Below are 115,343 nucleotides of genomic sequence, written 5' to 3'. Positions count from 1 at the left end.
CGCCGCAGCCGCCCTGACCGCAGCCGAATTTCGGCGTGACGTCGCCGATCATCTCGCGCAGCACGACCAGGAGATTGGTGCCGCCGTCGACGAACAGCGCGACGTCGCGACCATTGTGCCGGAACTGAAGTGGGGTCTTGGCCATGGTCTAGCTCTCCTGTCCCGACAGCAGCCGCCGCAGATGCACGCCGACCACTTCGCGGCGATACCACGCGCTCGCCAGCGAATTGTCCGTGGGTGCCGTTCCCTCGGCTGCCGCAGCAGCGGCGGCGCTGATCGCGCCGGCATCGAGCGGCCGGCCTTCGAGCGCGCGCTCAGCGGCCTTGGCGCGAACAGCGGTCGGCGCCATCGATCCCAGCGCGATCCGCGCGCCGGTCACGCGACCGCCGCTCTGTGGAAGATGCGCCGCGAGCGTGACCACCGATCCGCCCTTCGGCTTGATGCGCGCGATCTTGCGATAGCGGAACGCATCCGATGACGCCGGCCTGATGCAGGACACGGCGACCACCAGCGCAGCACCCTGGCGGTCGCGCGATTGCAGGAAATCCTCGATCGGCATCTCCCGGACGCCAAAGCCGCCCTGCAGCGAGACCATGCCGTCGAGCGCCAGCAGCGCCACCGTGAAGTCGCCGAACGGCGCCGGCGCGAACAGATTGCCGCCGATGGTGCCCATGTTGCGGACCGCCGGGCCGCCGATCGAGCGCGCCGCCGGATGCAGGAAGGACAGCTCGCGCTCGGCCAGAACGCGGGCGAAGGTGACGCCGGCGCCGATCCGGATGCGCCCGCCCGTGGCGTCGATGCTCCGCAGCGCGCGATCGGTGGCGCGGATCACGGTGGCGATCGAGACGTCGCCTTCGTTGAGATCGCGCATGACCAGCGTGCCGCCGCCCAGATAGCGCGCGGCGCGGTCCGACGACAGCGCAGACGCAGCTTCGCTCGCGGCCTGAAACGTCTTCACCGTAACCGGCATCGATTCACCTCGTCCTCATGCCGCCTGCTTCAGATGCGATCGGATCGCTTCGAAGCCGGCTTGGTAGATGTCTTCCGCCACCATGCGAGTCAGCGTCTCGGCCTGTTCGGGCCGCGTCGTGAAACGGCTTTCCCAGTGCCAGAAGGTGCGGTCGCCGTCGGTGACCGGCAGCAGCCGGACATGGGCGACGTAGTTGAACAGCTGTAGCGGCGTATCGAGCAGGCAATAGCTGAAGCTCTGTTCGAGATCGGACAGCGCCAGCAGCTGCTCACGCAGCTCTGAGCCATCCTTGAGACGGAAGCGCCTGACACAGCCGATCTTGTCAGACGTCTGCGAACGCTCGATCGCCGACGTCGCGACCGCCGGGTGCCAGCGGTCATGGCCGTTGAAGTCGCGCAGCACCTCCCACACGGCCTCCGTCGGCGCATCGATGATGGTGCTCTTGACGACGTGCGGCACGGCGTCAGCCTCCGAACGCGCGCTTGAGCGCATCGAAGCCGCCCTGGAACACGCCGCCGCCGATCGAGGCGACGAGATCGGCCTCGCGCTCCGGCGCGCAGTCGAACTCGGCGGTCCATTCCAGGAAGGTCTTATCGCCATCCGTGACCGGGGTCAGCCGCAAGGTCGCCACGTAGTTCGTCACCCCCATCGGCGATTCCAGAATCGAATAGGTGCAGAACATGTCGTAGTCGGACAGGCCGAGCAGCTTCTCGCGGATGCGGTCGCCATTGCGTAAGCGGAAATCCCTGACACAGCCGATCTTGTCGGCGGGCTCACCGCCCTCGATCCGGCTCTCCGCAATCGCCGGATGCCAGTTCGGCAAGCCGTTGAAGTCGCGGACGCGCGCCCACACCCGATCGTTGCGGGCGCTCACGACGGTGGAGACGTAGACCCTCGCCATGGTGCCTCACCCCTTTTTGCGCGGACCGCGGTCGGCCGGCGGTTCGGTTGGGCTGGTGTCATTTGCTCCACCTCCGCCGCCTGCGTCCTTGCGCGCCGCAGTGTCTTTCCGGATGCCCTGCATGTCCCTGGCTTCGCGGATCAAGCCCGGCATCTTGGCAAGGCTGCCGCCCTCGACGCCGATGTCGGAGAGGATGGAGTCGATCAGCGGCGCCTGGACACGGTAGCGCAGCGCGGAGTCGATCACCTCGTCGGTAGCGCTGCGGCCCCCATTGCCGTTGCCGCCATTGCCGTTCAGGCCGTCGACCTGGAGGATCCGGATGCCCTCGATCTTCTCCATCGGCTTGACGCTCTCGCGCACGATACCCTCGATGCGGTCGAGCAGCTTGCGCCGGAACAGCGAGTAGCGCGCCTGGTCGGTCAGCACATTCTCGGCCTCGTTGAGCAGCTTCTGCGCTTCCGCCTCGACAGCCGCGCGGACCCGCTCGGCCTCGGCGGCGATCCGGGTCTCCTCCGCCTGCTTTTCGGCAATCAGCACCTCCACGGTCTTGCGCCGGCGGGCGATCTCGCTCTCGCGCGCAGTGATCACCTTTTCCGTTGCCTCGGTGGCACGCGTGCGCGCCTCCTCGGCGGCGACCTTGGCCGCGGATTCCTCCAGCGACTTCTGATACAGCGCGATCGCCTTCTCCATCAGCGCCGTCTCGACGTCCTTCTCGCGGTTCACTTCGAGCTTGCGCAGCTCGCGCTCGCGGCCGATGCGGGCCTCGTCGAGACCGCGATCGGAGGCGATGCGCGCGCGCTCGACCTCCTCGCGGGCGGCGATCTCGGCCTCCTGCAGCGACTGCACACGCGCGACCTCGAGCTGCTCGATGGCGCGGCGGCGCTCCAGCCGGACGGCCTCCAGCGCCTGTTCGCGCGACACGTCCGCAGTCTCGACCTGCTTGCGCGCGACGATCTCGGCTTCCTTGACCTGCCGATCGGCATCGATGCGCTCAGCGCGCTTGGCGGCGAGCTCGATCACCCTGATCTCGTCGGCGAGCTCGATCGCCTTCTTCTGATCGATGTTCAGCACCTCGCGCGTCCGCGACGAGGCGATGCGCTCAGCCTCCAGCGCCAGCTCGACCTCGATGCGGCGCCGCTCCACGGCCTCGCGCCGCTTCAAATCCGCGGCTTCGACGGCCTCGGTGCGCTGGATCTCCAGGCTCCGCGTCTCCTTCTCCGAGCGGATGCGCTTCTCGGCGACTGCCTGCTCCTGCGCGATACGGGCCGCCTCGATCGCCTCGCGCGAGGCGATGTCGGCCTCCTCGATGGTCCGGATGCGCGCGATCTCCAGCGCACGCACCCGTTCCTCCTGCGCGATGCGGCTGGCTTCCGTCGCCTCGCGCGCGGCAATGCCGGCGATCTCGATGCCCTGGTTGCGCTCGATCTCCAGCTTGCGCGTGGCATGCTCGGCGGCGATGCGCTCTGCGGACAGCACCTGCTCACGCGCAATGCGCGCGGCTTCGACCGCCTTCTGCGCCGCGATCTCGGCCTCCTGGATGTTACGCACCTGGGCGATCTCGGTGGCGCGCGTCCGCTCGTCGGAGCTGATGCGCTCCAGGTTCACGATCATGGTCTGCGCGATCCGCGCCTTCTCGGTCGCCTCGCGCGCCGCGATCTCCGCCTCCTCGATCGCGCGGGTGCGCTCGATCTCGCGGCGGCGTGTCTCCTCGTCGTTGGCGATGCGCGCATCCGAGACCACGCGATCCTGCTGGATCCGCGCCTTCTCCACGGCCTCGCGCGCCGCAATCTCAGCCTCCTCGATGGTACGGGTCCGCTCGATGTCGCGCTGGCGCACCTCCCGCTCGGATTCGATGCGCGCGGCATCGATCGCGCGCTGGTTGGCGATCCGTGCCTTCTCGATGTCCTCGCGCGCCAGCAGCTCGCGCTCCTCGACCGCCCGCGTACGTTCGATCTCCCGCTGCCTTGTGTCGCGCTCGGCCGCGATTCGCGCCTCCGCAATCGTCAGCTCATTGGCGATGCGGGACTTCTCGATCGCCTCCCGTGCCATGATCTGTGCCTGCTCAGCCTCGGTCTCACGCAGCGCGCGCTCGCGCGCGACCTCCGTCCGCTGCAAGGCACGGCGCATCTCGATATCGCGCTCCTGCTCCAGCCGTGCCGTCTCGCTCTCCCGCTCGATCTCCAGCGCCTCGCGCTCGGCTTCGAGATTGCGGGTGCGGATCTTGATCATCGAGTCCTGCTCGATGTCGTTGCGCAGCTTGCGCTTGCTCTCGATGTCCTCCATCAGCCGTGTCAAGCCCTCGGCGTCGAACCGGTTCGAGGGGTTGAAGAATTCGAGATCGGTCTGGTCGAGATCGGTGATCGCGACCGATTCCAGCTCAAGGCCGTTCTGGGCCAGCGCCTCGGCGGCCGCCGCTTTGACGCGCGAGACGTAGTCGCCGCGCTGCTCGTGCATCTGCTCCATGGTCATCTCCGCGGCGACCGCGCGCACGGCAGAGATGAACTTTCCGGACAGCAACGCGTGCAATTTTTCCGGCTCGAGCGTGCGACGGCCGAGCGTCGCCGCCGCGATCGACACCGCCTCGCGGGTGGGCTGGACACGAACGTAGAAATCGGCCTCGACGTCGACCCGCATCCGGTCGCGCGTGATGACGGCGTCCTGCCGCGCACGCGTGATGCCCATCGGCAGAACGTTCATGTTGACCGGCGTATAGTCGTGGATGAACGGCAGCACGAAGGCGCCCCCATTGATCACGACGCGCTCCCCCATGAAGCCGGTGCGGACGAAGGAGACCTCCTTCGAGGAGCGATGATACAGCCAGTTGACGATGTAGACGGCGACCACGATGACGACGATCGCGACGATCAGCCAAAGGATCAGCTCACCGATCAGAACCCCGGACATCTCATTCCTCCCTCGGTCTCCCGTCCGGCGAGCGCGGCGCCGTGCACCGTTGCTGCCGGATCTCGTGTTGTCGCCTCAGACGCGGCGTGGCCGCGAGCTGATCGCCTTGAAATGTCGCACCTGCTCCGTCAGCGCCCGCTCCACCGGCAGCCGTTCCATCGAGGAGGCGCCGTAGAAGCCGTGGCAATTCTTCGTATGCTTCATGATGAAGTCGGCATCGGCCGGCTCGGCGATCGGGCCGCCATGCGCCAGCACCAGGATCTCCGGGTTGACGCTGAGCGCAGCCGAGGCCCAGCTATCGATCAGGCCGGGGCAGTCATCGAGCTTGGGCGCGGTCTGCGCGCCGATCGAGCCGCCCGTGGTGAGACCGAGATGGCAGACGATGATGTCGGCGCCGGCGATCGCCATGCCCGCGGCCTGGGCCTCGTTGAACACGTAGGGCGTCGTCAGCAGGTCCTTGTCATGGGCGCGCCCGATCATGTCGATCTCCAGCGCGTAGGAAATGCCGGTTTCCTCCAGATTGGCGCGGAAGGTGCCGTCGATCAGGCCGACGGTCGGAAAGTTCTGCACGCCGGAGAAGCCGAGCGTCTTCAGCTCATCGAGGAAGACATCCATGTCACGGAACGGGTCGGTGCCGTTGACGCCCGCCAGCACTGGGGTGGACTTCACCACCGGCAGCACCTCGCTCGCCATCTCCACGACGATCGCATTGGCGTCGCCATAGGCCATCAGCCCGGCGAGCGAGCCGCGGCCGGCCATGCGATAGCGACCGGAATTGTAGATCACGATCAGGTCGATGCCGCCGGCCTCCTCGCATTTGGCCGACAGGCCGGTGCCGGCGCCGCCGCCGATGATCGGCACACCACGGCGCACCATGTCGCGAAACTTCTTCAGCAGCGGTGCGCGCTCATATCTCGCCATCCCCTCACCTCGCCTGTCTGCGCCGCGCCGGCAGCCGCCCGAGCATCGGCCTGATGGCGCCGACGATCGCCGCGACGAACTCGTTGTCGTTGATGTGATGCGGCACGCGGATCAGGCGCCGGCTCGAGGTCTGCCGCACGGTCTGTTCGAGGCTGCGGAACAGCGCCGCGTCCGCCTCGCGATCGAAGAACGGCTGGCCCGGCGCATCGAGCGCCGAGACGCCCTTCTCGGGCAGGAAGAACCGGACCGGCCCGTCCATGCGATTGAGCCGCTCGCCGATCCAGCGCCCCATCTGCGCGTTCTCCGCCACCGTCGTCCGCATCAAGGTGACCTGCGGGTTGTGGACGTGAAACTTGCGGCCGCGATAGCGCTCGGGAATGGTCTCGGGCGCGCCGAAATTCACCATGTCGAGCGCGCCGACCGAGCCGACGTAGGGCACGCGGCTGCGGATGATGGCGCCGAAGCGATCCTCGTTGGCCGGAAAGACACCGCCCATCAGCAGGTCGCAGACCTCGGTCGTGGTGAGATCGATCACGCCGGCAAGCATGCCGGACTCGACCAGCTTCTCCATCGAGCGGCCGCCGACGCCGGTGGCGTGGAAGACCAGGCACTCGTAGTCGTCGCGCAGCTCGGCCGTGAGCTTCTGCACCGCCGGCGTGGTCACGCCGAACATGGTGATGCCGATGGCGGGACGTTGCGGTCGGGTGCGGTCAGCGACGGCGGACTGCTGCTCGCGCGCCGTCACCATGCCGGCAAGCGCATGCGCGCCATTGCTCAGCACCGCGCGCGAAATCGAATTGAGTCCTTGGACGTCGGTGACCGAGTACATCATCGCGATGTCGGCCGGCCCGACATAGGCGCCGACGTCACCGGATGCGACAGAGGAGATGATCAATTTCGGTACACCGACCGGCAGGTCGCGCATTCCCGGCGTGACCAGCGATGTGCCCCCAGACCCTCCGGCCGAGATGATGCCGGCTACATTGTCCTGCCGTCGCAGCCAACGTGCGAAAGCTCCTGCCATCGCGGTGACCGATGCGCCGCGATCGGGGCCGAACACGGCGGAGCCGCCGCGGGGATGATTGAGTGCGACCTCCTGGGCCGAGACGTCGCAGCTCGCGTGCCGTCCGCTGGTGGAGACATCGACAAGTCGGGTGCGCAGGCCGTGGCCCGCGACGATGTCGCGGATGAAGCGCAGCTCGTCACCCTTGGTGTCGAGCGTGCCGACCACGATCACCGCCGGCGGGCCCGCCGCGATCGACACGGCGCCCTCGCGACTCTGGCGAGTTGCCTCGTCGAGCCGGGTCACACTGGTGGACAGCGTGCGCGCCTTGGCCTCGATCTGCGCGATCGGCACCGGCTGCGACCAGCGCGTCGGCAGCACGGGATTAGAGACGTAAACCTTGACGGGCGCAGCTTTCGGCGTCGTTGACACCGCCGCACGTGCGACGGGCACCTCCTGAACCTCGCCCGTCCCGAGATCGGTCTCGTCGCCGGCATGCTGGCCGACGCCGAGCAGACGCTGCTGCAGCTCGCGATCGGCGGCGAGCCGGGCCGAGTCGATGATGCGGTTGATGCGGCCGTTGACCATGATGGCCACGCGCGGCGAGATCGCCGTGGCGACGCCGATGTTCTGTTCGATCACGAGGACCGCCATGTCGCCGTCCTGGCCGAGCCGGATCAGCATCTCCTCGACCTGGGCGACGATGACCGGCGCCAAGCCCTCTGTCGGCTCGTCCATGATCAGGAGCTGCGGATTGGTCAGCAGCGCGCGCGAGATCGCCAGCATCTGCTGCTCGCCGCCCGACAACTGGCCGCCGCCATTGTTGCGCCGCTCGGCCAGGCGCGGAAATGTCTCGTAGACGCGCTCGACGGTCCAGGCGCCGCGGCGCTGGCCCGCTGCCAGGCGCAGGTGCTCGTCGACGCTGAGCGAGCGCCACAGACGCCGCCCCTGCGGCACATAGCCGACGCCGAGCCGCGCGATACGCGCCGGATTGAGCCCGGTGATATCATTGCCGCGCAGCCGCACCGTGCCGCCGGACGGCCGCAGCAGGCCCATGATGGCCTTGCACAGCGTCGTCTTGCCCATGCCATTGCGGCCGACCAGCGAGAACACGCCGCTGTCGAGCCGGAGATCGACGCCCTGCAGCGCATGCGAATGGCCGTAGTACACGTCGAGGCCGCGGACCTCGAGCGCAGGCGCGGAGCGGCGGATGTCATTCATGACCGCCTCCGAGATAGAGCTCCTGCACCTCCGGATCAGATTCGATCTCCTGCGGTGCGCCTTCCTTGAAGATGCGGCCGTTGTGCATCATCGTCACGCTCTCGACGACGCGTAGCGCCACGTCCATGTCGTGCTCGATGATGATGTAACCGATGTGCGGCGGCAGCGACGTCAGGATCTCGACCAGCTCGCGCCGCTCGGTCGGCGACAGACCCGCCGCCGGCTCGTCGAACAGGATGAATCGGGGCGCACCGGCCAGCGCCAGCGCGATCTCGAGCTGCCGCTGCTGGCCATGGGCGAGCTCCGAAACCAGTTGATCACGCACGGACGTCAGATGCACCGCCTCGATCAGGCGTTCGGTCGCCTGCATCAGTGCATCGTTGACGCTGGGTCGCAGCATCGAAAACCGCGCGCGCGAGACGCCGCGGCAGGCCAGGTAGACATTGTCGCGCACCGAGAGGCCGAGGAACAGCGCCGAGATCTGGTAGGTGCGACGCAGCCCGCGGCGGATCCGCTCATAGGGCGGAAAGGCGGTGATGTCCTCGCCGAAGAAGCGGATCGTGCCGGAGGTCGGCAGAAAGTCGCCGGTGACGCAATTGAACAAGGTGGTTTTCCCGGCGCCGTTCGAGCCCAGCACCGCGCGCCGCTCCCCAGGCCGCACCGTGATCGTGATATCGGTCAGCGCGGCGAGCGCACCGAACATCCGCGTCACGCCGCGCAATTCGAGGGCTGCAGTCGAGCCGAGCGCCGAGAGCCGGTCCGCGACCCTATCCATGGCCGTGACCTCCGGGACGCGACCGCGTCTGCGATGCCTCGCTGCGACGGCGCCACCGATCATAGAGGCCGATCACGCCATCGGACGACCAGAAGACGATGGCGAGGAAGCCGAGCCCGATCAGCAGCCGGAACCGGTTGCCGTCGAGCCCGACCTTCACCAGGAAGTCGAGCGCAAAGGTGCGCAGGATGACGAAGATGAAGGCGCCGATATACGGCCCGACCGGCCGGGTGATGCCGCCGACGACGGCGACGATGAGAATGTCGATGCAGCGCTCGACCGCGACCGATCCGGGCGAGATCTGCCGATAGTTCCAGACCTGCAGCACGCCACCCATGCCGGCGATCAGGGCCGCGAACGCATAGGCGGCGATGCGATGCGCATTGACGTTGAAGCCGAGCGCCGCCATGCGCCTGGGATTGTCGCGTACGCCCTGCAGCGCCAGGCCGAATGGCGCGCGCGACAGATAGAGCACGGCGAAATAGCACAGCGTGGCCACCGCGAGCGTCAGGTAGTAGAACGCGATGTCCATGCGCCAATCGACGCCGAGAAAGTGCGGCGTCGCAATCGTATTGATGCCGGTGTGGCCGTTGAAGATCGCCCAGTTCTGGTTGGTGAAGTAGTAGAAAGCGGCGCCGATCGCGAGCGTGATCATGATGGTGTAGATGCCCTCGGTACGCACCGCGAGCGCGCCGCCGAGCGTGCCGAACAGCACCGCGAGCACCAGCGCCATGGGCGTCGCCAGCCACCACGGCCAGCCCAGGCTGATATTGGCGTTGCCGCTGACGCCGAACACGGCAACCATGTAGCCGGCAAAGCCCGCAATGGTCAGTTGCATCAGGCTGACCATGCCGCCATAGCCGGCGAGGAACATCAGGCTCAGCGCGATGGTGCCGAGGATCAGGGTGGTGCCGAAGATCTCGATCAGGAAGAAGCCGTTGGCGATCAGCGGCATGATCAGCAGCAGGGCCGCGACCGCCCAGGCCCATGGCTGCTCGGTGGCCGACCACGCGGCCGGCTGCCGTGCGGCGCCGCCTACCAGCATGCTCTCCCGCGCGCGAGCCTCCTGGAAAAGCGACATCTCACCGCCTCGCCAGGAGGCCCTGGGGCCGCAGCGCCAGCACCAGCACCATGATCAGGAAGGTCACGACGATCGCATAGGTCGGGATGTAGACCGAGCCGAGCTGCTCGGCGAGCCCGATGATGACAGCGCCGAGCGCCGCGCCAGGGATGGATCCCATGCCACCGACGATCACGACCACGAGCGACGCCAGCAGAAAGCGCGTATCCTCGCCGGGCGAGATCGACTGGAAGGTTCCGCCGACCACGCCGGCAATGCCGGCCAGCCCCGCGCCCAGCGCGAACACCAGCACGAAGACGAGCTGAATCTGGACGCCGGTCGCCGCCAGGATCTCGCGATCATCGACGCCGGCGCGCACGATCATGCCAACACGGGTACGGTTGAGCGCGAGCCACATCGCGACGCCGATCACGACCGAGCCGCAGAAGATCACCAGCCGCACCAGGGGATACTGCAGGAACAACGGCTCGCCCGACGATTTCATCGCCGTCATCAGCGGGAGCTGCACCGGTCCGATCAGCCAGGCCGGCGTCTGGATCTGATAGAAGTCGCCGCCGAACGCCCACAGCATCAGATCGGCGAATACGATCGAGAGGCCGATCGTCACCATGGTCTGGCGCAGGTCCTGGCCCTCCATGCGGCGAAAGACGAGCAGCTGCAGGAGAACGCCGACGGCCGCGACGACGATGAAGGCGGCGACGAAGGCGAGGATCCATGAGCCGGTCGCGGCGGACACGCCGTAGCCCACATAGCCGCCGAGCAGATAGAGCGAGCCGTGCGCAAGATTGACGTTTCGCATCAGGCCGAAGATCAACGTGAACCCGCTCGCGACCAGGAAATACAGTCCGCCCAGCGTGATGCCGTTGAAAACCGCACTCAGGAACACCTTCTTCCGACCGATCGCCTCCTCGAGCCCCGGCGGCCAGACGGCGACGATCAGCCACGCCAGCAGCGCCAAGGCGAGGAGAATGATGAGAGACCAGATCGGGTGGCGCTCGATGAAGCGGCTCATCGTCCCTCCCTCATGGTCAGAGGGACGGATCCGTCATCACAGCGGAAAGGCGCATTCAGCCGAAGATCGCCGGGTGTGCCGGCCATCGCTCGTCCTCCCTCGTCGGATCCTTTTCCGGATCACGTTCCGAAGAGTGTAGCGGCAGACGAGCATGCGCACTTGATCGACAGTCTCTTTTCGCGCGACGCGCAGCAGCACGTCAGGCACGCAGCACTTTTGCAGCGCGGCGATAATCGGTCGGCGCCATGCCGACATTTCCGGCGAAGAAGCGCGTGAAGCCGCTCTGGGAGGTGAATCCGAGATCGAAGCCGATGTCGGCGATCGGCGACTCCGTCGCGACCACCGCATCGAGCGCCCGCTCCATCAGCAGCGTATTCAAATAGAGGTTGGGCGTTACTCCGGTCTGGCTACGGAACAGCCGATAAAAATGCGGCCGCGACAGTCCGGATTCGCGGGCTATGTGATCGAGCTCGATCTCGGCGCACGGACTGTCCGACATCAGCTTGATGCACTTGCGAACTCGAAAATCCGTCACTTCCGCGCACGGCCGCTCGGGCATCTGATCCGAGACGCGCCAGCTCTCCTCGTAGCAACTGTCGATCAGCTGCCGCAGCTCGCCGTCGAGGCAACCGAGCGATGGCGCGCCACATACCAGCGCTGCGGCGCGGCGAATGCAGCGGTCGAGGGCGGCGGTTCGCCGAAAGCAGGTACGACCAAACCGCAGGCCCTGCTCGCGCGCGGCCGACGGCGTGAACCACTCCGCATTGACGTAGAGCACGAAGAAGATGGCGCCGTTGCCGACATCGTTCGGCAGGAAGTTGTGCGGCTCCCACGGATTGACCGCGACGATCCGGTCCTCGCCGATCTGATAATGCTGGTCGCAGACGTCGATATCGGCCGGCGTCCCGCCAACATGAAAGATCAGATGTCCCTCGCGGTGGGCATGCACATTGAATGGCCGATTGAGCTGATAGACCGTCGCGCGGCCGAAGCGAGCATGAAAGACGGCGAGCGCCCTACTCATCACTTCCTCACCGAAATGGTTCTTATTGTTCGTCAGCGTCGATCATTGTTTTGCAGAAAGCAAGAGACGCGACGACGCGGCCCGAGCCCGCTCGAGCCGCGTCGCTCTCTGCAGAAGGTCAGTACTTCTTACATTCGGGCACGGTGCGGCTCGGCAGGCCGATCTTGGCGAAGGTGGCGGCGTCGTATCCCAGCGTCTGGTTGACGTCGGGAATCACCTTCACGACCTTGCTGAACAGCGCGCCCTTGCCATCGTCGACGACCTCGGTGACGAAGTTGGTGCCGATCGCCTGGCGGTTGGCGTCGAGCTTGATCTTGCCGTTGGGAGCATCGATCTCGATCTTCGCCAGCGCCGCCTTTAGCTTGGTCTGGTTGTTCGACAGATCGCCATTGACCTCGCGCAGCGCCAGGATCAACGCCATGGTCGAGCCATAGTAGTTGGTGGCAAGCAGCGACGGGCTCGGGAAGCGCTTCTCAGGCGGGAACGAGTCCTGATAGGCCTTCACGAACTTCTGCCAGCGCGGATCTTCCCAGGTATCGGCCTGCCCCGATGCCGCAATCGTACCGATCAGAGCGTTCTTGGCATTGCCCTTCGACGACAGGATGGTCTGGTCGATCATGATCGAGCCGCCCATCAGGTGCGCCTTGCCGCCGGCCTGCTGATACTGGTTGAGGAAGTTGACGGCATCGGCGCCGCCGAGACCGAGATAGATCGCATCGACATCATCGGGCAGCGCCGCGATCACCGACGCGAAATCCTTGGTGCCGAGCGGCACCCATTGCCGGCTGGAGATCTTGCCGCCCAGGCCGCAGAACTCCAGCGCCAGGCCGAACACCTGGGTATAGATGAAGGAATAGTCCTCGCCGACGGTCGCGATCTTGCGATAGCCCTTGGTCTCATAGGCATATTTGCCGAGGCCGACCTGCCACTGAGCACCATCCATGTTGAAACGGAAGAAGTTCGGCGCGGGATCGACATAGGTCGTCTCCTGCGCACCGGACGCCGCGTTGACGAATGTCAGTTCCGGGTGCGTCTTGGCGAAGTTCTTGACGGCGATGCCCTCGTCGCCCGACAGCGGCGACAGCAGGATCTGCACCTTGTCCTGCTCGATCAGCTTGCGCACGGCACGGACGGCCGAGTCCGGCGTGGCATCGGTCGACGCGACGACGAACTCCAGCTCCTTGTCGCCGACCTTCTTGCCGAGCACGTTCAGCGCGGTGACATGGCCGCGCATTCCGTCCTCGCCGAGCACGGTATAGGTGCCCTCCAGCGTCGCCGTGACGCCGACCTTGATCTTTTCCTGCGCGAATGCCGTGCCGGACAGCAAAAGCGCCGTGAACACGGCGATACCTACACTTCGCATGTGCATCGAACTCCTCCCTTGTCGCCCATTGCTGGGGCACACGAGCGTGTGCCGGCCACTGTTTTGTTGGCCATGTTGGCAGCGGACCTTCCCGACGCCTCGCGTGATCTCTGACGAGCGACGGTGAGCCCCCATCGACCGCGGAGGCTAGCGGATGAGCCGAGGCCGGGCGCAACCCGCCCGGCCTCGGCCTTGACGACGAGTCTCATTTTCCATGATGCGACGCGATAAGCATGTGATGCACTCCGCGTGCATCGCGGTCCCGTCAGGGCTTCGGCGGCGTGGCAGCGGCCTGGCCGCGCTGGCAGAGCACGGGCAACTCAACTGCCTCGGCCCGGCTCCCTTGGGATCGTCTTGGAGTTCAATCGACGCGATCGTACCGCCACCCGAGACCGCCGGATGCGCCGCTTCCGAAATTCCAATCCGCACATGGCAATATCGATGCTTTCGTTCGGATGCCGTAGACGGCGTCCGTGGAACGCGAGCCATTTCTCGACCTGGCGCACGACCACGCGGCCGAGTCCCAGTCGCCGCACCAACTCGTCGCGCGTATGCAGCGAGGCGATGTCGACGATGTAATCGAGCCGTTCCGACATGGTCCGGCCGACGAGCCGCGCGTATTCACTCGACACTAGCAAGGTTACGACCCGCTCAGGCAGATGCGGCTCACCCATTTCCAATCCTGCACTCCACCGTGCCCGCCGGCCGACACGAGATGTCGGTCATCCAGCAGTTGCAGGCACGGCGCCCCCCGATGACAATTCGACCGTGACACGCCAGGGACGGCCAGGTCGTCGCAAAGATGCCCCTTCGGCATCATTCCACGACGTCGCGCGCGGCGCGCGCGTCGTGGCTCCGCATTCGGCTTTCCATCACGAGTACACGCGCTCGGCCCGGTCCTGCGAGGGCGCGGCGTCCTGTTCTCTCGCCGTTGTCGACACGAGCGACTTCGTGATCTCCTGAGCCCGCATCGGCAGCACCGAGAGCAGCGTATCGCTGAGGCCGTGCGAGGTTTCGGCGCAGCCCTGCACATAGACGTGTGGACGAAACGCGGGACTTGTCTGCAGACGATAATCGCGATCAAGCGACGCCGACTCGATGTAGCGGCTGATCGGATCGAGACACCCCGGGATCGGAGATCGCTCGTAGCCGGTGGCGAGCACGACGGCATCGTATGCCGCTCGGCGGCGGACCTCCTCGTCCTTGTTATTGAACTCGAGCACCACCCCGTCCGGGGAGGCATGAGCTGCGACGATCTCGCTGCGCGGATGAAGCGCCAGCTTCCGAGCTCCGGCAACGCGCTGCTGGTACGTCATCCGGTAGAGCTGATCGAGCAGGTCGGGGTCGACCACCGCATAATTGGTATTGCGGAAGCTGCGGACGATTGTCTCGCGCTGCCCGTCGGACCGCGAATAGAAATAATCGGTGTAGTCCGGGTTGAAGATCTCGTTTACGAACGGGCTGCTGTCGGCCGGCTTGAGGGCATGCCCGCGGAAGACCAGATCGATCTGGGCGCCCGGAATCCGCTCGCTGAGATCGAGGGTGACCTCAGCCGCACTTTGCCCGCCGCCGATGACCGCCACCCGCGGCGAGCGGCCGTCCGATCCTGCCGCAAGCGTCGAGCCGAGATAGCCGCTGGTGTGCACGACCCGCGGATCCATCGCGACCGCTCGAAATACGGACGGGATGTGCGGCACGCCGCCGACGGCGGCCACGAGGTGCCGCGTGACGCGTGACCGTTCTTTCCCGTCAGCCATGCGCGTGAGCACGCGAAGCGCGGTGACGGACTGACCGGCGTGCACGGGCTCGACAGCCTCGACTGTCTCTCCATATGCGACCATGGCGCTGAACTGGCCGGCGACCCATCGGAGGTAGTCGTTGAACTCGATCCGGCTCGGATAGAACGTCTTGCAGTTGGTGAAGTCGAGCAGCCGGCCGGATTTGTGAAGATAGTTGACGAAGGTGAACGGACTGGTCGGATCGCGAAGCGATACCAGATCCTTGAGGAAGGAGATCTGCATGTTGCTGCCGGGCAGCAGCATTCCGCCATGCCACTTGAAGTCCTGCTGCCTTTCCACGAACAGGGACCGGCATTTCAAGCTTTGCTGCCTGGCGCAATCGTCGAGTGCAATCGCCAGTGCGAGGTTCGATGGCCCGAAGCCAACGCCGACGACATCATATTCAGGGGCAGGATGATACGACATGGGTGATGCTCCGTCCGCGCTAGGCTTCTATGGGTGCTTCCTTGGGCGCCGGCTGCCACAGCCGGTCGCCGAAGAAGCGCTCGCGCAGCAACATGACCAGGGTTGCCCGCTTGTGTGGGAAGTCGAAGTTCTTGAGCCTGGCAAAGCCCGCCAGATCCAGGTTACGCAGCTGCTGGGAATGCGCCGCCGCCGGCTCGCCGACGATGCGCTCGGTGCGGCAATCGTCGAGGAACATGTAGTGCATGAGCGAGGGAAGCCAGGCCGTGATGAAGCGGCGGCCCCGGAAGCCGTCCTCGCCGACGATCACGTGCCAGCCGCGATCATAGTCCGCCGCCTCGTAGAACGGCGCGATGCGATTTTCCTTTGCCCAATAGAGCTCGAAATAGCCGAAAGGCTGATCACCGAAGGAGCCGATCAGCGGCACCATGTGCGGGTCCGACATGATCCGCGACAGATACTCCCGGTGCTTGTCGACGTCCCCCGCCTCGTTCCAGAACGAGTCCACCCGCGGGTCGTTGAGCCAGCGGTGCACCAGCGGGAGATCGTGAGCGATGTCGACGACGCGAAAACTAATGACGTCGGACAGCCAGGGAATGAAACGGGCGTAGACGGTGCCGACCGGCTTGGGCGGTCGCCGTGGATGGCGCCTGCCATCGGTCATCGTGTAGGATAGCGGAAACGGCGGACATGCGGCGTCCGTCAGCCAGTTCTCGCGTCGCTGCATCACCATGTCCGGACGCAGCGTCAACCTGCCGTCGGTGACCACCGCAAGGCCGTCTCTCGCCAAGGCCGATGCTGCTGCCGGGTTGTCGTCGAGCGCAAGGACGAGCCTCTCCAGCGACGGCGTCCAGCCGAAGACCGCTTCGGCCATCGCCGCGACTCCGCGCGACACGCGGCCCCAATCACCGATGCCGTCGCGCACGGTCAGCCGCATCAGCTCGCCGTCTGACCGGAACGACAACAGCTCCGCGCCATCCGCGATCACCTTTATCCCGTCATCGTCGCGAACGACCGACATTGTCGCGTCAATTGCGACGGGAAATGTCCTGGCGCTGCCTGCAGCGCTCGCGGTCGCGCTCATGCGAAACCCTCCCCCTTCATTGATCTGCACGGGCGTCATCCCTGTCCACTCCCGTTCAGGATGTAGATCGGCCGGCACGACGAAAACAAGAAGGTCCGAGGCACCGCGTTTAGATTAACTACAAAGCTGCGCATCACGGCTTCGTTGCCTCAAATGACTCAATGGACTCCTGCAGAGCCGGCGTGAGCGAGCGTTGCCTTCGTGCCGGCTCGCGGCGCTCGGAGGGGTCGCCCACGTCAATATTCCCGTTGCGCAGGCGCACGATCCGATCGGCGCAGTGGAAGTAGCGATCGTCGTGCGAGATCACGATGATCGTCTTGCCGAGACGTTTGAAGTCGGCGAGCAGCTCGGTGTAGAAGATTTGACGGAACGCCGGATCCTGATCGGCCGCCCATTCGTCGAACACCAGCACGGGCCGTCCCTCGATCCAGGCATTGATCAAGGCGAGCCGCTTGCGCTGGCCTGTCGACAGGTCGGTTGTGGAGAATGCGCCGCCTTCGATGGAGACTTTGTGCGCAAGCTCGAGGCGGTCGAGATAGCGCTGTGCGAGCTCAGATCGCTGATTGCTCTGCTGTGCAAGGGTGTCGAACAGGAAATAGTCCGAGAATATTGTGGTGAAGAGCTGCCGGTAGTCGTCGCGGGTCTCGCTGACGACAGGACTGCCGTCGCGCAGCAGCACGCCGCGATCGGGCACATAGAGTCCGAGCAGCAGCTTGATCAGCGTCGTCTTACCGCTGCCGTTCTCACCGACGATGAAGACGATCTCGCCGCGGCGTATGCGAAGGTCGATCGGTCCGATGGCAAAGGGCCGTTCGGATGAGGACGCCGGGAATGCGTAGGAGACTCCGCGCAACTCGATCGATTCAATCTGGTCGGCAGTCCGGCCGGCCGGATCATCAAGCAGTTCCGCCTCTTCGGTGGTGAAACGGTCCGACAATTCGGCGATCCGACGCATCGCGACCTGGGCGCGGCCGAGCGACGGCAGCATACCGATCAACTGGTCGATCGGTCCGCGCATGAACAGCAGCACCAGAACGAAGCCGCTGGACACCGAGGCCGGGCTGTCGGGCCACAGCAGCGGACGCAGCACGAGCGTGGTCCCGATCACCAGGAACAGGAGAACCGTCCCGAGCGCACGCGCCGTCACGAGCAGATTGATGGCCTTGATCTGGACGTCGCCGATCCGGTCGACGGTCTGCCCTATCAGATCGACATGGACGTGGCGCCGGCGCGGGCGGTGCAGCCGCAACTCCTTGGCGCCGTCGGAGATCGCGCGGTAATGCTTCTGCAGGTCGTCTTCGTATTGGCGCGCGAGATTGAAGCCCGTCATTCCACGCTTGCGAGCGAGATAATGGACGAACGACCCGAGCGCGATCAAGGCTGCCGTGACCAGGAACAGCGGCCACGAGAGCACCGCCAGGTAGATCAGGCAGCCAGCGACGATGACGCCGGACACCAGGAAGGCCGGAAAGAAGAAGGCGAAATCGCTGATGGCGTCGACATCCTTGGTCAGGACCGGGATGAGGCGGTGGGACCGATAGGATTCGAGCTGGTCGATCGGCGCCATCAGGATCTTGGCGGCCAGCGACTTGCGCAGCGAGGCGACGATCCGCTGTCCAACGACGTTGGCGCTGATGTCCGAGCCGACGGAGCCGACCACGATCAGGACACAGAGACCCGCGAACGAGGCGACCAGCCCACCAATGTCGCCTGGCCCTGCGTAAAGGCCGCGGTTCACCACGGCGAGCAGACCCGCAACGCTGGCGCCGCCGAGGAGACCGAGCAGGATGGCTGCGACGAGCAGCAACCAATAAGGCCGCAGCAGGCTTCCGACGTTGGCAAGTCCTGGATTGGATGACGTCATCATCGGTCGCCAGCTCCCATTCCAATGCCGAAGACGGTGGCGAGCTTGTCGCCGATGTCGGCGCGGGCCCGCAGAGCGTCCGGCACGACGTTGCCCATGCGCAGGAACTCGTGGATCATGCCGGGATAGACCTTCAGATCCACGGCGACCCCGGCCGCGCGCAAGCCTTCAGCATAGGCCCGCCCCTCGTCGGCCAGCGGATCGAACTCGGCGAGCACGATCAGCGCAGGCGCGACGCGCGTGAGATCGGATGCCGCCAGCGGCGCAAATCGCCAGTCGTGGCGATCGGCATCCTGGGGGAGATAGTGGTCGAAGAACCAGTCCACGGTCTCGCGCTCGAGCAGATAGCCCGAGCCGTATTTTTCGTAGGAATCCGAGATCTGCTGCGGGCTGAGGCCGGGATAAGCGAGGACCTGAAGAGCGGGCTGCGGCAAGGCCCGATCGTCGCGCGCGGCGATCGCCAGGGCTGCAGCGAGCGTGCCGCCCGCACTGTCGCCACCGACCGCGACACGCCGCGGGTCCAGACCAAGCGCCGGCCCCTCGCGCCCGATCCAGGCGAGCGCATCCACGCAGTCCTCGAACGCGGTCGGAAACCGATGCTCCGGCGCCAGCCGGTAGCCGATCGACAGCACCGCCGCGCCGCTGTCATCGGCAAGACCCCGGCACAGCGGCTGGTGCGAGTCGAGGCTGCCGACGACGAAGCCGCCGCCATGCATGTAGAGCAGCACGGGCATCGGATCGGCGACGTCCAACGGCCGCGGCGCATAGAGCCGCGCGGCGATCTCCGTCCCGTCGCGCATGGGCAGCACAAGCTGTCTCTCGCATGCGAGCGGCGGCGGATCGATATCCAGCAACGGCGAGGAGGCGTCGAAATCGGCACGCGCCTGCGCCGGCGTGAGTTGCGGAAACGGAATGCGCGCGCCGGATTCCGTTCCGAGCTGAATCATCTCGAGCAGTGCAGCGATATCAGGATGAAGGCTCATGATCACCTCATTCAGCCGGTTCGGGCTGCAGATCCGGCGATGTCTGCGCCGCCCGGACGGGCTCCAGCCACGCGCCGAGCGCCGCCAGGAAGGATTCGTTGCTAAGGATCGAGAAGTGGTCGTCGCCGGCCACGCCACAATCCGCCGCGTGCGGCAGCCGCGCCGCGAGCCGATCGCGCTGTCGAAGCCGGCCGGACGTCCACCAGCAGCCGGGCGCTGCAACGAGATCGGCCGGCCATTCGACCGCCCGAGCCAGTTGCGCGAGGTGGCGCCCGACCCTGAAGGCTGCGACGATGTCGTCGACGCCGAGAAGACCGTCGCGCGGCTGCAGCGGCGCCATGCCGATTGCATCGGCGATCAGGCGCCGGATCACCTCGTCCGTCACCGGCGCGTCGGCGGAGCGGATCGCCGACACCTGCGACGTGATCGCTGAAGACTGTACGTCCGGCGCCGTGACCGACAGCAGCGCCAGCACATCGTCGGTCCAGTGCCGTCCGACCGACGGGTGCTCGCCACCATGCGGATGCGGAACGAAGCTGTCGATCAGCGCCAGGCGCTCGACCCGCTCACCGCGCCGTTCCAGTTCGGCGGCAACCAGGCATGCGACCAGCCCGCCGAGCGACCAGCCGATCAGATGATAGGGTCCTTTGCTTTGCTTCCGCACGATCTCATCGACATAACCCACGGCCATTGCCGCCAGCGACTCGTCGATGAAGGACGGTTCGACCAGCGTCCGGCACTGCAGTCCGATCAGTTGTCTCTGTCCCTCCAAACGGCGCGCCAGCGGCGCATAGTCGAACACCGTGCCGAATCCGCCGTGAAGGCAGAACACCGGCGGCGTGCCATCGACCAGCGAACTCAGGGGCAGCAGCGCCGACGGCCGCGTGGATGATGCTGCGGGGGTGCCGAGCAAGGCGCGAATGGTCGGCTTCTGCAGGAGATCGCGCAGCTTGATCTCGCCATCGAGGACCGGGTCGCGGCGAAGTCGCGCGATCACCTTGAGGCTGAGAATCGAATTGCCGCCGAGTTCGAAGAAGTTGTCGGTGACGCCGACTTGCGCGACGCCGAGAACCTCCGCCCACAGCTTCGCCATCGCGACTTCGGCAGCGCTTTCCGGCGCGATGAACGCGGCCACGGCAGCGGTGTCCGGCGCCGGCAACGCCTTGCGATCGACCTTGCCGCTCGACAGCGTCGGCAGACGCTCGAGCACGATGATGCGAGCCGGCACCATGTAGGCCGGCAAGGTCCGGCGCAGCGCGGCAGTCAGCGCCGCGGACAGCCGCTCGGCCGCAGCAGCGGTGGCGTCGCATGGCGCTCGCGGCGCCACATAGGCCACCAGCTGATTGCCACCCGCTCCGGGTACGGCGATCACGGCGGCCTGCGCGACCGCCGGTTTGATAAGCAAGGCTGTTTGAATTTCGCCAAGCTCGATCCGGAAACCGCTGACCTTGACCTGATCGTCGCTGCGTCCGAGATATTCGATCGTGCCGCTCGCATCCCATCGCGCCAGGTCGCCGGTGCGGTAGAGACGTGCGCCCTCGTTCGTCGAAAATGGATCCGGCACGAAGCGTTCCGCCGTCATGCCTGGCTTTGCGTGGTACCCGCGCGCGAGCCCGAACCCGCCGATGTAGAGCTCGCCGGCGGCGCCCGCTGGAACGAGATTCAGGAAGGCATCGAGGATGTAGGCCGTGCGGCGGCCGACGGGACTGCCGATCGGCGCATAGGCCTTGTCACACTCCGCGCTGCCGTCGACCTTCCAGACGAGCGGTGTCACGACGGTCTCGGTCGGACCATATCCGTTGATCAGGATCTGCGGCTTCAGCGTCCGCCTGACCTTGTCGAAGCCGGCCTTCGGCATGGCCTCGCCACCGAACGAATACAGCCTCACCGGCGGCGGATTGCCAGTCTGCGCCACCCATTCGGCGACCTGCTGGAGATAGGCCGGCGGCAGGCCGATGTGCGTGATGCGCTGGGCATGAAGCGTCGCAACGGTCTGCTCGGGCGTCCATAGCTCCGCATCGCGCATGACCAGCCTTGCGCCCTGCGACAGCACCGTGAGCCAGCGCTCATGTGCGCCGTCGAACGCCAGCGACAGGAAATGCAGCTCGCTTGCGTGCTCATCGAGCTCGTAGAGCGAAGCGGTCGCCCTGCAATGCATCGCGAGCGGGCCATGCGCAACCGCAACGCCCTTCGGCCGCCCGGTGGAGCCTGACGTGTAGATCACATAAGCGAGGTTCTCCGGATGCAGATGAGGATCCGGCGCATGATGCGGACCGGCTTCGAAATCAAACGAGGCGAGATCGATGGCCCGAACGCCGGCGATGGCGGCGACGTGACGCGAGCCGGACAGCAGAACCGTGATGCCGGCGTCACGCATCACAAAGTCAATGCGGTCCGGCGGCAGCTCGGGATCAAGCGGCACATAGGCTCCGCCGGCCTTCAGCACGGCGAGCAGCGCTGCCATCGTGGCGTCGTTGCGCTCGACGACGACCCCGACTCGCTGGTCCGGCCTGAGCCCGGCCTCGATGAGATGGTGCGCGAGCCGATTGGCGCGACGATCGAGCTCGCCGTAGGAGACGTTGCTGCCGCCGATCGTGAGAGCGACACGCTCAGGATTGCGCTGTGCATGACCGCCGATCATTTCGTGCACGAGCGGGCGCGTCGCGGCAGACGCCGCCCGACCATTGCAGACACGTGCTCGCTGCACGTCCTGAGCAGCCGCCGCATCGATCGCGCCGAGCGGGGCATCCGGACTTCGCATCATGACCGCAAGCAGATGTTCGAACTGTGCCCTCACCTGCTCCGCCTGATCCGGCGTGAAGTGGCTCGGCATATAGGTGAATTCGACCTGCAGCGTATCCTCGACCAAGACGGACAGATCCATCGGATAGTTGGTGACGTCGACATTGCGCAGCTCGCCGAATTGAAGCGAGCCGTCACCCTGCAGCAGGCCACGCTCGACCGGATAGTTCTCGAACACGATGATGCTGTCGAACATGGTTTCGCCGGCACGCCCGGCCCAGCTCTGGATGTCGTAGAGCGGCGTCTGCTCGAAGTTGCGCATCGCGGCGTTACGGTCCTGAATGGCGCGCAGCCAGTCACCGATCAGAACATCCGGCGGGGGCGCCTCGATCATCGGCAGCGTATTGATGAACAGGCCGATCATCTGCTCGGCGCCGTCGAGACCGGGCGGACGGCCAGCGACGGTGACGCCGAACGTGATGGTCTGCTGGCCGGTGTAGCGCTGCAGCAGCAGCGCCCAGACGCCCTGGATGAGCGTGTTCAGCGTGATGCGCTCGTGCCGTGCGAACGCCTTCAATGCCGCGGTCGCATCCTTGTCGAGCCGCGTGTAGCAGCGGCGATGTCCGTGCGCATCGTGGCGCCGCGCGCCGAAGGCATCGGCCAGTTGCGTCGGCTGGTCGAAGGCCGTGAGTTGTCCTCGCCAGAAGCGCTCGGCCGCCTGCGCGTCCTGGGCCAGAAGCCAGGCAACATAGTCGCGATAGTGCGCCGAACGAGCCGTGAGCGCCCGCCCGGCACAGCGCTGCAGGATTTCGGCGATGAAGCGGGCCGAGCTCCAGCCATCCATCAGGATGTGGTGGTAAGTCCAGATCAGGCGATGGCGATCGTGGTCGAGCCGCAACAGGCGGACACGCTGCAGCGGCGGTACCGCGAGATCGAACTCGGCGTCACGCTCTGCGGCCAGGGTCGCTGACAGCCGCGCCTCATCGACGGCCTGTCCGCGCCAGTCTTCCGTCGTGAACGGCACGCTCGCCTCGCGATGGACCGCCTGCAGCGGTGCGCCGGACAGCTCGCGCCAGAGGAAACCGGTGCGCAACATCGGATGACAAGCAGAGACCTCCTGCCACGCGCTGCGCAGCCGCTCGACGTCCAGCCCTCGGATCTCGACGCTGACCTGGTTGACATAGACGCCGCTGCCGGCATCGCGCAGGCTGTGAAACAGCATGCCCTGCTGCATCGGCGAGAGCGGATAGACGTCCTCGATGCGGTCCCAGTCGACACCAAGCCGCGCGAGCTCCTCACTCGTCAGTCCCGACAATGCGCCGCGCGCGACGGTAACCGGGGGCTGGTCGTTCCGCGCCACCAGGCAGGCCGGCGCGAGCAGCTCGATCGTCTGCAGCCGGAACACGTCTCTCGGCTCCAGCTCGAGACCGGCGCGGCGTGCGCGACTGACCATCTGCAGCGAGATGATCGAGTCGCCGCCGAGCTCGAAGAAGTTGTCGGTGACGCCGACATCCACCTGGTGCAGCAGCTCGGCCCAGATCGCAGCGAGTGCGGCCTCGGTCGGATTGCGTGGCGCGATGCGCTGTCCCTGTCCAAGCCGCGTATCGGGCAACGGCAACGCCTTGCGATCGATCTTGCCGTTCGGTGTCAGCGGCAGCCGCGGCAGCACCATCACGCGCGACGGCACCATGTAGTCTGGCAGCGCTGACGCGAGAGTCGCGCGCAGCTCGGCCCCGTCGAGCGCATCGCCGCCGCTGACATAGCCGACGAGCTGCCGGCCGCCGCCGAGTTCCTGCGCCACCACGACGCTGTCGCGCACGCCGGGCTGTGATCGCAACCGCGCCTCGATCTCGCCGAGCTCGATGCGGTGGCCGCGGATCTTCACCTGATGGTCGGCACGGCCGACATAGTCGAGCAAACCGTCGGCGCGCCACCGCGCCAGATCGCCGGTGCGGTACAGCCGCGCACCGGGATCGCTGAATGGATCGGGAATGAAGCGCTCGGCGCTAAGCACCGCTCGCCGCCAATAGCCGCGGGCCACGCCCTCGCCGCCGATGAAGAGCTCGCCTGTCACGCCGACGGGGGCGGGGTTGAGATCGCCGTCGAGCACATGCAGCGTGGTGCTGCCGATCGGGCCGCCCAGGACGGGTGCGGGATCGCGTGCGTCGAGCCGATGGCGCGCTGACCACACCGTGGTTTCGGTCGGCCCGAAAAGGTTCCAGGCCTCGCCTCCGAGCGCGAGCAGCCGAAGCGCCAGGTCGGGCGCCAGCGCCTCGCCGCCGCTCAGCAAGCGGCAGCCCCGAGGCAGCCATCCGTGCGAACCGTCGTCGTGATCGAGCAGCATGCGCCAGCTCGACGGCGTCGCCTGAATCATGGTCACGCCCTGCCGGGCCACGATCGCCTTCAATCTCGCCGGATCATGGGCCGAGGCGCGATCGGCCAGCACGATCCGAGCGCCACGCGTCAGCGGCAGCCAGAGCTCGAGCACCGCGATGTCGAACGACAGCGAGGTCAAACCGAGCACGCGGTCATCGCGCGCAATGCCGGGCTGCTCAGCCATCGTCGCCAGGAAGTTCGTCACGGCGCCATGGCGCACCATCACGCCCTTGGGCAGGCCGGTCGAACCGGAGGTGTAGATGACGTAAGCGAGGCTTTCAGGATGGATGGCGACGTCGAGATTGCCTGCGTCGACCGTTTCTTCTGAAGCCACCTCGTCCAGCAGCCAAGCCTGGGCGTGGCCGCCTGCCAGCACCGGCGCGAGCCCGTCGTGGAGCGTCGCTTGCGTCAGCAACAGCTTCGCGCCGCTGTCGGACAGCATGTGCGCGAGACGCTCGGCCGGATAGTCCGGATCGAGCGGCAGATAGGCTCCGCCCGCCTTGAGCACCGCGAGCAGCGCCACCATCATCGTGACACTGCGCTCCAGCGCCAGTCCCACCACCACATCGGGACCGACGCCGTGCTCCCTGAGCCTATGGCCCAGCCGGTTCGCGCGCGCATTCAGCGCGCCGTAGCTGATCGTCTCCTCATTGTGCACGAGCGCAATCGCATCGGGCGCGCGCCCTGCTTGGGCCTCGAACTGAGCGACGACACCCGGCGCTATGACGGCCCCGGCCGTTGCGTTGACCCGCGCCAGCAGCGCGATGTCCGCGGGATCATCGGCCGCAAGGCAGCCGACCGCCTGCTCGGCATCGCCAGTGATGGCCGCGAGCAGTTGCACGAACGCCGTCTGCAGCCGGCGAATCTGGGCTTCGTCGAAATGTTGCTGCTGGAAATTGAATACCAGCCGCAGCTCTGCTTCGAGACCGACGCTGACGAACAGCGGGTAGTTGCTCGTTTCGAGGATCCTCGTCCGGCTGACGCTCACGCGGCCGTCTCGGGTTTTCAAGGCCTCGTCCACCGGATAGTTCTCGAATACCAGGATGCTGTCGAACAGCGGACGCCCTGCCTGACCCGCGATCCGCTGAACCTCGGCCAGCGGCATCCAGCCATGATCCCGCAGGGCGAGATTGCGATCCTGCAGGTCGCGCAGCCACGCACCAACCCGCCGCTGCGGATCCTCGGCATCGATCACGGGCAAGGTGTTGATGAACAGGCCGACCATCTCCTCGGCGCCAGCGAGCCCAGCGGGCCGGTCCGAGACCGTCACGCCGAAGCAGACCGTATCCTGGCCGGTGAACCGACGCAGCAATTGCGCCCATGCCGCCTGCATCACCGTGTTCAGCGTGACCCGCTCGCGGGTCGCGAAACTTTGCAGTCGCTCGCTGAGATCGACGTCCACCGCCATGGTGAGTGAGCCATGGCCCACGCGCCCGTCGACCGCAGGCTGCGCCAGCAGGCTCGGCTCGTCGAGCCCGGCCAACGCAGCTCGCCAGAACTCGGCCGCAGCACCATGGTCCTGCGCCTGCAGCCAGGCGATGTAGTCGCGGTAGCGCGGCGGCTGTCCCTGCAGCGCCGCCTGCTCCTCGTGCTGCATCACCTCGGCGATGAATCGGGCCGAGCTCCAGCCGTCCATCAGAATGTGATGATGAGTCCAGATCAGCCAATGCCGGTCGTCGGCGATCCGGATCAGCCTCACGCGCTGCAGCGGCGGCCGCGAGAGATCGAAGCCGTCGGCGCGCTCGCGGTCTGCAGCCGCCATGAGCGCAGCATCCAAAGCGGCCGGGGCGAGCTGCGCCGCACGTTCCCGCCAATCCTCCGCGACGAAGGGAACGTCGGCACTGCGATGCACGACCTGCTGCGGTGGTCCCCGCAATTCACGCCACAGGAAACCGGTGCGAAGCACGGTATGGCGATTGCTGACCGCCTGCCATGCGGCTTGCAGCTTGCCGGCGTCGAGACCGCGGATCTCGGCGGCAACCTGGTTGACGTAGACCCCGGTGCCGTCGTCGTGCAACGCGTGGAACAGCATGCCCTGCTGCATCGGCGACAGCGGATAGATGTCCTCGACCTCGCGCCAATCCAGCGCCAGCGCATCGAGCTCGGCCTGGCTCAGCTTCGACAGCGGCACATCGGACGGCGTCACGCCATGGACGCCGCTCGTGCAGTGATCGACCAGCTCACGCAGCGCCGCCTCAAAACAGTCCGCCAAGCGCGCAATCGTCTCGCGGCGTTGACGCTTCCTGCTGAAGCCGAACGATAGCTCCAGACGACCGTCGAGCACCCTCGCATTGATGGCGATATGGTGGCGCAACGGGCTCGATGCCGCACGCGACGGGCCGGCGCTCTCGGGCGCGATCGAGAACAGCGCAGTCTCGTCCGTGCTGCCATCGACCTGACCGAGATAGTTGAACCCGATGCGCGGCTGCGCTCCCGTCGTCAGCGTCGCACGCTGGGCATCAGAACCCAGATAGCGCAGGACGCCGTAACCAAGTCCCCGGCTGGGGACTGACCGCAGCATCTCCTTGGTCGTCTTGATCAGCACCGCGGGTGGCTGCGATCCAGCTATCAGATGTACCGGAAACGCAGTCGTGAACCAGCCGATGGTTCGCGACAGATCGAGCCCGCCGCCCAGATCCTCGCGGCCGTGGCCTTCGAGCTCGACCGTCATGATTTCGCGGCCCGACCACCGCCACACCGCGCGCGCGAGCGCCGACAGCAGCAGATCATTGACCTGGGTTCTGTACGCCCCGTGCGCCGTGCCCAGCAGACGCGCGGTCAGCTCGGCGTCGATCGCAAGCGGCACGTCGTCGGCGTCGGCGATCGTATCCCGATCCGCATGATCAGAATCGCATGGCACGTCGTCCGCCCGCCGGAGCCCTGACCAGTAGTCCAGCTCGGCAACCAGCGCATCCGAGGCCGCGTGTGCGCGTAGCGCTGCGCCCCATTGGGCGTAGGCGTGCGTCTTGGCCGGCAGTGTCGCCTCTTGCCCGCGCATGAGCTGCTCATAGGCAGCCGCGATATCCTCCAGCAGCACGCGCCACGACACGCCGTCGATCACGAGGTGATGGATCACGATCAGGAGGCGCTGCTCGCCCTCCGGCAGATCCATGCCGACCATCCGCACCAAACGACCATGCGCGAGCGAGAGGCTCGCCTGGACCTCTGCGGCGAGCGCGGTGACCGCCTCGCCGTCGGCCAACTCGCACGACCGCAACAGGTCCGACACAGCCGGCCCCGGCCCGTGCTCGGCGCGCCAGACACCGTCGATGCGTTCGAAGCGCAGTCGCAGTGCGTCGTGATGCGCGACGACGGCCACCGCTGCGCGTCGCAACACGTCCCAGTCGAGCCGCCGCCGCGGCCGCAGCAGCAAAGCCTGATTCCAGTGATCAGGGGCGTCCAGTTCCTGCTCGAAGAAGCGGAGCTGAATCGGCAGCAACGGAAGTGCCCCGGCGATGCGCCCCTGCTCTGCCGTCGTCTCCAGCCGGACGATCACCCGCGCGTCGCGCGCCAGGGCTTCCAGCGTCTGGTGCTTGAAGACGTCTCGCGGCTCGATCAGAAGGCCGGCCCGCCGCGCACGACTGACCATCTGCAGCGAGATGATGGAATCGCCACCGAGTTCGAAGAAATTGTCGGTCATCCCGACATCCGGCTGATGCAGCAGCTCGGCCCAGATGGTGGCCAACGCAGCCTCGGCCGGCGTCCGCGGCGCAATCCGCATCGCCGCAACGGGCGCCTCCGGCGCCGGCAGCGCGTTGCGATCGACCTTGCCATTCACCATCAGAGGCAGGCGGTCGAGGACCATGATCCGCGCCGGCACCATGTGGTCTGGCAGCGTTGCGGACAGGGCCTCACGCAGCGTCGCAGCATCGAGCATGCCGTCGCCGCAGACATAGCCGACCAGCTGCCGGCCCACGCCGAAATCCCTGGCGATCACAACGGCCGCGCTGACCGAGGGCTGCTGCAGGAGTCGCGCCTCGATCTCGCCGAGCTCGATGCGGAAGCCGCGAACCTTTACCTGGTGATCGGCCCGGCCGACATAGTCGATGGCGCCGTCGCTGCGCCAGCGCGCCAGATCGCCGCTTCGATAGAGCCGCGCGCCGGGAGGTCCGAAAGGATCGGGAATGAAGCGCTCGGCCGTCAGCGCCGCGCGCCCGAGATAGCCGCGCGCCAGCCCGTCTCCGCCGATATGGAGCTCGCCCGTCGTTCCCTCGGCGACCGGATTGAGATCGGCATCGACAATGCGCAGGGTCGTGCCCGGGATCGGAAATCCGATCGGCACGCCCGATCCGCTCGGCCCGCGACAGTGCCAGAAGCTGGCATTGATGAGCGCTTCGGTCGGCCCATACCGATTGTCGATCCGGATCGCGGGGAACACCGAATAGACCTGGTCCTTCAGCTGGACCGGCAGGGCCTCGCCACCGGAGAACAGGCGCTTCAAGGTCACGCATCGCTGAACCTCTGGCTCAGCCACGAATTGCGCGAGCATCTGCGGCACGAAATGCAGCGTGGTCACGCCATGCGCAGTGACCGCATCGATCAGCCGCTTCGGCTCGCGATGTGCGCCCGGCGCTGCAATCGCAAGCCGCGCGCCGACGATCAGCGGCCACAGGATTTCCCACACCGCGACGTCGAAGCTGAACGGCGTCTTCTGCAACAGCGTTTCGCCGGGATCGAGCCCGTACTCCCGCTGCATCCAGGCGAGCCGCGCCGCCAGCGCGCCACGCGTGCAGGCCACGCCCTTGGGCACGCCGGTCGAGCCGGACGTGTAGATCACATAGGCGAGGCTCTCGGCATGAACCGGAATCCGAACATCGGAGCCATCAGTGGCGCGCAAACCGCGCCCCTCACGGACGCCGTCGACCACGATCAACTCGGCGCCCGCCCCTGCCGTGATCTCGATCAGCCGATCGCGCAGTTGCGCCTGCGTCAGCACCAGCCGGGCGCCACTGTCGCACAGCATCGCGGCGAGCCGCTTGGCGGGATAGTCCGGATCGAGCGGCAGGTAGCCGGCGCCGGCTTTCATAACGGCCAGCACAGCCACGACCAGGTCGTCGCTGCGCTCGAATGCCAAGCCGACCGGAGCATCCAGAGCGACGCCGGCCTGCCTGATCTGTCGCGCCAGTCGGTTGGCCCGCGCATTCAGTTCGGCGTAGCTGATCCTCTCCTGACCGGAGATCACGGCAATGGCCGCAGGCGACCGTGCGACCTGCTGCTCGATCTGCGTCACGACGTCGACGAAGTCGTCATTCACCGCCCGCGCGACAGGTCCCGAGCCCCAGCCGAGCACTCGATGCAAAGCGGCGGCATCCAATCCATGCAGCTCTGCAACCGGTCGGCTGCTGTCGTCGGCAATGCGCGCGAGCAGACAGGCGAAAGCTGCCTGTATCCGCTCGATCTGCGCCTGGTCGAACCGGCTGCGATCGTAACGGAATCCAAGCCGGATGCCCCTGTCCGTCACGAACACCGCGACCGTGAGCGCATAGTTCGTGATCGAGATCTGCTCGGCACGGCTGGCACGCGGCCCCTCGCCGGCCTGATCGCGCAGCGCCGCGTCGACCGGATAGTTCTCGAACACGAAGATGGAGTCGAACAGCGGCCGGCCGGCGCGGCCCGCAAGCCGCTGAATCTCGTGGAGCGGCATCCAGCCATGCTCGCGCAGGTCGACGTTGCGATCCTGCAAACCGCGCAGCCAATCACCGACCGACGTCTGAGGTCTCGCATCCTCGAACACGGGCACGGTGTTGATGAACAGGCCGACGGTCTCCTCCACGCCCGCGATCTCAGGCGGCCGGCCGGAGATCGTGGCGCCGAAGCAGGCGACATCCTGGCCGGTCAAGCGCCGCAGCAGCTGTCCCCAGGCCGCTTGCAGGACCGTGTTCAGGGTCACCCGCTCGCGCCGCGCCACGACCTGCAGCCGCTCCGTCGTCGCCGCATCGATGACGAGATCGATCGAGCCATGGCCGTCGGCAGGCGCGGCCGGCCCGCCCAGCGCATCGGCAAGCAGGCTCGGCTCGCCGACCGTCGAGAGCGAGCGTGCCCAGAACGCACTCGACGCATCGCGATCCTGCTGCTGCAGCCAGGCAATGTAGTCGCGATAGCGGCCGCGTGGGGCGGACAGCGACGCGCCACCGACATGCTGCATGATCTCGCCGATGAGCCTTGCCGCGCTCCAGCCGTCGAGCAGGATGTGATGATGTGTCCAGATCAGGCGGTGCACACCGCCGCCGAGATCGATGAGACGGACCCGCTGCAATGGCGGACGCGACAGGTCGAAGCCGGCCCGCCATTCGGCTGCGGCCACATCGGCCAGCGCCGCGTCACGCGCGGCCTGATCCATCGAGTCCACACGGTCGCGCCAGTCCTCCTCGACGAAGGGGACAGGAACCTGCCGGTGGACGACCTGCTGCGGCGCGCCCGACAATTCTCTCCACACGAACACTGTCCGCAGCACCGCGTGTCTCGCCGTCACCGCCTGCCACGCCGCGCGCAATCGCGCCGCGTGCGCACCGCTGATGTCGACGGCGATCTGGCTGACATAGTTGCCGCTGTCACCATCGCGCAGCGCGTGGAACAGCATGCCCTGCTGCATCGGCGACAGCGGATAGATATCCTCGATATCGCGCCAATCGCGCGACGCTCCGAGCAGGTCGAGCTCCGGCTGGCTGAGGCCTGAGAGCGGAACGTCCGACGGCGTGAGGCCGTATACGCCGCTCGTGCAATGCGCGACGAGTTCGCGCAGGGCCGCGGAATAGCACGCGGCCAGCCGCTCGATCGTCGCGCGGCGATAGCGTCGGCGGCCGAAGCTGAATGTCAGCCTCAGCTGGCCATCAAGCACTTGACCGTTGATGCTGAGCCAGCGCCCGAGCGGCGCGCTGGCGCTGCGTGACGGCCCCGCGCTTTCCGGCGCGAGCGCGAAGGCAGGGTCAGAGCCGGCGCCGAACTGGCCGAGATAGTTGAAGACGATCCGCGGCTCGGCTCCGCCCGTCAGGGCGGCGCGCTGCTCGGGGCTGCCGCAATAGCGCAGCACGCCGTAGCCGAGCCCGCGCGCCGGGATGGCCCGTAATTCCTCCTTGATCGATCTGATCAGCGTGGCGCTATCGCCAGCACAGCCGGCGAGTCGAACGGGAAACGCGGTCGTGAACCAGCCGACCGTTCGCGACAGGTCGAAGCCCTCGAAAATGTCTTCCCGGCCGTGACCTTCGAGCTCGACCAGACATTCATCGAGCCCGCTCCAGCGGCTGACCGCGCGGGCCAGCGCCGCCAGCAGCAGGTCATTGACCTGGGTCCTGTAGGCAGCGGGCGCCTGCTTGAGCAGTTGCCCGGTCATGTCGGTATCGAAGGACACGACGACATCCTCACCATCGGCGACGCGATCGGTCTCGCCGTGATCATCGTCGCATGGCACGTCGCCGGCGGCGGTCCGCTGTCTCCAATAGTCGAGCTGACCAGCCAGCTCCTCGCTGGCGGCGTAGTCTTCGAGACTGATGCCCCATGACGCCATGGACCGGCTCTTGGAAGGCAGAGCAATCGCGGCCGCTCCCTGCGCCACCTGTCGATACGCCGAGGCGATGTCCTCGAGCAGCACGCGCCAGGACACGCCATCGACGACGAGATGATGCACGACGATGAGAAGCCTCTGGCTGCCGTCGGCAACGTCCATGCCGACGAGCCGCAGCAACGGTCCCTGCAGAGACAGGCTTGCCTGCGCGGTCGCGGCAGCCGAGGTGACCTCAGCCGCATCGGCGACGGTGCGGATCCAGAGCAGATCGGCGCTCGCCGGCATCGCGCCGTATCTCGCCTGCCACTCTCGGTCGCTTTGCCGAAATTGCAGCCGCAGGGCATCGTGATGCGCCACCACGGCCTCGACCGCCTGCGCCATCACCCACCAGTCGAGCCGCGCCGACGGCACGAGCATCAACGCCTGATTCCAGTGATGCCGTTCGCCGGCGTCCTCGGCAAAGAAGCGGCGCTGGATCGGCAACAGCGGCACCGGATCGCCATCGCGCGCAAGCGGCTCAGCGGATGCAACGACGGCCCGATCGCGACGCGCGACCCGCGCCAGCTCCTGCAGCGTCTGATGCCGGAACAGGTCGCGCGGCTCGATGGCAAGCCCGCACTGGCGCGCACGTCCGACCACCTGCAGCGAGATGATGGAATCGCCGCCGAGCTCGAAGAAATTGTCGGTCAGGCCCACCCGCGAATGGCCAAGCAATTCGGCCCAGATCGCCGCCAGCTCCAATTCCGCGGGGGACTGCGGCACGACGTAGTCGGTCTCGGCGGACAATTGCTCGGGCGTCGGCAAGGCGTCGCGATCGACCTTGCCATGCGCCGTGAGCGGCATCTGCGGCATCAGCACGATCCGCGCCGGAACCATGTAGTCCGGCAGCTCCTCCGAGAGCGCCGCCCGCAGCCCGGTCTCGTCGAGGCCGTCCTCGCCGCAGACATAGCCGATGAGCTGCTGGCGTCCGGCGATCTCGCGTGCCACCACCACCGCCGACCGAACACCCGTCTGCCGCGTCAGCCGTGCCTCGACCTCGCCTGGCTCGATGCGGAAGCCGCGGATCTTGAGCTGATGGTCGGAACGTCCGACATAGTCGATCACGCCGTCGGCACGCCAGCGCGCCAGATCGCCCGTGCGGTACAGTCGCGCGCCCGGCGCACCGAACGGATCGGGGATGAAGCGCTCCGCCGTCAGCGCCGGCCGATTCCAATAGCCGGCCGCGAGCCCCTCGCCGCCGATATGGAGCTCGCCGGTGACGCCGACCGGAACGATGTTGAGATCGCCGTCGAGAACATAGGCCGAGCGCCGGCCGACAGGACGGCCGATCGGCGCATAGCCGCAGTCGATCTCGGCATCGGCGTCGACCTTCCAGACCAGCGGTGTGACCACCGTCTCCGTCGGACCATAGCCATTGATCAGCTTGCGCGGCCGCAGCGCCTGCCTGACCTTGTCGAAGCCGGATTTGGGCATCGCCTCGCCGCCGAACGAATACAGCGACACGGGCGGCGGATCGCCGCTCCACGCCGCGAAGTCGGCGAGCTGCTGCAGATAGGCCGGCGGAAAGCCGGCATTGGTCACCCGCTGCGCGCCCATCACGTCGAGCGTCTTCTCCGCCGACCAGAGATCGGCATCACGCATCACCAAGGTCGCGCCGCAGCCCAGCGCGGTCCACAACCGCTCATGCGCGCCGTCGAACGTGAAGGAGAGGAAGTGCAGCTCGCGCGACTGCCGGCCCATCTCGTAGAGCTCGGCGGTGGCCTCGCAATGCATTGCGAACGATCCGTGAGCGACCGCAACGCCCTTCGGCACGCCGGTGGAGCCGGACGTATAGATCACGTAGGCGAGGCTCGCGGGATGGACATCGACCGCCGGGTCGCTCTCCGTCGTCTCAGCCGCCATCGCGCCGAGATCGACGACCGCGATCCCCGGCATCGGCGGCCATTGCGATCGTCCCGCCGCATCGACCAGCACGACGCGCGCGCCGGCATCTCGAACGGTGGCGGCCAGCCGCGCTGGCGGATGATCAGGATCGAGCGGCAGATAGGCCGCGCCGGCCTTCAGGACGGCAACAAAACCGGCGACGAGATCGGGCGAGCGCCGCATCGAGAGCCCGACGAGCTCGCCGGGACGAACGCCGAGCGTTGCAAGATGCTGTGCGATGGCGTTGGCGCGGCGATCGAGCGCCTGATAGGTGATCGTCTCGGCCCCCAACACCAGGGCCGCTGCGCTCGGCGTCTCCTTTGCGTGCCGGGCGAACATCCGATGCACCGGCTGGAACGGCATGAGCGCGGGAGGGCAAGCGTTCCACTGTCTGACGTCGTCGCGTTGCCGGGCCGACAACAGCTCCAATGCCGCGATCCGACGTGTGGGATCCGCGACCATCGCCTGTAGGATCGTCAGCCAATGCCCGGCGAGCCGTGCGATGGTCGACCGGTCGAACAGCGCGGTGGCAAAGGAGAACAGCGCCGAGACGTCTCCCGACGGCGCCTCCTCGCTGTCGAGAGCGAGGTCGAATTTCACCGTGTCGATCTCTGCCGCGATCGTCTCGATCTGCAATTCGGACGCAGCCGGCGCATGCGCCGGCTCGCGCCGATGCTGATGGTTATAGAGCACCTGGAATAGCGGCATCTGGCTCAGGCTGCGCTGCGGCTGCAGCACGTCGAGCAGCCGCTCGAACGGAAGATCCTGGTGATCCTGGGCCTCGAGCGAGGCCTCGCGCAGTGCCTTGATGACTTCGCCGATCGTACCCTGACTGTCGATCCGTGTGCGCAGCACCTGGGTGTTGACGAGCAGGCCGATCAGACGCCGCGTCTCCGACCGGTCGCGATTGGCGAGCGGAACGCCGATGCTGATGTCGGGCTGGCCGCTGTAGCGATAGAGCACCAGCTTCAGCGCCGCCAGCAGAACGACGAACAACGTCGTGTGCTGTCCCCGCGCCAGCTCGCGCAGGCGATCGGCAAGCTCCGCCCCGAGCGACAGCCGTATGGCATCGCCGGATTGATCGGCCTGGGCTGACCTGGGCCGATCGAACGGCAGCGGCAGCATGGCCGTGTCATGGAGACGGCCGGTCCAGTAGCGAAGCTGCCGCTCCTCCTCGACGGCACCGAGCCACAGTCGCTGCCAGGCGGCGAAATCGGCGTAGTCGATCTCGAGCGCCGGCAGCGAGGCCGCCTCGCCGCGGGCGGCGGCGTGATAGAGCTGCCAGAACTCGTCGGTGAGAACCTGCATCGACCAGCCGTCGGCGACGATGTGGTGCAGCGTGACGGAGAGGATATGGTCGTGCTCGCCAAGACCCAGCAGCGCCGCGCGCAGCAGCGGTCCGGATTCCAGATCGAACGGCAACGCCGCTTCCTCACGCAGCAGCCGGCGCGCCTGCTGCTCGCGGTCATCGCCCGCGATCTCGATGCGGCGAAGCGCGACAGGCGCCGGCAACCCTACGATCTGCTCCGGCTCGCCGTCGTCCTGCCGGAACGTCGTGCGGAGCGCAGCATGGCGCATGACGAGTTCATCGAGCGCCCGTTGGAGCGCACCAACATCAAGCCGACCCCGCAGGCGGATCGCGACCGGCATGTTGTAGGCGGAGCCGCCCGGATCCATCCGCCACAGGAACCAGAGACGGGCCTGCGCGAACGATAACGGCGCGCGCTGCAGATGCTGCCGGGCGATCGGCAAGATCGACAGATCGATCCCCTTGGCCGCCAACTGCGTCAGGAACGCGCGCTGCTTCGAGGCATCGAGACGCACCAATCGACGCGCGATTTCGCCGAGCTGCTGGGCCTGGAGTCCGGACTGATCATTCATTGGCGAACTCGACTTCCTCAAGCAGATCGAACATGGCGGCGATGTCGTCGCTCCGCCTGCTTGTCGGCGGGTCCGCGGCGAGCGCAGACGCCATGGCCTCGATCGTGGTCAGTTCGAACAACCGCTTCAGCGGCACCTCCCACGCGAGATCGCGCTTGATGCGGCCGACGAGCTGGACGGCCACCAGCGAGTCGCCGCCGAGCTCGAAGAAATTGTCGGTGACGCCGACGTCCGGCCTGTGCAGCAGCTCTGCCCAGATCGCCGAGAGTGCGGCCTCGGTCGGATTGCGCGGGGCGATGCGATGCGCTTCGGGAGCCCCGACATCGGGCCGCGGCAGCGCCTTGCGGTCGATCTTGCCGTTCGGCGTCAGCGGCAGCTCCGGCAGCACGATCACGCGCGACGGAACCATGTAGTCCGGCAGCGCTGCTGCGAGCGCAGCGCGGAGGCCGCCGCCGTCGAGCGTATCCTCGCCGCTGACATAGCCGACCAATTGACGGCCGCCGCCGAGCTCCTGCGCCACGACGACGCTGTCGCGCACGCCCGGCTGCTCCCGCAGCCGCACCTCGATCTCGCCGAGCTCGATCCGATGTCCGCGGATCTTCACTTGATGATCGGCGCGGCCGACATAGTCGAGCACGCCGTCGGCCCGCCAGCGCGCGAGGTCGCCGGTCCGGTACAGCCGCGCGCCGTCGCTGCCGAACGGATCCGGGATGAAGCGCTCCGCGCTCAACGCGGCGCGTTTCCAATAGCCGCGCGCGAGCCCGTCACCGCCGATGAAGAGCTCGCCAGTGACGCCGACCGGCGCCAGATTGAGTTCGGTGTCGAGCACGTACAACCGGGTGTTGCCGATCGGGCTGCCGAGCAGCGGCACCGGATCGGTCGCATCGAGGCGGTGACGCGCCGACCACACCGTGGTCTCGGTCGGCCCATACAGGTTCCAGACCTCGCTGCCCAGCGCGCCCAGCCGCCGCGCCAGGTCCGAGGCCAGCGCCTCCCCGCCGCTCAGCAGGCGACTGCCCTTCGGCAGCCATGGAGCCGTCTCGTGTGTATCGGCCGCGTCGTGATCGAGCAGCATGCGCCAGCTCGACGGCGTCGCCTGGACCATGGTCACGCCGTGCCGTGTCACCATCGCCTTGAGCGCCACCGGATCATGGGCCGTGAAACGGTCGGCGAGCACGATCCGTGCGCCATGGGTCAGCGGCAGCCACAGCTCCAGCACGGCGATGTCGAACGACAACGAGGTCAACGCCAGCACACGGTCGTCGGCCGCGATGCCCGGTTGCTCGGCCATCGTCGTCAGGAAGTTCGTCACCGCGGCGTGACGCACCATCACGCCCTTGGGCCGACCGGTGGAGCCGGAGGTGTAGATGACGTAAGCGAGGCTCTCCGGATGCACGTCGACAGCAAGATTATCGGTCTGGCCGAGGCCCTCGCCAGCCGCCACCTCGAGCAGCCATGCCTCGGCCTCGCTCCGGGCCAGCACCGGCGCGAAACGGTCGTGCAGCGTGGCTTGCGTCAGCAGCAGCTTGGCGCCGCTGTCGTTCAGCATGTGCGCGAGCCGCTCGGCCGGATAGTCCGGATCGAGCGGAAGATAGGCCCCGCCCGCTTTGAGCACCGCGAGCAGCGCAACCATCATCGTGACGCCGCGCTCCAGCGCCAGCCCGACCACAACATCCGGCCCGATGCCGCGATCCCTGAGCCGCCGCGCCAGGCGGTTCGCCCGCGCATTCAGCGCGCCGTAGCTGATCGTCTCCTGCCCGTGTACGAGCGCGATCGCATCGGGAGATCGCGCCGCATGCACCTCGAACTGCCGGTGCACGCAGAGCGTATCCGCGAAGCTGACAGCCGTCGCATTCCAAGCGCGCAGCAGCCGCGCGCGATCGTCCTCTGGAACGACATCGAGCTGGCGCACCGGCGAGTGCGGCGCCGCTTCGAGCGCCAGCGCCAGCCGATCGAGCGACTGCTGCATCATCGCGCCGACCCGCTCGGGCGCAACCGGCGCCACGGCCTGGACCGTCAGGTGAAGTCCATGACCGTCGTCATCCACCGCCAGCATCAGCGGATAGTTGGTACGCTCCTCGCCACCGAGCCATTCGACGCCACGCAGAGCCTGGATGGGCTGCGCGTCTGCCCGCGCGTCCTGCCGCTGGCCGTGCCGATAGTTCAGGATCGCGGAGAACAGCGGCGTCGGCGGCGCGACGCCGCTGCAACGCTGGGCCATTGCCAGCGAGGCATGCTCATGAACCATCAGCTCCGCCAGCCGCGCATGCGTTGCGCGAACGCTGTCCTCAACCGACGTGCCGTCGAGATCGAGCCGCAACGGCAGCGTGTTGATGAACAGGCCCAGGCTGCGGCCGGTATCATGGCCAGCCTGCATGCGGCCGAGCAGCACGGTGCCGAACACGACCTGCTCACGTCCGCTGCTGCGCGCCAGCACCTGGCCCCAGGCGACATGACAGAGACTGGCGAGGCTCGCGCCAACGCGCCGCGCCTGCGCGCGCAGCCGCGCATCGAGCGCAGCCGGCAGGGGCAGCTTTGCCTCGCGCACGCCGGCGCCGTCGCTGCGCACCTCGATCAATCCGAACGGCGCCGTCGGCGCATCGATGTCGGCGAGCATGCTGCGGAAGAAGCGCTGCTGAGCATCCTGTCCGCCCGACTTGCGAGTCTCGGCGACGAGGTTGCGGAATGGAATCGACGGAGGCAGAGCAGTGCGGCGTCCCGACAGGATCAGTTGCACCTCCTCATGCAACGCCTGCAGGGTGGAATGGTCGCCGACCATGTGATGCAGCACGACCAGCAGCAGCAGGCGATCACTTCCTGGGTCGCGGGCGACAACGAGACGCAGCAATGGCGCCTGGGTCAGATCGAGCCTGCAGGACTTCGGATCGAAGCGGCGCGCCAGCTCGACCTGGGCCGGCGCGTTGCCTTCGAGCTCAACTTCGGTGACGCTTAGCGGTGCCTGGCGCCAGACCACCTGCGCCGGCACCGACAGCCCATCCCAGAGGAACGACGTCCGCAGGACGTCATGCCGGTCGATCACGTCCTGAACGGCCGCAAGATAGCGATCCAGCAGATCACGGCCCGCAAATGCCATCTGCGCGACCAGCACGTAGGGGTCGCCCTCGGTCGCGAGCAGATGATGGAACAGAATTCCCTCCTGCAACGGCGACAGCGCGTAGATGTCCTGGACGTTGGCGACGCCGCCCGGCACACGGCCCACCACGCGGTCGATCTCGCCCTGGCTCATCGCGATCAGCGGCAGCATGTCCGGCGTGATGGCCGGGCTCTGCGCCGTGATCGGGTTGTCAGGAATTGCGGTCTCCTCGCTTTGCCGCAGGCTGGCCGCGAGATCGCGCAGCACCGGCTTGGCGAACACCATCTGCGCGTCGATCGTCAGCGCATGGCGCTTCAGCCGATCCAGCATGCGGACGACGAGCAGCGAATGGCCGCCGAGCTCGAAGAAATGATCGTTGCGACCGACGCGCTCGACGCCAAGCAACTCGCGCCAGATGGCAGCGAGCGTCTGCTCGGCTTCGCCCTGGGGAGGATCATAGGTGGCGTGCGAGAACGCCTCGTCGTCCGGCGCCGGCAGCGCCTGCCGGTCGACCTTGCCGTTGGGTGTCAGCGGAAGTGCAGGGACGCGAACGATCGCCGACGGGACCATGTAGTCCGGCAGGCTTCCCTGCAGATGTGAACGGAGTTTCGCGGCCCACGCGCCGGTGCCGTCGGCGTCCTCCGCCGGCACCACATAGGCGACGAGCGTGAGATCGCCCTGCGCATCGCGCCGCGCCAGCACCGCCGAGTCCCGCACTCCGGCCTGCGCATTCAGCCGATGCTCGATCTCCCCGAGCTCGATGCGGAAGCCGCGGATCTTCACCTGATGGTCGTTGCGGCCCAGGAATTCGATGTTGCCGTCGGCGAGATGGCGGCCGAGATCACCGGTTCGATACATCCGCGCATCGGACGACAGCCCGAACGGATCCACGGCAAAACGCTGCGCCGACAGATCGGGACGGTTGAGATAGCCGCGGGCAACTCCTGCCCCGCCGATCCAGATCTCGCCGACGGCACCGCGCGGCACCGGCATGCCCTGGGCGTCGAGCAGATAGATCCGCGCGTTGGCGATCGGGCGACCGATTGGGACGACAACGCCGGCGAAGCCGGGCGGACGGCGCCATGCGGTGGCGCAGACGGTCGCTTCCGTCGGCCCGTAGGCGTTGAAGACCGCAATCCCGGGCGGCAGCGCTTCGAACAGCTCCGGCCTTGGCAACTCGCCGGCGAGAACCAGCACCTCGAGCCCGGAGAGCCGGGCGAGGTCCGAGCGGCCCTGCAGCATCGCGGGCGGCAAGGTGGCGTGGGTGATGCGATGTTCGACGAGATAATTCAGCAGCTCCGCCGCGTCGCGATGCTCGCGGCTTCCGAGCAGATGCAGCTCGGCACCGGCACAAAGCGCCATGACGATGTCCCACACGCTTGCGTCGAAGCTGAAGGAGGCGAATTGCGCGATCCGGCTGTGCGGACCGGTGTCGAACAGCCCGATCTGGGCCTGCGCGAGATTGACCAGGCCGTGGTGCTCGATCATCACGCCCTTCGGCTGTCCGGTCGAGCCCGACGTGTAGATGACATAGGCGAGGTTGCGCGGCGTCAGGCCACGGGCAGCAACATCCGGTGCGCTCTCCGGCAGCCCGCTCCAGGCCGGCGCATCGCTTTCCACATCGATCACAGGGTACGCCACGCCGCCGAGCGTGCTAGCGCTCTCACCGTCACAGAGCAGCAGCGTCGGCTGGGCATCGGCCACGGTCTCGCGCAGCCGCTGCGGCGGATAGGCAGGGTCAAGCGGCAGATAGGCCGCTCCCGCTTTGAGAACCGCGAGCACGCTGACGATCGCATCAATGCCGCGCTGCTGGCAGATCGCGACCAGCCGATCCGGACCGGCGCCCATCGCAACGAGATGATGCGCGAGGCGATTGGCGCGCACCTCGAGCTCGCGATAGCTCAAGCTGACCGCGCCATGCACCAGCGCCACGGCGGAGGGGCGGCGGCGCGCCTGCTCTGCGACGAGCTCCTGGATGCAGCAGTCGGCTGGCGTGAACGACTGCGTCCGGTTCCAGACATCCAGCAGCAGCGTACGTTCCTCGGCCGGCAGCAGCTCGATCCGATCGACCGGCTGGCTGGTGTCGGCGACCATGGCGCGCAACGCAGCCAGCAGATAGAAGCGATAGCGCTGTACGGTCTCGGCGTCGAACAGCGCCGTCGCGTAGTTGAGCTTGCCAGTGATGCGGCCGCCACTTTCGCTGAGATCGAGCTCGAGATCGAACTTGATCTTGTGCTGCTCGATCGCAAGGCGTTCGACCGCCAGGCCGGGCAGTGCGAACGAGCCGACATCGTTACTCTGCCACGCGAACACCACCTGGAACACCGGCGTGTATTCCGGATGCCGCGGCGGCTGGAGCGCCTCGACCAGGAGCTCGAACGGAAGATCCTGATGATCCTGCGCCGCGAGGACCGCCGTCTTGACGCGGTCGATCAGCTCGGCGACAGCAGGACCATGCGAGAGGTCGAGCCGCAGCGCCAGCATGTTGACGAAGAAGCCGGCTAGGCCTTCGAGCTCCGAACGCATCCGATTTGCGCTCGGCGTGCCGATCACGAGATCCTGCTGGCCCGCCAACCGCGACAGCACGATGGCCCAGGCCGCCAGCACGATGACGAACGGGGTGGCGCCGAGAGCGTGGCCCAGCCGCCTGATGTCGGCCGATAGACCGTCGTCGATCTCCACCGGCACCGCGGCGCCGGCGTTGGATCGCGGCGCAGAACGCGCACGGTCGGTCGGCAATGTCAGCAAGGATGGCGCATCGCGCAGCACGGCGGTCCAATGATCGAGCTGCCGCCGCAGCCGATCTGCCGTCAGCGAATGGCGCTGCCATGCTGCATAGTCCGGATACTGAATCGCGAGCGGCGGCAACGGATCATCGCCGCCTGCGGCGAAGGCGCCATACAGTGCCGAGAGCTCGCGGACGATGACGCCCATCGACCATCCGTCGGAGATGATGTGGTGCTGGCTGAGCAGAACGACGTGATCATCGTCGCCCAGACGGATCAAATGGCTGCGGATCAGCGGCCCCCGAGCGAGATCGAACGGCGCGCGCGTGCACTCATCCAGCACGTCGCCCAGCCGCTTCTCGCGGTCCGGCCGGACGCGAAGATCATGCATCTCCAGCGGCAGGCTGGTGTCGGACGGCAGCAGCGCAATTCGCGGCGCGCCGTCCTCGGCGACAAAGACCGTCCGCAGCGCCTCGTGCCGGGAGAACAGGCGGTCGAGGCTGCGGCGCCATGCGCCGATGTCGAGCCGGCCGCGCAACCGCAGCGCCACGTCGATGTGATAATTCGCGCTTCCGCCATCGAGCTGCGCCAGCAGCCACAGCTGCTGCTGCGCGAAGGAGAGCGGCAGCCGGCCCCCGCGATCGACGATCGGGATCGTGCTTGTGTCGCGTCTGGCGGCGTTGCGGCCGCGCTGTCGCGCGCGCGATGCCAACCGGCGCAGCGCCTCCGGATCGAGGTCACGCAGAAGAGGCTGTCCTGATTGTCCGCTCATGATAGCTCCGCCGTCATCAGTTCCTGGAGCTCACCTTCGGCGAACTCCTGCTCGATCAGACTGATCGAGAGGACGCGCGCGAATTCCGCCAATTCCGGATGAGCGAACAGCTCGGACAATTGCACCGACGTGCCGAACTCCTGCGCGACACGGCCGAGCAGCCGCACCGCCAACAGAGAGTGGCCGCCGAGCCTGAAGAAGTGATCGCCCCGCCCGATGCGGTCAAGGCCGAGCAGTTCCGCCCAGATGCCGGCCACGATGATCTCGATCTCACCGACCGGAGCCTGATAGTCGTCCCCCGCCTCGCCTTGTGACGCCAGCGGCAGCGCCTTGCGGTCGACCTTGCCGTTCGGCGTCAGCGGCAGCCGCGGCAGCACGATGACGCGCAACGGCACCATGTAGTCCGGCAGCATGGCCGTGAGCATCGCGCGCAAGTCGCCGCCGTCGAGGGTGCTGTCACTGCTGACATAGCCGATCAGGTGCCGCCCGCCGCCGAACTCCTGCGCGACCACGACGCTGTCGCGAACGCCGGGCAGTGCGCGCAGCCGCGCCTCGATCTCGCCGAGCTCGATGCGATGTCCGCGCATCTTGACCTGGTGATCGGCGCGGCCGACATAGTCGAGCGTGCCATCGGCACGCCAGCGCGCCAGATCGCCGGTCCGGTACAACCGCGCACCAGCACCGCCCAACGGATCGGGAACGAAGCGCTCTGCGCTGAGCCCGGCGCGCCTCCAATAGCCGCGCGCCAGTCCCTCGCCGCCGATGAACAGTTCGCCGGTCACGCCGGGCGGCGCCAGATTGAGATTGGCGTCGAGCACGTAGAGCGTGGTGTTGCCGATCGGACCACCCAGCACCGGCATAGGATCATTGGAATCGAGCCGGTGGCGCGCAGACCACACCGTGGTCTCGGTCGGCCCATACATGTTCCAGACCTCGCCGCTCAGCGCGACGAGCCGCCGCGCCAGATCGGGAGCCAGCGCCTCGCCGCCGCAAAGCACGCGACAGCGACGAGGCAGCGCGGTCCCGTCATGATCGAGCAGCATGCGCCAGCTCGACGGCGTCGCCTGGATCATGGTCACGCCGTGCCTGGCCACGATCGCCTTCAGCGCCGTCGGATCCTGCGCCGAGGCGCGATCGGCCAGCACGATCCGGGCGCCCCGTGTCAGCGGCAGCCACAGCTCCAGCACCGCGATGTCGAACGACAGCGACGTCAGGGCCAGCACGCGGTCGTCCGATGCGATGCCCGGCTGCTCGGCCATGGTCGCCAGAAAGTTCGTCACTGCGCCGTGACGCACCATCACGCCCTTGGGCAGGCCGGTCGAGCCCGAGGTATAGATGACGTAGGCGAGGCTCTCCGGATGAATGGTGCTGCCGAGATTGTCGGCGTCGCCCGCATCATCGTCGCGATCGAGCAGCCAGGCCTCGGCTCCGCTATCGGCCAGCGCAAGCGCGAACCGATCCTGCAGCCCAGCTTGCGTCAGCAGAAGCCTCGCGCCGCTGTCGGTCAGCATGTGAGCAAGACGCTCGGCCGGATAATCCGGGTCGAGCGGCAGGTAGGCCGCACCCGCCTTCAGCACGGCGAGCAGCGCGACGATCATCTCGGCGTCGCGCCCCAGCGCCAGTCCGACCACGACATCGGCGCCGATCCCGCGTGCCTGCAGCCGCCGCGCCAGCCGGTTTGCGCGCGCGTTCAACTCGCCGTAGCTGATCCGGCGGTCACCGCCGACGATCGCAACCGCGTCCGGGACAGCCTTCGCCCGCGCCTCGATCTGCGCCACGACGCCGGGCGCTGCGTCGATCAACGGACGTGGGGATGACGTCTCGCCAATCGCAGCTCCACTCCAGCGCAAGAGCCACGCCAGCGCCTCCCCATCGACCGTGCGAAGGTTGCCGGTCGGACGGGTGGCATCCGCCGAAATCTGCATCAGCCAGTCCCGCAACGACGCGCTCACCCGTCGAATCGCGTGCTCGTCCAATTGCGCACGATCGTAGTTGAAGTCGAGGCGCAGGCCCTCGGGTCCGTCGAACACGATGACCGCGATCGGATAACTGGTCGGCGTCACATGTTCGACCCGCCCGATCTGCGGCCCGGCACCGTTGCGCGCGGTGAGCGCCTGATCGATCGGATAGTTCTCGAACACCATCAGGCTGTCGAACAGGGGCTGCCCGGCCCTGTCGGCGAGGCGCTGGATCTCGTGCAGCGGCAGCCACTCATAGTCGCGCGCCGCGACGCTCTGCGCCTGAAGGGTTCGCAGCCAATCGCCGGTCGCGGTCTGCGGGTGCGCGCGGTCGATCAGCGGCAGCGTGTTGATGAAGAGGCCGACCATGTGCTCGGCGCCGGCAAGCTCGGTCGGACGGCCCGAGACCGTCACGCCAAAGCAGACCGAGCTTTGCCCGGTATACTGCCGCAGCAATTGGGCCCAGGCCCCTTGCAGCAGCGTATTCATCGTGATGCGCTGCTGCGTCGCGAACCGCCGCAGGCGGGCAGCGAGATCGACGTCCACGCGCAGCGTCAGCCGGCCGTGGCCGCTCGCAGCGTCGATCGCGCTGCTCGCGCGCAAGGCGTCGGCGAGCGGCGTGGGCTCATCGAAGCCGCGCAGCGTCTCGCGCCAGAAATCCACGGCCGCCGCGTGGTCGCGCGTCTGCAGCCAGGCGATGTAGTCGCGATAACTGGCTTGCGCCGCCGACGGCGCTGCGCCGCCGATCTGCTGCAGCACGTCTGCGAGCAGCCGCGCCGAGCTCCAGCCATCGATCACGATGTGATGATGCGTCCAGATCAGCCACAGCCTGTCATCGCCGAGCCGGATCAGCCGCAGCCGCTGCAGCGGCGGCCGGGTGATGTCGAAGCCGAGCTCACGCTCGCGCCGTGCCGCCTCCGCAAGCGCCGCCTCGATATCCGCCGCCGCGGCCCCATCAGCGATACGGCTGCGCCAATCCTCCTCGACGACGGGCACGTCGAGCTGCCGGTACACGATCTGCTGGGCCACTCCGGACAATTGCTGCCAGACGAATCCAGTCCGCAGCACCGCATGCCGCGCACTCGCCGTCTGCCATGCCGCACGCAACCGCGCCGGCGTCACACCTCGAAGCTCGATCGAGAGCTGGTTGACATAGACATCATCAGCGCCATCGCGCAGGGCATGGAACAGCAAGCCCTGCTGCATCGGCGACAGCGGATAGATGTCCTCGACGGAGCGACAGTCGATCGTCGCGCAGAGCCGGTCGAGCGCCGCCTGATCGAGCCCCGCGAGCGGAACGTCGGACGGCGTGAGACCGCCGGCGCCGCCGAGGCAATGATCGACGAGACCGTGCAGCGCCGCCCGATAGAGCTCCGCGAGCCGTTCGACGGTCGCGCGCCGATAGCGCCGGCTGCCATAGCGGAAACCGAGACGCAGCTGCCCGTCACGCACCTCGCCGTTGATGGTGAGCCAGGCCCGCAACGGCGCGTCGGCGGCTCGCATCGATCCCGGGTTTTCCGGCGCAATCCGGTACGGCGCCGACGCGCCGAGCTGGCCATCGAAGCGGCCGAGATAGTTGAAGACGATGCGCGGGTTCGGCACCGCGGCCAGCGCCTCGCGATGCTCCTTCGCACCGAGATGGCGCAGCACTCCATAGCCGAGCCCGCGATCGGGCACGGCGCGCAGCGTCTCCTTGACGCGGGTGATGAGCGCGCCGTCGGTCTCGCTGCCGCTGTCGAGACGGACCGGGAATGCGGTCGTGAACCAGCCCACCGTCCGTGTGAGGTCACAGTCCGCAAGGACATCCTCGCGGCCGTGGCCTTCGAGCTCGATCACGACGCCATCGATCCCACGCCAGTTCCAGACCGCACGCGCCAGCGCAGCCAGCAGCAGGTCGTTGACCTGCGTGCGATAGGCCGCAGGCGCGGCATCGAGCAGCCGTTCGGTCAGCTCCGCCTCAAGGTTCAGCACGACCTCCTCGGCGTCGGCTTCGACGTCGGTGCCACCATGGTCGTCGTCGCAGGGCAGCTCGCTGCCGTGGGAGGACGCCAGCCAGAACGGCAGTTCGTCTCCGAGCCGATCGGAGGCCGCATGCGCTCGCAGTCGCTGCACCCAGGAGGACGGCGTGGAGCTCTGGGGCGGCAGGTTGACGGCGCCCGCCTGCCCCGTCAGCTGCTCGCAAGCCGACGCGATGTCCTCGAGCAGAATCCGCCATGACACGCCATCGACGGCGAGATGGTGAATGGCGACCAGCAGCCGCTGGCTGCCATCGCGCATGTCGAATCCGACGGCGCGCAGCAGAGATCCCGATGCCAATGACAGGCTCGCCTGCGCCGCCGACGCGATCGCGCTGACGTCGGCCGGCTCGACTGCCGTGCGGAGCCAAAGCAGCTCAGGCGCGGCAGGCAGGTCGGACGGCACCGCCTGCCATTCACCCGCGACCTGCCGATACGTCATGCGAAGCGCATCGTGATGCCCCACGACGGCAGCGAGCGCCCGCTGCAGCACGCTCCAGTCGATCCGGTCCCGCGGGATCAGCAGCACCGCCTGGTTGAAGTGATCGCGGTTGGAGATATCCTCCGCGAAGAAGCGCAATTGGATCGGCAGCAGCTCCGCAGCGCAGGCGTTCATTGCGTTGCGTGCTGCTGCCGGCGGCGTGATGGCCGGCGCGGAGGTGGTCGCAACCACGCCGGCCAGCGCCGCTATCGTCTGCTGCGCGAACATCTGCTTCGGCGTCAGCATGACGCCGCGCTTGCGCAGCCGCGCGATGATCTGCAGGCTGAGGATGGAGTCGCCGCCGAGCTCGAAGAAATTGTCATTGCGGCCGATCCGCTCGCGGCCCAGCACGTCCTGCCAGACCGCGGCGATTGTCTCCTCCACCGCGCCGACCGGGGCGGCATAGGATAGCACGGCGTCCTCGTCCGGCTGCGGCAGCGCCGCGCGGTCGAGCTTGCCGTTGGCGGTCAGCGGCAGCCAGTCGAGCACGACGATGCGCGAAGGCACCATGTAGTCCGGCAGCATCGCCGAGAGTTGCTGCCGCAGCGTCTCCGGCTGCAACACGGCGCCCGCTGCAGCGACACAATAGGCCACGAGCTCCTGACGCTCCTGCTCAGCATCGACGGCGCGGGCCACGACGGCCGCATCGGCGATGCCTTTCAGCAATGTGATCGCGCGACTGATCTCGGCGGGCTCGACGCGGTAGCCGCGCAGCTTCATTTGATCATCGCGCCGGCCGAGGAACACGATCCGGCCCGCTTGATCACAGCGCACCAAATCGCCGGTCCGGTAGATGCGTTCGCCTGCGGGTCCGAACGGATCGGGAATGAAGCGCTCGGCCGTCTGTCCAGGCGCACCGCGATAGCCGCGCGCCAGCCCGGCGCCGCCCACATAGAGTTCACCGGTGACCCCGGCCGGGACGATATTCAGCGTATCGTCGAGAACGTAGGCGCGCAGGTTGGCAAGCGGCAATCCGACCGGCAGCACACCTTTGGCCTCGGCGTCCGTCCACTCATGGGTCGTCACGCCGACCGTCGTCTCGGTCGGGCCGTAGTGATTGACGATCCGGCAGTGCGGCCGCAGCCGGCGGACCTCTTCGATCAAGCCGGGATCGCAAGCCTCGCCGCCGAGAATCAGCACGTCGCGCGGCAGAACGTCGGCCGAGCGCCGCGCCCGCAACAGGCCGCGCAGATGGCTCGGCACGATCTTGAGAATCCCGACCTCGCCGTCGCGCATCGCTTGCGCAAACGCATCCGCATCGAACGCGGCATCGGCCGGAAGAAGATTCAAGGTTGCGCCGCTCACGAGCGCGCCGAACAGCACGGTGTGGCCGAGATCGGCGGCAACAGTCGAGACCATCGCCATGCTCGCGTCGGCGCGTGGCCGCAGCCGGGACAATAGCGCCTGCACATAGTTGGCAAGTGCACCGTGTGACACGGCGACGCCCTTGGGCGCGCCGGTCGAGCCCGACGTGTAGATGATGTAGGCAGTCTGCGCCGGATGAACGTGCGGGCGAATGAACTCGCCGCGAGACGCATCGCTGCGCGACTCGCCATCCAGCGCGACGCATTGCAACGCGCTCGCCGCAGCGAGGCATTCGCCGGTCGCGATCAGGGTGTCGATGCCACCATCGTGAAGAATACGGTCAATACGCGCCACCGGCCACGCCGGATCGAGCGGCACGGCGGCGCCGCCCGCCTTCAAGACGCCGAGCAGCGCCGCGACGAAGCTCGGCGACCGCTCGATCCACAGCGCCACCGGCGTCTCATGCGTGACGCCCGCCGCAACGAGCGTGCGCGCGATCTGGTCCGACCAGCCCACGAGCTCGGCGACGCTGACGGTGTCCTGTCCTTGGCGCAGCGCGATCCGATCGTCGCGGCCCGCGAACGCAGCGTCGATCAGATCGAGGATGTCCATCGATGGGAAGCTCTTCACCTCCGCCGCGACGACCTGCCTGACGTCTCGCGCGATTGCGAAGTTGCGCAGCGGCCGGTCGATGCCCGCCGCGATCTGCCGCAGGAAATCGACGAGCTGGCTCCCGATCCGCTCGACCGTGGCCGCATCGAACAAATCAGTTGCGAAATTCAGGCTCGCATTCATGCCCTTTGGGCCGTCGATGATGTCGAGCGCGAGATCGAAATGCGAGCCGGCGAGATCGACGATGCGCGGCTGGGCGTGCAGGCCATCGCCGAGCGCAAATCCGGCCGGCGCGTCCATGTAGTTGAACTTGACCTGGAACAGTGGATTGTGGCCGCCGGATCGGGTCGGCTTCAGCGCATCGACGAGACGGTCGAACGGCAGATCCTGATGCGCCAGCCCGGAAATGACCTCCTCCTTCGCCCGCGCCAGCAGCTCGGCGAAGCTCATGCCATCGGCCACGTCGGCCCGCAGCACCAGCGTATTGACGAAGCAGCCGATCAAGCATGCCAGCTCGGCCTGGCGGCGGCCGGCGACGGGCACGCCGACACGCAGGTCGGAGCGGCCGGAGTAGCGGAACAGCAGCAACTGATAGGCGGCGAGCAGCAGCATGAACATGCTGACGCGATGCTCCCTGGCGAGCGCGCGGAGCCTCAGCACCAGATCTGGCGCGATCTCGACGTGAATGGTGTCGCCGCGATAGCTCGGTACAGGCTGGCGCGGCCGGTCGAACGGCAATGCGAGCGGTGTATCCGCGTCGCCGAGCCGCCCGCGCCAGTAGGCGAGCTGCTGCGCAGCCTCGGGGCCGGAGAGCCAATCCCGCTGCCATGCGGCGTAGTCGGCATATTGGACGGCGGATGGTGACGGCAGCGCCCCTGCCCCGCGCCGGAGCCCGTCATAGAGCGCGGCGATCTCCGCCAGCAGCACGTCGAGCGAGAGGCCGTCGGCTACGATGTGATGCGCCGACAGCAGCAGCACGTGGCGGTCGTCCGCGAGCTGCATCAGCACGGCGCGCAGCAGTGGGCCATTGACGAGATCGAACGGCCTTGCCAGCTCCTCGCGTGTCCGCGCCGCGACCCGCGACGTGCGCTCCGCCGCCGGGCTGCGCCGCAGATCCTCGACCGCGACCGGAATGTCCGGCGCCGCATGGATGACCTGCACGACGCGGCCATCCGGGGCGGAGAAGGTGGTGCGCAGCGTCTCGTGGCGGGCGACGATTTCGGTCAGCGCCTGCACCAGCAGTGCCTGATCGAGCGGGCCGTCGAAATGAACCGTGCAGGCGATGGTGTAGGCCGTGCCGGCCGGATCCATGCTCCAGAGAAACCACAGCCGCTCCTGCGCGGGAGACAGCAGCTCGCGTATGCCCGCCGGTGCCGGCTGCAGCGGCGGGAGCACTTTCGCGTCCGCGCTGGCGGCATCGATAAGCTCTGCGAGCGCGGCGAGCGTAGGCGCATCGAAGAAGCCGCGCAGCGCGAGCTCGATTCCGAACTGCTCGCGCACCATCGCCGTGATCTGAGCGGCTGCGACCGAGTTGCCGCCGAGCATGAAAAAGTCGTCGTCGCGGTCGACATTCTCGCGCCGGAGCACATCCCGCCAGATCAGCGCAAGACGGCGTTCGGTCGCCGTCGCAAGCTCCGGGGACGGCGATGGGTCCGCCGCCTCGCGTCGCCGCTCGAACACCATGAAGCTATCGAGCGTGCCCTGCGCCCACCTGGCGCGACAGGCGGACCGCTGCAGCTTGCCGCTGGTGGTCAGCGGCATGCCTTGCGGGTTCAGCAGCACGACCACCGCCGGATATTCCTGCGTCTGCCGCATGACCGCGTCGCCGATCGCCTTGATCAGCACGTCGGCCGGCGTTCGCCGCAGCACTGCCCTGCTGAACTCGGCAGCTACGCCGATGCCTTCGGCGCCATCGATCTCGACCGGGAAGGCCGCGACACGTCCCTTCCGCACCGAGGCCACCTCGGTCTCGACGGCCTGCTCCAGATCGAATGGATAGATGTTCTGGCCGCGGACGATCAGCAGATCCTTGAGCCTTCCCGTGACGACGAGTTCGCCGTCGCGGACGAAGCCGAGATCGCCGGTCCGCAACCAGCGCGCGCCGTCGCGAACGACGAACGTCTGCTGCGTCGCCTCGGGATTGTTCCAATAGCCCAGCGCGACGCTCGGACCTGCGACCCAGATTTCGCCGACCTCATTCCTCTCGGCCTCGGCGGACGCATCGACCCTCATGATGCGCACGGCGTGGCCGTCTGCCACGGCGCCGCACGCCATCAGGTCCGTGCCCTCGCCGGCGTCCGCAACGCGCCCGCCGGCGAGCGCTGCGGGATCGAGCGTGTGACAAACCGCCCGGCTCGCGCGGTCGCCTGCTGTCACCAGCAAGGTCGCCTCGGCAAGGCCGTAGCACGGCGTCAGCGCGCGAGGATCGAAGCCCGCCGGCCGGAAGCGCGCGGCAAATCGATCCAGCGTCGCGCGGCGCACGAACTCTGAGCCGGAGAACGCGAACCGCCATCGGCCGAGGTCCAGACACGCGATCGCCTCGTCCGAGATCCGGTCCGCACAGAGCGCGAACGCAAAGTCCGGCCCGCCGCTGCAGGTGCCGCCGTGGCGATGGATGGCGTCGAGCCAGCGCCGCGGCTGCTCCAGGAAATTGCGCGGCGACATCAGCACCGCCGTGAAACCCGTGAACAGCGGATTCAGCAATCCGCCCATCAATCCCATGTCGTGATAGAGCGGCAGCCAGCTGACGAAGACGTCATCCCTGGTCCCGCCGAGCACCGCCTCTATTGCGATCTCATTGGCGACCAGGTTCCGGTGAGTGACGCAGACACCCTTCGGCTGCGACGTCGACCCCGACGTATATTGGAGGAACGCGATCGCTTCGCCGTGCAAGTCCGTCTCGCGCCAGGATGCGGCGGCATCGACCGGCACCTCGTCGACGGCAACAACATGAGCCTTGGGCTCGCCGAACGCAGCGACGACGGCGTCGCGCAGACGCGCCTGGGTGAGAATGAGCCGCGGCGCCGCATCGCGCAGGATGCCGTCGAGCCGGCTCGTGTAACGCTCCTTGCCGGTTTCCGGCGGATAGGCCGGCACGGCAATGACCCCGGCATAGAGGCACGCGTAGAACGCGACGGCATAGTCGGGACCGTTCGGCAGCAGAATCACGGCGCGCTCGCCTGCGCCGGCAAGCTGCTGCAGATGTGCAGCCGTTGCGCGAATGCGTCGATCCAGCGCCGCGAATGTCAGCTCGTCGACGACATCGTCGCCTTCGATGAAGCGCAGCGCCGGATGATCGGCACGCGAGGCGGCATGCTCGCGGAGTCGTTCGACGAGGGTCTGTGTCGGCATCTTCCGAAGGTCCGATAACAATGTGAGGATCGATCGCGCAGGCTCAATTCACGCGATGGGCTTGCGCCATCGCGACGATCACCCTGCGCGGCCCCTTGAACGGCTCGCGCGCGTGCGCCGTCAGCATGTTGTCGAGCATGACGACGTCGCCGGTCTGCCAGGGAAAGACGATCTTATGCCGGTCGAGCACGGCTCTGACCGTGGCCAGCGTCTCATCCTCGATCGGCGCGCCGTCGCCGTAGAACGCATTGCGCGGCAGCTCGAGCGGATCACCGACGATGTCGAGAAGACTTTCCCGTACCTCGGGTGCGAGGCTGGAGACGTGGAACAGATGCGCCTGATTGAACCACACCATGTCCCCGGTCACGGGATGCACCGCGGTCCCCTGGCAGACCTGCCGCGTCCGCAGCTCGTCGCCATCCTTCCATTCACAGGCGATCGCATGGGAGGCGCAATAGGCCTCGACCTCGGCCTTCGACTCCGTGCCGAACACCTGTCGCCAGTCGACATCGAGTCCGCTGCCATAGTTGCGAACATACATGACGCCCCGCTCGGCGAAGCGGTTACGGATCGCAGCCGGAATGTCGCGATGGATCGACCGGCTGTCGGCGACCGGCGTCTCGCCGCCCTGCTGTGCCGCCTGCTCGCAATAGAACCAGATCTTCATCGGCCAGTCGCGCGTATAGGCCTGCTCGTTGTGCAGCGGGATGCTCTGGTGCGGCGGATATTCGGTCGAGGTGTAGACGCCGGCGCTGACCTGCGATCGGGGCGTCGAGCCGAATTCATAGGACAGCAGCGGATGGCCGAAGCTCGCGGCGAAGCTCCTGAACGCCTCGGCGCCGTCGAGATGGAAGCCACGGAAGAGAATTCCGCCGCACGCGTAGAGCTGGCGCTCGATCATGTCGCGGACCTCGCTGACGGCCTCCATCAGCGGCTGCTGCGTGCGGCTGGCCCGCAGAAGGAACGGCAGCGATTCTTGTTCTACTTTAGATTGTATTGTGAACATGACTTCTCCCCGTCTCCCGTCGATTTCAGCATCGAAGTTTCTTCACCAGCCGGCTTTTCCGGCTGGGTCCTGCTTTCGACGCGCCGCTCAAGGCCCCGCGCGAGCAACGGCGGGCTCCGGCCATGCCCGACGTACCAGCAATGCGGCAACGAGCTTCAGCAGATCCGCCTGCTGGCTGTGGATGAAGAAATGGTCGCCCGGCAGCATGTCGCGGCCGAACGTGCCGGAGGTCTCGGCCCGCCATGCCTCCAGTGCCTCGGCACGCGTTTCGTCGAGCTCTCCGCCGAACACGTGCAGCGGACACGGCAACGGCTGGCGCCGCCGATACACGTAGTTCCCGCACATCAGGAAATCGGCCCGCAGGATCGGCAGTGTGCCGCGCATGATCTCCATGCTCTGCAACGCCTCCGGCGGCGTGCCGTTCAGCCTGAGAAGCTCCTCGCGCAATGCGTCGTCACCGAGCGGCTCGCGCCAGCGGCTGCCGTCGCGCACGGCAGGCGCTTCCGTTCCGGACACGAGCAGCATCTGCGGCCTTGGCGCGCCGAGCGCGAGCAGCCTGTGCGCGAGCTCGAAGGCGAGCAAGCCGCCGAGGCTGTGCCCGAACAGGACGTAAGGCTCCGCCAACGGCGTCCCGACCAGTTCGGACGCGAGCTGATCGACCAACGCCGTCGCATCCGTTTGCAGTGGCTCGTCCATCCGCGCGCCCCGTCCTGGCAGCTCCAGCGGCTGGACCTCGATCCAGGACGGAAGACCTCTCCTCCAGCGCGCATAGACCATGGCGCTGCCGCCGGCATAGGGCAAACAGATGAGCCGCATCGCAGCGATCTCCTTCGCGTCAGGATTCGGCTGATGCGAGAGCGTTGTCCTGCATAAATTTGCGCAGCGAGAGCGGCCGCATGTCGGTCCACACCTGCTCGATATGGTCCAGGCATTCCTTCTTGCTTCCGGTCATGCCGACGGCCGTCCATCCGTTCGGAATGTCCTTGAAGGTCGGCCAGATCGAATATTGCTCTTCGTGATTCACGACGACGGTGAAGGTGACGTCATCTCTGTCGAAGACCATCATGCCCGGCTACTCCTACTAACAATCGACGTTGATGAACAACGAGTAATGCAGTTGATAATGACAGTCAAAAGGATACCGCCGATCGAAGTTTTTAATCTCTCCAAGGTGACACGCAGGTGACGATTCAACACGAGGATGTATCGGCTCCAACTAGATGATTTGCTGACCCGACCGCTTTGTCACCGCGGAGATGATCACGCCTCGACGCAATCGATGAGCTACGCAACTTTTCATCAGATTGGAATCGAACGCCGTCCGCATCGCTCAGACTAACAAGGCCGCCGCACAACGGCCGTGCGGCGGCCCCATCATCGCCAACGCGTATCGACGTCCTAGAAATTGAACGTCGTGGAAACGAGATAGGTGCGCGGCGCCCCCAGGGTGATCACACCGCTATAGGCCGACGCCCAATACGCCTTGTCGAAGACATTCTCGACGCTCGCCCGCAGCACGATCGGCTTGCCGTTCCAGGGCGAGGTGAAGGTGTAGCGGGCGCCCAGGTCGACGCGTGTCCAATCCGGCAGCGAGAGTTTGTTGGCCGCGTCGACATATTGTGCACCGGTGTAGACGACCCGCCCCGTCAGCGTCAGATCCCGCACGAACGGTGTATCCCACTCGGCGCCGAGATTCACGGTGAGCTCGGGCACGCCGATCGCCCGCTTGCCGTCCGTCAGGCCGCCCGAGGTCTTCTCCTGCACGCCGTGAATATACGCGACGCCCCCCAGCAGCCGAAGCGTCGGCGTAACCTCGCCGAACACGTTGAACTCGGCCCCCGTATTGCGCTGCCGGCCATTCAGCTCTTGAGTCAGCACTCCCCCTGAACTCGTGGTAATCACGCTGGGGCGCGAGATATCGAATGCGCTGACGGTGGTCGTGATTCGGCCGAAGTCGACCTTGACGCCGGTCTCGACCTGCTTGGTCTGCCCTGGCGGGAAGACCGTGCCGCTGTTGGCATAGCCGGCGGCGACGACGGTCGGGGTCTGCAGGCCTTCGATGTAATTGGCATAAAGCGACACAAACTCGACGGGCTTGACCACGAGTGCATAGGCTGGCGTCCACACCGAGGTGTCCTCGAAGGGGCGGCTCGATGCTGGAGTAACGAGATTCGTGACTTCCGTTCCCGCGGTTTGTCTGCGCACACCGACGGTCAGTTGAATCCGCTTGTTCAGCAGCGACATCGTGTCGGAGACGCCGATGCTCCAGAGATTGGCGCCGACGGCCTGGCTGGCCTGGAGCGTCGCAAAGCTTGGCAACGCGATGTTGGTCGGCTCGCTGTAAAGACTCCACGTGGACGACCTGCCGACAACCACCTGCTGGTTATAGGTGCGGTCGGTAACCGAATAGCCGACATTGATGGCATGGTTGATCGGGCCGGTATCGGCCGTCATGCGCAGGCCGGCCTCCCCGGCGTACGTCTTGTACGTCTCGCTTCCCGTTCCCGGAGTCCCGGACAACAGGCCAGCATTGCTCGAGAGCACCGGCGACGGATAGCGGTAGTTGATGTTGCTGTCGTGATAGCCGAATCCGGCATAGGCGGTGATACGATCGTTGAGATCGACTTCGCCTTTCACCGTCGAGAAGAAATCGGTCGGCGCATAATACGCCCACGGCACCTGGAAATTGGTGCCGGACGACGGTGGCGACGGAATGCTGGTGACGGCAGTACCCACGCCGAAGAATCGCAGCGGCGGATTCAGCTTGTCCGCCTGATAGCCGACATCGGCATCGATTCGGACATTCTCGCCATGATAGTCGACGGCGAGGTGGGCATTGCCGAACTCGTCGGTCTGCCGGTTCCAGGGGGTATCGCCGTTCGAATACTTGCTGTTCAGCCGGACGCCCCACTCCTTGTGCTCGCCATAGCGACGGCCGATGTCGATCTGCTCGCCGAATTGCGTCTTGGACGCATAGGTCGCCGTTAGCTGCGTGATGTCGGTGTCGAGCGCGTGCTTGGTGACGAGATTGACGCTACCGCCGACCGCGCCGCCGCTTGAGGCGCCAGTGCCGCCGACCGTCATGCCGTTGAGCAGAGCCGCGGGCCCCTTCAGCAATTCGACCCGTTCGATGAAATTGGCGCCCGTCGAATAATATGGCGCGATTCCGGCCAGCCCGTTCAGGGCGTAGTCACCGCTGTCGTAGTAGAAGCCGCGGATGAACAGGCTGTCGGCGCCGCCGCCGGCGGCTTGGATCGTGCGCACCGAGGGATCATTGATCAGCACGTCGCGGATCGTGCGCGCCTGCTGGTTCTGGATCAGTTGCGATGTGAAGCTCGTCTGATTGAACGGCGTGTTCATCACCCCGCGGTTGCCCAGCAGCCCAAGGCCGCCGCCGCTCGCGACCTGGCCGCCGGCATAGGGCGACGGCGGCGCGCCGATCGTGCCCGTCGACGGCGTCACGTAGGCCACCGGGGCGGTCGGCGGCAGGTTGCGCGGCGCGACGCGGCGCTGCTGAGCGGTCCGCGTCGCGGTCGTCTGCGGTCTCGAAGCGGTCTGCCGGACTTTCGGCTTCGGCGCGTCGACGGTCACATCGGGGAGCTTGGTCTGCGCGAAGGCCGATTGAACGCCTCCGACATTCAGCGAGAGCGCCAATGAGCTCACAAGTCCCAACGACATCGTCAATCCAACGTCTTTATCCCAAATGCGACAGACCATCCTGACACCCCGATCATTCCAAGTTCCAACTCGGCTCGTCGGTGGTCCTAACACACAGGTATTTGAGGATGGCGCCGCGCGACGTAGAACTCGTCTAACGAGCGACAGCGTCGCCGAAGCGATCAGCTCAACAGATTGTCGCTACTACGAGATTCTTTTCACTCCGCTTCTTTGAAGCCTTCAAAAGAAGCGCATGTCGCGCGGATTTCGCGAAGAAGACCGACGTGGTCGTGCCGGCTGATACAGCTCACGACACCGATCGTCTCGAACTCATCGAAATAATTCCGATCAATCGTACGATGATAACTAATCACATTGCCACTTTTGAATCAATCTTTGCTTTCAAATGCGCCACATCTCCGCCGCGCCGCGCGCAGATCGAAGAAAGCACCGGGACCATTGTATCTGTTTGTTTCCAGGGCGGAGCGACGCCGCTCGCGTCGGCGCTCGCTGCACGAGACCGATCACGCGCCGCCGACGCAGCGCGCTGCCATCGCAATGAGGCGCCGCGCGCGAGAGGACGCGTGAGAGAAGAGATGCGTGGGATCGTTGGCCGGCCGAGCGCATCAGGGTCATCGCGCCGAGCGCGTCGTCCAGCAGCGCGGATCGAGGTCAATGATGCGGGGTATGTTCCGCCGACCGACGGCGGACGTCGGCGCTCAGAGCGGCAGATCCTGCGTCCCGGCCTGAGCGCCTTGCGCTCCGGCCTTCGCGCCGCGGCTTAGTTTCGTGCCGTATGCGAGCGACAGCAGAATCGGAATCGACAGTCCGAGCCAGCACAGGCCGTCCCAGAGCCCGTCGCCGAGCAGTCCGAAGGCGAGCCCGGCTGTGGCGACCAGGCCGATCAGCAGCGGCGCACGAAACACCTGCCAGGTCGAGAGTTGCGCGACGCGGGCAGATGGCGTCGCCGATGCGGCCGAGGAGCTCATGGCGACACCACCGCGGGCGCTGCCGACCTAACGACGCCGGACACCTTCCTGCGGAAGCCCCAGCGCTTGGCGGCCCACAGATAGAGTCCGCTGCACAGCACGATGATCGTGATGACATCGAGAACGGCCCAGATGATCTTCAGCGGCAGTCCGCCGTAGTCACCGAAATGCAGCGGCCGCGACACCTGCAACGCGGTGAGATACCAGGCGAGTTCGGGCGCGACCATCTTGCTGCTGTCCTGGGCATCGACCAGAACCGGCTCGAACATGCGCGCGGTAAATGGCGTGCGGCCCTTGGTCCAGATCATCAGATGCTGCGGGCTGCCGAACCGCGTCGTCGTCGGCAGGGTGATGGACGTCACCAGTCGGTCCGGAAACGCGGTGCGGACGGCGCCAACGGCGGCCTCGATCGATTTTGCCTCCGCCAGCGGCTTGCCCTGATAGGGCGCGAGCAGTGCCGGCATGGTCTTTGCGCGCCAGAGATCGAACAGCGGCACCGCCAGCGTGTTGATGGTGCCGGTCAAGCCGACCGCGAGCGCCCAGCTCACCGTGACGATGCCGAGCAGATTGTGCAGGTCGAGCCATTTCAGCCGGGCCGAGCGATCCCGCACGGTGCCGAACTGCAGTCGCCGCATGAACGGCCAGTAGACGACGACGCCCGAGACGATGGAAGCCGCGAACACCAGTCCCATCAGTCCGAGAAAGAGCTCGCCCGGCAGGCCGGTGAACATGTCGCGGTGGATGCGCAGGATCACGTCCATGACGTCCTGATGCGGCGCCTCCTCGCCGAGAACGACGCCGGTGCGCGCATCCACGGTGAGGCGATGAAACTGCCCGGGCACCGGAATGGCGGTCGGCGACATCGCGACCACAATCAGCGGCTCCGCCTGCTTCAGGCTCACGAACAGCGCATGCTGATCCGGCAATTGCTGCTTGGCCGCCGAGATCAGGCGGTCGAGCGGCAGCAGCGGCGTGTCGGCCGGCATCGCCGGCGCGGCGATCTCGTCCTCGAAGAGATGATCGATCTCGTCATGGAAGATCAGCGGAAGCCCGGTCAGGCACAGCATCAGCAGAAAGATCATGCTGATCAGCGACGTCCACGTATGGACCTGAACCCACAGCCGCATGCGCTCGAACCCACCCTTCTTCATCGACGTTGCACGTGATGATCCGAACGTCCGGCAAGAGAAGGGCCGCAGCAAACTGAATCGATCTAAAACCGTTGGAATTTCTTTAAAGTAGCGCGCCTGTCTGCCGCAACCAGCGGAGCTACAACGTGAATTTCGATCGCGCCTCGCACCATCGACACATATCGAAAAGCTGCCGCGCATGGCCGCGCGGAATGCAACCGGCTCTGGCTGCATCCGACGATGCGCCAGGGCCGGGCCGCAAACGCCGTCTCAGAATGGATAGTGCCGTTCGCCGGTCTGCACCGTGATCCAGCGCAGCTCGGTGAACTCGTCGATCGCGGCCTTGCCGCCGAAGCGGCCATAGCCGGAGGCCTTGACGCCGCCGAACGGCATCTGCGGCTCGTCATGCACCGTCGGCGCGTTGACGTGGCAGATGCCGGACTCGATGCGCTTGGCGACGCCGATCGCGCGGGCGATGTCGCGGCCGAACACCGCCGACGACAGACCATATTCGGTGTCGTTAGCGACGCGCACGGCCTCGTCGACGCCGCCGACGCGCACGATCGTCACCACCGGGCCAAAGCTCTCCTCGCCATAGATGCGCATCGCCGGCGTGACGTGATCGACGATGGTCGCGGGCATGATCGTGCCGGTGCCGCGGCCGCCGGCGGCCAACACGGCGCCCTTGGCCACCGCGTCCTCGATCAGGCCGCCGACACGGTCGCAGGCGGCGGCGCTGACCAGCGAGCCCAGCACCACATCGCCCTTGCGCGGATCTCCGTAAGGCAGGCTGTTGGCCTTGGCGGCGAACTTTGCGACGAATTCATCCGCCACCTTGTCGTCGACCACGATGCGCTCGGTCGACATGCAGATCTGGCCCTGGTTCATGAAGGCGCCGAACGCGGCGGCGTTCACCGCGGCGTCGAGATCGGCATCGTCGAGAATGACCAGCGGCGCCTTGCCGCCGAGCTCGAGCAGCGCGCGCTTCAGATGCCTGGCACAGGCGATGGCGATGAGACGGCCGACGCGCGTCGAGCCGGTGAAGTTGACGCGGCGGATCGCGGGATGGGCGATCAGCGCCTCGACCACCGCCTGCGCATCCTCGGGCGCATTGGTGACGACGTTGACGACGCCGTCGCCGAGACCGCCTTCGGCCAGGCACGCGCCGATCAGCCGGTGCACGCCCGGGCTCATCTCCGAGGCCTTCAGCACCACGGTGTTGCCGCAGGCGAGCGGCATCGCCACCGAGCGGACACCGAGGATGACCGGCGCATTCCACGGGGCGATGCCGAGCACGACGCCGACCGGCTGGCGATGCGCCAGCGCAATGTTGTCGGGCACGTCGGTCGGGATCACCTCGCCCGCGATCTGCGTCGTCATCGCCGCGGCCTCGCGCAGCATGCCCTCGGCGAGATGCACGTTGAAGCCGGCCCAGCCCGCCGTGGCGCCGGTCTCGGCCATCATCAGCGCGATGAACTCCGGGGCGTTGCGCGCCAGCGCATCCGCAGCCGCATTGAGCCGCTTGCGGCGCTCGCCCGGGCCGAGCCGGGACCACGCCGGAAATGCCGCCGCGGCGGCATCGGCGGCGCGCAGCGCGTCATCGATCGACGCCGCCGCAACGATGGTTGCGATCTCGCCGCTGATCGGATTGAGCCGCTGGAAGGTGCGCTGGTTGGTGGCGGACTGGTCCTTGCCGCCAATCAGGAGATTGATCGCGTTCATGGGGCGCTCCTAGGTCGATCGGGTTGTTACGGTTGCGGAAGCCGGCGCGCGCGACTGGCCGAGATAGGCGCGCTGGATGTCGGGATTGTTCTTCATCTCGGACGCCGGCCCCCGGCCGGCGTTGCGCCCCTGCTCGATCAGGTAGACGCGGTCGGCGATGTCGAGGCTGGCGCGCGCGTTCTGCTCGACCATCAGGATGCCGACGCCATCGCCGCGGATCGTCCTCAGCGCGCGGAACACCTCGCGGCTCAAGAGCGGCGACAGGCCGAGCGACGGCTCGTCGAGCAGCAGCAAATCGGGCCGCGACATCAGTGCGCGGCCGATCGCGACCATCTGCTGCTCGCCGCCACTCATGGTGCGCACCGCCTGCCCCATGCGCTCGGTAAGGCGCGGAAACAGCGCCAGCACGTGCGCCAGCCGCGCGGCCTCGCCGTCGCGGGCGCGCGAAGGATAAGCGCCGAGCTGGAGGTTCTCGGCGACGGTGAGATCGCCGAACACGCCGCGGCCCTCCGGCACCAGCGCGATGCCGCGCTCGACGATCAGATGCGGCGCGAGCGAGCCGATGTCCGTCCCGCCGAGGCGGATCACGGACCCAGCCGATGGCCGGATCAGTCCCGCGATCGCCTTCAGCAGCGTCGACTTGCCGGCGCCATTGGCGCCGAGGATGGCGACGATCTCGCCGCGCGCGACCTCGAGCGCGACATCGGTGAGCGCCTGGTGCTTGCCATAGGCGTGCGACAGCCGCTTGATCTCAAGCATCGGGCTCTCCGAGATAGGCTGTGATCACGGCGGGATCGGCCAGCACCTCGCCCGGCGTTCCGCGCGCGATCACGGTGCCGGCGCTCATCACGACGCAGCGGTCGCACAGCGCGCGGATCGCATCCATCACATGCTCGACCATCACGATGGTGATGCCGCGGTCGCGCAAGGAGGCGATCAGCTCGATGCCGGTCTCCAGCTCGGTCGGATTGAGCCCAGCCAGCCATTCGTCGAGCAGCACAAGACGCGGATGCAGCGCCAGCGCGCGGGCCAGCTCCAGCCGCTTCTGGTCGATGTAAGTGAGGTCGCCCGCCGGCATCTCCGCCATGCCATCGAGGCCGACCAGGGCGAGCAGCTCATGGATCGATTCTGTGGCCGCACCGGTCTGGCGCGTGCGGAACAACGCCGCCGCCGCGACATTCTCGGCGACCGTCAGGTCCTGCATCACCCGCACCAACTGGAAGGTGCGGGCGAGGCCAAGCCGCGCAATCCGGTGTGCCGCAAGACCGCTGATGACGATGCCACCGAAGCGGATCGTGCCGGCCGAGGGCACGAGCGCGCCCGAGAGCATGTTGAGCAGCGTCGTCTTGCCGGAGCCGTTAGGACCGATCACGCCGAGGATCTCGCCGGCGCGGACGTCAAGGCTCACACTGTCGACGGCGCGCAGGCCGCCGAAGGATTTGCCGACGGCCTCCGCAACGAGCAGCGGCCGACCGTCCTGCTCGGGCTTCGCGGGCACGACCCGGCGCTCCCGCCGCCAGGTGCTGTCGACGAGCCCGATCACACCGCGCGGCAGCGCCATCACGATGCCGATGAAGATGAGGCCGAGCACGATGCTGAAATGATTGGGCAGCGCCGCGGTCAGCACCTCGAACAGCAGCACCAGCGGGATGACGCCGAGCACCGGGCCGATCAGCGATCCCGCGCCGCCGAGCAGCGCCATGATCACGACCTGGAACGAGATCATCGGGTTGAACGCGATCGCCGGATCGATATAGGTCCAGCGCGGCGCCATGATCGCGCCGGTCACCGACATGAACACCGCGCTGAGGATGAAGACCCCGAGCTTCACCGCGGTCGCATCGATGCCGGAATGGCGTGCGGCGGTCTCGTCGGCGCCGATCGCGCGCAGCGCGAGGCCATAGCGCGAGCGCGTCAGCAGAAAGCCGGCGAGGAAGACCAGCGCCGTCAGCGCGCAGAGCTGCCAGTACAGCATCTCCTGGGTGATGTCGCTGAACAGATAGCGGCCGACGGATTTGTGGATGTTGACCTCGTACCAGATCACGAGCTGGCGGATCAGCTCGGCCAGGCCGAACGAGAAGATGATGAAGTAGATGCCGGACAGCCGCAGCGTCGACAGGCCGGTGATGGCCGCGACGACAGCGCCGACACCCGCAGCGGTCATCAGTTGCAGCGGCCAGCTCAGCGTCTCGCCCGTCACCGCCGCCGTATAGGCGCCGATGCCGAAGAACGCAGCCGTCGCCAGCGAGACGTAGCGGGTCGGCCCGGAGAACATTGCCCAGGCGGTCGCCAGCACGGTGAAATAGAGAATGCTGATGCCGAGCGCGAGATAGTAGCCGTTGGCGTAGAGCGGCAGCGCAGCTGCCGCGGCAACGCCGACGAGCCCGATGCACCAGGCGAGAATCTTGCCGGGGCTGATCACGACGCCGCCTTTCCGAACAGTCCGGTCGGCCGGATCAGCAGCACGGCGAGAAACATCGCAAACGTCGCCGCCAAGGTCAGCCCGGGATCGACCAGCCGCGCCACCGCGGTCTCGACGACGCCGAGCAGCAGCCCTGCGGCCAGCGCGCCCATGACGTTGCCGACGCCGCCCATGATCACCACCACCAGCGCCTTCATCGTGAACACGACGCCCATCGAGGCATTGAAGGTGAGGAACATGCTGACCAGCACGCCGCCGGCCGCGACCAGTCCACCGCCGAACGCAAACGCCAGGCCCGCGAGCCAAGCGACATCGATGCCGACCAGCCGCGCGGCATTGGCATCGACCGCGACGGCACGCACGGCTGTGCCGATCCTTGTTCGCGTCAGCGCGAGATAGACGCCGGTGCCGATCAGCGCGGCGAAACCGAGCGCGACCAGCCGGTTCACCGCGAGCGTCGAGCCGAGCACCGTCACGGGAATGGAGAGGTAGCTATAGCTGTAATACTGCCCGCCGAAGGCCACCAGCATGACGCCCTGGATCACGAACAGCACGCCGAAGGTGACGAGGATGCTGTCAACCTCTTGCGCGCCGGCGTCCTTGCTCCGGCGGATCAGACGCTGCAGCAGCAGACGATAGAGCAGCCAGTTCAGCAGCCCCGCCATGGGAATCGCGAGCAGCAGCGCCAGCAGCGGGCTCAGCTGCAGGCCGGAATAGAGCGACAGCGTGCCAAAGGCGGCCGCGACCAGCGACTCGCCATAGGACAGGTTCATGATGCGCGCGACGCCATATTGCAGCGTGAGTCCGAGCGCGATCAGGGCATACATGCCCCCCAGCACCAGGCCGGGGAGCAGGATGTCGAACATCAGCATGGGGCGCGTGCCTCTTGCGCGAAGCCCGCGGACGCACGCCGGATCACGCGCGCCCGCGAGCTCACGACCTCGTTCCGGCTATTTCCATTCCGGCTTCGGCACGACAGCGGCGCGTGCGCCCGGCAGCGAGGCCGGCGCCAGCGCATAGAACTCGCCGTTCTGCCACTGGCCGACGCCCCACACCTCCTGCAGCAGGCCGTCCTTCAGCTTCACCTTGCCGATGATCGTGTCGAAGGTGCCTTCGCGGATCTCCTTGGCGACCGCGGCGCGATCGACCTTGCCGACCTTCTCGATCGCCTGCTGCAGCACCTGCAGGCTCGCATAGGTGATCGGGCTCGCCCAGCGATCCGGCTCCTGCCCGGTCGCCGCCTTGTGGCGGGCAAGATAATCCTTGAGCGCGGGCGCGTCGGCATTCCAGCCGCCGATGCCCATGACGCCGTCGCTGCCCGCGCCGAACTTGCCCTTGAACAGCGGAAACGCCGTGCCGACGCCGACATAGAAGATCTTCGGATTGTACTTGAGCAGTTGTGCCTGCTCTGTCAGCCCGATCGTATCCGGCGGATAGCTGAAGGCGACGAAGGCATCGGCATTGCTCGCGATCGCATCCTTGAGCAGCGGCTGCAGATCCTGCGACCCCATCGGATAGGTCTTGTCGTAGGCGACGGTCAGTCCGGCCTTCTTGAAGGCCTCGCGCCCAGCGGCGGCGAGCTCGATGCCGAACTGGTCGGCGACGCTGACCATCGCGACGGTGCCGCCGATCTTGCCCTCGCTCTTCAGCTTGCCGAGCAGCTCGGCGAGCGCATTGGAAATCTGCGCCGAGGTGCCGAGCCAGAAGGTGGCATTGGCCCAGCGCTTGGCGAGCTCCGGCGCCTTGTCGGTCACCGACGTCACCGCGAGATGCGGATAGCCGAGCCGGTTGAGAGTCGGACCGACCGCGAGGTTGAGACCGGTGCCCCAGGGCGACAGGATGAAGTCGACCTTGTCCTGATTGGCGAGGCGTTCGATCGCCTTCACCGCTTCTTCCGACGAGCTGCGGTCGTCATATTCGACGATCTCGACCGGCAGGCGCTTGTCGCCGAGCTTGATGCCGCCGGCCGCGTTCACGTCCTTCACCCAGAGCTGGTAGTTGGGCAGCGTGGTGATGCCGGCGCCGCCGGCATAGGGGCCGGTCTTCGAGATCGCATAGCCGATGCGGATCTTGTCCTGCTGGGCCTGGGCGGCCGATACGGCAAAGCCGGCTGCGATCGCCGCCGCTCCCGCGATCCGCAACACCTGACGACGGTTGGTCGAAGTCATCTGTCTGTCCTCCTCCCATGTTCACGCGCGCGGACCGCGCGGGTGAATCGGTGACGTTCCTCTGCCCCGACGTCGTCCGCGGTTTTTGTTTGCGGTCGTCGGGACTTGACGAGGGAAACACCGCAGGCTTGGGTGGCGCAATGGACAGTTCCGGTAAAAGAGTGCACTTTTCTGGGGTGACGATTGCGCGTAATGCCGCGCCTCGGACGCTGCCGCCGACGGCCCGTGGCACCCCGGCAGCGCTCGGGGCCGAAGCCATTCCCTCGCATTTCGAGGCACGGCGCTGGGCCCTGCGCTCGGATGCCGCGCGGCCGTTCGTCCACCTGCTCTGCCTGACCGCCGGAACGGCCTCGGTACGCTTCGCCGAAGACGACATCCAGATCTGGGCCGGTGCGGCGCTGGTCTGGGTGCCGGCGGGAGGGGCCGAGCATCTCGACGTCGCGGCCGGTTCCGCCGGCCATCTCCTGCGGCTGCGCTCCGGGCTCTGGCACCGCCACCTGCCCTCCTCGGCCGAGCCCGCCTATCTCGACCTCGCAGGCACGGAGGCCGTCCTGGCCTTCTCCGTCACGACCGAGTTCGCCGCGGTCATCGCGCGCTCGATGGCGGCGATCGCAGCCGAGATCGAAAATCCCTCACGGCGCGGCGCGGCCTCGATCATCTCGTCGGAGCTGACCCTGTGCGTGCTGCGCTTCTGGCGGCTGTTTGCCGACGAGAGCGCCGGCGAGGCGCAAGGCTCCAGCGCCGAGATCCTGAGCCGCTTTCGCCGGCTCGTCGAGGAACGCTTTCATCAGCAACTGCGGGTCGCCGACTACGCTGCGCTGCTCGGCGTGACGCCGGATCGCCTGCACGCGCTGTGTACCCGCATGCTGCAGCGGTCACCGAGCGCGCTGATTCAGCAACGCGTCATTCAGGAGGCGGCGACCCGGCTCGAAACCACCACCGCGACGATCAAGCAGATCGCCTTCGCGCTCGGCTTCAAGGACAGCGCCTATTTCAACCGCTTCTTCGTCAGGCACACCGGTCAATCACCGGGCGCGTGGCGCAAAGGTGTTTCGTCGCAGCGGACCAAAGGCCAGTCACGGGCCATCCTCAACTTCGCCGACTGGCCGTGACAGAGCGGCGCAGCCAGGCGCCTCGGTCACCCTCTTCGTCATTTCAGGACGACGCGTCAGCGTCGGACCAGCAAATCTCAGGCTCGGACGGGCGGCGCAACCGCTGGATGCTCAATGCGCCGAGAAACTGATTTCCGCTGCGCGATCAAGCTGATTTGGCCTGTCCAGTCCCCGCGCCGAAAATATTCTACTTTCGTTTTTCCGGAAATCATGGTTCTATCCCCCATCCCGTCTCGAGCTGAGGGGCGTATCGCGGTCGTCACGACATGCGAGGCGGGGAGCGGTGGGCGTGGTGGATTGCAGCGCGGGTTGCTCGCGCCGACGAACAATCCGCCACGCACGGTCAAGTCGCTCGGTCCTGATATCCCGATGCTGATATCAACTCACGTCGAGGCTTTGCTTCGCGTGGGGATGATGGCCAGAAAGCCCGGCGCACCAGGGAGAAAGCGAAGCAGCCGTTCAACCATCGCGCAGGGAGGGCCGGATTTCCGGCTGACCTGTGGTACCTGCCGCCTGCATTTTTTTCGCAGGCGGGCCACGGGCCTCAGTCGAGGTCCGGCCTTCCCTGCGCCCTCACGCTTTCCCGGGGGCCTCACGATGTATCACCCGGACGGGCCATCCGCCGCGGGATCGCGAGATCATGCGCGACTCTCTCCGCAGGAGAGGCGACCTGTTGTGCCCACATCGAAGGCAAATCGTCGCAGCCTTGAACGGTCCCGCCAGCATCGAGGACTCCCGAGGGAGCCGTCCGACATCGTTCCCGCTCCCCGGAGCGATCGCGAGTATTGCGGCACCGTTGCTACCTTGCCACGAATGCGCTATGAGTTGGACATGATCAGCCGGTCCTGGTCGCGCTCAAAATGCCAGTACCGCAAACCGATGCATCGCGCTCGGCGCGCGACGTCGGTCGATACGGACGCCGTGACCGCGCCCGCATCGCCAGCTCCGCGCTTCGCGCTCATTCGCATTCCGTAGCCGTGTCCGGGAGCCCGAACGCAGATGGATTGTGAAACCTGTGGTCGCCCCAATCCACCGGGCTCGGACGTATGCAGCGGGTGTGGCGGGGTATTGCGGCAGCCGTCATCCGATACGACGACGAGTTCGCGCCTGCTCGGCATGCATCGCGCCGAGCGGCGGCAGGTCACGGCGCTGATCTGCGATCTCGTCGGCTCCGTCTCGCTCACCGTCAGGCTCGATCCGGAGGATATGACCAGCGTCATCGACGCCTTCCTGACGACCTGCGAAAACGTCATCGGCCGCCATGGCGGCGCCATCACGCAATATGCCGGCGACGGCGTGCTCGCGTATTTCGGCTATCCGCGTGCCGGGGAAGATGATGCGGCCACCGCGATCCGCGCCGCCATCGCCCTGCGCGACGCCGTCGGCCGGCTCGAGGCGCCGCACGGACAGGCGCTGCGTCTGCGCATCGGCATCGCCACCGGCCTCGTCGTGGTCAGCGACCTGCTGCCCCGCGCCGACGGCCGCCCGGTCGACATCGTCGGCGAGACGCCGAATCTCGCGGCGCGGCTGCAATCGATCGCCGCCCCCGACAGCATCGTCGTGGCCCGGACGACCGAGCGCATCGCGCGCGGCATGTTCGACTTCCGCGATCTCGGCACGTTCGCGCTGAAGGGATTCGCCGCACCGGTCGAGGCATTCGAGGTGCTGGAAGAAGCCGCCGTCGCGAGCCGTTTCCACGCCCGCATTCGCGGCGAAAGCTCCCCTCTGGTCGGCCGCGACCAAGAGCTGGCGCGTCTGTTCGATTGCTGGGCGGCGGCGCGGTTCGGCAGCGGACAGGTGGTGCTGCTCCATGGCGAGCCGGGCATCGGCAAGTCGCGGCTGGTCGAGGAGCTGCGCCGGCGCGTGGCCGACGTCTCCCAACTGCAGATGATCTGGTACTGCAGCCCCACCCGCTGTGACAGCGTGCTGTATCCGATCTCGGAACAGCTCGCGCTCATCGCCGGCTTCGACCGCTCCGACGGCGCTGCGACGCGTCGCGACAAGCTCGACCGCTTCATGAACGAGCACGGCGTCGGCGACGCCACGGCGCGCGCCGTGCTCGCCGATGTCCTGGGCGTCGCTCCCGAGCCGGACAGTCCGCTGCAGACGATGACCGTCGAGAAGCGCTCGGAGGTCACGCGGGAGACGCTGCTCCGGCTGATCGACCTGATGGTGCCGACCGGGCCCGCGCTGCTGGTGCTGGAAGACGCGCATTGGAGCGACACGACCACGCTGGAGCTGCTCGATCGGGCGATCCGGCGCGCCGGACAACGCCGCTGGCTGATCGTGGTCACGGCGCGGCTCGAATATGAGCCGCCCTGGGCCGCGAGCCCGCAGGTCACGCGGCTCCAGCTCGGACGATTGAGTCACGGCGACGCCGAGCGGATCTGCGCCCATGTGGCCGCTTCGGCCGCGCTGCCCGCGACGACGCTGCACCAGATCGTGAGCCGCGGCGAGGGCATCCCGCTGTTCCTGGAAGAGCTCGCGAAGTACGTCATCGAAGCCTCGGCGGCGCCGGCTTGGGACGGTCATGCGAGCGTGGCCATCCCCGCCTCGGTGCAGGATTCCCTTGTGGCGCGGCTCGACCGATTGGGACCGGCGCGACGGATCGCCAATCTCGGCGCCGCCATCGGCCGCCGCTTCAGCTACGATCTGTTGTCGGCCATCGTGGCGGAGCCCGAAGCCAGGCTCGGCGAGAGCCTGGATCAGCTCGTCAAGTCCGGCCTCGTGGAGAGCAGCGGCGCGCCGCCCGACAGCCTCTACACGTTCAAGCACGCGCTGATCCGCGACGCCGCCTACGAGTCCCTGCTCCGGCGCGAACGCCAGACATTGCACGGCCGGATCGCGGCCGTGCTGCGCGATCGCTTTCCCGAGACGCGGGACACCGAGCCGGAGTTGCTAGCCTACCATTTCACCGAGAGTGGCGCGATCGCCGAGGCCATCCCATTATGGGCGGCCGCGGGTCGGCGTGCCGCCTCGCGCGCCGCGCATGTCGAAGCGGCACGACATCTGCAAACGGCGCTCGACCTGCTGCGTCATCAATCCGCCGAGGGCGAGCGCGCCGGACTGGAGCTCGAGCTCCTGATCGGGCTTGCCGTCAGCCTCGCCGCCTCGCGCGGCTACACCGTGCCCGAGGTCGGCAAGGCGCTCTCCGAGGCCAGGGCGATCTGCGACGCACTCGGCAACACCGCCGGCCTGTTCGCCGTGCTGCGCGGCATCTGCAGTTTCCTGATCATCGCGGGCGATCTCGACGGTGCCGAGGAGATGGCGCATCTGTGCCTGGGAATCGGCGAGCAGACCGGCCTCCCCGAGCACCGGATCGAGAGCGGCATTGCCTTGGGCTACATTCTCTTCGCCAGAGGCGACCTCCCCGCCGCGCGCCGGCTCCTGGCCGCCGCGGTGCAGCTCTATCAGGTGTCGGACGGCGCGCGGCTGCCGCAACTGTCCTCGCAGGATCCGCTGGTCGCCGGCCAGGCCTCGCTGCTGCAGGTGCTGCATGCGATGGGAGACGATGCCGGCGCGGCCGCGATCGCCAGCGATCTCATCGCGCATGCGCGCCGGCTCGGACGCCCGTTCGACCTCGCCTGGGCGCTGTCGTGGCTCGCCTTCTATCAGCTCGCACGCGGCGACTATGAGGATGTCCTCCTCGCGACCGAGGAGGCCCTGAGCATCTGCCGCGACCATGGCTATCCGCTCTATCAGCTGGTGGCGGGCAGCCTGGAGGCGCACGCCCGCGGCCATCTCGGCAAGAATCCAGACGAGGCGCTCGCGGCTGCGTGCGAGGCACTGCCGGCGTTCCAGACGCTCGGCATGATGCATTTCTCCTGCTTCTATCTCGGCGAGGTCGCCGGCCTGCAACTGATCGTCGGCAAGACGGCCGAGGCGATGCAGACGATCGACGCGGCGATCGACGCCGCGCGACGCTATGGCGACGGCTATTTCCTGTCGCCGCTGCATCGGCGGCGCGCCGAGATCCTGGCCGCCCTCCCCGACACCGCACCGGGGCAGGTGACGGCCGCGCTACGCGAGGCCGTCGCGGTCGCCGAGGCGCAAGGCGCGTCGGCGTTCCTGCGCCGGGCAGCGGCGCGGCTCGCCGCCATCGACGATGACGCGCCGAGGCGACAATCGGCGTGACGACCTGCTCAGGCCATGGGGCTGGCCACGGCGACGGTGAAATCGATCTCGGCCCAGATGCGCGTGGTCGCGGTCAGCACGAGCTTGCCGTCGACGGGCGTGCCGAGCCCGAGGTCGCGTATGAACGGCAGGCTGTCGAGAGCGCTCATCTCGATCGACCAGCTGCCCGACTGCAATTGCCAACTGCGCAGCCCCGTCAGGTCGAGCGCGCCGTTCAACAGCGTCTTGTAGCTCGCCGCGGTGAGGCTGTCCGCCGACCGCGCCTGCTTGAGATAGAACACGGGGATCGGCAGGCCCCAGACGCCGCCCAGGAACGACGCCATGCCCGGCCCGCTCGTGAGCTGCTTCATTCGCTCTTGGTCGGCCCCCGCACAGAGCTGCCGGAACGCATCCGCCGGAGAGGCCGCTGCCGTCGGGGTCGATCCCGCCGTGCCTTCGATTCGGATGATGCGCTGCTGGGAGGCATGGGCCTCCGGCCCGTAGCCGGCAATCGCCAGCCCCGAGACGTCGAACGGATCGTTCGATGGCGCGCTGGCGGGCTGGGCGATCGTCGCGTGATATTTGGGAAAGCCCCAGACCTCCTGCCCCGCAACGACCGACCAGGCATTGTCGACGAACAGATAGGCCGGCACGAAACCGATCGATTTCGGCAGCAAAGCGCCCCGCTCGTAGCTGCCCACCAAGAGCCACAGCCCGATATCGGTCTCGGACATCGTCCCCTGCTCCGCGAACGGCGGCGTGGCGGCCTGGCTCCTGCGCACCTGGATGACGTTGACGAAGGCCATGTCCAGCATCACGCGGAACTGGTCGCGGCCGGCGACGCGGTTGAAGGAGCGGTCGAGAAATCGCTGGCAGGCGCCGAGGTCGGCCGGCACGGCGAAGCCGTAGAAGGTCGAGTCGTTGCAGAGGTAGGGAGCCGGCGGAAGCGTGATCCATCCGGCGTAGTTGACGTAGGCGTTGGTGATGTAGGGTTCGGGACTGGTCGAGACGATCGGAATGTAGACGCCCGACAGCGCCGAGGCGGCGGCAAGGCCGGACATCGCCGCGACCTCCACGCATCCGGCGTTGATCTCGGGCACGCGGGTCCAGTCGCCGGCGAGGAAGAGATTGTCGTAGCCGGACTTGCCGGGCTCCATCCGATGCCGCAGCGTGCCCGGCAGGCTCAGCACATAGCGCTCGCTCGGATTGATGTTGGCGCGCCAGAACTGAAAGTCGAGCCGCGCCGATCCGCTGATATCGCTCGGCGCGTGCAGGAGATCCCAGCGGAACGTGCTGCCGCTGCCGATGTTGGTCCACAGCGTGTCGAGCCACGAGGTCATCCAATCGTTGGATGCGCTCTTCACATAATCAGCAGCCAGCTCTTCATTGTTCGGCGCGCTCTCGTCGCTCATGATGGCGCAATAATAGGCGACCGAGCGCGGCCCCGGCGCCGGCCAGTCCTCGGCCGGCAGCAATTGCGACATGTCGGAATAGGTGTCGAGCGGCGGCTTGCAGGTGGTGACGATCGGCCCCATCGTCTCGAGCGACGGTCCAGGCGCCACGTAGGGACCGCCGAGATCTGCGACCGCGCAGTCGAGCCAGAGCTGCAGCGCCATGGTGCGCACGGTTGGGAGATTGTCGACCATGTCGGCCCAGGCCGGCTTCTGCTGCACCAGAGACTGGCAGATCTCATTGAGCGCGCCGACCGAGATGCCGAGGACCACCTTGTCGAAATCCTCGCCGAGCTGCAGGCTGAGCCGCGCCGCCGGGGGCGGCTGCGGCGGGTTGGGAGGACCATAGGCGTTCTCGAAATTGTAGCCTTTCAGCGCGTAGTACTCGCCGTTCTCGATCTCCTTCCATTTGGGCTCGGACGGCCAGCACCAGTAATCCTTCACCAGGACCAGGGGATCATATTTGCCATCGACGAACTCGACCTGCTTGTCGATGTGGATGGTCGCGATGTTGCTGCCGTCCTCGGTCGGCTCGAGACTCGTGACCTTGTGAAAGAACTTGAAGTTCACGCCGCGCCGCGCCAGCACCTGGTAGATCGGCGTGCAGATCGTATCCCCCATGCCAACGACGGATTTATAGAAGAACGCGCCCTTGTAGGTGAAGAACAGCCGCAGCAGTCCCTGAACGGCCGAGCAGGCCGACACCTGCTGCTGCGACGGCTCGCGGGAGCCGTCGCGAAAGGCGAAGATGTATTCATAGAGAGCGGTCACGATGGCGTTGTTGGCGGCCTCTTCATCCTGCTGCGCCAGAAAGCTGCGGAATTCGTACCGGTCGAGAACCTCCAGGCCGTCCGTCAGGCAGTCGTTCTCGATGATGCCGAGCAGCATGCAGATGCCGAGATTGGCGAGGATCAACAGCCGGCGCAGGCCTTCCTCGAGGCCATCGATCTTCTGGTGCTCCTTGACGATGCCGCGGAACGCATGGAGCAGCGCCGCCATGTCGCCCTGGGCATCGCGGCGGATCGCTTCCACGTCACTGTGCAGCTTCTCGCCGACGCGGTGGGCCAGCAGCAGCAGCGGGTGGCCCTTGCCATCAGGCGCAACGGCCGCCAGCCGGGCCCGCCGCTCGGCGGGCATAGCGGCGATCACCTTCGCCAGCTCGGCATTCTGGTCGCCCGGCCAGTCGTCGAGGTAGTAGTTCAGGTTGAAGATGATGCTGGCGATGGTCCGCAGCAGCAGGGTCGAGAGCGGCGGCACGATGTTGTCGGCGGGTGCCCACAGGCTGTCCCGGCCAGGATAGACCGATTCATCGACATCCGGCTGGAACCAGAACGGCCAGGGCAACCATTGGCCATCAATGTCCTCGGCGTAGAAGATCTCGTTCTGCCGCTTGAACGCATCATCGATCGTCCTGATCGGATCGCTCGGCGGCGCATCGAGCGCCTTCAGCGCTGCACGCAGGATGGTGAAGGCATTCTCGTAGAAGCCGGCCCAGATATGCAGCCCGTGCTCCTCGATGCGCTGGCCCTGCTTGGCGTTGCGTCCGCTGGCGGTCTTGCCCCCGAGGCGCCAACCGAGCTGATACAGGGTGATCTCGTAGCGCTCGCCGCGCGGATCGATCTCGCTCAAGGCAAAGGCTGCGCTCAACGCGCCGATGCCGCCGCCCAATATCGCCACGCGGGTCTTTCTTGCTGCCATGTCGATGATCCTGCCCTGACCTCGGACGTTCGTGCCCGGGCGAGCCGGTACGACGTCGTCCATCGGCGCACGGCTCCGCGGTCCGCGCGGCCCGTGCGGTTGAATGACATTCGGTACTATGGGTTTACAAAATCGGCGCCGCGCCCAGTTCAATCCGCGTGGCGATGCAATGAGGATGCATCGAATACCTATCACAATCTCCACGCGATCATCAAGCGGCGCAAGGCGCATCGTCGACCTCAAGTGAGGCGACGGAGGCCATGGCATCCTTCCCGCCGGCTACGTCGTCATCCTCAACTTTTACGAGAAAATCTGCGGATTGCCACCGCTCAAAGACAGCGCCCCGATCACGCCGCCGTCGATCACGCCGGATCGGAATGCACGTCGCCGGGTCCGTCGAGAAACAGCGGCAGCCGCACGACGATGCGGGCGCCGCGCGGCGCGTCGGTGATCTCGATGCTGCCGCGATGGGCCTCCACCAGCGTCCGCACCACCGCCAGCCCGAGCCCGGCTCCGCCGGTGCCGCGATTGCGCGACGTGTCCAGGCGCGTGAACGGCTCCAGCATGGCCTTGCGCTGGTCCCGGGGAATCCCAGGCCCCTCGTCATCGACCGTCAGCACGGCGTGCTCCGGCTGGCGTTGCAGCGAGACGTGCGCCGCCTCGCCATATTTGAGCGCGTTATCGATGATGTTGGCGACGATACGGCGCAGCGCGACGCGGTCGCCCAGCATCAGCAGCTCGCGCCCGTCGCCTGCATGGTCGAAGCGCACCCGCGCCCGATGCGCGCGGCGATCCTCAACCTCGGCGCGCACCAGCTCGTCGAAGGCGATAAGCTCTTGCGGCAGCTCGCCGGCACCCGCCCTGCTCGCGAGCAGCGCGTCGTCGAGCAGACGGATCATGTCGGAGATATCGACCACGGCGCGCTGCCGCTCGGCGTCATCCGGAATCAGGTCGGCACGCAGCCGCAGCCGCGTGGCAAAGGTGCGAACGTCGTGAGCAATGCCGCCGACCAGCGCCATGCGCGCCTGCATCAGATCGGCGAGCCGGTCCTGCAGTCGCCCGAACGCCGTGACCACGGCGCGAACCTCTGGCGCATTGCGGCGGACGTCGGGCAGCGGTACCGCCGCCCCGCCGGGGTCGACCCGGTCGACGGCGGCCGCAAGGCGCACCAGCGGCCGCGTCTCACGCTGCATGATCAGGAGCGCGAGCAGCGCGACCACCGTTCCGAACAGGCCTGCGCCGAAGCCGATCGGCAGCCCCTGTTGGGTCAGCACCAGCGACGAGCGCGAGTCCACGACGAGAACATCGCCGCCGTTCAGGCCAATGCGAAACTCCAGGGCATTCTGCGGCGCCCGCGCGAGCCGGGGCAGCCACCGGCCGTCCGGCTCGGGCACGGAGGTGATGGTCAGCGGGCGCGCACCCAGCGCGCGGGCATAGGCGTCGCGCAATCCGGACCGGACCGGCGCGGGCTCTGTCCGCGGAGGCCGGACCGCCGCGTCGGCCCCGACCAGCCGGACCTCGAAGCGGTCGGAGGACACGGCATCGACGACCCGGCCCCGCTCCGTCCCGGGCGTTCGTTCGATCAGCTCGGCGAGCACAGCCAGCCGCGTCGGCGGCGGCGCCGCGCCTTCGAGCTCGGCGGTACGGGCGCGGTAGAACCGCGCCAGGGTGACGATCCAGATCGCCAGCAGGCCGATGATGACGATGAGGCCGATACGCATCGCAAGCGTCAGCCGCATCATCACGCCACCGGCCTCACCGTCGCCGTGAACAGGTATCCGCCGTTGCGGACGGTGGTGATCAGGTTCGTTCCCGGGCTTGCGGCATCGAGCTTGCGCCGCAGCCGCGAGATCAGCATGTCGACGGTGCGGTCGAACGGGTCGGCGGCGCGGCCGCGCGTCCAGTCCAGGATCTGGTCGCGGCTCAACACCCGCCGTGGCCGCTGCACGAAGCAGGCGAGCAGGTCGAATTCCGCCGAGGTCAGCTGGATCGACGCGGCCTGCGCATCCACGATCTCGATGCTGCGGGCATCGACATCGACCACGAACCGGTCGAAACCGAAACGCCGGCTCGCGTCACGCGGTGGGCTCGCCTGGGAGCGCCGCAGCAGCGCGCGAACGCGGGCCAGAAGCTCGCGCGGTCCGAAAGGCTTGACCATGTAATCATCGGCGCCGAGCTCCAGCCCGACCACGCGATCGATCTCGTCGCTCTTGGCCGACAGCATCAGGATGGGAATGTCGTCGCTCTGCCGCAGCCGGCGGCAGATCGAAAGCCCGTCCTCTCCCGGCAGCATCAGGTCGAGAATGATGAGATCAGGCCGCAGCCTTCGCAGCACGGCATCCATCGCCGGCGCCGTGGCGGCGACCTCGATCTCGAACCCTTCCCGGCGCATGAAATCGCTGACCAGCCGGCTGATCTCCGGGTCGTCCTCCACCATCAAAAGCGTGGCCGCAGGCATGCTCATCGCCAGGACTGATGCCCAAAACCCGCGGCTTGGCAATGGGCCGGGAGCCACTGTTACAAGCCGTTACGCGGCAGCCAAATACCGGGATGCGGACGACCAGGACGCCGCCATCCGGCCGGCCGAGAAGGCCGCCGCAGGCGCAAGGCACGCCCTCCACGCAGGCGACATTTAATTTTGCAGAGCCACTTGCTGAGCAAAATCAGATTTAATATAAATTAAATCGCGCGGCACTCCAATATCATTTAATGGTTATAAAACAAGATCCTCGTTCTCGCAGGCAACCGGGCGGCTCCGACGTCCGAAGCGCAACTGAAAAGCCTCACAAAAATGCTGCACAATCCTAACGCGAGCACGGTTGCCTCCCCCTCTCCACAGGAGCAAGGTTGGGAACGTAGCGGACCCGGACCGTTCGACATGGCGCTGGGATTCCTGCGCCGGCACTATCTGGTGATCGCGATCACCACCGTGCTTTCGCTCGTGGCCAGCTTCGCCCTGCTGAAAATCCTACCGCCCACCTATTCGGCGGACGTCAAGATCATGCTCGGCACCTCGAAAGCCGCAGTTGTGCAGCCGCAACCGCCGGTTCAGGACGAGCCGCCGCTCGACATGGAATCGCAGATCGAGATCCTTAAATCGAAGTCGATCGCGACAGCGGTCATCGACAAGCTCAACCTGGCGGACGATCCCGACTTCAACGGCAAAGCCAGCCCGCTGCATGGTGCGGTTGATGCGGTTCGCCGCCTCGTGAGTTCGGCGCCGCAGCCGAACGGGCCCTCGATGGACGATCTCCTCGACGAATTCCAGCGCAGGATGAACGCCTTCAGAATTGGCACGAGCACGGTCGTCGAGGTCGATTTCAGCGCCAGCGACCCCAATCGGGCGGCGATGATCGCCAACGCCATCGTCAAGGAGTATTTCGATCAGCAGTTGAAGGCGGAGGCGAACGAGCACCGCACAATCACCGCCTGGCTTCACGACCGCCTGCAGGATCTCGGCAACGACGCGACCGCCGCCGAACGCTCCGTGAACGAGCTGAAAAGCCGGTACAACATCGTCTCGGCCGACGGCAGGTTCATGGACCAGCAACAGGTCACCGAGCTCACCAACCGTCTGGTGGCGGTGCGCACGCGTACCGCCTCGCTGATGACCCGGCTCAATCGGTTCGACGACATGCTCGCGACGAGCAATGCCGATATGACGATCGACCGCGTAGCCGCGGTCTCCGACTTCTCCCCGGCAGAGCTCAGCGGCAACGTCAATCCGCCCGACGGTCTCTCCTTGAGCAATTCGAACAGCACGCTCATCATCAACAGCTTGCGTCAGCAATATCTCGATAGCGCCAAGCGCGAGTACGAGTATTCCGCCAAATATGGCAAGGATCATATCGCGGTCGTCAATATCCGCGCGACGATGAAGAGCATCCGCCAGGCCATCGTCGACGAGGTGCGGCGCCTTGCCGACGTCGCCAAGCACGATTACGAGGAGTCCAAGCAGCAGCAGCAGGAGATCGAGAAGCAGCTGGCGCAGGCCGTTGTCCGGTCGCAGGATACCAGGGCGGCCGAGCTCAGCCTCCGCGAGCTGGAGACCAGCGCCAAGAGCTATCGTTCCCTCTACGACACCTTCCTTCAGCGCTACATGGGCTCAGTCCAGCAGGGCTCCTTCCCGATTGCGAAGGCGCGGGTGATCTCAACGGCCACGCCGCCGAAGAAGAAGATCAAGCCGAAGTCCATCGTGCTGATGGCGATCGGCCTGTTCGGCGGCTTGGCGCTCGGCGGCGGCCTGGGCCTGCTCGCAGAAGTCAAGGACCGCAGCTTTCGGACGACCGACCAGGTCGAGGATCGCCTGCGCCTGCCCTGCCTCTCAGTCGTCCCTCTGCTCAAACGAGGCGAAGTCGACAGGTTCACCAAGAAGGCGACGGTCAACGCCGTTGCCAAGGCCGCCCCCGACAAGGCCGAACCCGACAGCAGCCAGCGCATGGTCTCGAGAGGCCCCGGGACCTGTTGGGCCGCATCCGCCATGCCCACCTCGCGCTTTGCCGAATCCATCCGCTCGTTGAAAGTCGCCATCGACCAGGATCCGAGCCGGACGTCGCGGAAGGTCTTCGGACTGACGTCCGCCCTGCCCAACGAAGGCAAGTCGATCATCGCCGCGTCGCTGGCTCAGCTCATCGCAAATTCAGGCAAGCGGGTGATCGTGGTCGATTGCGACCTCAGGAATCCGTCGCTTTCCGCCATGCTGGCCCCCGATGCCGGCACCGGGATCGCCGACATCGTCCTGGGAGGATGCCAGCTCGCAGACGCAGTCTGGACCGACCCGGTGACGCGCCTGGATTTTCTGCCGGGAATGGGCGCCGCACAGCGCGACACCAGCGATATCCTCGGCAACGAGCAGATGCGCAAGCTGTTCGAGCAGCTGCGGGCATCCTATGACTACGTCATCGTCGATCTTCCGCCGCTCGCGCCCGTTGTCGACGCGCGCGCCATCTCCGCGCTGCTCGACAGCTTCGTCCTCGTCGTGGAATGGGGACGCACGCCGGCCGAGGTGGTCGAGCACGCGCTGAACACAGCTCCCAACGTCTACGATGCCCTGTTCGGCGTCGTGCTCAACAAGACGAACATGAAGGCGCTGAAGCGCTACGCCAATCACTTCGGCGACTACTACAACCATAAATATTACGCTCGTTACGGGAGCGTGATGGCCGAGTAGGTCTGTCAGCGCGCGCCATCGAATGAGCCGGTGACAGAGGAGAGATCGGCCGTCAGCGCTGGTGCTCGGGGCGAATGGAGGGATGGGCGATGCCGGCACGCTCCAGAGCGCTGCGGACATAGACGCCTGAGAGATAGCCCACCTGGACTGCAATCAGACCGGCGCCGGCATACAGCGCGGCCGACAGCCCGCTGACGATCGAAGCCGCGATAGACTCCATGAAGACGATCGCGGCGAGCGCCAGCAGCGTGCGAACCGTGAACATCGTCCCGGCAACGACCCCGGCTGCAAAATGAAGCGTTATCACCCACATCAGTTCATGCCTCCTCGGGCGTCTCGAGAGGCTAGCGGCCAATGGTTAGCGATGAGCTAAGCCGCCCGGGAGGATTCGAGCAAGCGCACTGGAGCAACACTTCCAGGCGAAAGACGCCGCTACGGCCCGCTGAGCGGGTGCAGCACTGTCTGGCGGTTCTGCCAGCGTGCCCGGTAGAGCCAAAGCACCGCGGTCACCAGGACCACATCGAACAGGCCCATCATTGTCTGGCCGTAGACCTGCGGGTGAACGCCCCCCAGGAGGAGCGCGAGTTTGACCGCTTGCCGCACCACCTCCGACCCCAGGAACGCGATCAGCGAGTTCTGGCCGACGTTGAGGATGAGCGCGACCGCCGGCGATCGCCGGGTGCGCGCGAACACCGCCCACAACAGCGCCAACAGCAGCGGCAATGTCCAAAGCAGGTTGAGGAGCTTGTCGAACCGATAGGGGTATTTTTCGCCATTGCTGGGAAAGCCGAGTCCGTAGTCGAGCAGCAGCCCGAAGATGAAGATCCCCGCCAGCGCCGTGTAGAACGCGGGTCCGATCAAGCGGTTGGACCGATGGAGATCTCCGAGCCAGATGCCAATCATGAAGAACATCTGCGCCTGGAGCGAGAACAGCAACAGAATGACGGCTGGATTCTCGAACTCGGTTGCCGTGGTCGTATTGCTGAACCAGGTGCAGGCCACGAAGATCGCAGCCGACAACGCCAGCACCAGGAGCCTGCGGCGCTTGAACACCAGCAGAATCAACGGAAGCAGCAGGAACATCAACCCGTAGAATTTGAGGATCGTGATGCAGGTCGGCTCGGACTGGAACGTCAGAACGTCGAAAATCGCCTGCCCCACCGGTTCTCGCTTCTTCCCCAGGACAGCCATGCCCATCGCGACCGGCACCGAGATGACGAAATAGGCGGCGAGCACCTTCAACCCGCGGACAACGAGCTCTCCGTGTCTCTCCTTGTGCAGATAGACGTACCCGACCATGAACCCCGAGATCACGACGAACAGTTCGGCGAAGGGGTTGAATTTCGTGAACAGATCGACGGAGTCCGGAAAGACGTTGGCTGTGTGATGATAGAATACGAACAGCATCGCGCAGCTTCGATAGAAGTCGATCAGAAGCTCGCGTCCTTTTGGACCTGCAGCGCTCAACGCTCAATCTCCGAACACGAGTCACTCCATGGGCGGCGATCAGCCGAGGGGCGCTGGTCGGACTCACGGCTCAGGCAATCCTTCGCAACGCCGGCGAGCGCCGCGGCGGCGATCATCGAACCACCGATTGCGGGAGCTGTGATGCGATCGGTGACGAGCCTCCCCCTGTCATTGCCGGTCCAGTCCGCCGAAGCGGAAGATGCGGGCCATCAGCGGCGAAACGCCCACGAACGTCGCTATGCAGCCATGGGCTTCCAGTTGCTTCCTCAGCATCAGCAGCAATCCGAGGAAGCGCGCATCGATGGCGCAGACGTTCGAGAAATCGAGCGTGACCGGCTTACGGGACGCAGCAGCGGCACGGAAAACCGGGATGGCCCTGTCCACGTGGCGCGCATCGGCGGGCCCCGACAGGCTGAGCGTGACCGCTCGCGCTCCATGGTCCTGCGTGATGGTCAGCGCCTCACCCCGCTCGTGCGTGCGCCGCATCCACCAGGTCCAGACCACGAACGGCAGCACGTGGGTGAGCATGAGGCCGAGCATCGCCGTCCCATCGTTCCAGTAGCGACGCCAGAGATAGGGCTCCTCCTTGATGCGCCACAGCCATTCGAAGCCTGATCGACGCAGGATTGCAGGTGCACGCTTCACCGTCCCGGCCTGGAAGTTGAGCGCGGCACCGAGGTGGGCGCGGACCGGAATCTCGAGACGCTCATGATTGCGCTGCAACCATGATTGTCCCTTCACGCTACTCAGAGAGGCAACCAGGAAGTCGGCCCCACTGGCATTGATCTCGTCGATGATGTGATCCCGGCTCAACTCCTCGGCCGACAAGTAGCCGGGGTTCGACCAGCCGACGCATTGCAATCCCGCCGACTGGCCGTTCAGCGTCCGGGCGGCCCGTTCGGCGGCTCCCTCCGGGCCGCCGAAAAGAAAGAGCTTCAGCGCGTTCGCTGCTCCGGCCTCCGACTTCAGCGCGTCGAAGATGTCCGCGCCGGCCGTCCGGCTCTTGATCGGAATCCCAAGCAGCCGGGCGATCCAGACCACCGGCATGCCGTCCACCGTACAGAGATCGCTCAGGATCAGCGACTCCCTGAAGCTCCTGTTCGACTGGCTGGCGACCAGGAAGTTGAGATTGGGAGTCGAGATGAGAAGCCGCGTTCTGCGTCGGGCAGCGTCGCGGATGCGGCGCAGCACGCCGCGCATGCCGATGGCATCGACCGGTATCCCGAGGACGCAATAGACGTCGCGCGCGAGGTCGTCGGGAACTGCGGGGTCGGTCATGGCTGCAGCATCGGCCTCCGGCCGACCGCGACCCGTCCCGGAGCGCCCTACGCGATAGAGGGCGGATCCCGGCTCCTGCAATTCATGCGTGGTCAGCATCAGCCGCTCTCCCTCAATCTGCCCCGCCGCACGAAGATGCCGGGTTGCGGACCCCGGCCGCACCTCCCTGACGGAGGCGGGTGACCAAAATATCACTATTTAATTTTAAATCACACGACGCATTTAATACGATTTATTTGTGAATACCAGAGCAGATTTGCGGCGCAGTCGCAGCAATGTCTCCCAGGCGCACAACGAGGCGCTTTTATTTAATTGCATCTCTGGATAATATCGCTCGACAATATTCCTGGCGGCTGCCGGCCCGGCCGCCCCGTTCGAATGTCTGAGCCAGATTGTGATGCCGAGAATTTCAGCGACGACGTCGATGTCGGCCGGGCCGCGGGCCTCTGCGGGGACGTTCGACGTCTGCGCGCTGATACCGGTGCTGGCCTTCGCCTACTCGTCCCTCATTCAGCCGCTGATCTATTTCAGCTTCCCACCGTCGGCGGGGCTCCAGGGCCTGCTCGAGAGCCGGATTGAGAACCGGGTCTTCTGGCCGGTCCTCGCAGCCGTCGCCATCGTCGTTGCGATGCAACGCCTGGCCCGCGGCGACCGGCTTGCCCTTCCGCCCAACATCATCGCTCTCTGCGCTTACTTCGGATTGGCAGGCGCCAGCATCGGATGGGCATTCAAACCCGAGTTCGCCTTCGTCCGCTTCGTCCAGGAAGCGATGGTTCTGACCGCCGTTGTGCTGCCCGCCTTGTTGTCGAACCCGAACGCCAACATCATGCGCGGAGTGTTCCTCTGCTTCGCGGTCGGCGTGATCCTCAACATACTATTGCTTCCCGGCGGCTATGCGACCTACGCGCTATACGGCAACACGCTGGTCGACATCGGCTACCAGGGCTATTTCTCAGGAAAGAACCTGCTGGGCGAGTTTGCCGCCATTGCGTTCCTGCTCTCGATTCACGAGTTGCTCTATCCCGGAACCCGCCGCGCGCTCGGGATCGTCGTTGCCGTCGCTGCCATCGCCCTGATCTTCTTCTCGAGCTCGAAGACTGCGCTCGGTCTCGCTCTGGTCGCTCCCGTCCTGGCCATCCTGACGCTCGCGATCGCGAGAACGCTGCGGCTTGCGCCGATTCTGATTCTCACCGCGATGATCCTTGGCTACTTCATGTTCGGCGAGCTCGCGGGCTTCACGACCGGCCGCATCGCCTATCTGCTGACGGGCGATTCCAGCTTCACCGGCCGGACGACCATATGGGCCTTTTCGGAGATGGAGATCGCGAAGAGGCCGCTCCTGGGATGGGGCTATCAGAGCTTCTGGCTGGTCGGGGCAGACGCACCGAGCATCACCGAGGCACCTGGCTGGGTGAAGGCCATGCCGAACTCCCACAACGGCTATTATGATGCGATGCTCGAGCTGGGCTATGTTGGTCTTGCCTTTCTCCTCGTCTTTCTGGCGGCCACCGTTCACGTCATCGGTCGCGTGGCGCGCTACGACTACAAGCGAGCGTGGATCCTGCTGTCCGTCGCCTTGTTCGTAATGTTGTATGATTTTCTCGAGACCTTGTGGCTGCGCGCTTTCGACGTGTCCTGGGTCGTGTTCGTGCTCGTCACGGTCGAGGCCGCGCGATACTGGCGGAGGTCGCAACAGAGCATGCCCGCCTCTCCTCAGCCCGTGAGCAGGCGACCGGCTCGTTGGAGCCGCACACGACCGGCATGGCGGCCGCGACTCGGTGTCCGCACCTGACGGAAACCCGTTGGAGCCTCACGCCAGCTCTATTGCGTTGTTCCCGGCGTCGCCGCGAACGGCGTGCCCGCATCGAATCTCGCTTTGGCCGGCAACGTATGCAGCTTCGTATCGCCGGTCGGATCCACCCAGGGCCACGGATGATTGCCGAAAAAGCCCGGCTTGGCGCTCAGATACAGCGACGCCGGGAGCGGCTGCGCCGCGAGGCCGTCGGTCCAGACCACCTTGCTGGTGAGATAGTCGAAATTGCCACCGCGGATCACCGTGGCCAGCGTCTTCGGGTCTGGCGCCATGGTCCATCGCTCCGGATCATAACCAAGCATCCAGACGTTGCCGACACCGCCCTGCCCCCAAACCGCCGTGCCGGCCTGCATCGAAGGATCGTCGTAGGTCCAACCGCTCATGCGTCCCGGCCGACCCAGCACGTTGCCGGCGAACGAATCCCACCACGAGCCATATGCGAGACCCACGGCTCGAATGCCTGAACGATCGACGAAGCGCTGGCGTTGCCCCGTGAGATGGTTGCGGAAAAAGGTCAGATAGATCGCGTTGCCATGGGTGTAGTCGCTGTCGGCATTGTGGGACAGATTGCCTTCGAACAGGACGTGATGGGCGCCGGCCATGTGCGATGCGTTGATGCCGACCTCGACCCAGCCGGGGTTGTCGAAATCGAACGAGTCGTCGACATAGTTATAGCCGACGACGCTGCCGGCGCCGGACGACCGGAACACCATGTTCTTGCAGACGTCGACGAGGATGTTGTTCTCGATCAGGACCTCCGAGGAGCCCGCCGCCAGGCTGATCGCGTATCCGGCGCCGCCCGGCTGCGGCCACGAGCCGGTATGAATGTAGGAATCGCGGAGCTCGACCCGGAACGAATTATTGATCGCCACGCCCTCGCCGAGCCACTGCGTCACCTCGACGGATCTGGCCCAGGAGTAAGCGGCGGCTTCGAACCGCAACGCGCCGTCCGCCCCACCGACGATGCTCAGATCTTCGACGCCCACATTGGCAACGTGGATGTCGCGATGATTGGCGGCGTGGCGACCGCTGTTCGGGTCGGTGCTGTAGGGCGTGAGTTGCGCCTGGTGATCCCTGCGATAGCTGATCGTGAGCGGCGAGGTGAATGTCACCGTGCTCCCGGTCACCGAGGCGATCTCCTTGATCTCGGCGGTCGCCCGGTCGGCGCGGGCGAACCACGACATCGGCTTCGGCAAGACGCCGGGGGCCTGGTCATAGGGGCCTCCCGCATTCGCGCCGGCATTGTCATCGCCCGGCTGAACCGGATCGTGCATGTTCCAGGCGACGCGATCGCCTTGCCAGACCTTCGCTCCCGCCGGAAAACCGGCAGGCGTCGCCTGCCACGATGCGCCTGAGACTTCGTCGAGCAGGACGAAATCGCCCGGCTTCATATTCGCGGCGCTGGCGAGGGTGACGGTCGACGTTCCCTGTTCGCCGTCGGCCAGCAGGTTCTGCGACGCGCTGCTGTCGGGGCCATTGTTCCAGCGCGAAGGTCCGACGATGATGACAGGCTTGGGATCATAACTGTACGAGCTCGGGTCGACCGGCGTGAGGATTCCCTTCGTGCCGGCAATCACGGCCGACGTTCGTGCGCGTGCGCCGTTGGTTTTCACCAGCCTGGTCGCACCTGCGCCCGCGCCGCGCAGCGTGACCGGGCGACTGATCAAGAGCGGCTCGTTGACGATGAACGTACCGGGGTTGAGCATCACGACCCGGCTGGCGGGCGCAGCGTTCAAGGCGGCCTGGATCGCGCCGCTGTCGTCTCTCCCGCTCGGAGACAGCGTGCGATAAATGATGGTGCGGCTCGGAATACCGCCGGCTGACATCAACCCCGGATTCCAGGCGGCCAGGCGCTCCGCCGGCAGGAGACTGCCGGCCAATGCCGGCCGGGTGGACGCGGCCGGCTCGGCGGCCTCGACAGCGCCGCTGAGGATCAGCAGGGCAAGCGCGGCCGTGCAAAGCGCCCGGATGCCCACGGCATCGATCCGGCGCGACACCCGTGCAGACGACCGGGACGGAGCCTGAGTGCAACCGGGGATCACGAGGCGGACGCTATCCATGGGACCTTCTCGCAGGACCGACCACACATTGAAATGGCGCGCCGACTAAAAACACCATGACTTTGACACGCGCCATGACATAATATTAAATCACGATTTAATTTATTGAAAGGCGACCGGTGGCTCCCCTGCTCGCGGCAGGTTTGCATCGGTCCTTCCGTCTTCCGCAAGGGATTTGATACGTGACGCCATCGCGCCGCTACCTGCTCGTCTCGCCCTGCCGGGATGAGGGCCAGTACCTCCGCCGGACTCTCGACAGCGTCGCTGCGCAATCGGTGCCGCCGGCGCTATGGATCGTGGTGGACGACGGATCGACCGACGACACCCCCGCCATTCTCGAGGAGTACGCCCAGCGCCTGCCCTATCTGCGCGTGATCCGCCGCGCCGATCGCGGCGGACGCAAGGTCGGTCCTGGCGTGATCGAGGCGTTCTATTCCGGCCTGGAGACGGTGCGGCTGGAGGATTTCGACTATCTCTGCAAGCTCGACATGGACCTCGATCTGCCCGAGCGCTACTTCGAGCTGCTGATGGAGCGAATGGAGAGCGATCCGCGGGTCGGGACCACCTCAGGCAAGCCGTGGTTCGTCCACCCGCAGACCGGCGCCCTGGAGCCTGAGGTCTGCGGCGACGAGATGTCGGTCGGGATGACCAAGTTCTACCGCGTCGCCTGCTTCCAGGAGATCGGCGGCTTCGTGCGCCAGGTCATGTGGGACGGCATCGACTGCCACCGCTGCCGCATGCTCGGCTGGATCGCCGAGAGCATCGATACCGAAGCACTGCGCTTCATCCATCTGCGGCCGCAGGGCGCCAGTCACAAGGGCATCTGGACTGGACGCCTGCGGAAGGGCTTCGGCCAGTACTTCATGGGAACGTCGCCGCTGTACCAGTTCGCGGTGGCGGTCTATCACCTGCCGGCCTATCCCGCCTTGATCGGCAGCGCAGCGATGCTGTGGGGCTATTTCCGGAGCTGGCTGGCGGGCCTGCCGCGCTACGACGATCTCGAGTTCCGGCGCTTCCTCCGCGCCTATCAGCACGCCTGCCTGCGCCTGGGCAAGCGCGCCGCGACGGCCCGGATCGATGCGGAGCGGGCTCAGCTCTGGCGGGCCAGCCACGCCGCAGCCGATACGCGATGACGCTCGGCGGACAGATCGCCGCGGTACTGACGCGAGAATTGCGAAGCTAGGTGTTTCTCCGACTCCATTTGGACAGCATGGCCAACATTCTCGAGTTCAGCCGCCTTCGTGATGCTTCCGCCGTGCCGCCGATGACGTCTGTCGACGGCGGTGCGGCCGCGCCGACAGCGTCACGCGGGAAGAACGCGCATGGCAGCGCATCCCTGCTCATTCCATCACTCGACGGCATCCGCGCGCTGTCGGTGCTGATCGTGGTCCTGGGCCATTCCGGACTTCAGGCCATGGTCCCCGGCGGCTTCGGCGTCACCATCTTCTTCTTCCTGAGCGGCTTCCTGATCTCCACGCTCATGCTCGCCGAGCATGAGCGCACCGGCGCGCTCGACGTTCCCAGCTTCTATGCGCGGCGCGTGTTCCGGCTGATGCCGCCTTTGCTGCTGTCCTTGGCGATCGCTTACGGTCTCACCGCCGCGGGCCTGCTGGACGGCGGAATGACCGCCAAGGGGCTGGCGGCCCAGGTCCTGTATTTCGCCAACTACTACGGCCTGTTCTTCGATCCAGGCAATACGGTTCCCGACGGCACCGGCATTCTGTGGTCCCTGGCGGTCGAAGAGCACTTCTACATCGTCTATCCCTTGCTGATGACCCTGCTGCTCGGATCGGTGCTGCGGCCGCGCACCATCGGCGCGCTGCTCGGGCTCGTCTGTCTCGGCGTCCTCGCCTGGCGCATCCATCTGGTGCACGCCCCGGAATTCTTCTCCGACCGCACCTATTACGCCTCGGACACCCGCATCGACTCGATCGCCTATGGCTGCATTCTGGCGCTGGTCATGAACCCGGTGCGGCAGCGCTCTTCCTCCGGACGGATGTCGGCGGCTCAATGGGCGCTGCTCGTCGGCGCAGCGGCGGCGCTGCTGGTCTCGCTGGTCTACCGTGATGCGGTGTTCCGGGAGACCGCCCGCTACAGCCTTCAGGGACTGGCACTGATGCCGTTGTTCTTCTTCGCGGTCCGCTTCGCCGACGCACCGCTGTTTCGTCATCTCAATCACGCCTGGGTGATGACGCTCGGCACCTATTCCTACGCGATCTATCTGATCCATAACGTCGTGATCCGAACGATCGACAAGAACTTGCCGGCGATCGGCGCCAAACCCTACATCCTGTTTCCGCTCGCGCTCCTGATCTCGGTCCTCTACGCGGCGGCCATCGAGCGCTTCATCGAGCCGTATTTCAAGCGGCTCCGGCACAAGTTCAGGCCGGTGCCTGCCGCAGGCCGAGCGCAGGATAAGTCCGGCGCAGACTGGCCGCTTGGCGACCGTCTCGTCGAGAGTGCGACGACACGCGCATCTTGAGCGCATCGGCCCTCGTCAACGCTCACCGGCTGCTGCAGCCGGCACCAAAAGCGCGTGCACGGCGCCCTTATGAACCGATCGGTGCACCCACCCGAACAAATGCGGCAAATTGTGCAATTCAATTTATTTAATCGCGCATTTAATACTCGACCCGAGCCAACGAATACTTTCGGGGGACGGGTGGATGCGGATCGCGAGCGCAGTTGCACGACGAATTCGACGAAATACGCTCGGTCCCCTGCCGGACGATCCGGCGCTGAGACCGTTGAGGTCGCCGCTCCAGATCGATCTGTCGGGCAAGGTCGCGCTGGTCACGGGAGCGGCCGGAGAACTCGGCCGTCCGATCGCCCGGACGCTGGCGGCCTGTGGTGCCAAGGTCGCCATCCACTATCTGACGGCACGCGCTGCTGCCGAACGACTCTGCGATGAGCTGAACGAGCTTCAGCCGCAGCACGCGTGTACGATGTCGGGTGACGTTGCCGTGCTTGAAGATGTCCAGGCGATGCGCCGCATCGCCGAGAGCACGCTCGGCCCCGTCGACATCGTCGTGAACAATGCAGTGACATGGTTCGACGAACGTCCCGTCGTCGAGCAGACACCCGACCAGTTCGACAAGGTGTTTCGCTCCTCGGTCCTGCAGGCCTGGGCCACCGCGCGGGTGTTTTCCGGCCCCATGATCGAGCGAAAATGGGGACGCCTGATCTCTCTGGGCACGGAGATGACGAGCCTGGCCCTGCCCAACCGAGCGCCCTACACGGCAGCCAAATGCGCCACGGACGGCATGCTGCGGTCCCTGGCGCGGGAGCTCGGACCGCATGGCATCACGGTCAATCAGGTCGCCCCGGGCTGGGTCATCTCCGACAAGGACCGTCGTGACCGTGACGAGGTGCAGCCGCTCTACGAGCGGTCCGTGCCGCTCGGACGGCGCGGCTACGATCAGGACGTCGCCAACATGATCGCGTTTCTGGCCTCGGACCTCGCAGGCTTCGTGACCGGCGTTCGCGTGCCGGTGTGCGGCGGAAGCGTCATGCCGGAGGCCTGAGCACGCGCATCTGGCGCCGGCTCTTCTGATGTCGGACGTCAGCGGAAGACGCGGTGACGGTGGCACCAACGCACGAACACATAGATCGACCATACGCGCGACCAATAGATCCCCGGAGCGCCATCGAGGAAGGCGCGCCAGAGGCGCTCCACGGCCGTGGGGTCCAGCCCCACCGGCGCAACGGCCTGCGGGTCCCGCAGGGTCCGGTCCATTGCATCCTGCAGGCCGCGCCGGATCCAGCGATCGAGCGGCAGCACGAACCCGCTCTTCGGCCGGTCGAACAGCGACGGATCGAGGCCACGCAGGCCTATCCGCCTGAGCATCGCCTTGCTTCGCAGCGGCTGATAGCGCGTCGCATCTGGCAGCCGGTCGACGCTTTCGAACAGCACCTGATCGACCAGCGGCACCCGCTGCTCCAGCGAGGCCGCCATGCTCGCCACGTCATTGTCGCGCAGCAGGCGCTCGCCCAGAAACAGGCGCTGCTCCATGACGCTGATCGCCGACAGCGGGGCGCGTGCGCGGGTCTCCGCGGTGATCTTCGCTCTCATCGCGGCCGGCAGCCCATCGCTCAGCGTATCGACGAGGTCCGGCGCGAGCAGCTCGCGCTGAAAACCGGGCAGGAACAGCGCATAGGCCATCTGGTAGAGCGCCAGAAGATCATCGCCGCGTCGAACCATCTCCGGGAGCTTGGCCCAGCGCGTCTGCGGCGCGACCGTCCCGCCCGAGGGTGACAGCATATTGGCAGCCAGCTTCGCCGCAGCAACCTTCAGGCCGGCCGGCACCCAGGCCGTACGCTTCGACCATCGCTGCAGGACCGGCAGGTCGCGAAACGACGTGTAGCCGCCGAACAGCTCGTCGCCGCCGGTCCCCGACAGCGCCACCGTGAAGCCTGCGCCGCGGATGGCATGCGACATGTAGTAGGAGTTCAGGCCGTCGAAGGTCGGCTGGTCCAGGCTGTCGAGCGCCGCTTCGAGGTTGTCGACGAAGTGCTGCTCGGTCAGCACCACCTCGTGATGCTCGGTCCCGATCGCGGCGGCGATCTGCCGCGCGATCGGCCCCTCGTTCAGCTCCTGCTCCTCGAACGCCAGCGTGAAGGTGTGGATCCGGCTCTTGGCCGCACGCTGCGCCAGATTGGCCATGACCGAGGAATCGACGCCGCCCGAGAGAAACACCGCAAGCGGCACGTCGCTGGCGAGATGCAGCCTCAGCCCCTCCTCCAGGATCGCGGCAAGCTGATCCTCATCCATCGTCGGGTCCGAGGCGCGCTCGGGGATCGACCAGAAATCCTCGTCGCGGATGGTGTTGCCGACACCGTCGAACGCGGTGAGATGGCCGGGAGACAGCAGCTCGACCCCCTTGACCGCCGTGCCGGGGCCGACCACGAAGCCGTTCCAGACGCCGCTGGCGACGGCCTGCGGATCGAGCTGGGGCCTGCCCAGAAGACCGGACGCCAGGAGAGCGCGCAGCTCGGATGCGAAGGCCACCGACCAGCCCGCATCGGGCTTCGACGCGCGGGCGACATACAGCGGCTTGATGCCGAGGGGATCGCGCGCCAGCAGCAGCCGGCGCTCCTTCGGGTCCCAGCAGGCGAACGCAAACATGCCGCGCAACCAGGCCACCGCCTTTGGCCCATGCAGGCCGAGCGCGCGCAGCATCACCGCGGTATCGCCCGTCGAGCTGAACTGCTGGCCGTCGTTGACCAGACGCTGCCGCAGATCGGCAAAATTATAGATCTCGCCGTTGAAGACGATGACGTGCCCGGTGACCGGATCGATCATCGGCTGCACACCGGCGGGCGACAGATCGAGGATTGCGAGCCGGCGGTGCGCCAGCAGCGCGCCCCAGCCACGCTCGTCCGCGGCCGAGGCCCAAATTCCCCCGGCATCCGGACCACGATGGAGCATGGCGTCGTTCATCCGCTGCAGCGCGGCGCGGTTGTCGTCGTCCACCCGTCCGATGATCCCAGCGATGCCACACATCAGAACAATCCGCTTGAGACGCGCGACGTCAAAATGGCGGACGACACGGAAACGGCCTCGCGCGCGAGATCGAGCACGACCAAAAGCCCCCTCCATCTCAGGCGCCGTTGGACCATCGCGGCCCTCAAATGGAAGCAGCCGTTCCAGACGACCAGGACGCCGGCGCTGCCGCCGAAGCCGGCAACGGACCGTAGGTCCGCGCCCGACATTGTTCGTAGTCGAGCGGCGGCGTCCAGCCGAGCGTGTCCCTCAGCCTGCGATTGTCGAAGCGCAGCGGCTTGAGCATCGCGTCGAATTTCTTGGGCGTCAGGATCGCCGGCACTTTGGTCGCCCGCCTGAACACGGTCGCAAACGCCAGCCGTACGGTACTGCTGGCGAGCCAATGCGGGATGGGCAACCGGAGGCCGCGCTCGCCGGTGCCGCGCATGTAGTCCGACAGATAAGTCCAGACCCGTTCGCCGAGACCGTCGACGACGTTCAGCGTCTGGCCGATCGCCCGCGAATCCGTGGCCGCCAGCGCGAAGACATCGGCGCAGTTCTCGACGTGGGTCATGGGGATGCGGGTCAGCGGCCCGATCACGACGTGGTGGCGCCCGATCTGCTGGCCGAGCGCCGCAAGATAGCCGTGACCGCGTCCCCAGATGAAGCCGGGACGTAGGACGGTGAGGTCCCAGCCGTGCTTCTCGACGTAACGGCGTGTCACCCGCTCCTGCCACCATTTGGCGACAGTGTAGCCGCCGCGGGTGTAGACATCAGGTGTCTGCTGGAGCGGTGCGCTTTCGTCGAGGATATCGCGCGTCGCCGTGTAGTCGTAGACCGAGAAGCTGCTGCACAGCACGAGCCGGCGGCAGGCGCTGCCCGCCATCGCCTCGAGCAGCCGCTCGGTGCCGCCTACCGTGCCGGCGAATTGCGCATCCTCGCCGCCGGCGACCACGGCCGCCAGATGGATCAGCACATCCACATTCTCGAACGCGCGAACAAGGTCGCGCGAGGTGCGCAGGTCGGCCCTGACGATGTCGACCGACGACGGCCAGCCCAGCGCGTCAACGCGCGTCGCCGGACGCACCACGGCGCGAACCTCAATGCCGCGGGCCAGCAGCGCATCGACGACATGCCGGCCGAGAAACCCGTTGGCGCCAGTGACCAGGGCTTTCATATCGCCAGCTTCCTCATGTCCGCCTGCTCCGTCGGCTTCATCGCTTCGACCATCCGATTGACGGCCAGGACGTCCTCCATCGTGATCGGCAAGGCCGTTCCCGAGCCTAGCGCCTGATAGGTGCGTGCCAGGCACTCCCACAGCCCCTCATAGGCCCCTGGGCCCTTGAACTTGCGCAGCAGGGTCGACAGCGCCGCGCGGCGGATGTCGCGGCCCTCCTCCAGTCCGCTGAAGAATGGGCGCAGCGGCTTCGGCACGTTGCGGGGGCCGTCGAACGTCAGCCGCGTCTCGAACAGATTAGCGGTCGCCTGCATCCGCTCGCCATAGACCCGCAGCCAGAACGCGTCGGGCTGAGCGCTCGCGCTGAAGCCGAGCGTCGCCGTGCCACGCTCGGCCTCGACGACGCTGCGAAACTCGTCGAACGGCAGCGGCGACGGCTTGCGCTTGCTCCAGACGGTATGCGCGTTGCGATGCGGGCCGACGAATGCATGTGACAGCGAGGCGAGATGCGGCAGGAAGTCGGCGATCGCACCGCCCGCAAGGCTGAGCGCCGGATGCGGCGAGTTCGGATCGGCAAAACCGTCGGGACCGAGGATGTCGAGGCATATCTGCACGTCGACATGGGTGACGGCGCCGAACTCGCCGGTCTCGATGCGACGCAGGATCTCCTGCGGTGCCCGGTTGAAGACGTAGTTGTAGTCCTCGACGACATGGCGGCCGGTCTGCTTGGCGCGCAACGTCAGGGTCTGCAGCTCGTCGAAGGTCGAGGTCGCGGGCTTCTCCACGATCACATGCGCGCCGGCCTCGAGCGCATCCATCGCCAGCCGGAAATGCGAGGTCGGCGGCGTCGTCACATGCACCACATCGGGCCGGACGGTCTGCAGCATCGCACGATGATCGGTGAACCAAGACGGGATGGCGTAACGCTCGGCTGCGGCCTCCGCCGTCGCCGGCGACAGATCACAGATGCCGGCCAGTTGAACGCCCGGCAAACTGTTGAGACAGGCCAGATGCTGGCGGGCGATCTGCCCTGCCCCGATGAGCGCGGCCTTCATCACGATCTTGTCTCCAGGATCTCGCAGTAGAAGTCTTCAAGCGCCTGCGCCGCCGCGCTCCAGGCATATTTCTCGACCGCCACCTGCCGCGCCGCGCCGCCGATCCGCGCCGCGAGATCGGGCTCGGCGAGCAGCCGATTGACCGCGCCCGCAAAGGCGTCGGGCTCGTCTGCGATGAGGATGTCGCGCCCGGGCATGGCCTCGATGCCCTCGGCACCCAGGCTGGTCGAGACGATCGCCTTGCCCATCGCCATGGCCTCGACGATCTTCAGCCGCGTGCCGCCACCGAGCCGCAGCGGGACGATCACCGCCGCGGCCGCGGCGAGGTGCGGCCGCAGGTCCGGCACGAAGCCGGTCAGCTCGATCCGCGGCCCGGCCAGCGCCGTCAATGCCGGCGGCGGCCGTCCGCCGATGATCTTGCAGCGCGCATCGGGATGCCGGGCGGCAATACGAGGCCAGATGTCCCGCACGAAATGCGTGACCGCATCGATGTTCGGCACCGTCGACAGCAGGCCGAAATAGACCAGCGTACGGCCGTCGGGCGCGGGATCGGTGCTGCGCGGCTGATAGAAGTCGATATCGGCGGCGTTGGGGATGACCGCAGTGCGGGCGTTCGGAACGTCGTCATGCAGACGCTTCTCGTCGTCCGCGCTGCAGAGATAGACGCCATCGGCTTCGCGATAGGCCGCGATCTCCTCGCGGCGCAGCTTGCGCCAGTTCGCACCGGCGTAGAGCCGGCGGCCCAGACTCGCGCCCGTGGCGGCGAACTGCCGCGCCAGGTCATAGGCGATCTCATGCGAGTCCACGATCAGCCGCGGCCGCGGCGCGCCGGCCGGCGCCTGACGGAACAGGCAGTGGCCGAGATAGGGAAATTCGAGATTGACGATGTCGAACGGTGTCGTCCGCAGCACCCGGTCCAGCGCCCGCTGCAGCTCCGGCAGGGCCACGCGCAGCCGATCGAAACTCCGCAACGAGACCAGCGAGCGCAGCTGCAGCAGCCGCTTCGCCAGACCGTCACGGCCGTAGGGGTTCGGCACCAGCACCACGTCGCGGCAATAGGCCTGCATGGCCCGCCGACACTCGTCGATGTCGAAGGCGTCATCGACCAGCATCACCGCCGTGAGGTCGTGGCGGCGCGCGAGCTGGGTCATCAGCCCGTGCATGCGCGCCTGTGCCCCGAACCGCGGCGGGCTCGCCGGCATGTGCGAGACGCTGAGGATGCTGAGCCGCCGTCGGTCGGCGAAACCGGCTGCGGACCATTCGGGTTCGCGCTGCGCCGATGGCGCAGGATCCGCCTCCATCACATCCAAGTCCGGGTGGTTGTCGCTGGCCATGACCATTTAAAGCATTTAAATCACGGGGTGTTTTATATGGGGTATTCAATGATTGCGATAGTTAATCGCGACATGCGGTGCTGTCCGAGCCCCCTTTCGCTCCCTCTCAGCGCTTGCCGGCGAAATCCTGCACGATCGTACCTGCGATCCTGAGCGGCTCGCGGACCCGGAACACGCCGACGACGATCGCGAGATAGAGACAGCCGCAGAAGCACCCGGACAGGAACATGCGCAGGAGGACGGGATAGGCCCCTAGAAGCGCGGCTTGCAGCCACCAGCCGGCAGCTGCGGTCGCGACGGCGCCGATGGTCTGCGGTCCGACGGCCCGGATCACGACCTCCGCACCGATGCCGATCGGACGTCCGGCATACATGACCGACGGCAGCGCGATCAGCGAGTATCCGACCACGACGCCCCAGGCCACGCCGACCGGCCCAAAGGGCAACCCCACCAGCACCGCAACGACCTGCGCGACGAGCGAGATGATCCCCCAGGTCTGCCACCGGTCCGCCCGTCCGAGCGACAGATGCAGCCAGCCCTGCGAGCCCTCGACGACGTGCGAAATGCCGCGCAGCGCGATGATGCTGAGCAGCGCTCCCGCAGCCTGCCACTTCTGCCCGAGCAGGACGACGGTCAGGTCCTCGGCGGTGACGGAGAGGATCGCCGCCGCCGGCATCACGAAGAAGGCCAGGATCGAGAGCGCCGCCTCGTACTTCTGCCGCAGCGCGACCGGATTGGTCTGCAGCTTGCTGAGCGCCGAGCTTCCCACCGCATGCGTCTGATTGAGCGCCGCATAGATCGAGTTGTCGTACAGGTTCATCGCATTCTGGTAGTACCCGACCTGATCGGGCCGGTAGAGCAGACCGAGCGCGATCCGGTCCACCGCCCGTGACAACGTATAGGCCACGGTGAATCCGACCACGTGGAGGCCAAAACGCACCATCGATCGCACCTCGGCGTCGAACACCGGCGCGCTGGGCCGCCAACGGCAGGCCGACCACGCGGCGACCACGACGCAGATCGATGTCACGACGGGGCGAATGACCAGCGCCCAATAGCCGTAGCCCTCGAATGCCATGGCGACGGCGGCAACCGTCCCCGCCAGCGTGCCGAACAGCTGGATCCGACCGATGCGGCCGAACTGCAGCGTGCGCCGGAGCAGCGCCATGTGCTGATTGGTCAGCCCGGACAGCACGAAGGTGATCGCGACGCAGAGCGCGATCGGCTCCAGTCGCGGATCACCGTAGACCCAGGCAATCAGCGGACTGGATGCAGCGACGACGATCGCCACCGCCGCGCCGATGCCGGTGCTGACCCAGAACAGGCCGCTGACCTGGGCCGGTGTGATCCTGCTGCGCTGGGCGGTGGCGTCGAGCAGGCCGAAGTCGATCAGGAGCGGCGCGAAGCTCGTCAGCACGGTGATGATGGCGACGAGCCCGAAATCCTCCGGCGCGAGCAGCCGGGCCAGGACGATGGCCGCTCCGATCTGGAGCACGGCATTGCCGTATTGGATGACGATGGAAATCAGACCTCCGCGCAACGCGCGGCGTCCGAGATCGTTCGACTCCCGATGTTCCTCGAAATAGGCGGCGACGGCTTCCGACATCTCCGTTCAATCGCTTTCAAACATTGCAGCCAACTTTCCTATTCCCAGTCACGGCCAAACAGATCCGTACAGGGCAATGAAACATCCAATCGTCGAAATGCAGCCGGTATAAAATCGTCTGCAGCCGAAACATGGGCCGCCGGGGCGCGATGACGCCACTTTGTGGCGGAGAGAAGGATTGAAACATCACTGCGCCAACAATGCCGGCTCGCGATCTAATTCATGCTCGCGCGCCACCCCCGGACCGGCCGCCATCTCGGCCAGCCTCTTCAGCCGATCCTTGCGTGCAGCGACGCCCGGCATCGGCTGCAGACCCGTGGCCTCCAGGATCGTCTCCCACCGATACACCCAGTCGTGCCGCATCAAGGTCTGGGCCATGCCGCTTCGCCGCATCCGGTCCTGCCGGACCGGGTCACCGTCCAGCTCCCTGATGACCCGGTCGATGTCGGGCGACGTGTGCGGCACGTCGACCATCGCCTCGGGCCAGTCGAACAACCGCGGAAAGAGTTCGTTGTCGGGACGCTCACCGAGCATGATGGCTCCCGATGCCGCGCCCTCGAAATACCGGTAGCCGAACTCGACCTGCCGCCCGGTCTCCTGCGGCTCGTCGAACTTGCCGGGATTGACCAGAAAATACCTGCTCCTCTTGGCGAGGTTTGCCATCTGGGCCCGGTGCTCCCGGAGGTCGATGGCCTGGCTGCCGCCGATCGTGTCGTGGAGATAGAACAGGCCGCTGTCCCGCGCCATCGCGAGCAACGTTTGGTGCGTGACGCGGGAGCGGCGCCCCATGCTGAAGACGTCGATGACCCTTTCGGGGGGATCGGGATAGGGACAAAAGCGGATCGCGTCGATGGCGAGCGGGAGATGCACGCAAGCCTGGCCGATCTCCTCGCTGAGCGGCTTCACGGTGTTGATCTGGAACGGCATCACGACGTCGAACTTGGCGAGGATCTTCAGGAAGTGCCGGTGCTTGGTGATCTCCTTCACCCATAGCTCGTCCAGCAGGCACACCGAGGTCCTGCACGCCCCTCTCAGATCCTCGATCGCATCGAACATGATCAGGTCCTGCGGGAATCCACAGATCGCGAACAGAACGTCGTATTGCTGCCGCGGCTGGATCCGCGCGATCCCAGGATTCAACAGCACGGGCGCGTGGTAGCCCAGCCGGGTGGCGAAGCTCGCCCGTCTGCGCGACGGATCGAGCTCCGGCGCGAACAGCTCGGCGGAATCGACCTCGCAGATGATGTCCTCGAACTCGACGTGGGGGCCGCGATTGAGCGCCTTACCGAAGATGTTTCGGAGTGAAAAGACGGCGATGCGGGGCTTGCCCGGTTGCGAACTCATGACGCCTCACTCTGGTCTTGTCGGCTCACATGCTCCGGTGCTGACGGAGAAGGCGGTGACGTTACGATAACGAGGCCGGCGTCCAGCGCGATCCGTGCGGCGGCCTCGATTCGCGCGAACGGAACGTCGGCCCGGATCGCCATGTCGAGCAGGCTGTGCCTGCCATCCGCCAGATTGAGGACCCAGAGGAGGTCCATCTGCGTCGCGCCACCTGCCTCGCGCTGACCGGCAATCGCGCGATACAGACCACGCCGTCCCAGTTGCGGCTCCCCTCGCCCATCGACGCGCTCGTAGATGCAGTCACGATCGAGCAGATCCAGCACCTCCTCGATGACGGCGTAGGATTGGTCGAGACAGTCCGGCTTGACGAAATTCAGATTGTCGGCCGAGGTGTGATATTCGGGGAATGTGCCGTGCACGCCGCGCATCAGGCACCCGACCGGTAGATCGAATCCCGGTGAGCAGAACTGCCGCTCGTCATATCCATAGGGACTGAATGGCAGAATCTCGTGAGGATGCCCTGATTGCTTCAGGACATGCGCGACGACGCGATCGATGGTCGCGCCCCGCCGGCTTTGCTTGTAGTGAAATCCACTGGGGTCGCCGAGACAGGTGAGGACGAGGCCGTGTTCGACACGGTCGAGATCCCGCTCGTTGCGATCGAGCCATGCAAGCGCGCCGATCGTTGCCGGCAGGAATAGAAATCGGTACCCGAGCCGGCGGGGCCGTTGCGCTTGCCGCATCGCCAGCGCCGTCATGACGGCAATCCCTGAGAGATTGTCGTTGGCGAGGCTCGGATGGCAGACGTGGCAGGTGATCAGGACTTCCTTGTCCGTCTGTCCGGGGACGAAGAATTCGCCGTAGGTCAACGATCCCTGCGAGAGCTCGCTGTCGATCTCGACGTGGTAGCTGTCGTCCGTCATCTCCCGCCAGAGACGATCCGGCAGGCAAAACCCCCAATCGTCGGCATAGTAGCCGGTCCGGTATGGAATGAGATCAGGCTGCTCCGGCAAGGTATGAACGTGCTTCGCAAGCTCAGCGCGGCTGAGCACCGCCTGGACCGGCTTGCTGTAGCCCATCACATGCAGATTATTGTCGGCGAAGTCGACGAGAGGGCGGCCCGCCAGGGTCGAGATCGTCGCGCGACGAATGTTCCACTCCGCCGGCACATGCCAGTCGAGGACGGGCGTTCCGGACGGCACTTCGTGAATCACGAGGTCGACATAGCGTGAGACGATCTCGAGCGTCTGACGGACCCCCGCTCCCGTGAGGCTACGGTTGATTGGAAACAGCTCCGTAATCAGATCATGGAGATCGATCGCCGGCGCCCGCGGCCCAATCGATGATGTGAGGATGTCCAGCATGACCTGCGAACCTTGCATCATCCGTCAGGCCGATGCCTGCGCGGCATCGGCTGCGAGACCGCCGGTCGCCAGCGGCACGATCGTCGGCTGATAGATCAGATGATCGCGGGGCGCCCCGTCCTGATCATACGGCGCGACGACCTCCTCAGGCAGCCGCGCGAGGTCGGTCACCCGCAGGAAGTCCCGCAGGTTCGTGCCCGTCGACTCCGAGTCGACGTTGACGGCGCCGCGCCTGCCGCTGACGTCGGCAAAATGCACGGTACGGAAATCGATGCTGAACCGCGTCACGCCCGAGGTATTCGGCACCGACGAATGCAGATGCGATCCGGAGAAGATCGTGACACCGCCGCTCGGCGCGATCACCCGGATCTGCGGATCCAGTGCAATCTCCTGCTCCGGCTTCGGCTGCACCCGTGTATCGGTCTTGATGTGCTGCGCCGCCGATGCCCGCGAGGTCCGGTTCCACTCGTAATAGTTATAGTTTCTGGAGCCGTTCTTGATCGCTTCGTCGAAATAGCGCGGGTGGAATGCAAGGCCGTTGTCTGGCGCGATGTCATACACCGGCAGCCACCAGTTGAGCTGGCACGGCGGCGCCGAGTACCAGGTGTCGCGATGAGGGTGGAATGCGAATGCGATCCCGGTGGTGAGATAGTCATCGCTCGTTGCCGACCGCAGCCGCGGCACGTCGAAATAGGTCAGCTCGGGATCGCAGCCAAGCTCGCGGAGCGCTCCCTGCACCAGCTCCTTCGACCGGGCGTGATGAATGAAGAATGGCTTCAGCCTGACGAGAATCTCGACGTAGCGCTCGACAGGAAGCTCGAATTGCGCCGTCCGCGGATCGTAAGGATGAAACGCCTCCTCGATCAGCTCCCTGGCAAACGCGACCAGCCCATCGAGCGAGGGCGTCGGCGAGTACAGGAACAGCGCACCCTCGTACAGTTTCTGGCGCCGCTCGTCATCGGGCATGATGGCATCAACGAAAATGTTCGTCATTCCATGATCCTCCTCGACAAATAGTCAGAACCTTCGAGGCGATCGGGCCGCTCCGGGGCCGCCAGATTCCTCCCCCAAGACACCGAGCTGCCGTCATGCTGCTTCACCACAGCTCCCGCTCAGCAAGCGAGGGCCAGGCGGCATCCTTGGCCGACAACACCGTCACCGGCTGCGGCCATCGGATGCCGATCATCGGATCGTCGTGCCGGAAACCGTCCGAGAGCTCCTCGACATAGTCCTCACCCATCAGATACTCGACCGTCACGTCGTCGGTCAGCGTCTGGAAGCCATGGGCAAAGCCCGCGGGGACGTAGAGCATCCGCGCCGTCGAGGGACCGAGCTCACAGGCATAGACCTCGCCGCGCGTCGCAGAATCCGGTCTGATGTCGACGATGACGTCATGGATCAAGCCGGCGCTGCAGCGGACGATCTTGGCGTCGGGCTTCGGCGCGCGCTGGAAATGCATGCCGCGGACGGTGCCGCGGAGACGGGTCACCGAGCTGTTGCCCTGCACCGGGATAAACGCGACGCCCTGCTCCGCAAAGGTCTTCGCGCACCAAGTCCGCGTGAAGCTGCCGCGCTCGTCGGAGCGAACGGTAAGCTCGATCAGCCGCGCATCCGACCGTCCCAGCTGGACAAACCTCATGGCTCAAAACTCTTCGCGCAATCGTGCGGCAATGCCCTGCTCTACTCCTCGATGGTCGCCTTGGGGACCGGCACGATGAACCGGCCGCCCCAGTCGCGGATGGCCGCCATCTGCGCCTTGATCTCGCTCTTGATGTTCCACGGCAGGATCAGGACGTAGTCGGGCTTGGCTTCGAAGATCGCTTCCGGCGGCAGGATCGGAATGCGAACGCCCGGCATGTAGCGGCCCTGCTTGGACGGGGCGCGATCGACCGTGAAGTCGAGGAAATCGGTGCGGATCCCGCAATAATTGAGCAGCGTCACGCCCTTCGCCGGGGCACCGTAGCCGACGATCTTCTTGTTGTCGCGCTTCAGTGCCGTCAGCAGCTCGAGCAGAGCCCGCTTCGTCTCTTTGACCTGCTCGTTCCAGGCCATGTAGATCGCGTCGTCATGCAACCCATAGGCCCGCTCTCGTGCCAGGACGTCGGCGACGTTCGGGCTCTCTGCATGAGCGGCGCCCTCGTGACAGACGAAGAACCTGATCGAGCCGCCATGCGTTTCCGGGAGCTCGACGTCGAAAACGCGCAAGCCCGCCCGTGCGAAGATGCGCAGGCCCGCGATCAGCGACAGATAGGAGAAATGCTCGTGATAGATGGTGTCGAACTGATGCCGCTGCATCAGGGTCAGCAGGTGCTGGACCTCGAAGGTCGCGACGCCCTCCGGCGCCAGCAGAATTTTGACGCCACCGACGAAGTCATTGATATCAGGAACGTGCGCGAGCACGTTGTTGGCCGTGAGGAGATCGGCCGACCAGCCCTCCTCCCGGAGGCGGGTCGCATAGTTGCGGCCAAAGAACTCGATGCGGGTCTCGATGCCCTTGGTACGTGCAGCCAGCGCAACGCTTTCGCAGGGTTCGACGCCAAGGCAGTCGATCCCCTTCTGGAGGGAGTATTGCAGCAGATACCCGTCATTCGACGCGATCTCGACATGCCGCGAGGCCGGACCGAGCTTGAAGCGATCGGCCATGGCTTCGACGTAGCGCTGCGCGTGCTGGAGCCATGAGGTGGAGTGCGAGGAGAAATAGGCATAGTCGGCGCGGAAGATCTCGGACGCGGCCAGGAGGTCGCGTGTCTGCGCCAGACGGCACTCGCGGCAGACGAAGGTCTCCAGCGGATAGAACGGCTCCGCGCGCATGTAGTTGGCCGGATCGATGTAGTCGTTCGCGACCGGCGAGGCGCCGAGGTCGATCAGCTTGAGGGTCAGGTCGTCGCCGCAGTGCCGGCACTTGGGCGCGACGCCGACGGCGGTGGGAAGGGTCAGTTCCATGGTGTCTCCGTCACTGTCTTTGCCGGCCGAGGCGACCGTCTGCCCGGCGCAATCACGTCCATTGCAGCCTGTCGTTGATCCTGGCTGTCTCCATGTGGTCCTGTAGGACCTTGAGACGGATCAGATCGGACGAGCGAAACTCGGCATCCTTGAACTGCATTCTCTTGAGACCCTCGACCAGGTTCTGGATCGACTGGTCCAGGGTGACCTGCGGTTGATGATCGGGTGCGAGGGAGCGGTACAGGCCGAAATCGACCTTGTAGGAGCGGCTGTCCACGGGCGCGGAGGTGTTGATCGATACGCTGGTCCCGGGCACTCGCGCAGCCACCGCATTGGCGAGATCCTTGACCTGGTAGTTGCGGTCGTCGGAGCCGGCATTGATGGTGAGGAAGCGGCCGCCCGTCGCCGCCCGCCGGTCAATCGCCCAGTCGATCGCCCGCGCCATGTCGGCGACGTCGATCAGAGGGCGCCAGGGGGTGCCGTCGGAGAGCACGCTGATCTGGCGACGGGTGAGCGCGCAGGCCACGAAATCGTTGAGGACGAGGTCGAGCCGCAGCCGATCCGACATGCCGCAGGCCGTCGCAAAGCGCAGACAGGTGATGGTCATGCCGGTGTCGATCGCGGCGAGTTCCTGCTCCGATCCGATCTTCGACTTGGCGTAGGCCGTGATGGGATTGAGCGGATCGCTCTCCTTGCGCGGCGGTCCGTTGGCGATGCCGTAGACGCTGCAGCTCGACGCGAACACGAAATTCTTCACGCCGGCCGCCGCAGCCCTCCTGGCGAGCGATACGGTGGCGTTCTGGTTGACGTCGAGCGTCACCTCCTGGAAGCGATTGCCCATCGGATCGTTGGAGATCGCCGCCAGCTGGACCACGGCGTCATAGCCACGGAGGTCGAGCGACATGTCGCGGACGTCGCCATGGATCTGCTCGTCGAGACATCGCTCCGGAACAACCGGCGCTCCGGTCAGGCAGTGCGCGAAATAGGCGTTGTCGAAGCCGTGTAGCGTCGCATCCGGGCGCTGCGCCCGCAGATGCCGCGCGACGACCGGACCCACATAGCCCATGTTTCCGGTGATCAGTACCTTCAAAATCGCACCCTCTATGTCACCAACCAAAACGAGAATTTAAATCACCCTCCAATAGATTATAATTTAATTTTCTAGCCAGCGTCCAGTGAATCCGTCAGCAAGCGACGTCGCCAGCCGTTTTCTCCGGCGCGGCACACAAAACTCCGTGAAAACCCGTGTATTTACCCCGATCCGCCTGATGTCGCGACCATCCGGCCGGCGCGGCATCAGGCACCCTCTTGATTTAATTAATTGACTCAAATTAAATAACGCCACAAAAGGGACAAATGTTGACCGCAGATCTCGGCAGCTTTAATTCGATCCCTGGCAAATGAGGCGTCCCGCGCGGGATGCCCCACCCGCCTCGATGACGCATTGATTTAAGCATTGAAAGACAGAGCATGACACTATCCGCCGGCGACTGGGTCGAAGTGCGCAGCAAGGATGAGATTCTGGCGACGCTCGATGCCAACGGGCGCCTGGAAGGGCTGCCGTTCATGCCGCAGATGTTCAAATGGTGCGGCCAACGCTTCCAGGTCTACAAGCGCGCTCACAAGACCTGCGACACGGTCACCGGATACAACACCGGAGAATGGCTCGGCCGGCGCCTTCCCAACGCGGTGCATCTGGAGCACCGCTGTGACGGCGAGGCTTATGGCGGCTGCCAGGCGGCCTGCCTGATCTTCTGGAAGGAGGCGTGGCTCTCCCCGGTGGACGCGACCAAACCCGCGCCGGCCGGCCCGGACCGCGCGGCTGCGCCTCAGCCGTCCGGCGGATGCACGGTGCGCGCGGTGTGGGACGCGACGAAGTCGCCGGATCAGCAGCCGGGAAAAGGCCCGCGCTACGCCTGCCAGGCCACCGAGCTGCCGACCTACACCCAGCCGCTCAAATGGTGGGACGCCCGGCAATACGCCGAGGACGTCGCGTCCGGCAATGTCTCGCTCGCGAAGATGTTGAAGGGCTTTCTCTACTTCGCCTATGTCGGCGCCACCATGGCGCGCCGTCCGCGGCTCGGCCGGCCCGCGCGCTGGATCTATGACCGCGTCCAGTCGCTGTGGGGCGGCGTACCGTTTCCGCGCAAGCGCGGAGATCTCCTGACGGACAAGGACGCGCCGATCGCCGATCTCGGGCTGCAGCCCGGCGATCTCGTCCGCGTCCGCCCGCACAAGGACATCCTGGCCACCATCGACAAGCAGACCAACAACCGTGGCATGGGCTTCGACGCCGAGATGGTGCCCTATTGCGGAAAGGTGTTCCGGGTGCGAACGCGCGTCGAGAAGTTCATCGACGAGCGCACCGGCTACATCCGGCGGATGAAGACACCGGCCGTCATTCTCGACGGCGTCTATTGCCAGTCGCGCTACAGCGAGAACCGATTGTTCTGCCCGCGCGGCATCTATGCGTGGTGGCGCGAGGTCTGGCTGGAGAAGGTGCCGGCCACCGCAATCGAGCGTCCGCCGGCAGAGGAGATCGTCGAACTTCCCCGACGGGCGGCCGGCTGACTGCCGGCCGCAGCCACGCATCGCGGCCAAGCGCCGATCATCTCCTCGCAGATCGGACATTGATGCGGCGTCCGCGAGGACCTCACGGCGAGCGGATTCGGCCGCCGTTCACCCCAAGGACAGCTTGCGCACGACGAATGCCTCGGCATAGCGCTCGGCGGCGCGGCACTCCATGCCCCGCAGTCGCGCCAGACCCATGAACGTCTCCGGATCGAACCACTGCTTGGAGCGCTGGCTGCCGAAATGCGCCATCAGCAGCGCGACCTTCCGCTTCATGATCCGCTCGGAGACGGGCATGTAGACATTGGGCCGTCCGAGATCGCCATCCCATTTCGGAATCTCGTACTCCAGGACGAGATGATCGCGGAACGTGTTCCAGACCAGGCGGTTGACCTGCCGATGATCCTGATGGGCGTCGTCGCGGCGGTGAGCAAGAATGACGTCCGGGTTGATCCGGCCCTTGAGCTGCTCGAACCAAGCCTTGATCTCCTCCCCCTGCTCGGGGAAGAAGCCGTCGCGGAACTGCATGATCTCGAGATTGCGGCCGGCGGCTTCGGCAAGGAAATCGTCGGCAGATGCTTGCGCCTCGACGCCGCGCTCGCCATTGCCGCTGAGCACGCACCAATGAACATCCAGGCGGACGCCCTGGTCGAGCCAGGACAGCAGCGTGCCTCCGGCCCCGATCTCGATGTCGTCGGAGTGCGCGCCGAGACACAGGACCGACAGCCGGTCGCCGCGACCGGCGAGCTGCAGGGCCCTCATCCGTTCACCACCGCCGGAAGGTTGGCGCCGAGCTGCCAGGGCGTGTCGCCGCGCTCGATCATCTCCTCGAGCACCTGGCGGTCACGGAGCGTGTCCATGGCGCGCCAGAACCCTTCGTAGCGATAGGCCATCAGCTCGCCGCGGTCGATCAGCCGCTTGAACGGCTGCACGACGAGCTCATCACCCTCGTCGATATAGTCGAATATCTCCTTGCGGAAGATGAAGTAGCCGCCGTTGATCCAGATGTTGGAATCGTTGCTCGCTGCCATGCGGCCCACGGTGCCGTCGGCGTCGAATTCGGCGAGGTGAAAGCTGATCGGCGGGTGGATGGCGATGAAGCAGCCGATCTTCCCGCTGCGCTTGAAACGATCGATCATCTCCGGCAGCGGCGCGTCCGTCAGGCCGTCGCTGTAGTTGGCGAGAAAGATCTCCTCGCCCTCGACCATGTGCCGGACCGCCCGCAGTCGCTGACCGATGTTGCGCCAGATGCCGGTGTCGACCAGCGAGACCCGCCAATCCGGGGGGCGATCGCCCAGCAGCTCGACCTTCTTGCCGAACTGCGAGATCGTGCAGTCGGTGGTGGACGCCTGATTGTAGTTCAGGAAATAGTCCTTCACCACATTGGCCTTGTAGCCCAGGCACAGAACGAAATCCCGGTGCCCGTACTGGCTGTAATACTGCATGACGTGCCAGAGGATCGGCTGGTGGCCGATCGGAATCATCGGCTTCGGAATGCTCTCGGAATATTCCCGGATCCGCGTCCCGAGCCCTCCACAGAACAATACGACCTTCATGGCGCGACGTCCTTCGGGTTCTCAATCTTTGAAATGAGCATCATGATCTTCCAATCTCGCCGGCCGGCCTCGAAGACAGCTCGCCGTGCCCTCGCTTCGCCCTCCCGGCTGCACGAGGAAAACCTCCCCCTGCATTCGGTCGGCTGCGGACGCGTCACCCGCGTCGCGGGCGCCCGGCACCGGATTAATAATCCAATTATATCTCTTTTTAAATGCCATTCTTGGCCACCCGCATTGAAATATCCGTTTCACGAACATTAAATCGTCACGCGGGCATTGCCAGGACCGACTTGGAGGGGGCGAGCGGCCTCGTTTCCGTCCTCCAGAACCGGCATTCCGGCGTCACCGGCCTCGTCGAGGTATCGGGAGACGTCCGACGGCGCGAATAAATCCCAATGGCAGTTTTTAATTGTTTAAATTAAATGCCAAAACATATAATGACGGCTAATCGCTATTTAACCGAGTTTCGAACACCGACATCCCATGCATTACGTGGATCAGCCCAAGACTCTCGATCGAAATGGCATGCCGGCCGTCCTCTTGGAACGACAATTCCAAGGGCGGAAATGGCCCGTCCACTACGACTCGGTGGAGCCCTTCGCGATCGCGGCGGACATTGCAACGATTACCATGTCGAGCGTCCTGTCCGGGTTTCTGTATCATCTGCAGGATCCGGCGGGAGCCAACGACGTCAGTAAATCGCTCGGATTGGCGATCCTCGTGTCGGCGCTGTTCGTCTCGCTGATGAAGATCCGCGGGATGTACCGGCCGGCCGAGCTCCTGATCCTGCCGCGCCAGATCCGCGCGGCCTGCCTGACCTGGGTCACGGCGTTCCTCGTGCTGGCCGGCGCACTGTTCGCGCTCAAGATCGGGAGCGAATTCTCGCGCGGCACCAGCATCGTATTCGCGATGTTCGGGCTCGCGGCGCTGATCCTGCATCGCCGCACCACCGCATATCTGCTGGCAAAGGGGCTGGCGGAGAGACGATTTTCCGGCCGAAACATCGTTCTGATCACCGATGAAGCAAGCAAGGACAACGCCGGGCTGACCCAGGTGCTCACCGACACCGGCTTTCGCGTCCAGCGACACTTCCTGCTTCCTGAGCCCGACGCGGATCCGGATCAGCGGCAGCGGATCGTTTCGAGCGTGATCGATTATGTGCGCGGCTCCGATATCGAAGAGATCGTCGTCGGCGCCAATCCCGAACCCTGGTCCGATCTGCGAACGCTCGGCGCGGAGCTGAGAGTCCTGCCGTTTCCAGTGAGTTTCGTGCCGGTCGGAACGGCTTCGGACATCTTCAAGCGGCCGTGCCGCGAACTCGGCAATGCGGTCTGCATCGAGCTGCAGCGCGGCCTGCTGAGCCCGCTTGAACACGCCACCAAGCGGCTCATGGACGTCATGCTGGCAGGCATCGCGCTGGCATTGATGTCGCCGCTGCTCCTGCTGGTGGCGGTCGCCATCAAGCTCGACTCGGCCGGGCCAGTGCTGTTCCGGCAGCAACGCTGCGGATTCAACGGCCGATCTTTTCAGATCTACAAGTTTCGCACGATGTCCGTTCTCGAGGACGGGCCTTCGATCGTCCAGGCCCAGATCGGCGACAGCCGGTTCACCCGGCTCGGGACCTGGCTGCGCCGGACCAGCATCGATGAGCTGCCGCAGTTGCTCAACGTCCTGGACGGCAGCATGTCCCTGGTCGGCCCCCGCCCCCACGCATTGGCGCACGACAACGAATTCGACAAGCTCGTGCGCAACTACGCGTTCCGTCGCCGTGTCAAGCCCGGACTGACCGGCTGGGCGCAGGTGCATGGCTGCCGCGGCCCCACGCCCACGCGTGCGTCGATCGAACAGCGCGTCGAATTCGACCTCTGGTACATCGACAATTGGAGCCTGTCGCTCGACGTCGCGATCCTGCTGAGGACGCCGATCGAGCTGATCCGCGGCAACAATGCCTATTAGGCGCATTCGCAACGGATGATGATCGCGAGCCAATCGGCGGAGCCGTGCGGGGCAGATCGGACGGGCCCACTTCGGTCAGGTCTTGATCGGCGGATCGCGACGTTGCGGCGTCAAACCGCTCACATGTCGTTCGTGGATGCTGAGAGGGCGAATCAGGCCCAGTATCGACGCGCAGCGTCGCTCAACTATCGGCGCGGCGAGCTTGATTGAAGCTACCCCGATCAGGCGCGCTGACGGCGACTTTTCGAAGCGCCAGCCCCATTGATCGCAAATTCCTCGATCCGATGCCCGGTCTTGATCGCCGCCACCAGCCAACGCGGCTGCTTGCCGCGGCCGGACCAGGTCTCGGAGGTCTGTGGGTTGCGATACTTCGGCAGGACCCGGGGATATTTCCGCCGCGCCTTGCCGCTGGTGGTGTAGGACTGCCCACCCTCGCTGCCGGCGCCTTCGATGGCACCGCGGCTGCGGTTGAGAACCGCCAGACGACGTTCGAGCTCGCGCTTCTCCGACGTGATCCTCACGGCGAGGATCTGACTGATCTGCTCATGGAGAGACCAGAGGTCATCGAAAGACATCGCCTCGAAATCGATCTTCTTGGTGGACATGCAGCGACCTTTGTCTGTGATCTCTATCCTGCCGAATTAACGTCATATAATTCGGTATTTCGTTCCGCAAGTGGCTCACGCTCGGAAAAACTGAATATTTGAGTTTATACCAATCCGACTAGACCTAATGGTTGTAACTCAAACAATTATCAACCCGCAACCCCCTTTTCCGAAATTATGTCACACCGCCTCCAGATTGTGGCAACATTCGTCTGCACGCTGCAAGAAGTCGCCGAATCAACACGATTTGCAACGGATTCGCTGCGCATTGAGGCAAAACCGCGTCAAAGTGACGTAGGTTTGATGATCAAACGGTGCCGAATTCGGTCGCTGAACATTTTCACCGCGACATGTTTTTCAAAGCTGCCGCGAGGGCTTACAACCTATTTGGGCGAGCACCCCGATAGCCCGGATCGAGATATTTTTGCATGCGCACAAAATGTCGCGAGCTGGTTTAATTGAGCCCGCACCGTGAACATGCCGCAAAGCCGCCGACATCGATTCGGCGAATCAAGCGCCTTCGCCAAACACGGGATCCTTCAGGCGCGCTCATGCGAATCAGACTCAAACACGTCGCGCCGACGGCATCCGGGGTCGCGCGGCGTGAGACAGGCACACCACCGGCAGCGGAAACTAACTGCCGCGCGATCGGCTGTGGCGTGGAGGACGGCTGCGGTCACCCGGCGGCCCGATCCCCCGCCCACCGGTGACATGGGTTCCGGCCGGCACTGTCTCTCGGGGCGCCGTCTTTGCGCGATACGACGGCTGAAGAACGTCCAGATGACGTCCGGCCGTCGCTGCCAGCGACAGCAGCACTGGGCGATCTGATGCGCCGTCGGGGTCGATGCTGAGCGGCTGTCGCCCCGCGCCGGCAACCGGCGCGACCATGACGGCCGGCCGCCGCGCCGATCAATTTCCGATGCGATTATTTCTGCTGCCTGGTCCGACCCGGCACCGCCGGCTGGGGCGCGATCAAATGAGCCGTCCCGCGGCGGCGCCGCGTGGCCATCGGGCGACGCCTGGGAGCCGCGGACTTCTTCGCGCGCTTGCCCAGGCTGCTGCTGATGGATTGGATCTCCTCGAGCAGGGCATCACAAAGCTCGATCTGAGACCGCAGCGCGGATTGCGGCGAACGGCCCGACGATGGCCGGCCGAAACGTGATTTCGCAAGGCGCATCTTGTTCAGCGATTTCAGGACAGCATTCAGAGCGCCACCGCCGCCATCCGTCTCAATATCCTCGATCAACGCGGTACCAAGCTCGTCACACAAGGACGGACCCCACTCATTGGCGAGTTTTGAGGGATTTTTCTCGACTTCCGGCAAACCGTCATCGCGACGATGCACGGATTCGATTTTAGAAATTAAATTAACCACTCGCGACAAGTTAATTTACCATCTGGCAGCAAGACATTAAATACCTCTGGCACTCGCTACGGTTTGCAGTAAAATGCTACCGCATTGCCAGAAAGGACTTATTAAGCACCTTTGGTCCGGTACAATTGAAGCTTTAGTTTGTTCAGTCTACCGTTTTATGTCTCCGACCGCGCGTAATCGTCTGGACACGATTAATTTAATTTCAGATCACGTAAAAACACGGTGCGGAACTACCCATTTAATCGTCTGCGCGATGATCGACACTCCCGAACATGGCTGGGGCGGGCGCCAGCCGTCGGAACGAGCACGGCCCGCATCAACCATCGCGGCCGCCATCTCGCGCCAAGCTTGACCATGAAGCTGCCGAGCAGAGCGTCCAGCGCCCTTCGGAGACGCCGAGGAAAGGGCCGAGGTTACCACATCATGGGCCGTTCTGGCGCTCCGCACACCACCGCGCGGCGGTACAGCACGCCCCGGGGCGTCTGGACGGCGATACGCCGAATGCACCCGGGATGAATCGCGAGATTGTAATGAAACGGAGTGGCCTCGAATGCCCCGTGCAGCCGGCAGAGTCTGCTGAGATCCGGCCCGCACTCCGTCAGCGGATAGAGGCCGCGCGCGGACGCGGGATCGGATAGGCCCGTGAAGGCGATCGCGAAAGCAGCTGCGGCGATCCTGATCACGTTCGACAATTGCGTGCTCCGTTGCAAAGAGCCTCAAGGGCTGGCGCAGCAGCATAGACTTGATCGGCGGCCTTGGACAGCCGGCCGCCCGCTTGCGGTCCCGGCGCCCCGTCCGATCGCCTTGGCTCACCGACTCGTTGCGCGGCCTGCGATGTCGTCGCCCCCTGCCTGAGCGAAGCGACTCAGGCTAACCGTTGCGCAACGGCTTTGTGCTTAAAATTGCTCGGCTCCTGTTAGGTCGAACGGATCATCCGTCCACCATGGACCTCCGGCGGAGTTGACAGCTCGTTGCGGTAATATGGTAAGGTAAGACTGTGACCTAATTGGCACGGCCGGGCAAAAGCGGACCAACCCGCCCGGCGGTGCGCTTTCGTCCAGTATGGCCGCCGGGTAGGTTGAAATATGTGGGACGTTCTCCCTTCTTGGTGGAGGGAGCAGCGTGGGGAAACGTATTTTTGCTGTATTCGGGGATGGGTTTGAAGGCCTTGATCAATCCGCGCGGGTCGACCGGCGGCGGGGGGTCTCCTGTGCGCAACAGCGCAGAGGACCCGAGCGGCTTTCATAGCCTTTGCCGTGGCTCGCGCGCGCTCCTAACTCTGGTGATCTTGGCGCTTCTGCCAGCCTGTTCCTTGCTCCCCGGAACAGGACCGACCAGCGACGCAGTGAACGACAATGCCACGGCCAGCGTGCGGTCGAACACGGCGCTTCCCTATGCGCTGGTCGACATCAGCCCCGAGACGATCGGCTTCCTGTCGCAGCCCAACATGGTCACGTTCCAGGGCGTGTTTCCGGACAAGCGGCCGAAGCCGGTGCAGGTCGCCGGCATCGGCGACGTGCTGAACGTTTCCATTTTCGAAGCCGCCCCAGGCGGGCTGTTCACGCCGCCCACGGCCGCCGGCGCCCGCCCGGGCAACTTCGTGGATCTGCCGGCGCAGGCGGTAGACCAGCAAGGCAATATCCGCGTTCCCTATGCGGGCGAGATCGCCGCCGCCGGCCGGACTCTGCCGCAGATCGAGCAGGACATCGTCTTCCGGCTCCAGAAGCGCGCCCTCGAGCCGCAGGTCGTCGTCAGCCTGAACCAGCAGCATTCCAGCGTGGTCAGCGTGCTCGGCGACGTCAATACGCCGGGCGTGCTGGCCCTCAACAGCGTGGGCGAACGCCTGCTGGCGGTGATTGCACGTGCGGGCGGCCCGAAGCACGAGGCCATCGAAAGCTACGTGACCCTGCAGCGGGACGGCAAACGTGTGCGCGTGCTGCTCAGCCGCGTGGTGCAGGATCCGCGCGAGAACATCTTCATCCGCCCGAACGACGTCGTCTACATCACGCGGGAATCCCCCACCTTCACGGCCCTCGGCGCCCTCAATCAGAACGTCTTCGGCTTCAATTCCGAGATTTCGTTCGATACGGAGACGCTGACGCTGGCCCAGGCGATCGGCAAGGCGGGCGGCCTGAACGATCAGCAATCGGATCCAGCCGAGGTCTTCCTCTATCGCTACGAGGAACGCCCGCTGCTGCAGAAGCTCGGCATCGATACCAGCCGCTTCATCTACGACCGCATTCCGACCATCTACCACGTCAACCTGCGCGACCCCTCCGGCATGCTGCTGGCCTCGGGCTTCCAGATGCGCAGCAAGGACGTGATGTACGTCGCCAACGCCAAGGTCGTCGATTACTACAAGCTGCTGACTCTGATCAACAACACGGCGACAACCACGTCCAACACGGCCACGGCGGTGATCAACGTCAACACGGCGACGAAGACCAGGTGGTGAAGCACACCGACGGGCCGGTAGTGGCCTGAACAGGCGCCGGAACGTCGAGGGTGCGGCTGGACCAGAGCCCGCCGCGCCGCTCGATGTTGCGGTATCGGACGGCGATCGCGTGACAAGCCGTTACAATCCGGCCAATCACCGCGACCAAACGACACCGGCGGTGCATCCGCCCGCGACATCCAACGCACAGTATCCCTCTGCAGGCGACGCGATCGCCGGCGCGAACGAATTGGGAGACTGACGTGAAGACATCCATCGCGACCTTTTTGCTCGTGGCAGTCCTTTCGGCGGCAGCCGCGGTCGACGCGAATGCCTGGACCCGCAGCGGCTCGGTCGCCGGACCGCGCGGCACCACCTCATTTGGCGGCTCCGGCAGCTGCTCCGGCGGCGCCTGCGCCTGGCAGGGTGGCGGCACAGGTCCCGCCGGCCGCAGCTGGTCGCGCTCCGGCTCCGCGAGCTGCAGTGACGGCAGCTGCACCCGGCAGGGCCAGGGCACGGGACCGCGCGGCAACTCCTACAGTTACAGCCGCACCGTCACGCGCTGAACGGACGCCGTAGCGTTGCTGCTCGCGGCCTCCCTGAAGCATCGATGTCGCCGGTCCGCCTGCCTCTCCGGGGCGGACCGGCGCGCCGCCTCCATTCGATGAGGTCGGATGCGCGCCATGCCCATCTTCTCTTCCCTACCGCCGTCGACGCGCATGATCGTGCTGCTGACGGCGCTCGGCTTCATGACGCTGGAATATGGGCTCGGCCGGCTAGCAGGCCGCGAGACTCACGACCTGCGCGAGACCGCAGCCTCGTTCGCCATCGCGATCGGACAGCATCTGATCCGCGCAATGGTCGCGCTCGTCGCGGCCTTTCCCTTCGCCATCGCCTATCGCCACAGGATCTTCGATTTCGACGCGAGCCGGCCGCTCGCCCTGCTCGCATTGTTTCTCGCCAGCGAGTTCGTCTACTACTGGCACCATCGCGCCTCGCATCGGGTTCGCTGGCTGTGGGCCACGCATGCCGTGCACCACTCTTCGACGCATCTGAACCTGACCGCCGCCATTCGTCTCGGCTGGACGAGCGAGATCTCCGGTCATGTCCTGTTCTATCTGCCGCTGGCGCTGCTCGGCTTCCATCCGCTCGCCATCATCGGCATGCTCGGCGTCAATCTGCTCTACCAGTTCTTCATCCATACCGAGCTCGCGCCGCATCTCGGTCCACTCGAATATGTGCTGAACACGCCGCGACATCACCGCGTCCACCACGCAGCCAACGAGTCCTGTCTCGATCGCAACTATGGCGGCGTGCTCATCATTTTCGACCGGCTGTTCGGTAGCTTCGCCGAGGCCCCGGCCGGCGAAACCTTGCGCTACGGCCTCGTCGGCGTTGCGCCGAGCTTCAATCCGTTGCGGATCGCATTTGGCGAATGGATTGCGATCGCCCGCGACCTCGCGGCAGCCCGGAGCTGGGCGATGCGGCTGCGCGTGCTGGCCGCCGCGCCCGGACAGAAGCCCCACCGCGGGGAGTCACCCGACAGCCGAGAAGGATGCTCATGACGTCACATCTCCGATCGTTCATGGCCGCCATGGCAGCGGCTCTGTTCGTCTCGACCACGGCGGTCGCCGCGGAGCGCGGCATCACTATCGACACAAGCGATGGTCCGCGTCATGCGATGGTGATGACCACGGGCAAGACGCCGCAGCCGACTGTGATCGTGCTCCATGGCGCGCTCGGCAGCGGCGCCGGCGCCGCGCGCACGACCGGTTTTGCCGAAGCCGCGAGAGCTCATGGCTTCGCCGCGGTCTTTCCCGATGGCCTCGACCGGCAATGGAACGACGGCCGCTCCGGCGGTCCCGATGATGTCGGCTTCATCCGCGCCTTGGTGCGGCACCTCGTCGCCGACGGTACGGCCGCCCCCCGGCGCATCTATCTTGCCGGCATTTCGAATGGCGGCATGATGAGCTTCACCCTGGCCTGCAAGGCGCCGGAGCTGTTTGCCGGGATCGGCACGGTGATCGCCAACATGCCGGATGGCACCGCGCCCTGCGCCGCGCGGCCGGTGCCGGTGGTCATGATCAACGGCACGGCTGATCCGATGGTGCCCTATCGCGGCGGCGAGGTCGGGCTGCGCGGCGGGCGCGGCCGGGTGTGGAGCGCTGAAAAGACGGCGGAGTTCTTTGCGCGGCGCGACGGCTGCGGCGTGCGCCAGGCCGCGGCGCTGCCGCATCGGGATCTCGCCAGCGACACCTCCGTCACGCAACTCAGCTGGCGCGATTGCCAAGTGATCGGCGGCGTGTCGCTGTATCGCGTCGAAGGTGGCGGACATGCCCTGCCCGGCCGCCGCCCGCTGGCGCCGCGCCTGCTAGGCCCGAGCAATTTCGACATCGATGCCGCCGAGGTCATTCTCCGCGCGTTCGATCTCGCGCGCACGCTGTAGTCCGGCAAGTCCGCCCAGGCTCCGACCGTGCGGAGACGGCGCCGCCACCAGTGCGCGCGCGAGCTCAGGCGGCGATCGTCGGCGTGGTGTTCGGCTCGCGCGGCAGCTCTGCCTCGCCGTGCGAGGGAAGATTCTCGCCGCGGATGCCGAGCGGCTGTCCGATCCACAACGCGTGCGCGGTGTGATCGGCCAACGGCTCCGTCGTATTCGGATGCACCAGCACGCTGAGGCGGCCATGATTGAGCATCAGCCATGGCACCAGCACTGGAAACACGTCGACCGCGAAGGCGACTTGATACATCGGCCGCTCGTGAGGCCCGACCAGCGCGTCATGCCAACGCCCGAGCGTCACAAGGAAGCGGTCGGCAATCCACTGCCGCAGCTGCGCGGCTTCGGCCCGAGTGACATCATCGAAATAGATGTGGGCATGAAAGCTCGCAATTGCGCTCAGGCGATACGGCTGCCCCGCCGAGGTCGTCTCCATCCGCGCCTCTCGATCATTTTCAATCGCGTTGGCCGCGCGGGCGAACCGATGCGGCATGGTCATCCTAGCATCGCTAGCCCGACCTCAGTCGCGGCGCGAGTCATCGGCGGCGGACCCTGGCCTCGAGAGCTCCGCGGGGCTCGAGCTTCGACCCCGGCAGCATGTCGGCGCCCGAGCTGACGCACCAAGACAAACGACAACGCCGCGCTGAGGTTTCAGCGCGGCGTTGTTGTTTTGGGGAGTGAAGAGGGGATGTCCTTTGCAGGCCTGGCAGCGACCTACTCTCCCAGGGCTTGAGCCATAGTACCATT

At 66.1% G+C, this 115,343-nt stretch carries 68 protein-coding genes (1 of these 68 running past the window's edge); 13 read left to right on the top strand and 55 right to left on the bottom strand.

Annotated elements, in window-relative coordinates; genetic code table 11:
- From QW868_RS23840 to QW868_RS23690, 31 genes are all read right to left on the bottom strand, one after another.
- Positions 1-145, bottom strand: the start of a protein-coding gene (locus QW868_RS23840) for a (2Fe-2S)-binding protein (RefSeq protein WP_315776971.1). It extends 335 nt beyond the left edge of the window; the window shows 145 of its 480 coding nt (coding positions 1-145); the start codon lies at positions 143-145; its stop codon lies beyond the left edge, outside the window.
- Between the two features lie 3 nt (positions 146-148).
- Complete coding sequence (locus QW868_RS23835) at positions 149-970, bottom strand: FAD binding domain-containing protein (protein WP_316181493.1); 822 nt, start codon at positions 968-970, stop codon at positions 149-151.
- A 15-nt stretch (positions 971-985) separates the two neighbouring features.
- Positions 986-1,429 (bottom strand): SRPBCC family protein, encoded by a 444-nt coding sequence (locus QW868_RS23830; RefSeq protein ID WP_315812231.1) that lies wholly within the window; start codon positions 1,427-1,429, stop codon positions 986-988.
- A 4-nt stretch (positions 1,430-1,433) separates the two neighbouring features.
- Positions 1,434-1,871 (bottom strand): SRPBCC family protein, encoded by a 438-nt coding sequence (locus QW868_RS23825; protein ID WP_315758248.1) that lies wholly within the window; start codon positions 1,869-1,871, stop codon positions 1,434-1,436.
- 6 nt (positions 1,872-1,877) lie between these two features.
- Complete coding sequence (locus tag QW868_RS23820) at positions 1,878-4,775, bottom strand: flotillin family protein (RefSeq protein ID WP_316231663.1); 2,898 nt, start codon at positions 4,773-4,775, stop codon at positions 1,878-1,880.
- A gap of 75 nt (positions 4,776-4,850) precedes the next feature.
- Positions 4,851-5,696, bottom strand: coding sequence for a phosphoenolpyruvate hydrolase family protein (locus QW868_RS23815; protein WP_315739529.1), 846 nt, complete (start codon positions 5,694-5,696; stop codon positions 4,851-4,853).
- A 4-nt stretch (positions 5,697-5,700) separates the two neighbouring features.
- Positions 5,701-7,920, bottom strand: coding sequence for an ABC transporter permease (locus tag QW868_RS23810; protein WP_316231662.1), 2,220 nt, complete (start codon positions 7,918-7,920; stop codon positions 5,701-5,703).
- A complete protein-coding gene (locus QW868_RS23805; RefSeq protein WP_315776976.1) occupies positions 7,913-8,695 on the bottom strand; it encodes an ABC transporter ATP-binding protein in 783 nt (260 codons plus the stop codon). Before QW868_RS23805 ends, QW868_RS23810 begins: the two co-directional genes overlap by 8 nt.
- On the bottom strand, positions 8,688-9,776 hold the full coding sequence (locus QW868_RS23800) for a branched-chain amino acid ABC transporter permease (RefSeq protein WP_409999337.1): 1,089 nt from the start codon (positions 9,774-9,776) through the stop codon (positions 8,688-8,690). Before QW868_RS23800 ends, QW868_RS23805 begins: the two co-directional genes overlap by 8 nt.
- A gap of 1 nt (position 9,777) precedes the next feature.
- Complete coding sequence (locus tag QW868_RS23795; RefSeq protein WP_316231661.1) at positions 9,778-10,788, bottom strand: branched-chain amino acid ABC transporter permease; 1,011 nt, start codon at positions 10,786-10,788, stop codon at positions 9,778-9,780.
- A gap of 199 nt (positions 10,789-10,987) precedes the next feature.
- Positions 10,988-11,812, bottom strand: coding sequence for an AraC family transcriptional regulator (locus QW868_RS23790; RefSeq protein WP_316231660.1), 825 nt, complete (start codon positions 11,810-11,812; stop codon positions 10,988-10,990).
- A 118-nt stretch (positions 11,813-11,930) separates the two neighbouring features.
- Positions 11,931-13,181, bottom strand: coding sequence for an ABC transporter substrate-binding protein (locus tag QW868_RS23785; protein ID WP_316231659.1), 1,251 nt, complete (start codon positions 13,179-13,181; stop codon positions 11,931-11,933).
- A 314-nt stretch (positions 13,182-13,495) separates the two neighbouring features.
- Positions 13,496-13,849: a hypothetical protein gene (locus QW868_RS23780; RefSeq protein WP_315758258.1), complete on the bottom strand. Its 354-nt coding sequence runs from the start codon at positions 13,847-13,849 to the stop codon at positions 13,496-13,498.
- A 198-nt stretch (positions 13,850-14,047) separates the two neighbouring features.
- Positions 14,048-15,379, bottom strand: coding sequence for a lysine N(6)-hydroxylase/L-ornithine N(5)-oxygenase family protein (locus QW868_RS23775; RefSeq protein WP_316231658.1), 1,332 nt, complete (start codon positions 15,377-15,379; stop codon positions 14,048-14,050).
- 19 nt (positions 15,380-15,398) lie between these two features.
- Positions 15,399-16,460: a GNAT family N-acetyltransferase gene (locus QW868_RS23770; protein ID WP_316231657.1), complete on the bottom strand. Its 1,062-nt coding sequence runs from the start codon at positions 16,458-16,460 to the stop codon at positions 15,399-15,401.
- A gap of 133 nt (positions 16,461-16,593) precedes the next feature.
- Positions 16,594-18,327, bottom strand: coding sequence for a cyclic peptide export ABC transporter (locus QW868_RS23765; RefSeq protein WP_316231656.1), 1,734 nt, complete (start codon positions 18,325-18,327; stop codon positions 16,594-16,596).
- Complete coding sequence (locus QW868_RS23760) at positions 18,324-19,307, bottom strand: alpha/beta hydrolase (protein ID WP_316231655.1); 984 nt, start codon at positions 19,305-19,307, stop codon at positions 18,324-18,326. Before QW868_RS23760 ends, QW868_RS23765 begins: the two co-directional genes overlap by 4 nt.
- 7 nt (positions 19,308-19,314) lie before the next feature.
- The gene (locus QW868_RS23755; RefSeq protein WP_316231654.1) at positions 19,315-35,730 is read right to left on the bottom strand and encodes a non-ribosomal peptide synthase/polyketide synthase; all 16,416 of its coding nucleotides are present in this window, start codon (positions 35,728-35,730) and stop codon (positions 19,315-19,317) included.
- Positions 35,723-42,322 carry a non-ribosomal peptide synthetase gene (locus QW868_RS23750; RefSeq protein WP_316231653.1) on the bottom strand — a complete coding sequence of 2,200 codons (6,600 nt, stop codon included), beginning with the start codon at positions 42,320-42,322 and terminating at the stop codon, positions 35,723-35,725. The genes QW868_RS23755 and QW868_RS23750 overlap by 8 nt, the downstream gene beginning before the upstream one ends.
- Positions 42,319-52,044: a non-ribosomal peptide synthetase gene (locus tag QW868_RS23745; RefSeq protein ID WP_316231652.1), complete on the bottom strand. Its 9,726-nt coding sequence runs from the start codon at positions 52,042-52,044 to the stop codon at positions 42,319-42,321. Before QW868_RS23745 ends, QW868_RS23750 begins: the two co-directional genes overlap by 4 nt.
- Positions 52,045-52,087: 43 nt before the next feature.
- Positions 52,088-53,050 (bottom strand): TauD/TfdA family dioxygenase, encoded by a 963-nt coding sequence (locus QW868_RS23740; RefSeq protein WP_316231651.1) that lies wholly within the window; start codon positions 53,048-53,050, stop codon positions 52,088-52,090.
- 87 nt (positions 53,051-53,137) lie between these two features.
- Complete coding sequence (locus QW868_RS23735) at positions 53,138-53,866, bottom strand: thioesterase II family protein (RefSeq protein WP_315781224.1); 729 nt, start codon at positions 53,864-53,866, stop codon at positions 53,138-53,140.
- 19 nt (positions 53,867-53,885) lie between these two features.
- On the bottom strand, positions 53,886-54,116 hold the full coding sequence (locus QW868_RS23730; protein WP_316231650.1) for an MbtH family protein: 231 nt from the start codon (positions 54,114-54,116) through the stop codon (positions 53,886-53,888).
- Positions 54,117-54,448: 332 nt separating this feature from the next.
- A complete protein-coding gene (locus QW868_RS23725) occupies positions 54,449-56,728 on the bottom strand; it encodes a TonB-dependent receptor (protein WP_316231649.1) in 2,280 nt (759 codons plus the stop codon).
- Between the two features lie 698 nt (positions 56,729-57,426).
- Positions 57,427-57,696: a hypothetical protein gene (locus tag QW868_RS23720; protein ID WP_316231648.1), complete on the bottom strand. Its 270-nt coding sequence runs from the start codon at positions 57,694-57,696 to the stop codon at positions 57,427-57,429.
- Positions 57,693-58,823, bottom strand: a complete 1,131-nt coding sequence (locus QW868_RS23715; RefSeq protein WP_316231703.1) for a PepSY-associated TM helix domain-containing protein — start codon at positions 58,821-58,823, stop codon at positions 57,693-57,695. The genes QW868_RS23720 and QW868_RS23715 overlap by 4 nt, the downstream gene beginning before the upstream one ends.
- Before the next feature lie 273 nt (positions 58,824-59,096).
- On the bottom strand, positions 59,097-60,548 hold the full coding sequence (locus tag QW868_RS23710; protein ID WP_315739510.1) for an aldehyde dehydrogenase: 1,452 nt from the start codon (positions 60,546-60,548) through the stop codon (positions 59,097-59,099).
- A 9-nt stretch (positions 60,549-60,557) separates the two neighbouring features.
- Positions 60,558-61,307 carry an ABC transporter ATP-binding protein gene (locus tag QW868_RS23705; protein ID WP_316231647.1) on the bottom strand — a complete coding sequence of 250 codons (750 nt, stop codon included), beginning with the start codon at positions 61,305-61,307 and terminating at the stop codon, positions 60,558-60,560.
- The gene (locus QW868_RS23700) at positions 61,300-62,970 is read right to left on the bottom strand and encodes a branched-chain amino acid ABC transporter ATP-binding protein/permease (RefSeq protein WP_316231646.1); all 1,671 of its coding nucleotides are present in this window, start codon (positions 62,968-62,970) and stop codon (positions 61,300-61,302) included. The genes QW868_RS23705 and QW868_RS23700 overlap by 8 nt, the downstream gene beginning before the upstream one ends.
- Entirely contained in the window at positions 62,967-63,842 is an 876-nt protein-coding gene (locus tag QW868_RS23695) for a branched-chain amino acid ABC transporter permease (protein ID WP_316231645.1), read from the bottom strand. The genes QW868_RS23700 and QW868_RS23695 overlap by 4 nt, the downstream gene beginning before the upstream one ends.
- Positions 63,843-63,920: 78 nt before the next feature.
- Positions 63,921-65,138: an amino acid ABC transporter substrate-binding protein gene (locus tag QW868_RS23690; RefSeq protein ID WP_315739506.1), complete on the bottom strand. Its 1,218-nt coding sequence runs from the start codon at positions 65,136-65,138 to the stop codon at positions 63,921-63,923.
- A 176-nt stretch (positions 65,139-65,314) separates the two neighbouring features.
- Here QW868_RS23690 and QW868_RS23685 point away from each other — a divergent pair, with 176 nt between their 5' ends.
- Together QW868_RS23685 and QW868_RS23680 are read left to right on the top strand one after the other, a co-directional pair.
- Positions 65,315-66,250, top strand: coding sequence for a helix-turn-helix domain-containing protein (locus tag QW868_RS23685; RefSeq protein ID WP_316231644.1), 936 nt, complete (start codon positions 65,315-65,317; stop codon positions 66,248-66,250).
- Between the two features lie 1,068 nt (positions 66,251-67,318).
- Positions 67,319-70,384, top strand: coding sequence for an ATP-binding protein (locus tag QW868_RS23680; protein ID WP_316231643.1), 3,066 nt, complete (start codon positions 67,319-67,321; stop codon positions 70,382-70,384).
- Positions 70,385-70,392: 8 nt separating this feature from the next.
- Here the strand turns inward: QW868_RS23680 and QW868_RS23675 are convergent, their stop codons facing one another.
- The 3 genes from QW868_RS23675 to QW868_RS23665 form a co-directional block, all read right to left on the bottom strand.
- Positions 70,393-73,512 (bottom strand): NAD(P)-binding protein, encoded by a 3,120-nt coding sequence (locus QW868_RS23675; protein WP_316231642.1) that lies wholly within the window; start codon positions 73,510-73,512, stop codon positions 70,393-70,395.
- A 362-nt stretch (positions 73,513-73,874) separates the two neighbouring features.
- The gene (locus QW868_RS23670) at positions 73,875-75,254 is read right to left on the bottom strand and encodes an ATP-binding protein (protein WP_316231641.1); all 1,380 of its coding nucleotides are present in this window, start codon (positions 75,252-75,254) and stop codon (positions 73,875-73,877) included.
- Positions 75,254-75,976, bottom strand: coding sequence for a response regulator transcription factor (locus tag QW868_RS23665; protein ID WP_316231640.1), 723 nt, complete (start codon positions 75,974-75,976; stop codon positions 75,254-75,256). Before QW868_RS23665 ends, QW868_RS23670 begins: the two co-directional genes overlap by 1 nt.
- Positions 75,977-76,390: 414 nt before the next feature.
- Between QW868_RS23665 and QW868_RS23660 the strand changes: the two genes are divergently transcribed.
- A complete protein-coding gene (locus QW868_RS23660; RefSeq protein WP_315797559.1) occupies positions 76,391-78,682 on the top strand; it encodes a polysaccharide biosynthesis tyrosine autokinase in 2,292 nt (763 codons plus the stop codon).
- Between the two features lie 52 nt (positions 78,683-78,734).
- On the opposite strand, the gene QW868_RS23655 is transcribed toward QW868_RS23660, so the two are convergent.
- The 3 genes from QW868_RS23655 to QW868_RS23645 form a co-directional block, all read right to left on the bottom strand.
- A complete protein-coding gene (locus QW868_RS23655; protein ID WP_315739498.1) occupies positions 78,735-78,995 on the bottom strand; it encodes a hypothetical protein in 261 nt (86 codons plus the stop codon).
- A gap of 119 nt (positions 78,996-79,114) precedes the next feature.
- Positions 79,115-80,149 (bottom strand): OpgC domain-containing protein, encoded by a 1,035-nt coding sequence (gene opgC / locus QW868_RS23650; protein ID WP_316231639.1) that lies wholly within the window; start codon positions 80,147-80,149, stop codon positions 79,115-79,117.
- 168 nt (positions 80,150-80,317) lie between these two features.
- Positions 80,318-81,349 (bottom strand): WecB/TagA/CpsF family glycosyltransferase, encoded by a 1,032-nt coding sequence (locus QW868_RS23645; RefSeq protein ID WP_315777005.1) that lies wholly within the window; start codon positions 81,347-81,349, stop codon positions 80,318-80,320.
- A 475-nt stretch (positions 81,350-81,824) separates the two neighbouring features.
- Between QW868_RS23645 and QW868_RS23640 the strand changes: the two genes are divergently transcribed.
- Entirely contained in the window at positions 81,825-83,219 is a 1,395-nt protein-coding gene (locus QW868_RS23640) for an O-antigen ligase family protein (protein WP_315781246.1), read from the top strand.
- A 29-nt stretch (positions 83,220-83,248) separates the two neighbouring features.
- Here QW868_RS23640 and QW868_RS23635 read toward each other — a convergent pair whose 3' ends face one another.
- Positions 83,249-85,300, bottom strand: coding sequence for a glycosyl hydrolase family 28-related protein (locus tag QW868_RS23635; protein WP_316231638.1), 2,052 nt, complete (start codon positions 85,298-85,300; stop codon positions 83,249-83,251).
- 182 nt (positions 85,301-85,482) lie between these two features.
- Between QW868_RS23635 and QW868_RS23630 the strand changes: the two genes are divergently transcribed.
- The 3 genes from QW868_RS23630 (at position 85,483) to QW868_RS23620 (ending at position 88,824) form a co-directional block, all read left to right on the top strand.
- Complete coding sequence (locus tag QW868_RS23630) at positions 85,483-86,433, top strand: glycosyltransferase (RefSeq protein WP_316181442.1); 951 nt, start codon at positions 85,483-85,485, stop codon at positions 86,431-86,433.
- 77 nt (positions 86,434-86,510) lie between these two features.
- On the top strand, positions 86,511-87,782 hold the full coding sequence (locus QW868_RS23625) for an acyltransferase (RefSeq protein ID WP_316231637.1): 1,272 nt from the start codon (positions 86,511-86,513) through the stop codon (positions 87,780-87,782).
- Between the two features lie 265 nt (positions 87,783-88,047).
- Entirely contained in the window at positions 88,048-88,824 is a 777-nt protein-coding gene (locus tag QW868_RS23620; RefSeq protein ID WP_315739490.1) for an SDR family NAD(P)-dependent oxidoreductase, read from the top strand.
- 38 nt (positions 88,825-88,862) lie between these two features.
- On the opposite strand, the gene asnB is transcribed toward QW868_RS23620, so the two are convergent.
- From asnB to QW868_RS23565, 11 genes are all read right to left on the bottom strand, one after another.
- Positions 88,863-90,803: an asparagine synthase (glutamine-hydrolyzing) gene (gene asnB / locus QW868_RS23615; protein WP_316231636.1), complete on the bottom strand. Its 1,941-nt coding sequence runs from the start codon at positions 90,801-90,803 to the stop codon at positions 88,863-88,865.
- Between the two features lie 124 nt (positions 90,804-90,927).
- Entirely contained in the window at positions 90,928-91,959 is a 1,032-nt protein-coding gene (locus QW868_RS23610) for an NAD(P)-dependent oxidoreductase (protein WP_315739487.1), read from the bottom strand.
- Positions 91,956-93,014, bottom strand: coding sequence for a Gfo/Idh/MocA family oxidoreductase (locus tag QW868_RS23605; protein WP_315739485.1), 1,059 nt, complete (start codon positions 93,012-93,014; stop codon positions 91,956-91,958). Before QW868_RS23605 ends, QW868_RS23610 begins: the two co-directional genes overlap by 4 nt.
- Positions 93,014-94,315 carry a glycosyltransferase family 4 protein gene (locus QW868_RS23600; protein ID WP_316231635.1) on the bottom strand — a complete coding sequence of 434 codons (1,302 nt, stop codon included), beginning with the start codon at positions 94,313-94,315 and terminating at the stop codon, positions 93,014-93,016. Before QW868_RS23600 ends, QW868_RS23605 begins: the two co-directional genes overlap by 1 nt.
- A 139-nt stretch (positions 94,316-94,454) precedes the next feature.
- Positions 94,455-95,954: a lipopolysaccharide biosynthesis protein gene (locus QW868_RS23595; protein WP_315739483.1), complete on the bottom strand. Its 1,500-nt coding sequence runs from the start codon at positions 95,952-95,954 to the stop codon at positions 94,455-94,457.
- 186 nt (positions 95,955-96,140) lie between these two features.
- Complete coding sequence (locus QW868_RS23590) at positions 96,141-97,298, bottom strand: glycosyltransferase (protein WP_316231634.1); 1,158 nt, start codon at positions 97,296-97,298, stop codon at positions 96,141-96,143.
- The gene (locus QW868_RS23585; protein ID WP_316231633.1) at positions 97,295-98,662 is read right to left on the bottom strand and encodes a DUF4910 domain-containing protein; all 1,368 of its coding nucleotides are present in this window, start codon (positions 98,660-98,662) and stop codon (positions 97,295-97,297) included. Before QW868_RS23585 ends, QW868_RS23590 begins: the two co-directional genes overlap by 4 nt.
- A gap of 24 nt (positions 98,663-98,686) precedes the next feature.
- Positions 98,687-99,655, bottom strand: coding sequence for a hypothetical protein (locus QW868_RS23580; protein ID WP_316231632.1), 969 nt, complete (start codon positions 99,653-99,655; stop codon positions 98,687-98,689).
- A gap of 103 nt (positions 99,656-99,758) precedes the next feature.
- On the bottom strand, positions 99,759-100,301 hold the full coding sequence (locus tag QW868_RS23575; protein ID WP_315739478.1) for a dTDP-4-dehydrorhamnose 3,5-epimerase: 543 nt from the start codon (positions 100,299-100,301) through the stop codon (positions 99,759-99,761).
- Positions 100,302-100,342: 41 nt separating this feature from the next.
- Positions 100,343-101,605, bottom strand: coding sequence for a class I SAM-dependent methyltransferase (locus QW868_RS23570; RefSeq protein ID WP_316161862.1), 1,263 nt, complete (start codon positions 101,603-101,605; stop codon positions 100,343-100,345).
- A 52-nt stretch (positions 101,606-101,657) separates the two neighbouring features.
- Entirely contained in the window at positions 101,658-102,695 is a 1,038-nt protein-coding gene (locus QW868_RS23565; RefSeq protein WP_316231631.1) for an SDR family oxidoreductase, read from the bottom strand.
- A gap of 380 nt (positions 102,696-103,075) precedes the next feature.
- Here QW868_RS23565 and QW868_RS23560 point away from each other — a divergent pair, with 380 nt between their 5' ends.
- Positions 103,076-104,176 (top strand): hypothetical protein, encoded by a 1,101-nt coding sequence (locus QW868_RS23560; protein WP_316231630.1) that lies wholly within the window; start codon positions 103,076-103,078, stop codon positions 104,174-104,176.
- Between the two features lie 108 nt (positions 104,177-104,284).
- Here the strand turns inward: QW868_RS23560 and QW868_RS23555 are convergent, their stop codons facing one another.
- Complete coding sequence (locus QW868_RS23555) at positions 104,285-104,938, bottom strand: PIG-L deacetylase family protein (RefSeq protein ID WP_316231629.1); 654 nt, start codon at positions 104,936-104,938, stop codon at positions 104,285-104,287.
- Entirely contained in the window at positions 104,935-105,732 is a 798-nt protein-coding gene (locus tag QW868_RS23550; RefSeq protein WP_315739470.1) for a glucose-1-phosphate cytidylyltransferase, read from the bottom strand. Before QW868_RS23550 ends, QW868_RS23555 begins: the two co-directional genes overlap by 4 nt.
- Before the next feature lie 483 nt (positions 105,733-106,215).
- On the opposite strand from QW868_RS23550, the gene QW868_RS23545 reads away from it, so the two are divergent.
- Positions 106,216-107,688, top strand: a complete 1,473-nt coding sequence (locus QW868_RS23545; RefSeq protein WP_316231628.1) for an undecaprenyl-phosphate glucose phosphotransferase — start codon at positions 106,216-106,218, stop codon at positions 107,686-107,688.
- 221 nt (positions 107,689-107,909) lie between these two features.
- Here QW868_RS23545 and QW868_RS23540 read toward each other — a convergent pair whose 3' ends face one another.
- From QW868_RS23540 to QW868_RS23530, 3 genes are all read right to left on the bottom strand, one after another.
- Positions 107,910-108,293, bottom strand: coding sequence for an H-NS histone family protein (locus QW868_RS23540; protein WP_315739468.1), 384 nt, complete (start codon positions 108,291-108,293; stop codon positions 107,910-107,912).
- A 925-nt stretch (positions 108,294-109,218) separates the two neighbouring features.
- Complete coding sequence (locus tag QW868_RS23535; protein WP_315739467.1) at positions 109,219-109,677, bottom strand: hypothetical protein; 459 nt, start codon at positions 109,675-109,677, stop codon at positions 109,219-109,221.
- 404 nt (positions 109,678-110,081) lie between these two features.
- A complete protein-coding gene (locus tag QW868_RS23530) occupies positions 110,082-110,351 on the bottom strand; it encodes a hypothetical protein (RefSeq protein WP_410051320.1) in 270 nt (89 codons plus the stop codon).
- Between the two features lie 404 nt (positions 110,352-110,755).
- Here QW868_RS23530 and QW868_RS23525 point away from each other — a divergent pair, with 404 nt between their 5' ends.
- The 4 genes from QW868_RS23525 to QW868_RS23510 all read left to right on the top strand — a co-directional run bounded on the left by QW868_RS23525 (position 110,756) and on the right by QW868_RS23510 (position 114,548).
- A complete protein-coding gene (locus QW868_RS23525; RefSeq protein WP_316231702.1) occupies positions 110,756-112,123 on the top strand; it encodes a polysaccharide biosynthesis/export family protein in 1,368 nt (455 codons plus the stop codon).
- A gap of 242 nt (positions 112,124-112,365) precedes the next feature.
- Positions 112,366-112,668 (top strand): hypothetical protein, encoded by a 303-nt coding sequence (locus QW868_RS23520; protein ID WP_315758308.1) that lies wholly within the window; start codon positions 112,366-112,368, stop codon positions 112,666-112,668.
- 117 nt (positions 112,669-112,785) lie between these two features.
- Positions 112,786-113,667, top strand: coding sequence for a sterol desaturase family protein (locus QW868_RS23515; RefSeq protein WP_316231626.1), 882 nt, complete (start codon positions 112,786-112,788; stop codon positions 113,665-113,667).
- Positions 113,664-114,548 carry an alpha/beta hydrolase family esterase gene (locus QW868_RS23510; RefSeq protein ID WP_315739463.1) on the top strand — a complete coding sequence of 295 codons (885 nt, stop codon included), beginning with the start codon at positions 113,664-113,666 and terminating at the stop codon, positions 114,546-114,548. The genes QW868_RS23515 and QW868_RS23510 overlap by 4 nt, the downstream gene beginning before the upstream one ends.
- A gap of 64 nt (positions 114,549-114,612) precedes the next feature.
- Here the strand turns inward: QW868_RS23510 and QW868_RS23505 are convergent, their stop codons facing one another.
- Positions 114,613-115,032, bottom strand: a complete 420-nt coding sequence (locus tag QW868_RS23505; protein ID WP_315812196.1) for a DOPA 4,5-dioxygenase family protein — start codon at positions 115,030-115,032, stop codon at positions 114,613-114,615.
- Positions 115,033-115,343: the final 311 nt, after the last annotated feature.

This window comes from Bradyrhizobium sp. SZCCHNR1051 (assembly GCF_032489615.1).
Taxonomy (GTDB): Bacteria; Pseudomonadota; Alphaproteobacteria; order Rhizobiales; family Xanthobacteraceae; genus Bradyrhizobium.
Note: the sequence above shows the minus strand (reverse complement) of the source record. Positions and strands in the feature narration are given on the sequence as shown.

Excerpts from the sequence above, each read along its gene's own strand:
- QW868_RS23835 (WP_316181493.1), bottom strand. The coding sequence starts at position 970 with ATGCCGGTTACGGTGAAGACGTTTCAGGCCGCGAGCGAAGCTGCGTCT.
- QW868_RS23825 (WP_315758248.1), bottom strand. The coding sequence starts at position 1,871 with ATGGCGAGGGTCTACGTCTCCACCGTCGTGAGCGCCCGCAACGATCGG.
- QW868_RS23820 (WP_316231663.1), bottom strand. The coding sequence starts at position 4,775 with ATGTCCGGGGTTCTGATCGGTGAGCTGATCCTTTGGCTGATCGTCGCG.
- QW868_RS23815 (WP_315739529.1), bottom strand. The coding sequence starts at position 5,696 with ATGGCGAGATATGAGCGCGCACCGCTGCTGAAGAAGTTTCGCGACATG.
- QW868_RS23810 (WP_316231662.1), bottom strand. The coding sequence starts at position 7,920 with ATGAATGACATCCGCCGCTCCGCGCCTGCGCTCGAGGTCCGCGGCCTC.
- QW868_RS23805 (WP_315776976.1), bottom strand. The coding sequence starts at position 8,695 with ATGGATAGGGTCGCGGACCGGCTCTCGGCGCTCGGCTCGACTGCAGCC.
- QW868_RS23800 (WP_409999337.1), bottom strand. The coding sequence starts at position 9,776 with ATGTCGCTTTTCCAGGAGGCTCGCGCGCGGGAGAGCATGCTGGTAGGC.
- QW868_RS23795 (WP_316231661.1), bottom strand. The coding sequence starts at position 10,788 with ATGAGCCGCTTCATCGAGCGCCACCCGATCTGGTCTCTCATCATTCTC.
- QW868_RS23790 (WP_316231660.1), bottom strand. The coding sequence starts at position 11,812 with ATGAGTAGGGCGCTCGCCGTCTTTCATGCTCGCTTCGGCCGCGCGACG.
- QW868_RS23785 (WP_316231659.1), bottom strand. The coding sequence starts at position 13,181 with ATGCACATGCGAAGTGTAGGTATCGCCGTGTTCACGGCGCTTTTGCTG.
- QW868_RS23780 (WP_315758258.1), bottom strand. The coding sequence starts at position 13,849 with ATGGGTGAGCCGCATCTGCCTGAGCGGGTCGTAACCTTGCTAGTGTCG.
- QW868_RS23775 (WP_316231658.1), bottom strand. The coding sequence starts at position 15,379 with ATGTCGTATCATCCTGCCCCTGAATATGATGTCGTCGGCGTTGGCTTC.
- QW868_RS23770 (WP_316231657.1), bottom strand. The coding sequence starts at position 16,460 with ATGAGCGCGACCGCGAGCGCTGCAGGCAGCGCCAGGACATTTCCCGTC.
- QW868_RS23765 (WP_316231656.1), bottom strand. The coding sequence starts at position 18,327 with ATGATGACGTCATCCAATCCAGGACTTGCCAACGTCGGAAGCCTGCTG.
- QW868_RS23760 (WP_316231655.1), bottom strand. The coding sequence starts at position 19,307 with ATGAGCCTTCATCCTGATATCGCTGCACTGCTCGAGATGATTCAGCTC.
- QW868_RS23755 (WP_316231654.1), bottom strand. The coding sequence starts at position 35,730 with ATGAATGATCAGTCCGGACTCCAGGCCCAGCAGCTCGGCGAAATCGCG.
- QW868_RS23750 (WP_316231653.1), bottom strand. The coding sequence starts at position 42,322 with ATGAGCGGACAATCAGGACAGCCTCTTCTGCGTGACCTCGATCCGGAG.
- QW868_RS23745 (WP_316231652.1), bottom strand. The coding sequence starts at position 52,044 with ATGCCGACACAGACCCTCGTCGAACGACTCCGCGAGCATGCCGCCTCG.
- QW868_RS23740 (WP_316231651.1), bottom strand. The coding sequence starts at position 53,050 with ATGTTCACAATACAATCTAAAGTAGAACAAGAATCGCTGCCGTTCCTT.
- QW868_RS23735 (WP_315781224.1), bottom strand. The coding sequence starts at position 53,866 with ATGCGGCTCATCTGTTTGCCCTATGCCGGCGGCAGCGCCATGGTCTAT.
- QW868_RS23730 (WP_316231650.1), bottom strand. The coding sequence starts at position 54,116 with ATGATGGTCTTCGACAGAGATGACGTCACCTTCACCGTCGTCGTGAAT.
- QW868_RS23725 (WP_316231649.1), bottom strand. The coding sequence starts at position 56,728 with ATGTCGTTGGGACTTGTGAGCTCATTGGCGCTCTCGCTGAATGTCGGA.
- QW868_RS23720 (WP_316231648.1), bottom strand. The coding sequence starts at position 57,696 with ATGAGCTCCTCGGCCGCATCGGCGACGCCATCTGCCCGCGTCGCGCAA.
- QW868_RS23715 (WP_316231703.1), bottom strand. The coding sequence starts at position 58,823 with ATGCGGCTGTGGGTTCAGGTCCATACGTGGACGTCGCTGATCAGCATG.
- QW868_RS23710 (WP_315739510.1), bottom strand. The coding sequence starts at position 60,548 with ATGAACGCGATCAATCTCCTGATTGGCGGCAAGGACCAGTCCGCCACC.
- QW868_RS23705 (WP_316231647.1), bottom strand. The coding sequence starts at position 61,307 with ATGCTTGAGATCAAGCGGCTGTCGCACGCCTATGGCAAGCACCAGGCG.
- QW868_RS23695 (WP_316231645.1), bottom strand. The coding sequence starts at position 63,842 with ATGCTGATGTTCGACATCCTGCTCCCCGGCCTGGTGCTGGGGGGCATG.
- QW868_RS23690 (WP_315739506.1), bottom strand. The coding sequence starts at position 65,138 with ATGACTTCGACCAACCGTCGTCAGGTGTTGCGGATCGCGGGAGCGGCG.
- QW868_RS23675 (WP_316231642.1), bottom strand. The coding sequence starts at position 73,512 with ATGGCAGCAAGAAAGACCCGCGTGGCGATATTGGGCGGCGGCATCGGC.
- QW868_RS23670 (WP_316231641.1), bottom strand. The coding sequence starts at position 75,254 with ATGATGCGGCTGACGCTTGCGATGCGTATCGGCCTCATCGTCATCATC.
- QW868_RS23665 (WP_316231640.1), bottom strand. The coding sequence starts at position 75,976 with ATGAGCATGCCTGCGGCCACGCTTTTGATGGTGGAGGACGACCCGGAG.
- QW868_RS23660 (WP_315797559.1), top strand. The coding sequence starts at position 76,391 with ATGGCGCTGGGATTCCTGCGCCGGCACTATCTGGTGATCGCGATCACC.
- QW868_RS23655 (WP_315739498.1), bottom strand. The coding sequence starts at position 78,995 with ATGTGGGTGATAACGCTTCATTTTGCAGCCGGGGTCGTTGCCGGGACG.
- QW868_RS23645 (WP_315777005.1), bottom strand. The coding sequence starts at position 81,349 with ATGCGCGGCGTGCTGCGCCGCATCCGCGACGCTGCCCGACGCAGAACG.
- QW868_RS23640 (WP_315781246.1), top strand. The coding sequence starts at position 81,825 with ATGCCGAGAATTTCAGCGACGACGTCGATGTCGGCCGGGCCGCGGGCC.
- QW868_RS23635 (WP_316231638.1), bottom strand. The coding sequence starts at position 85,300 with ATGGATAGCGTCCGCCTCGTGATCCCCGGTTGCACTCAGGCTCCGTCC.
- QW868_RS23625 (WP_316231637.1), top strand. The coding sequence starts at position 86,511 with ATGGCCAACATTCTCGAGTTCAGCCGCCTTCGTGATGCTTCCGCCGTG.
- asnB (WP_316231636.1), bottom strand. The coding sequence starts at position 90,803 with ATGTGTGGCATCGCTGGGATCATCGGACGGGTGGACGACGACAACCGC.
- QW868_RS23610 (WP_315739487.1), bottom strand. The coding sequence starts at position 91,959 with ATGAAAGCCCTGGTCACTGGCGCCAACGGGTTTCTCGGCCGGCATGTC.
- QW868_RS23605 (WP_315739485.1), bottom strand. The coding sequence starts at position 93,014 with ATGAAGGCCGCGCTCATCGGGGCAGGGCAGATCGCCCGCCAGCATCTG.
- QW868_RS23600 (WP_316231635.1), bottom strand. The coding sequence starts at position 94,315 with ATGGAGGCGGATCCTGCGCCATCGGCGCAGCGCGAACCCGAATGGTCC.
- QW868_RS23595 (WP_315739483.1), bottom strand. The coding sequence starts at position 95,954 with ATGTCGGAAGCCGTCGCCGCCTATTTCGAGGAACATCGGGAGTCGAAC.
- QW868_RS23590 (WP_316231634.1), bottom strand. The coding sequence starts at position 97,298 with ATGAGTTCGCAACCGGGCAAGCCCCGCATCGCCGTCTTTTCACTCCGA.
- QW868_RS23585 (WP_316231633.1), bottom strand. The coding sequence starts at position 98,662 with ATGCTGGACATCCTCACATCATCGATTGGGCCGCGGGCGCCGGCGATC.
- QW868_RS23580 (WP_316231632.1), bottom strand. The coding sequence starts at position 99,655 with ATGACGAACATTTTCGTTGATGCCATCATGCCCGATGACGAGCGGCGC.
- QW868_RS23575 (WP_315739478.1), bottom strand. The coding sequence starts at position 100,301 with ATGAGGTTTGTCCAGCTGGGACGGTCGGATGCGCGGCTGATCGAGCTT.
- QW868_RS23570 (WP_316161862.1), bottom strand. The coding sequence starts at position 101,605 with ATGGAACTGACCCTTCCCACCGCCGTCGGCGTCGCGCCCAAGTGCCGG.
- QW868_RS23560 (WP_316231630.1), top strand. The coding sequence starts at position 103,076 with ATGACACTATCCGCCGGCGACTGGGTCGAAGTGCGCAGCAAGGATGAG.
- QW868_RS23555 (WP_316231629.1), bottom strand. The coding sequence starts at position 104,938 with ATGAGGGCCCTGCAGCTCGCCGGTCGCGGCGACCGGCTGTCGGTCCTG.
- QW868_RS23550 (WP_315739470.1), bottom strand. The coding sequence starts at position 105,732 with ATGAAGGTCGTATTGTTCTGTGGAGGGCTCGGGACGCGGATCCGGGAA.
- QW868_RS23545 (WP_316231628.1), top strand. The coding sequence starts at position 106,216 with ATGCATTACGTGGATCAGCCCAAGACTCTCGATCGAAATGGCATGCCG.
- QW868_RS23540 (WP_315739468.1), bottom strand. The coding sequence starts at position 108,293 with ATGTCCACCAAGAAGATCGATTTCGAGGCGATGTCTTTCGATGACCTC.
- QW868_RS23515 (WP_316231626.1), top strand. The coding sequence starts at position 112,786 with ATGCCCATCTTCTCTTCCCTACCGCCGTCGACGCGCATGATCGTGCTG.
- QW868_RS23510 (WP_315739463.1), top strand. The coding sequence starts at position 113,664 with ATGACGTCACATCTCCGATCGTTCATGGCCGCCATGGCAGCGGCTCTG.
- QW868_RS23505 (WP_315812196.1), bottom strand. The coding sequence starts at position 115,032 with ATGGAGACGACCTCGGCGGGGCAGCCGTATCGCCTGAGCGCAATTGCG.